The following is a 110430-nucleotide window of genomic DNA, read 5'->3' as shown; positions in this document are numbered from 1 at the left end:
GCGGCGTGATCCTGTCACGTGCCGCCGATCGCGATGTCGACCTGATCGTGATGGGGATCTACGGCCACTCGCGCGTGCGCGAGATGGTGCTGGGCGGTGCCAGCCGCACCCTGCTTGCGACCATGACGGTGCCGCTGCTCGTCGCGCACTGAGCCCACGCCACGCCTAGTTCGTCGGCCGCTTGCCGGCTTTGAAGTCGGCTATTGCGGCCTTGAGCATGCGATACTCGGTACAGCCGAAAGTGCAGAGCGAATCGAGGCGCGCCAGCTGCTGCTCGGCCTCGGGCAGCCGGCCCATCATCAGATAGGCTTCGCCAAGATATTCGTAGGCGCCGATGTGGCGGGGGTCGATGGCGAGCGCCTGCTGATAGTATTGCAGCGAACCCGCCGCATCGCCCGACTTGCGCGTGGCGAAGCCCATGAGGTTGTAGGCGTCGGCATTCCTGGGATCCTTGGCCACGACCTGCTGCAGCAGGGGAACCGCGTTCTTGTAGTCCTTGGCCTCGATCATCGCCTTGGCGCGCGTGTAGTTGGCGTCGACGGGCTTGGTCTGCTGTTGCTCCATGCTGCCGCCGCCACCTGCACCAAAGGCAGGCATCGACACAGCAATCGCTACCGACGTCATGGCCGCAACGAAAATGGGGCGCATCATTTCCTCCTGGAGACAGTCGCGATTCTTGCCGGCGGCGTCCGCCGGGCAACGAAAATCTTATGACATTGGCGTGAGATCGCTTGCCCGTTCGACGGCGCGCACCGCCAAGCGTCCCTGGCGGCCGCGAATCTCGACATTGTGAAGTGCGGCTCCCTCGAGGCTGATGCCGGCGCGGTCCAGCAGTTCCTGCGAGACGACCAGCTCTACGCCGAATTCCTTGGTGAGTGTTTCCAGCCGGCTCGCCGTGTTGACCGTGTCGCCGATAGCGGTGATCTGGGCGGCGCGTTCGTAACCCATCTCGCCGACGATGGCGGGGCCGGCATGCAGGCCGATGCCGATGCGCAAGGGTTGGTCGAGATCGCCCGACAGAGCTTCGTTGAGATCGGTCAGCGCCTCCGACATGCGTCGGGCGGCATCGAGCGCCTGGCGGCAGGCGACTTCCGGCGTGCGATTCAATCCGAAGAGCGCCATCACGCCGTCGCCGATGAACTTGTCGAGCCGTCCGCCGGCGGACTCGATGGCCTGGCCGGTGGCACGGAAATAGCGATTGAGCAGGAAGACGACGTCGTACGGCAGCTTGCCCTCTGAGATCGAGGTGAAGCCTCTGATATCGGCAAAGAGGATGGCGATGTACTGCTCGCCGCCATGGGCTTGCGGCTGGCGGCGGTAGGCTTCGACCGGCCCTGCGGAGGCCGGCAGGAGCGGGGTGACACTGTAGTGGCCCGGCGGCGGCCTGACCTGGCAGGCGAGGCGCACGTTGGGCGGCGCGCCGACGCGTGCCAGAACCTTCGCTTCCTCGGGCTCGGCGGGTGGAAGCTTGTCCCGATCGACGCCGCCGATTCGGACCCGGCAAGTCGAGCACCGTCCGCGACCGCCACATACCGAAGCGTGCGGAATGCCGGCAATGCGACTCATCTCCAGGATCGTGAAGCCGGTCGGCTGCGTCACGCTCTTGCGTTCGCCGTAGTCGAGGCGGACCACGCCGGCGCGCCGTTCCCAGAGGTCGCGCAACGGTCGTGCGGCGAACATCGCCACCAACAGCGCCAGCGCCACGCTCTGCAGGGTGTAGGAGATCATGTACAGGTTCGCGACCTGCGCGGCGGTTGGCGCGCGAACGCGGTCGAACAGGTTTTCGAGGAAGCCCGGTCGTTGGGCGAGATCGGCGACATCACGCAGGGCGATGGCGGCGCCGGCGATACCTGCCACCGGCACAAGCAGGGCGCCGGCATAGAGATAGGGCAGTGCGTCGCGATACCAGGGCTTCAGGCGCCAGGCGAAGTGCATCCCAATGCAGGCATGCACCCAGACCACCATCGGCAGCGAGAACTGGCGGGCGATGCTTTCCCATCCGCCGACCAACAGAGACCCCAGCACCCAGGGATAGCCAGGTTCGACGCCGTAGAATTCGTGGGCCAGCCGCGTGCCGACGACATGGATCATGCCCAGCGGCACGACCAGGATGCCGAGGCTCCATTGCAGCCACTCCCAGTGCGACAGTTTCAGCGCGCGGCGGTGGTAGAGCGACCACAGGGCGAGAGAGAAGTGGATCAACAGGGCGCCGTAGAGAACGGTCTGGCCGGCGGGATTGTGCCAGATGAAGACGAACCAGCGGCGGCCCGCTTCGAGGACGCGCAGCGAGATCAGGCCAAGGGCGTGATTAAGGAGATGCGTAACGACATAGAAGAAGAGGACGTAGCCCGACCAGAGGCGTAGCCGTCCGATCATGGCGTCATTTCAGGAGTGAAAGAACGGCCTCCGGCGGCCGGCCGATCGCCGCACGCGACCCGGACACCACGATGGGACGTTGCAGCAGAATCGGATGGGCCGCGACCGCCTTGGCGATCTCGGCCTTGCCGAGTTTGGTCTTGTCGAGTTTCAGCGACTTGAACTCGGCCTCGCCGTCGCGGATCAGCTCGGCCGGATCGCCGCCGACGAGGCCGATCAGCTTTTCGACCTCGGCTTTGCTCGGCGGCTCCTTGAGATACTCGCGTATCTTGGGCTCGACGCCTTTGCTGCGGAGAAGGTCGAGCGTCTGCCGGGACTTGCTGCAGCGCGGGTTGTGCCAGATCGTGACGGTCATAGGAGCCTCTTCCTTTGAAACCATGGCGAGCCGGTCAGGCTTCGTCCAGCGTGCCGGCGAGAGTGTCGGGATCGGCGGCATCGATCACCTTGCGGGCGAGGTCGTAGGCGAAACCTGCCCGCGCCAGCGCCGCCAGATCGCGCAGGCGATTGGGCTCACGATCCGTTGTCCGGTAAGGCCCGAGCCGCCGCCGTCGTGCGAACGCCGCTGCCGCCTTCAGCTCCCGGCTCGCAGGATCGGCCCCCAGCTCGTCGTCGAGCGAAGCCATGGCATGGTTGACCGTATCCTGGTCGACGCCGGCGGCCTGCAGGCGCTGTCGGGTCAGACGGTTCGACGCGCCGCGACGATGGAGAGAGCGCGCCTTCGTCTGGGCGAAGGCCTTGTCATCGAGCAGGCCCGCTCTGACGAACTTTTGGACAACGACTTCGATCGCCTGTTCGACATTCTCCATCACGGGTGCATCGAGCATCTCGGCCTTGCGCACGCGCCGCCGCAGCACGCGCCGCAATCCCTCTGCCGAACTCGCGTATCGTTCGAGATAGAACGCTGCCGCATTCTGCAGATAGGTCGCCGTGATCGGGCGCGCGACTCGCTTCACCAGGGTCAGCCTCGCAGGGGAATTCCCACCATCGCCTGCAGCTCGTCGATCGCGACGTCGGGATCCACCACCTTGATGGTACGCATGCCCATCTCCCGCGCCGGCTTCAGGTTGATGCCGAGGTCGTCGAGGTAGATGCATCGCTCCGGCGGCACACCGAGCAGATCGCAGGCATGCCGATAGATCTTGGGATCCGGCTTGCGCAGGCCGAGTTTGCTCGATTCAACGACATGCTCGAAAAGGGTCATGATCTCGGCGACGGCCCTGGCTTTCTCCGGACCGCGCGCCATGCCCGGGCCTTCCCCCGACTTCATGTTGTTGGTGATGCAGGCAATGCGAAAGGCAGCCTTGCAGCGGCGCAGCGCCTCGACCATCTGCGGCCGAATGTCGCCGCTCAGTGCCTGCAATATTTTCCAACCTTCTACTGCGTGACCCTGCTGACGCGCTTCCTCCTCGAAGAGCGCGACAAAACCGTCGAGGGAAACCTCGCTTCGTTCCATCTTTGCCCATGCGTTCGTATTCGGATTGCGCGCATTCAGGCCGCGAATGAAATCTTTGGGAAGACCAGTCTCCAATTCGTAACGATTAAACGCTTCGAACGGACTCGAGAGAATCACGCCGCCGAAATCCCAGAGGACGGCGAGCGGGGTTTTTGCATGGCTCGTATTCATGGTGGTGCGACGGAGTTTACCTTGTTCCTGCCTTACTCGGCCCTTATCTCACGCCCTCCAGGCGACGGACAGGTCGTTGACCATCGTTGGCCTCCAACTTCGGATAGGAATGAGTACATGAGCGAAGCAGCGGTGATGCCGCGCGGCAACGCAGTGGCAGCGACAGCAGCGGATGTGAGCGGGACGGCTGGCCGTACCGATGGGCGCAATCGGCGTGCGGCCGAGACCCGTCGCAAGGTCATCGAAGCGGCGAAGGCAATGATTGCCGAAACCAGCACCGCCCCTACCGTGGTTGCGGTTGCCAAGCGCGCGGACGTCTCGGTGCGTTCGGTATTCCAGCATTTCGGCGACGTCGAGTCACTTTTCGTTACTGTAATGGATGCCATCCGTAAGGATGTGGCGGCTCCGGCGCCCACGGCTGCCAACGAGCCGCAGGTCATCCGCATCGCCTCGCTGGTGCAGAACTTCGCTGAGTTGTTTGACAAGACTGTCCCTCTGCGCGTTGCGGCCGGCCAGTTCGTCGGCCATCCGGCCCTGATCGAGCGTGGTCTGGCGTCCAAGCGCGAGCTTCGGGCGGCCACTTTCGAGACGTTTGCGCCGGAATTCGCGGCTCTGGACGAACAGGCCCGCGAGGAACTGGCCGATGCGATCGGCGCGGCCCTGTCGCTCGACGCCTGGATCGTGCTCCGCCGCCGGGACGGGCTCAGCTTCGAGCGCGCCACGGCCGTGTGGCGCCGAACCCTGTCGGCACTGCTGGGCTACAATCAGGCCACGGCGGCCGCGGCGGAATAACCGCTCACGAGGTCGCCAATTGACTTGGCGTTTGGGATCAGGGAGTTAAGGGCCCCCAAAAGGAATCGCGAACGTTAAGAAAATGGCGACCAGCCAGCTTCATGAAGACTTTTCGCGAGAGGAGCACGTCCAGGCGGGCTCCGATCGCGGCTTCGGTCTCGTATTTGCCGGATTTTTCGGCATCCTTACGGCCTTCTCGCTGTGGCACCACAGCTGGGCGTGGCACTGGACGCTACCCGTTGCGGTAGCGTTTCTTGTCGTCGCGCTCACCGTCCCCAAGATCCTCGCTCCGTTGAACCGGCTTTGGCTGAAGTTCGGGCTTCTCCTTTACAAGGTGATGAACCCGCTCATCCTCGGTCTGCTGTTCTTCGTGACGATCATGCCGATCGGGCTCGTGATGCGGGCCTTCGGCAAGGATTTCCTGCGGCTCAAGCTCGACCGGAACGCCAAGACGTACTGGATCGACCGCGACCCGCCGGGGCCGCCGCCGCAATCGATGCGTAACCAGTTCTGATCGCGAAAGGACCGAGCCATGGGCTCCATTGTTGCCGAACTCTGGCAGTTTATGCGAGAGCGCAAGAAATTCTGGCTGCTGCCGATTCTCATCATGATGGTGATCTTCGGTGGCCTGATCGTGCTGACCAAGGGGTCGGCGATCGCGCCCTTCATCTACACGCTCTTCTAATCGGGTAGGACCAGTCCCATGCGGGTGCTCGGCATCTCGGCCTTCTATCACGACAGCGCCGCGGCGCTCATTGAAGACGGCCGCCTTGTGAGTGCTGCGCAAGAGGAGCGCTTCACCCGCAAGAAACACGATGCGGGTTTCCCGCAGAATGCGGTCCAGTTCTGTCTGGACCGCGCCGGCATCAAGCTGCCGGACGTCGACTATGTCGCCTTCTACGACAAGCCGTTCCTGAAGTTCGAGCGGCTGCTCGAGACCTACCTCGCCTACGCGCCGCGTGGCTTCACGTCCTTCCGCATGGCCATGCCGCTGTGGCTGAAGGAGAAGCTCTTCCAGAAGACGCTGCTGCGCGATGAGATGAAGCACTGGGAGCCGGACTTCGACTGGCAGAAGCGTCTGCTGTTCGGCGAGCACCACCAGAGCCATGCCGCGTCGGCCTTCTTCCCGTCGCCCTACGAAGAAGCCGCCGTGCTGTGCATGGACGGCGTCGGCGAATGGGCCACGACGTCGCTGGCCTGGGGCCAGGGCAACAAGCTCGAGATGCTGCGCGAGATCCACTTCCCGCACTCGCTCGGCCTGCTCTACTCGGCCTTCACCTATTATACGGGCTTCAAGGTCAACTCGGGCGAGTACAAGGTCATGGGCCTCGCGCCCTATGGCGAACCCAAGTTCAAGAACCTGATCCTCGACAAGATCGTCGACCTCAAGGAAGACGGCTCGTTCCGCCTGGATCAGCAGTATTTCGACTATTGCACCGGCCTGCGCATGACGAACGACAAGTTCGGCGCGCTGTTCGGCGGCAAGGCGCGTACGCCCGAGCAGCAGCTCACGCAGCATCACATGGACCTCGCGGCGTCGGTGCAGGCCGTGACCGAGGAGATCGTGATCCGGCTCGGCAAGTCGGTGAAGAAGGAAACCGGCGCCAAGAATATCTGCCTTGCCGGCGGCGTGGCGCTGAACTGCGTCGCCAACGGCAAGCTGCTGCGCGAGAACATATTCGACGGCATCTGGGTGCAGCCCGCAGCCGGCGATGCTGGCGGCGCGGTCGGTGCGGCCTACGCCGCCTATCACGGGTTCCTCGGCCAGGCGCGCAAGCTCAATGGCCACATGGACAGCATGGCGGGCTCCTATCTCGGCCCCGAGTTCAAGGACGACGAGATCGCCGAGCGCCTCACGGCGGCGGGCGCCAAGTTCACCCGTCTCACGCACGCCGAGATGATCGATCAGACCGCGCAGGCGCTGGCCGACTCCAAGGCGGTGGGCTGGATGCAGGGTCGCATGGAATTCGGTCCGCGCTCGCTTGGCGCCCGGTCGATCCTGGGCGATGCGCGCTCGCCCTCGATGCAGAAGACGCTCAATCTCAAGGTCAAGTATCGTGAATCGTTCCGTCCCTTCGCCCCCGCGGTGCTGAGCGAGGACGTGTCGAAGTACTTCGACATCAAGACCGAGAGCCCCTACATGCTGATGGTCGCGCCGGTGAACGAAGACCGCCGCCGCGCCATGACCGAAGCGGAGCAGGCGCTGTTCGGCATCGACAAGCTGAACGTGCCGCGGTCCGACATTCCGGCGGTCACCCATGTCGATTACTCTGCGCGCATCCAGACGGTGCACGCGGAAACCAACCCGGACTTCCACAAGCTCCTCGAGGCCTTCAGGGCCAAGACCGGCAGCTCGGTCCTGGTGAACACTTCGTTCAACGTCCGCGGTGAGCCGATCGTCTGCACGCCCGAGGACGCGTTCCGTTGCTTCATGGGCAGCGAGATCGAAGTGCTGGTGGTCGGCAACTGCTTCCTCAAGAAGGAAGATCAGGATCCGGCGCTGAAACTCGACTACAAGAACGCCTTCGAGCTCGACTAGCCCGATGCGGGCGGTCGTCTGCGATCGCCTCGGCGATCCCTCGGTCCTTCGTATCGAACAACGCCCGATCCCCGAAGCGGGGCCGGGCGACATCGTGGTCCGGGTTGGCGCGGCCTCGGTCAATTTCCCCGATGTCCTGATGGTGGCGGGTGGCTACCAGCACAAGCCGGAGCTGCCTTTCGTGCCGGGCATGGAAGGCGCGGGCGTCGTCCATGCCGTCGGTTCGGACGTAACCACCTGGAAGCCGGACGACCGGGTGATCTTCGGCGTCCGCCCGGGTGCCTTTGCCGAATATGTCCGCGTGCCGGCCAAGGGCCAGCTCCTGCGGCTGCCGGCCGACTGGTCGTATGCCGAGGGTGCGGGCTTCAGGGTCGCCGCCCAGACCGCCTTCCATTCGCTGGTTCATCGCGCCCAACTCAAGAAGGGCGAGATGCTGCTGGTTCACGGCGCCTCGGGCGGCGTCGGCCTGGCGGCGGTTCAGCTCGGCAAGCATCTCGGCGCCACGGTGATCGCCACCGGCAGCGACGATGCCCGGCTGGCGATCGTGCGCCAGAACGGCGCCGACCATGTCGTGAATTATCGCACCGACGATTTCGTCGCGGCGGCCAAGCGCCTGACCGACGGGCGTGGCGTCGACGTCGTCTACGATCCGGTCGGCGGCGAGGTGCTGGAGAAATCCGTGCGGGCCGCCGCCTATGGCGCGCGGCTACTGGTCGTGGGCTTCACCTCGGGCGGGCCGAGCAAGCTCATGTCCAACCACATCCTGATCAAGGGGCTGACGGTACTGGGCGTGCGGGCCGGCGAGACGATCCTGCGCCACTCGCCGGAGCTCGGCCGCGACTATGTCGAGGAACTGCCGCGGCTCGCGGGCCTCGGCGTCATGCGGCCGCACATCTCGCATCGGTTCCCGATGGAGCGCGCGGCCGATGCCTTCCGTGCCCTGATCGACCGCAAGGTGGTCGGCAAGGTCGCAATCGAGATGAACGCCGCCGACTGACGTCTAGCGCGCGTAAAAGATCGTCACCTTGCGATCGATTTCCGAGGCGTTCTCCTTGCCCAGGCTCATGTTCCCGAAGGCTTCCGCGTCGGCGACGATCGTGATGTTCTTGCCCGGATAACCGGCATGCACCATCGCGGCGGCGACGGCCTGCGCCCGCGCCCGCGCGAGCTTTTCGTTGTAGGCCTTGTCGCCCAGCTTGTCGGTATGGCCGATCAGGCAGATGGCCGAAACCTGCCGGTCCTTGGCAGTTTTGACGGCCTGCGCGATGACGGGCTTCTCGGCCGGCCGGACCTGCGAACTGCCGAGATCGAACAGGATACGCACGGGCTGCGGTTGGGTGCTGCCACCGCCGCGCGGGCAGGTGCCGACGGTCTGTGCGAACGAGGGCAGGGCGGCGAGGAGGGTACCGGCCGCGACGAGCGCCCCAAGTCTTTTCATTTAAGCTCTCCGTTGAGGGCCATTTCCACGAATGGCAGGCGATCGTTGCCGAAGAACATCGTGCTGTCCACGAAGCAGGTCGGTGCGCCGAACACGCCGCGCGCCACGGCCTCGTCGGTCGTGGCCTTGAGGCGATCCTTGACGTCCTGATCCTGGATCCGCTGGCCGAAGGCTGCGGCGTCGAGGCCGGCGGCGGTGAGCACGGCGGCAACTTCTTTCATGTCGTTGAGGTTGCGCCCGTCGACCCACATCGCCTTGTAGATCGCCGGATGGTAGCGCTCGAACAGGCCGTCGATTTCGGCTGCAGCGGCACCGCGCATCAGGGCGAGCGTATTCACCGGGAAATGCGGATTGGGCTGGAACGGCACGCCATAGTGCTTCGCCCACATCGGCATGTCGGCCGAGGCCCATTTCGACTTCGCCGGCACCGTCATCGGCGAGGCATTGCCCGTGGCCTTGAACACGCCGCCCAGCAGCATCGGCTTCCTGACCAGGGTGGCGCCGGTGCGCGCGGCGATGGCGGCGACCTGCGTGTCGGCCAGGTAGCTGTAGGGGCTGCCATAGTCGAAGTAGAATTCCAGCGTGCGAGCCATCGTTTTCTCCCCTGCTTGTCGCCAACCTGCGCTGCTTCTAGCGTCGCGACAAGGAAATCGAGGGAAGGAAGAACATGAGCCGCGTTGCAGACAAGGTCGTGCTCGTCACGGGCGCAGGATCGGGCATTGGCCGCGCCACCGCAAAGCTCCTGGCGGCCGAAGGTGCCACCGTGATCGTCACCGACGTCAACCGGCCGGGTGGCCTCGAGACGGTGCAGCAGATCGGCGGCAGGGCGCGCTTCGAGGAACAGGACACGTCGAAAGAAGCGGATTGGAAACGCATCATCGACGACATCCTGGCGCGCGAGGGCCGGCTGAATGGGCTGGTCAACAATGCGGGCATCGCCGGTCCGTTTCCCTCGACTTTCGAAAGCGAGAGCCTGGAGCAGTGGCGCCGCATTCTGTCGATCAATGTCGAGGGTGTTTTCCTCGGCTGTAAATATGGCGTGCCTGCGCTGCGTTCGTCCGGTGGCGGGTCGATCGTCAACTTGTCGTCGCTCGCGGCCTTCCTAGGCACACCCGACCTTTCGGCCTACGGCGCGAGCAAGGGCGCGGTGCGCCAGTTCACCAAGACAGTTGCAATCGATTGCGCGCGCAAGGGCTACAAGGTGCGCTGCAATTCCGTGCATCCCGGCATCATCATCACGCCGATGGGGGAGAGCATCCTGCCGAACGAGAAGGCACGCGAGCGCACGCGTCAGCGCGTGCCGGTCGGCGAATTCGGCACGCCGGAGGACATTGCCTACGGCGTGCTCTACCTGATTTCAGACGAGTCCCGCTTCATGACCGGCGCCGAGCTGGTGATCGACGGCGGCATGAACGCGATATAAGACGGCTTACTTGATGCTGACCTGATGGGTGACCTTGTCGCCGTCGGTGATGGTGATCTGCTGGAAGCCGAGCAGCTTCAGCAGGTCGAAGAAGTTGGCGTCCTCCGCCACCGTGCGCTCCTGGAAGAACGGCGAGAGGCGCGACATGGTCGTCATGTTCGCGAGGATCGCGCGCATGCGGTAGACCGTGCCCAGTTCGCCGGGCTGCAGCCCGACGATGATCATCTTGTCGGCCTTCTCGCCCTTCACGAAGACCGCGTAGGGAACCCGGTAGGCGGACTGGATCGTGCCCTGGGAAACGACCGTGGCGAACTGCACGCGCTGGGCGCGGTCGGTGCCGGCAATCGTCTGCATCGGCGAGGTGTAGTGCTCCGTCGAGCTGGGCTTCGGATAGTAGTAGCCGATGTAGCGATCTTCCCCGGCCGGTGCCGCTGCCGCGGGCTTACCCGGCGCCGCGACGGGCTTGGGTTGCGGCTGGGCGACAGCCGGCAGGGCGCCAAGCGCGACGACGACGGCGAGGCAAGCGGCAAACCGATTCATCATTTTTGATCCCCCGAGGGTGCGGATTTTGATGCAGACGTGAACGTAGCTAGGGCTAGAACAACGTATAACCGCCATCAATAACGAAGTCGCGTCCCGTCGTGTAGTTGGAGGCACTGCTCGCCAGATAGACGGCGATGGGGCCGAAATCGGCGCCCGTACCCCAGCGACGGCTCGGAATGCGCGGCAGCACGTTGCCGGCGAACTTCGGATTGGCCACGGCATTTGCCGTCATCTCGGTCTCGATCCAGCCCGGCAGGATCGAATTCACGGTGATCTTGTAGCGCGCCAGTTCGACAGCCAACGCTCGTACCATGGCGGTGACGCCGCCCTTGCTGGCACCGTAGTGGCTCGAACGCGCTGCGCCTTCGATGGCGGCCGTGCTGGCCATGGCGACCAGCGAGCCGCCCTGCCCACGCTCGACCATGTGCTTGGCAGCCGCCCGGAAGGTGAAGAACACGCCGTCGAGGTTGACGCGCAGCACGCGCCGCCATTCCTCGTAGTCCATCTCGAGGAGCGAGCCCTTGCCGCGGCCCGAGACGCCGGCGTTGGCGACGCAATTGTCGACATGGCCCATCACCTTGATCGTTTCGGCGAAGGCATCCTGGACCTGCTTCTCGTCCCCGACATCGACGGTCAGGGCATGGACCTTGCGGCCATGCTTCTTGAGCTGAGCGACGGCCGCGTCGTTCTTTTCCTTGCGGGTGCCCCAGATGCAGATGTCGGCGCCGGCTTCTGCCATTGCGTCGGCCATGCCGAGGCCGATGCCACCATTGCCGCCGGTCACCAGCGCCACCTTGCCCGTCAGATCGAAGCCCTTGTAGGCCATGCGTCTCTCCCAAACGAAAACCGGGCGGATCAAAGCCCGCCCGGTCTCTAGCGTCAATTGTACCGACGCTCAGTTCAACCTGTCGGTTTCGACCAGCACAATCTCGGCATCCTCGAGCGCCGTGAGCTCGATTTCGTCCTGGTCGACGACAGCGACGCCATCGCGTGCATTGGCCGTCACGGGCTTTCCGTCGCTGCCCCGTACCTCGATCTTGCCCTTGGCCGGTACGAGGTAGGCGGGCTTGCCGCCGAGCTTCTGACGGATCGACTGGCCTGCCTTCAGGGTGCCTGCGAGCAACGAGCCATCGGCATAGAGCGGGATCGCTCCATCGTCGCCGCGCCCCGATGCCAGAGGCACCAGCCTGCCGTCGCGCCCGTCGGCCGGGAACTGTACGGTCTCCCAGCGTGCCGGTACGCCCTGCTTGTTAGGCAGGATCCAGATCTGGAACAGCTCGGTTTCGGCCTGCTCCATGTTGTACTCGGCGTGCTGAATGCCGTTGCCCGCGCTCATCACCTGGATCTGACCGGCTTCGGTCCGGCCCTCGTTGCCGAGGTGATCCTTGTGCGTGATCGCGCCTTTGATGACGTAGGTCACGATCTCCATGTCGCGATGCGGGTGCGGCGGAAAACCGGACTGCGGGGCAATGCGATCGTTGTTCCACACGCGCAGGGCGCCCCAATGGATACGCTCCGGGTTGCGGTATTCGGCAAAGCTGAAATGGAAGTTGGCGTTGAGCCAGCCGTGGTTCGACTTGCCGAGCTTCTCGAAAGGTCTGAGTTCGATCATGGTATTTACCTCTTGGGCCCAAAATGGCGCCACGAGGCAGGCGATCAAGTTTCGGGTTGGTAACGGCAGCTTCCGCCGTTCTCAGCGGCCTTCGCGCCACCAGGCGCTGCCGATGGCCAACAGGAAGGCCAGCGCCACGAGGATGCCGGGCAGCAGCGGCAGCTGGTTGATGCCGGCGACCGTGTAGCCTTCGTTGCGGCGCACGCCGATCCAGTCGGAACCGCCGGCGGCACGGCCGGGACGGACGGCGCGGATGTCGGGTTCGTTCTGGTCGCTGAGCCACATCAGGCCGCCATTGGTCGCCTCGACCAGCGGCTTGAGCTTGGCGTCGGTCGCCCGCACGTCGGAGAATTCCAGCGGGTCGGGGCTGCCCACGGCCGCGACGGTGCGCAACGTGCCGTCGTCGAAGCGATAGAGGCCAGGCTTGTCGACATCGACGACGGCAACGCCCAGACCCGGTGCGGCCTGGCGCAGATCCAGGGTCCGCGTCTCGCCGCCGTTCGGCGGCGTGCCGGGCATCGTCATCGCGACCTGCGGGAAGCTGTTGGCGAGCGTGCGGCGCGTCACTTCGATGCGACCGCCGACGGCCGTGGCGCGCAGGGCTTCTTCTTCGAGGTCGGGCTCCTTCATCAGCCAGTGGGCGACGCGGCGCACCAGCTCGGGCTGCGGCCCGCCGCCGTCGATGCCGCGATTCCACAGCCACAGGTGATCGGACATGAGCTGAGCCACGCGGCCTTCGCCGACGCGGTCTAGGATGACCAGCGGCCGGTCTTCGGCGCCTGCCAGTACGGCATTGCCGCGTTCGGTGCGGGACGTCACGAGACGGAACCAGCGGCCCCACTCGGGTTCCTTGTCGGGGGCGCCGGCCTGCGGCAGGTTCGCCGTTACCGGATGGCGCTGGCCGATATCGGTGACCTTCGGCTTGAACGGCGTTTCCAGCACGTCGCCCAACGGCGCCGCAGGCAGCACGGCGCCGAGCGGCGTGCGATAGAGCGAGCGCTGGGTGGCGAAGACCGGGCCGACCGACACCAGCAGCGCGCCGCCGCCCTTCACGTATTCGGCGATGTTGCGGAAGTAGTCGCGCGTGATCAGGTTCCCCGACTCGTAGCGGTCGAAGATGATCAGGTCGAATTCCTTCAGCTTCTGCTCGAACAGCTCGCGCATCGGGAAGACGATCAGCGAGAGTTCGCGCACCGGCGTGAAGTCATCCTTCTGCGGCGTGCGCAGAATGGTGAAATGCACGAGGTCGACGGCCGGATCGCTCTTCAGCAGGTTCCGCCATGCCCGCTCGCCCTGATAGGGCTCGCCCGACACTAGCAGCACGCGCAGGCGGTCGCGCACGCCGCTGATGGTGAAGAGGGCGCGGTTGTTGTCGAGCGTGAGCTCGTTCTGGCCTGCGCCGACTTCCAGCTCGACGACATTGGCGCCGGGATTGCCGACGGTGATCGGCAGCTCGACCGAGCGGCCGACCGGCACGTCGATGCGACGGACGACATCGCCGCCGACGGACAGCGTGACCGGCGCGGTGCCGCCGGCAGGATCCTCGATTCGGAACTTTGCGGTCACCTGGCGACCGACGACACCGAACCGCGGCGACTGTTCGAGCACGATCAACCGGTCGCGCTCGTTCTTCTTGCCGGCGATCAGCGCGTGCAGGGGCGCGCCGCCCAGCTCCGGCGGCACGCCGACCGGGACGTCGTGGACCTGGCCATCGCTCAACAGCACGACCGCCGCCAGCCGCTCCGGCGGAACCTCGACCAGCGCCGAGCGCATCGCCTCGATCAGGCGCGTACCGCCCGGCCGTTCGCTGCCGAGCTGGATGTGCGACGGCTGCAGCACCGTCTCGCGAATCTCGAGACCGTCCTGCTCGCCGAGTTTGCGCTTCAGGCTCTCGCGCGCCGCCTGGACCTGCTGGCGGCGTTCGCCAATGGTCATGGAGTCGCTGTCGTCGACCACGATCAGCGCCACGTCGGCGATCGGCTTGCGCTTTTCTTCGATCAACGACGGGTTTGCGAGCGCGGCCAGCACGACGACGAGCGAACCCAGCCGCCACAGGGTGCCACGCGCACCGGCCCGCAGGCCGAGCAGCAGCAGGACAAGGCCGATGCCGCCCAGAACGGCAAGCACCGTCCACGGCAGCAACGGATCGAAAGCGACGGAAACGGCCGAGGTCATGTTCATCGCCTTAACCTCTGCATGATGTCGGGCAGATGGACCTGATCGTCTTTGTAGTTGCCGGTGAGGGCGTGCATTACGAGGTTCACGCCGAAGCGGAAGGCCATCTCGCGCTGAGTCTCACCGCCCGGCGAGACAGGCATGACGCCGCGGCCACGCTGGTCGACCGCCCAGGCACCGGCATAGTCGTTGGAGCCGATCACGATCGTCGTGACGCCGTCGTTGACGCGACCGCTGCCGGCTTCGATCCAGAGCTTTCCGCCCTGCCAGCGGCCGGGCATGTCGGACAGAAGGTAGAAGGCCTTGGTCAGCACATGGTCCGGCGGCATTGCTTGCAATGGTGGCGTCTCGATGCCGGCCAGCAGGCGCTTGAGGTCGGGGTTGCCACCGGCGGGACGATCGAAGCTCAGGTGCTGGTCGCGCGTGTCGATGAAGATGATGCCGCCGGTCCGCAGGTAGCGGTCGAGGGCAGCCTGGGCGCGCGGCGACAGAGCGGGCTGCGTCGACGTCACGGGCCAGTAGATCAGCGGATAGAGTCGCGGCTCGTCGCGCTCCAGGTCGAGGCCGACCGGATCGGCCGGCTCGACGGACGTGCGGTTGCGCAGGATCTCGCTCAGACCTTCGAGCCCCGCCTTGCTGATGTCGTCGACTTCCTTGTCGCCCGTAACGATGTAGGCGAGCCGCATGTCGAGCGAGCCCTTGAGCGCCTGCTCCTCTGTGAGCGGCGGCGGGCCGGGCTTGTCCTGAGGCGTGGCCTGTGTCGCAGCCGGCCGCGGCGGTTGCGGCTGCTGCGCCTGGACGTCCGGCGCGCCGGCGAGCGTGGCCGCCAGCAACAGCGCTGCCGGAGCGGCACGGCCGATGCGGAGCGCGCGCGGCAGCAGGCCACGCAGCCACAATGAGATCAAAAGGTCGGCCAGCAGCAGAAGAAGCGCGCCCAGCAGGAACCAGCGCGACAGGTCCGTCTCTCCGCCTTCCGACAGCGTGTCGCTCGAGATGCCGCTCGGCAGCATGAGCGGCGTGGGTGCCGGGATGCGGCCGCCGATATTGAAGGCGACCTGTGCGTTCTCGTCGCCATACAGACCCGGCGGCGAGGTGGGCTTGGGCACGAACGTCTCGCCGGCGTCGGCGGGCAGCATCTGGATACCGGCCGGCGGCGCGCCGAGACGGCCGAAGCCATCGAGCGTACGCCACGGCTTCAGCGCCTTGTTCACGCCGTCGCCTGCAACGCCGCGCGACAAGGTCACCAGCCGCTGCAGCATGTTCACGAACAGGCCGGAGAGCGACATGTTGCTCCAGCCCGTATTCGCCGTGGTGTGGATCAGCACCAGATACCCCTGGCCACGCTTTTCGGCGGTGACCAGCGGCGTGCCGTCCGCCAGCCGCGCCCAGGTCTTGTCGGCGAGGTCGGGCGTCGGCTCGGCCAGCACCTGCTGGGAGATGCGCACGTCCTTCGGGATCGGGATGCCGAGGAAGGGGCTGTTGGCCGGGAATTCGGCGAGCGCACTCGGCTCGCCCCAGCTCATCACGCCGCCCAGCGCCCGATCGCCGAGGCGCAACGGCGTCGGCACGAGATTGTCGTTGCCCTGGGCGAGATTGGGGCCGGCGAAGCGTACGGCGACGCCGCCGCGTTCGATCCATTTGGCGATCTCTTCGCGGTCGTTGGCCGACGGCGCGGCACCATCGGGAATCAGCAGCACGGCCGTGTTGCGCGTCAGGACCGATTCGCGATCGCCGATGCTCAGGCTGACATAGGGATCGAGGGCGCGCTCGAGGAAGTAGATCTCCTGCAGGAGCGGCTGCCCGCCCGCTGTGGCCCGTTCGCCGAGAATGGCGACGGGTCGGCGGCGGTGACGTTCATCGAGCAGGATGGCACTGCCCGCGCCGCCCTGGGTCTCGATGTCGAGGCGCGCCATGCGGTTGCGCAACTCGGCCGGCGCGACCAGCACGCCTTCGCCTTCCGTCGCAGAGGCGGCGAAGTCGAGCTCGATGCGGGCGACGACGCGGCCATGCTCGTCCGAAGCCTGGATCGCCGTCTTGCGCGGCCCGTCGGCCACCGGGCGCAGTGCCTTCACCTTGAGGTCACGGCCTTCGGCAGCCGGCGGCAGGAGCAGCAGCGGCGTCGTGGCCTGATCGGGCAGCAACACCTGCAGGCCGTCGAAGCGGCGGAGCCGTTCGGTCAGGCGCGCCGTGCCTTTGTCTTCCAGCCCGTCGCTCAGCCAGACGACATAGGCGCCGGGATCGACCTGCTGCTGGTCGATGGCGGTGACGGCTGCCGCACGGTCGGTCGGCCAGGGCTTGGGGCGGAAGGCGCGCAGCAGGGTACGGGCCTCGTCCGGCCGCATCGCGCCGCGACGCAGCACCGGAGCATCGAGAGGGGCCGGCGCGGTTCCGATCAGCACGACGGGTCGGTTGGCGCGCTCGGCGCGCTGGATCAGGCGCTCGGCATGGGCGATGCGCGTCGCCCAACCCGGCGCCGATGACCAGCCGTCGTCGATCACCAGCATCAAGGGCCCACGGCCCGGCAACTCGGCCTGCGGGTTCAGAAGCGGCCGGGCGACCGCCAGGATCAGCGCGGCGGCGAGCAGAAGGCGCAGCAGCAGCAGCCACCATGGCATCTTCATCGGCGTCTGTTCGGCAGGCTCCAGACCGATCAGCAGGCGGATGGCCGGAAAGCGCACCAGCTTGGGCAGTGGCGGGATCAGCCGCAGCAGCCAGTAGATCACCGGCAGCGCCAGCAGCAGGGCCAGCATGCCGGGGGCGGCAAACGCGAAAGCGCCGAAGCTCAGCATGGTTCAGGTCGTCGTCAGCCGACGCAGGTCGGCCATGGCGAGGTAGAGGGAGAGCAGGACGGTCTGGGCCGGCCGGTCGGTGCGGTGCAGGTGCACCGTCCAGTTGGCGGGGCGGGCGAGGCGCTGCAGGCCCTCCCGTTGGGCGGCGAGGCGTGCACCGTAGGCCGTGCGCACCGTTTCGACGCGACGGATCGTGTGCTGGCCTTCGGCTTCCAGGCCCTCGAACTTCACGTGGCCATCGAAGGGCAGATCTTCCTCGGCGGGGTCGAGCACCTGCACGAGATGACCGCGCACGCCGGCGCTCGCATAGTAGCGAACGATGTCCTCGATCTTTTCCAGTGGGTCGAGCCAGTCGGAAACCAGCACGACAGTGCCATGCGCCGGAAGCGGCACCATCGGCGGCAGGCTGGGCGGCTGGCGATTGCCCTCGCGTGTCTCGTCGAACAGGGTTTCGGCGACGCGTCGGACGGCGATGCGGCCGGTGATCGGGCGCATACCAGTTCCCAGCACGGCGACCCGCTCGGCAGCGTCGGTCAGCAGGCTTGCGAGCGCGAGCGTGATCACCTCGGCGCGGACTGCCTTGGTGTCGAGGCCGCGCAGCGAGGCGTACTGCATGGACGGCGACCCATCGCGCCACAGCCACACGCTGGCGGCAGCCTCCCATTCGGTCTCGCGCACGAAGAGGTTGCGGCTGCGCGCGCTCTGGCGCCAGTCGATCTGGCTGGCGCTGTCGCCGTCGCGATACGGCCTGTACTGCCAGAAGGCATCGCCCTGGCCGACGCGACGCCGGCCGTGCACGCCCTGGATGACCGTCGCGGCGACGCGATCGGCCGCCACCATCAAGGCAGGCAGCGTTCCGGCGAGTTCCAGCGATCGGTTGAGGGTTGAAGGTGAGGCCATCGGCTCCCGCGGGGCAATGCTCAAGCCGGCATCAGGCCAGGCGGGCGCACATCTGGGCGATCACGGACTCCACGGTCACGCCTTCGGCGCGTGCGGAGAAATTCACGGCCATGCGATGACGCAGGATCGGGCCGGCCAGCGCCACCACGTCGTCGACCGACGGTGCGAGACGGCCCTGGATGATGGCGCGCGCGCGGCAGGCCAGCATGAAGGCCTGGCTGGCGCGGGGGCCGGGCCCCCAGGCAACGCGCTGGCGGACAATGTCGAGGTCGGTGTGCTCGGGCCGGCCGGCACGGACCAGCTTCAGGATGGCGTCGACGACGCTCTCGCCGATCGGCAGGCGGCGGACCAGCGATTGCGCGGCCATCAGGTCGGCCGGCGTCAATGCCTGCACCGGCGTCGCTTGGACCGCGCCGGTCGTGCCGATCATGATCTGGCGTTCCGCCGCCTCGTCGGGGTAGCCGACGTCGATCTGCAGCAGGAAGCGGTCGAGCTGCGCTTCGGGCAGCGGATAGGTGCCTTCCTGTTCGAGCGGGTTCTGTGTCGCCAGCACATGGAACGGCGCCGGCAGGTCGTAGCGCTTGCCGGCCACGGTGACGTGCTTCTCCTGCATGCTCTGCAGCAGGGCCGACTGTGTGCGCGGGCTGGCGCGGTTGATCTCGTCCGCCATCAGGAGCTGGGCGAAGACCGGGCCTTGCACAAAGCGGAAGGAGCGGCGGCCGGCATCGGTCTCTTCGAGTACTTCCGAGCCCAGAATGTCGGCCGGCATCAGGTCGGGCGTGAACTGGATGCGTTTGGCATCCATGCCGAGCACGACGCCCAGCGTGTCGACCAGCTTCGTCTTGGCGAGGCCCGGGACACCGATCAGCAACAGGTGGCCGCCCGAGAGCAGCGCAACCAGCGTTTGATCGATGACGTCCTGCTGGCCATATATGACCTGACCGATGGCGGCGCGGGCGGCACGGAGTTGTCCGCCCAACCGCTCGATATCGGCGAGGGCGGCCTGGGCGTCAGCGTCGGTAGCAGTGGATGTGTCGGGGGCCACCAGGGCGCTCCTGTCGTCGAAGGAATATAGTTGAGGGAAGCCCAGAATTGAGGCCGGAACAAGGGCATGACAGTTGACGAAATTGTGCGGCGGGTCGGTGAGCGCAGCCGACGCTTGGCATCTGGATTGCCCGTCCTCCAACCACCGCTCGGCAGCGACTTCTCCCTAAGTGGCGTAGTGCCATTGCCGGAGGTCTGGCGGCCGGCGGCCGTCCTGGTGCCGCTGGTGCGCCGCGATGCGGGACTGACGGTACTGCTGACCCAGCGCACCGAAGACATGCCGAGCCATGCCGGCCAAATCGCCTTTCCCGGCGGCCGCCGTCAGGCTGAAGATCCCGACGAGATTGCGACCGCCCTGCGGGAAACCGAGGAGGAAGTAGGACTCACCCGCGATTTCATCGAGGTGATCGGGTCCATGGACCACTATCGCACCGGGACGGGGTACGAGATCACGCCGATCGTCGGCATCGTCACGCCGGGATTCACGGCCCGTGCAGATCCGCGCGAGGTCGCCGACGTCTTCGAGGTGCCGCTCGACCATTTCCTCGACGAGCGCAATCACCGCATCGACAGCCGGGTCTGGCAGGGGCGAGAACGACGCTACTACGCCATGCCGTACGGCGAACGCTACATCTGGGGCGCGACGGCCGGTATGCTGAAGAACCTGCAATTCGTGCTGACTGCTGCGGATTGACGTAGGACTGGAGCCGTCATGCGCATCGTTCTCCTGGTCCTGGGCCTCGTGCTGGCGCCGACCATTGCCTTCTTTCTTTGGGCATGGGGCGTGAAGATCAAGCAGGAGCGGCGACTCGCCGGCACCCTGCCGTCCTGGCAGGACCTGCCGATGACCTGGCTCGGCATCGTGGGCTTCATCTGCGCGATCATCGGCTTCATCGTCATGTTCTTCACCCAGAACCAGGGTTACGGCGGGCTCTTCGCGCCATGAAGCCGTCCGGTCGTCTCGAGGCTGCGCCGTGGATGAACGACCCGGCTGTGCGGACCCTGTTTGCCGCGCTCGATCAGGCGAGCATCGTCGCCCGCTTCGTCGGGGGCTGCGTGCGCAACAGCGTGCTTGGCCGCGCCATCGACGACTACGATCTGGCGGTTTCGCACAAGCCGGACGTCGTGATGCGCGCCCTGGAAGCGGCGAAGGTCAAGGTCGTGCCGACCGGCATCAAGCACGGGACGGTGACGGCAGTGATCGATGGCCGGCCGTTCGAGCTCACGACCCTGCGGCGCGATGTCGAGACCGATGGTCGCCGCGCCGTCGTCGCCTTCACCGACGACTGGCTGGAAGATGCCGGCCGTCGCGACTTTACCTTCAATGCGCTTTACGCCGACCGCGACGGCACGCTCTACGATCCGTTCGACGGTCGTCGCGATCTCGCCCAAGCGCGCGTGCGTTTCATCGGTGATGCCGAAATCCGCATTGCCGAGGACCGGCTGCGCGTGCTGCGCTTCTTTCGTTTCCATGCCTGGTACGGCAAGCCGCCCTTCGACGCGGCGAGCTTCGATGCCTGCCGTCGCAATGCCGGTTCTCTGCGCGGCCTCTCGGCAGAGCGCGTGTCCAAGGAATTGCTGCGTCTCCTCAAGGCGCCGGATCCAGCAGATACGATTGCCGCGATGGTCGAAGCGGCCATCCTCGATCAATGGCTGCCGGAATGTGTGGGAGCCGCCCGCCTGCGCGTCTTGATCGCGCGCGAGGACAAGCCCGATCCGTTGCGCCGGCTGGCCGCGATCCTGCCTCCGGGCGCCGATGCGACAGCCATCGGCAAGCGACTGAAACTCTCGACACAGGAATCGTTACGGCTCGACGTGATGCTCGCTTCCGAACCCGCAATCGACATCACGGGCGGTCCCAAGGCCTGGCGCGCCGGGATCTACCGCCTGGGCGGCGGCCTCTACGCCGACCGCTTGCTCCTGGCGACAGAGGCGCCGGGCGACTGGCAAGCAGCACTTGCGATGGCGCGTACTTGGACGCCGCCGGAACTGCCGGTAAGCGGCGGCGATGCGCTGAAGCTCGGTCTGAAACCCGGCCCTCGTGTCGGTGCGCTGATCGAAGCGGTGGAGCAGTGGTGGATCGCAGGCGACTTCACCGCAGACCGCGCAGCCTGCCTCGCTGAACTTGAGCGCCTTGTCCGGGCATTGTCGTGATTCGTCCCGGCCTGACCTTCGTGCTGTGGCTCGCGATCGCGGCCGTCGTCGTGTTGAACGATCTGGTCGGCGACACCTGGATCGCGGCGGCGCTCTCGGTGCGTGCGGTCGAGTGGTACAAGGTGCTGATACCGGCGCCTTACGTTCTGATGATGGCCATCATCCACGCGCGGCGTACCGCGGGACCGAACTGGTTCGAGGCGGCATGCCTTGCGGCGCTGTTGTGGCCGACCTCGACGGTGCTGGTCGACTTTCTCTATGCACGCCTGACCTACGATGAAGAGCCTGCGGTCTTCCTCGATCGCTTCGCTTTCTGGTGGGGTGCGCCCTATCTTCTGCTGGTGCTCCTGCTGTGCGCCGCACCCTTGATCGCCGGCAAGGTCTTCGCGCGCCGTCGATGAACAGCATCGCGCGGCTCTGCATCTCGGGCTACCGCTCCCTGCGCGATGTGCGCCTGGAGCTGGGGCCGCTCACGGTCGTCAGTGGCGCGAACGGCAGCGGAAAATCCAGCCTCTATCGCGCGCTTCGGCTGCTGGCCGATGTTGCGCAGGGGCGGATCATCCAGTCGCTCGCCATCGAAGGCGGTCTGCCATCGGCGCTGTGGGCCGGACCCGAGGCTTTCTCCCGCGCCATGAAAGCGGGCAATCAGCCAGTCCAAGGTCTGGTGCGCAAAGCTCCGGTCAGCCTGAAGCTGGGTTTCGCTTCTGAAGAGTACGGCTATGCCATCGATCTCGGCGTTCCAATCCCGGTGCCGAGATCGCGCTTTGGCCGCGATCCCGAGATCAAGTCGGAGGCCCTGTGGACCGGACTTGTTCTCGGCCGCGCCAACGTCTTTGCGCAGCGCAAGGGTCCGTATGTGAGCCTGCGTGACCAGGAGGGAAGCTGGCGGGCGGCCTACGACAAGCTTGCGCCCTACGACAGCATGCTGACCCATTGCAGCAATCCCGACGATGGCGCGGAACTGCTGCTGTTGCGCGAGCATATGCGCGCCTGGCGGTTCTACGATCACTTCCGCACCGACAGCGAGGCACCGGCGCGGCGGCCTCAGATCGGCACGCGCACGCCGGTGCTGGCGGCCGACGGCGCCGACCTTGCGGCCGCCATCGCGACGATTCAGGAAGTTGGCGCGAACGACGAACTCGATGCAGCGATCGCGGACGCCTTTCCCGGCGGCTCGATCGACGTTCGCGATGCCGGCGGGCTCTTCGAGATCGAGATGAACCAGCACGGGCTGCTGCGCTCGCTCCGGACCTCCGAACTCTCGGATGGGACCTTGCGCTATCTTCTGCTGGTCGCGGCTCTACTGTCGCCGCGGCCGTCGCCGTTGATGATTCTCAACGAGCCGGAGACCAGCCTGCATCCCGATCTGCTGGCACCGCTCGCTCGCCTGATCGCCAAGGCGTCTAAGCATTCCCAGGTTATCGTCGTCTCGCACGCGGCCGCTCTGGTCACTGCCTTGCACAAGGCGGGCGCGCACCAGATCGTCCTTACGAAGAAACTGGGCGAGACGGTCGTTTCCGAGGATGAACGACCGGCCTGGAACTGGCCGGCGCGCTGACCGCTATTGGCGGACGGCCTCGCCATGGCGGCCGACGCCCTGCACGAAGCGTCCTGCACCGGCTTGGAAGCCCTGCGCGAAGGCGGCCTTGCTGCCTTCGATCTCGAGGCGAATGGCAGCGTCTTCTGGCAGGTCCCACTGTTTGATCAGCGACTCGCGGTCAGAAAGCATGGCGATCTGCGGCAGGCCGGCGAGCTCGTGCGCCAGTCGTTCGGCTTCCTGACGCGCTTCGCCTGCCTTCACGAGGCGATTCACCAAGCCGATAGCGTGCGCTTCCTTGGCGTCGACGGCGCGGCCCGTCAGCATCATGTCGAGCGCGCGGCTCTGGCCGATCAGGCGGGGCAGGCGCACCGTGCAGCCGTTGGGCATCGGCCCGCCATAGCGACGGCAGAACACGCCGAAGACTGCCGTCTCGTCGGCAACGCGCAGGTCGCACCAGACGGCCAATGCGAGGCCCGCGGCGACCGCGTGACCCGACACGCCGGCGATGACCGGCTTCTTCAGCATGCGTTGGGTGACGCCCTTGTCGTCGCCCGCCCAGCAGAAGCCGAGCGCCGCGCCGCTTGCCAGCTCCTTGAGATCGGCGCCGGCGCAGAAGTAGTCGCCCTGGCCGGTGAGAACGGCCACCTTGGCTTCGTTGTCCGCCTCGAAAGCCATGAAGGCGTCATGCAACGCCTTCACCGTCGCGACCGTGCAAGCATTTCGTGCCGCCGGCCGGTTGATGATCACCGTCGTCACCGGGCCGTTGCGCTCGACCAGAACGTCATTGCTTGTCATGTCGCGGTTCCTCGTAAGGGCTGTCAGTTCACGTCGAGCTTCAGCCCTTCCTTGTCGATCACGCCTTTCCACTGCGCGATCTGGGCGGTGACGAACTGGGCGAACTGCTCGGGTGTGCCGTAGGCCGGCGTGCTTGCCATCAACGCGATGCGCTCCTTGGTCTTCGGGCTGTCCAGCCAGACCTTCATCTGGGCATTGAGCGAATCGACGATCGGCTTCGGTGTGCCGGCCGGCAGAAAGACACCGAACCAGGTCGAGACGTCGAACGGCTTCAGCTCCGGCATGGTCTCGCAAATCGGCACCAGCTCAGGCGCCACAGGATTGCGCTGCGCCGAGGTCAGGCCCAACGCCCTGAGCTTGCCTGCGCGGATGAACTCGATGGATGTGGTGAGATTGTCGAAGAAGAACTGGGTGACGCCCGCCGTCAGATCGGCGAGCGCCGGCGCGGCGCCACGGTAGGGGATGTGTTCGGCCTTGGTGCCGGTGAGCTGGAGGAACCAGGCAGCGCTGAGATGCGGCGACTGGCCGGTGCCGGACGAGGCATAGGAGGCTTTGCCATTCTGCGCTTTGAGCCAGGCGACGAACTCGGGAATGGTCTTGGCCGGCACCGATGGGTGAAGGACCAGCACGTTTGGGGCGGTGATGGCGTTCGACACCGGGATCAGGCTCGCCGGCGTATAGGGCATGTTGCGGTAGAGCGAATAGGCGATCGCCTGCGGGCCGATATTGCCCATCAGGATCGTGGTGCCGTCGGGCTTCGACTTCACCACTTCGGTCGAGCCGATCACGCCACCGGCGCCCGACTTGTTGTCGACGACACAGGACTGGCCCCAGGCTTCCTGGAGATGGGCGGCCAGCAGGCGGCCCATGATGTCCGTGCCGCCGCCCGGCGCTGCAGGAACGACGACGCGCACACTTTGAGTCGGCGTCCAGGCAGCCTGCGCACGCGAACTGGTGGGCAACAACGCGGCAGCCGGCAAAGCGCTGGCTGCGACCAAGGCCGCACGACGTGTAAGGTGACGAGTCATTGATATCCTCCCTTTGTCATCTTTTCGTTTTCGTTGCTCTTCTCATGCGCCGGTCAAGGCGACATGGCACGTGCGAAGCGTAAAACGTTCCGCCTTGTGGCAGTTTCAGGTCGAGAGGTCGCGATTACGGCCAGCGCACTTCCGGCGGCAGCGACATCAGGATCGCCTCGACATTGCCGCCGGTCATCAGGCCGAACTTGGTGCCGCGATCGTGGAGCAGGTTGAATTCGACGTAGCGTCCGCGCCGCGCGAGCTGGTGGGCGCGCTCGGCCTCGGTCCAGGGCTCGTTCATGTGGCGACGCACCAGTTTGGGATAGATGTCGAGGAAGGCCGTGCCGACATCGCGCGTGAAGGCGAGGTCGCGCGCATGATCGCCGCTATCCAGGTAGTCGTAGAAGATGCCGCCGACGCCGCGCGGCTCGTTGCGATGCGGCAGGAAGAAGTACTCGTCGCACCATTCCTTGAAGCGCTGATAGTAGGTGGGATCATGCGCATCGCAGGCGGCGCGTAAGGTGGTGTGGAAGTCCCGCGTGTCGGGATCGTGCGGCGTCATCGGCGTCAGGTCGGCGCCGCCGCCGAACCAGCTTCGCGTCGTCACGATGAAGCGCGTGTTCATATGCACCGCCGGCACCTTGGGTGACTGCATGTGGGCGACCAGCGAGATGCCGGAGGCGAAGAAGCGCGGATCCTGGTTGGCGCCGGGGATCTGATTGCGGAACTCGGGGCTGAACTCGCCGAACACGGTCGAGACGTTGACGCCCACCTTCTCGAAGACCCGGCCGCGCATCAGCGCCATCGTGCCGCCGCCGCGATCCTCGCCGTTCGGCCCCTTGTCGCGCCGCCAGGGCTTGCGCTCGAACCGGCCGGCCGGCTTGTCGCGATGCGTGCCGTCGAGGTCGTCCTCGATCTTCTCGAAGGCGGCGCAGATCTTGTCGCGCAGCCCTTCGAACCAGGTGCGCGCCTCGGCCTTGCGCCGCGCAATGGTCGCGTCGTCGGGCAGCGGCGAAGGGCCTTGGGGGCCGGTGGCGTGGCGGGCGGGCTGGGTCATACGAGGTCCTGGAATCCCGAGGTCTGGCGAAGCGCCTCGCTCAATACCATCGCGCCTGCGAGCGCGACATTGAGCGAACGTGCGCCCTTTTTGAGCGGTACCCGTACCCGGAGCCCGGCCGCCTCGTGCACCTCGGCGGGGACCCCGGCGCTCTCGCGGCCGAGCAGCAGGATGTCGCTGGCCTCGAAGCGGGCCTGGGGCAGGGGAACGGCGCCCGCCGTGGTCAGGAGGACGAGCCGGCCCTCCGGCCGGTCTCGCCGGAAGGCCGCCCAGGAAGGGTGCCGGATCAGGGTCGCCAGGTCGTAGTAGTCCAGGGAGGCCCGCCGCATCCGCTTGTCGTCCACCGGGAAGCCGCAGGGCTCGATGATGTGCAGGGGGATGTCCAGGCAGGCCGCGAGGCGGATGAAGGCGCCGAGGTTTTGCGGGATGTCGGGCTCGAACAGGGCCAATTGCATGGGCCTTGTATCCTCGTCCGCGCCGCGGAAGCCCGATGCGGCACGCTGTCACAGAAAGCCGCGTTTTGGGACTGCGACCAACAGAGCCTTGAAACATAAGGGGCTTTCGCGGTTTAAAGGCCCATCTCCTCGGGGGGACGGAAGAGAGAAATCATGGCGTCTTCAAGCATTCCAGCTGGCGGGCACAGCGACCCGACCCGGCGCGACTTCCTCATGGTCGCAACGGGCGCCCTTGCCGGCGTCGGTGCGGCGGCCACCGCATGGCCCTTCATCAACAATCTCAATCCCGCCGCGGACACGCTCGCGCTGTCGACCATCGAGGTGAACGTCACCCCGATCCAGGTCGGCCAGGCCGTCACCGTGAAATGGCGCGGCAAGCCGGTGTTCATCCGGCATCGCACACCGGAAGAGATCAAGGAAGCCGAGGCGGTGCCGCTGTCGGCTCTGCCCGATCCGCAGACCGACAATGCGCGTGTCACCGACACGGCGAAGAAGGTTCGCCCGGAGTGGCTGATCATGATCGGTGTCTGCACCCATCTCGGCTGCGTGCCGCTCGGCAACAAGCCGGGTGACCCGAAGGGCGAGTACGGTGGCTGGTTCTGCCCCTGCCACGGCTCGAGCTACGACACCTCTGGACGTATCCGCAAAGGACCGGCACCGAAGAACCTCGTGGTTCCGGAGTACCTGTTCACGTCCGATAGCCTCGTTCGCATCGGCTGATCGACGTCGATCGCCCGCCACTGATCTCGCTGGAGTTCACAGCAATGGCTTCGTCACACGGCACGCCGCCGGTCTTCAATAACAAGGTGATCGCCTGGATCGATCACCGCCTGCCGATCTTCTCGTATATCGAGAAGGAGTATCACACCTTCCCGACGCCCCGGAATTTCAACTACTTCTGGAATTTCGGCGCGATCGCCACGGTGATGCTGGTCCTCATGATCGCGACGGGCGTGGTGCTGGCGACGAACTACACGCCGCATGTGCTGATGGCCTTCGACTCGGTGGAGCGTATCGACCGTGACGTGCCGCAGGGCTGGCTGATCCGCGACCTGCATATGAACGGCGCGTCGTTCTTCTTCATTGCCGTCTACATCCATATCTTCCGCGGCATGTACTACGGCTCCTACAAGGCGCCGCGCGAACTGCTGTGGATCCTGGGCGTCGTCATCTTCCTGCTGATGATGGCAACGGCATTCATGGGCTACGTGCTGCCGTGGGGCCAGATGAGCTTCTGGGGCGCCACCGTCATCACCAACCTGTTCTCGGCCATCCCGGTGGTCGGCGACGCGATCGTGACCTGGCTGTGGGGCGGCTTCGCCGTCGACAACCCGACGCTCAACCGCTTCTTCGCCCTGCACTACCTGCTGCCGTTCATCATCGTGGCCGTCGTGGCGCTGCACGTCGTGGCGCTGCACATCCACGGTTCGAACAACCCGACCGGCATCGACCCGAAGGGCCCGCAGGACACCGTGCCCTTCCATCCGTACTACACGATGAAGGACGGCTTCGGCGTCGTGGTCTTCCTGATCGTCTATGCCGGCTTCGTCTTCTTCGCGCCCGACTACATGGGCCATCCGGACAACTATATCGCGGCCGACCCGCTGGTGACGCCGGCGCACATCGTGCCCGAATGGTACTTCCTGCCGTTCTACGCGATCCTGCGCGCCATTCCGGACAAGCTCGGCGGCGTGCTGGCCATGTTCGGCGCCATCGCCGTGCTGTTCATCCTGCCCTGGCTCGATACCTCGCGCGTCCGGTCGGCCACGTTCCGGCCGATCTACAAGTGGTTCATGATGCTGCTGGTGGTCGACGTGATCGTGCTGGGCTTCTGTGGTGCCAATCCGCCGGAAGGCTTCTGGGTGCCGCTGTCGCAGCTCGCCACGCTCTACTACTTCTTCCACTTCCTCATCCTGCTGCCGGTCTTGGGCAAGATCGAACGGCCATTGCCATTGCCTCCCAGCATTGCCGACGCAGTGCTCAAGAAGAAGGCGGTGTAAGAGCCATGCGTAAGCTACTCGCCACGGGTGCCATCGCCCTCGCAGCCCTCGCCACCGGCGCGGTCGCCATCGCGGCCGGCACGACGGAGCCGCCACCGCAAAGGAAGTGGCACTTCCAGGGACCGTTCGGCACCTACGACCGTGCCGCCGCCCAGCGCGGATATCAGGTCTATCACGACGTCTGCGCGGCCTGTCATTCGTTGCAGCTCCTGGCCTATCGCAACCTGATGGAACTCGGCCTCACCGAGAATCAGGTGAAGGACCTGATCAAGGACATCACCGTCCCCGATCTCAACGACGACGGCCAGCCGATCGATCGGCCCGCGCGTCTGTCGGATCGCTTCAAGAAGCCGTTCCCGAACCAGGCTGCTGCCGCCGCCGCCAACAACGGCAAGGCGCCGCCCGACCTCAGCGTCATCGTCAAGGCGCGCGCGGATGGTCCGAACTACCTCCACGGCCTGCTCACCGGCTATGTCCCCTACGACAAGCTGACGCCTGAGCAGATCAAGGAGTTCGCGGTCACCAAGGACGACAACTTCAACAAGTACTTCCCGGGCCACAAGATCGCCATGGCGCCGCCGCTGGCGGACGACAAGGTGGCCTATACCGACGGCACCAAGTCGACGCTCGACCAGCAATCGTCCGACGTCGTCGAGTTCCTGGCCTGGGCGTCCGAGCCGCATATGGAGGATCGCAAGCGCACCGGCGTGCGGGTCGTCCTGTTCCTGCTGGCGCTGGCGGGCTTCATGTACGCCGTGAAGCGCATGGTGTGGTCGGACAAGCACTAGGCTCCACGCCCAAAAGACATCAAAGCCCCATACCTCAGGTATGGGGCTTTTTCTTTGGTGGGTCGGTCCTTATCGAAGGATGAGGAAACCGTACGAACCGATAGTTCCTCGATTGTACACGTGCGCTCTTGACCATGAGGGCGCCCGTCCTACGTCCAGAAGACGTCCACTACCCCAGGAGGGCGTCATGTGTGACTATTCACTGGAGCTTTATCGTTCACGTCCTGCGACTGAAGAAGAGCAATACACGCTTCGCCGCTTCCCCAGCGGCACCATGGGCTTCACGGCCGCCCGCGACTGCGAGACCGCAGTGTGCATCCCGGCCGATGCCCGGTTGAGGCTGACAGGCATCGGCGAGGCCGTGCAGCAAGCCTACTCTGTGAAGCCAATCGAAGAAGTGGTGATGACGCGCATCGAAGGCGGTGCCTACGCGCACAAGGATGCCGTGAGGTTCTCGAACGGCCGGGAAGTTCTGCTTCAGAGCTTCAACGCCGGCATGACTGCCGAGGTCGTCGCGTTCACGTCCGATCTCACGGGTATCGGTGAAATGCGTCGTTGGCGTTCGCCGGCCGAGCTGGTCGATGCCTGACCAAGCGCCGGCATGAGCTCAGGAGGGCTCAGGCCTTCCTGAGCCGGCGGTGTTCGATGGCTTCGTAGCGCTGGATCAGACGACGGGCCCGGTCGATCACCGGGATGTCGATCATTTTGCCATCGACCGAGAAGGAGCCACGGCCTGCGGCTGCGGCTTTCTCGTCCGCGGCGATCAGTTTCCGCGCATAGGCCACGTCTTCATCGGGTGGCGTGAACGCCTCGTTGAGGGCCTGGACCAGGCCCGGGTGAATGCAGGTGCCACCGGAGAAGCCGAAGCGGCGCGCCCGGATGGCGCTCTTCCGGTAGGCTTCGGGATCGGAATAGTCGGCGACCGTACCCAGGATGCCGATCATGGCAACGCCATGGGCCTGTGCGGCGAAAGCCACCATGCGCTTGGGCAGTTCCAGCGTCTCGTCGCCCGGCACCGAGCCGGTTTCCAGCGCGAAGTCCTCGCCGCCCAGCATCATGGCAATGACGCGCGGCCCCCGTTCGGCGATATCGTTCAACTCGGTGAGGGCGCGCGGATGTTCGATCATGGCGCCGAAACCCACGCTGCCGACGGGCATGCCGCGCTCGCGCTCCAGCTCCGTCACCAGCTCGTCGAGCAGCCGGAGATGCTGTACGCCCTCGGTCTTGGTGATGAACAGCGCCGACAGGCCCGGTCGCACCGCCGCCTCGATGTCGGGAATGGCAAGGCGCAGCGGCCGGTTGATGCGTACCGCGACGTCGGCGCCGCGGCGCGCCACCTTCGTCATCGTCTCGGCCAGCATGGCGCGGGCTTCGGGTTTCTGCGCCGCCTGCACGCTATCTTCGAGATCGACCAGCACACAGTCCGCACCGCGCTCGTGGGCCTTGTCGATGAACTTCGGCACGTTGCCCGGCACGTAGAGGATCGACCGCCAGACGGGCGGAGCAGGGCGGTGGACGGTCACTTGTTCTTTCCTTTGGAGATGGCACCGGACGCACAAAGCCGATCGTATTCGGCTGCCCCCAGCAGCGGCTTCAGCAGCTCTTCGTTGTGTTGACCGACCTTGGGCGCCGCGCTCTTCAGGGCGCCGGGCGTGCCCGACAGCCGCGGCACGACGGGATGGGTCGGCAGCTCGCCCATGTCCTCGTCGGGTATCTCGATCAACGCCTCGCGTTCCAGCACATAGGGATCCTGAACAATCTGCGAGATGTCGTTGACCGGGCCGATCGTGACGCCCGCCTCGTCGAAGTACTTCAGGTTCTCCTCGAGATCGCGGGCAGCGATGAAGCCGCCGATGATATCGTCGAGCTCGAGGCCGTTTTTCACGCGCTCGATGTTGGTGGCGAAGCGCGGATCCTTCACCAGCTCGGGCCGTCCGATCTTCACCAGCACGCGCTCGGCCATGCCCTGCGTCGAGGCCGAGAGGCAAACCCAGTGGCCGTCCTTGGTCTGATAGACATTGCGCGGCGCCGCATTGGTCGAGCGGCTGCCGGTCCTCACCTTCACTTCGCCGGTGAGCTTGTGGTTGGCGGCCTGCGGGCCGAGCATCGAAAACAACGGGTCGAACAGCGGCAGGTCGAGTGTCTGGCCCTTGCCGCCATTCATCTCGACTTCGCGCAACGCCACCATCACCGCGCCATAGCCGTTGAGGGCGGCCATGCAGTCCGCAAGGTACATCGGTGGCAGCACGGGCTCGCGATCGGCGAAACCGTTCATCGACGCAAAACCGCTATAGCCTTCGATCAGGGTGCCGAAACCCGGCTTGTGGCGATAGCGACCGTCTTGGCCCCAGCCGGAAATGCGCACGATCACCAGCTTGGGATTGATCGCATGCAGCTCGGCGGGCGAGAGGCCCATATCCTCCATGACGCCCGGTCGGAAGCTTTCGACGAGGATAGCTGCCGATTTCGCTAGCTCGCGCACGATGATACGGCCGGCATCGGAACGCAGGTCCAAGGCAACACTCTTCTTGTTGCGGCTATAGACCTTCCAGGCCGTTTCGACGTCCTTGACCCGCCAGGAGCGCAGGGTGTCGCCTTCCGGCGGCTCGATCTTGACGACCTCGGCGCCGAAGTCGGCGAGCTGCAAGGTCAGCACATTGCCCGCGACCAGCCGAGACAGGTCGACGACGCGGACCCCGTTCAGGGGGCCGCGCGCGCCGGGCTCGAAGGTCTTTTGGGAAGGTTTCCTAGCCAACGTGCTTGGCCATGAACGCGAGCGTGCGCTCATAGGCTTGCTTGGAAGCCGCGGCATCGTAGCTGCCGCGTTCGTCGCAATGGAAACCGTGGTCGGCGGGGTAGTCGAAGATCTGCACGCCGGGATGGAGCTTACGCAGCTCGTTCACATGCTCCATCGGGATGTGCATGTCCTTGTCGCCGAAATGCATCATCGTCGGCACGGTGGGCTTCTCGTTCCGCGTGCCATAGATGCCGCCGCCATAATAGGCGATTGCCGCGTCGGGCTTGAGCCGCGTCGCCGACAGCCAGGTGATGGTGCCGCCCCAGCAGAAGCCGGTGACGCCGACTTTCTTGGCGCCGCGCTTCTTCAGTTCGGCAATGGCGGCATCGACATCCTGCACGGGCTTGTCGAGGCCGAGCTCGGTCACGTACTTGCGGCCTTCGGCGATGGTGTCGGGCGTGTAGCCCAGTTCGACGCCGGTCTTGATATGGTCGAAGAAACGCGGCGCCAACGCGATATAGCCGTCGGCCGCGAACTTGTCGGTCACAGCGCGGATGTGATGGTTGACCCCGAAAATTTCCTGGATGACGACGATGCCGCCTTTGACGGTGCCGGTCGGAGTCGCGAGATAGGCGCCGATTTCGCCGGCGGCTGACTTAAGTCGAATATCCTCGCCCATGAAAATTCCTCCTCGTTGCGGGCGGCATTGGACATGGTAATGCGACCGGGTTCAACCATTCAGCCGAGCCCGTCGGAGAGGCGCGCCATGTACATTCCGAAGCACTTCGAAGGTGACGAAGCCATCGGCCGTGAGATCATGCTGGCCCATAGCTGGGCGCTGCTGATGACCGCTGGCGAAGACGGTGCGCCGGTCGCCACGCATTTGTCGTTGCTCTGGCAGGACGATGGCACGCCGCATGGATCGCTGGTCGGACATATGGCGCGCGCCAACACTCACTGGAAGCTGTTCGAGCGCAACGTCGATTCGCTGGCATTGTTCTGGGGGCCGCACGCCTATGTTTCGCCCACCTGGTACGCGCCGGGCGCCAAGGTGCCGACCTGGAACTACGTTACGGTCCACGCTTATGGCCGGCCGCAGGTGATCGAGGATACGCAGGGCGCCATCGGCGTGCTGACCAGGCTCGCCTCTGCCTACGAAGGGACGAGCGATGATTCTTGGAGCCTGCGCCAGTTGCCGCCGGGCAATGCCGAGGCACAGACCAAAGGCATCGTCGCGTTTCGCATGGCGCTGTCACGCATCGAGACCAAGATCAAGCTCAGCCAGAATCGCGACCTCGAAGATCGTCGACGCGTCATCGACAAACTCGAAGCGAGCGAAAACCAGGATGCGCAGGCGACCGCGGCCTGGATGAAGCGCGTCTTACCGTAGCAGCGGAACTGCAACGCCTTTACTTAGGCCGAACCATCGTACAGGTTGCCGAAAGATTTCAGTCGGAGGGAAACTAAAATGGCTATGCGTCGTCGTGGTATTGTCAAAGGTGGCTTGGGCACGGTGATCGCTGCCGGTGTCGGAATGCCGCTTTACCTGCCGGCGGCGCGTGCGCAGACCTATCCCAGCAAGCCCATCACCTTCATCGTGCCGTGGCCGGCCGGTGGTTCGAGCGACATTACCCTGCGTGCCATGTGCGAATCGGCAAGCAAGGTGCTGGGCCAGCCCTTCCAGGTCGACAACAAGAGCGGCGCAGCGGGCACGCTCGGCCCGGCAACGATGGCGGCTACCGCCAAGCCCGACGGCTACACGATTGCCCAGCTTCCGATCTCGGTGTTCCGCCTGCCGGTAATGCAGAAGACCGCCTTCGATCCGATGAAGGACTTCACCTACATCTCACATCTCAGCGGCTACACTTTCGGCGTCACCACGGCAGCCGACCAGCCGTTCAAGACCTTCAAGGACGTCATCGAGTTCGCCAAGGCCAACCCGGGCAAGGTGACCTACGGCACGCCGGGTGCTGGCAGCTCGCTGCACATCGGCATGGAGCGGATCGCAGCCCAGGCCGGTATCAAGTGGACGCAGGTGCCCTTCAAGGGCGGCGCGGAAACCAATGCCGCCGTGCTGGGCAAGCACACGACCCTGCAGGCCGACTCGACGGGCTGGAAGCCGCTGGTCGATGGCGGCCAGCTCCGCCTGCTCTGCGTCTGGACGGAGAAGCGCACCAAGAACTGGCCGGATGCCCCGACCTTGAAGGAACTCGGCTTCGACATGGTGTTCGACTCGCCGTTCGGTGTCGGCGGCCCGAAGAACATGGACCCGGCGGTGGTCAAGAAGATCGACGATGCCTTCAAGATCGCGCTCGAGGACAAGGCCGTGATCGCCACCCTCGAGAAGTACGATATGACGCCGCGTTACATGACGACGGCGGCCTACGACAAGTTCGCGCGCCAGCTCTATCTCGAGGAGAAGGCGGTCATCGAGAAGCTCGGCCTCGCAGCCAAAGGCTGATCCTCGAGGGCGAACAACGACAACGAACAACGATAAAAATCGTCTGAATCACGAAAAGGCCCAGGGAGGAGCCACTCATCATGCGTCGTCGTTCACTTATGGTCTCATCGGGCGCAGCCGCCGTCGGCGTCTTTGCCCCGTCCATCCTTCGCGCTCAGGGCGCGAAGGATTTCCCCAGCAAGCCGATCACCTTGATCATGCCGTGGCCGGCCGGCAGCGGCGTCGATCTCTGGCATCGCGCCATGGCGGATGCGGCCGCCAAGATCCTTGGGCAGCCGGTGATCGTCGACAACCGCACCGGCGGTTCCGGCACGAGCGGCCCTGCCAGCATGGCGGCCGGCGCCAAGCCCGACGGCTACACGATTTCGCAGATGCCGGTGACGATCTTCCGCCTGCCGCACATGCAGAAGACGCCGTACGATCCGATGAAGGATTTCACTTGGATCCTTCATACCTCGGCCTACACGTTCGGCGTCGTGGTACGGGCGGATTCGCCGATGAAGACCTTCGCCGACGTGATCGAGTTCGCGAAGGCCAATCCCGGCAAGTTCACCTACGCCACGCCGGGCGCGGGCAGCTCGCTGCACATCGGCATGGAGCAGATCGCGCAGAAGGCCGGCGTGAAGTTCACGCATGTGCCGTTCAAGGGTGGTCCCGAGGGCTGGGCCGCCCTCGAAGGCGGGCATGTCATGGCCGATGCCGATGCCACCGGCTGGGCGCCGATGGTCGATTCGGGCAAGTTCCGCCTGCTTTGCATCTGGACCCAGGAGCGCAACGCGCGCTGGCCCAATGTACCGACGCTGAAGGAAGTCGGGTTCGACCTCACGCTCGATTCGCCGTTCGGCATTGCAGGTCCCAAGGGCATGGATCCGGCCGTGGTGCAGAAGCTGCACGACGCGTTCAAGGCGGCGCTCGACGATCCCAAGGTGGCCGAGCTGCGCGCTAAATACGACTATCCCAAGCGCTACATGAACACGGCCGACTATGCCAAGTTCGCCAAGCAGCAGTATGACGAGCAGCGCGTCGTGGTCGACCAGCTCGGGCTCGCCAAGAAGAACTAGATCGAGACGAGAGAGGAAGACGTCCTGACGATGGTGCGGCGTGCTGAGTTCTGGGGGGGCCTGTTCTGGCTGGCCTTCGGCGTCTTCATCACCTGGCAAGGCTGGCTGCTCGATCTCGGCAGCCTGCGCGAGCCGGGATCGGGCTTCGTCTTCTTCTGGCTCGGCCTGCTGATTTCGGTCTTCGCGATCTCGGTTGCGTTCAACGGCGTGCGCGGCCGCGGGCCCCTGCTGGGCGAGCTGTGGCAGGGCGCACGCTGGCGCAACGTGCTCCTCGTGATCCTGGCGCTCATCGCCTTTGGCTTCCTGTTCGAGCGGCTGGGCTTCGTCTTGTGCAGCTTGGCCCTGCTGCTCTTCCTGATGACATTCGTCGACCCCGTGAAGCCTACGCTTTCCATCCCGATCTCGATCGTGGCTGCGGTCGGCGTCTGGTACATCCTCGAAAAGGTCCTGCTGGTCCAGCTTCCCAAGGGAAGCTGGCTCGAAGGCCTGCCGCTGGTGGGCTGATCGCATGGACGTTCTTGCCGGTCTGGGTCAGGGCTTCGCCGTCGCCTTCGACCCCATAAACCTTCTCTACTGCTTCATCGGCGTCTTTATCGGCACGCTGGTCGGCGTGCTGCCCGGGATCGGGCCGATTTCGGCCATGTCGCTGCTGCTGCCGGTGACGCTCTCCGGCACGCCCGAGTCCGGCATCATCATGATGGCCGGCATCTACTACGGCTCCATGTATGGCGGCTCGACCACGGCGGTGCTGGTCAATATCCCGGGCGAGGCGGCCTCGGTCGTCACCTGTATCGACGGCCACGAAATGGCCAAGCGCGGTCGTGCCGGTCCGGCGCTGGGCATCGCTGCTCTGGGCTCGTTCGTTGCCGGCACCTTCGCCATCGTCGCCCTGATGCTGGTGGCGCCGCTGCTGGCCAAGGTCGCGGTGGCCTTCGGGCCGCCGGAATATTTCAGCCTGATGGTGCTCGGCCTCACAATCCTGTCGTTCCTGACGCAGGGGTCGATGGCCAAGGCGCTGCTGATGGCGGCGGTCGGCGTGGTGGTGGGCCTGGTCGGGCTGGACCAGATCAACGCCATGCCGCGATTGACTTTCGACCGCCTGGAGCTGGTCGATGGCATCGGCCTCGTGCCGGTGGTGATGGGCCTGTTCGGCGTCGCCGAGATTCTGACCAACATCGAGCAGAAAATCCGTCGCGACATCGTACAGTCGCGCATCGGCAGCCTCTGGCCCTCGCCGCAGGATCTGAAGGCGAGCGCCGGTCCCATCGGGCGCGGCACGATCCTCGGCTTCCTGCTGGGCGTGTTGCCGGGCGGTGGCGCGGTGATCTCCTCCTTCGCCTCCTACGCCATCGAGAAGAAGCTTTCGCGCACGCCCGAACGGTTCGGCAAGGGCGCCATCGAAGGCGTGGCGGGACCGGAGGCAGCCAACAATGCTGCAGCTGGCGGTGCCTTCATTCCGCTGATGACGCTCGGCATCCCGCCCAACGTCATCATGGCGCTGTTGCTCGGTGCTTTCATCATCCACGGCCTGCAGCCGGGGCCGCTGATGATGAGCCAGAACCCGGGTATCTTCTGGGGCATCATCGCGAGCATGTATGTCGGCAACATCATGTTGCTGGTGCTGAACATGCCGTTGATCGGCATGTGGGTGCAGGTGCTGAAGGCGCCCTACAAGATCCTGTTCCCGCTGATCCTGATGTTCTGCATCGTCGGCGTCTTCGCCTCAGGCAACGCGGTGTTCGACGTGTTCGTGATGATCGCCACCGGCGTGCTGGGCTATCTGATGCGGAAGTTCGGCTACGAGGCGGCGCCGCTGGTGCTGGCTTTCGTGTTGGGCCCGATGCTGGAGAACAACCTGCGCAAGGGGTTGATCCTGAGCGAGGGCAACTTCGACATCTTCGTCACCCGGCCGATCTCGCTGGCCTGTCTGGTCGTGGCGGCCCTGCTGCTCGTGGCGCCGCTCCTTCCCGCGCTTCGCAAGAAGCGCGAGAAGGTGGCACTCGACGTGACCGAGTAGTTACTTCGCCTTCAGGAGGTCGGTGACCTTCAGGAGGATCAGCTCGTTGTCGTCGGACTTGCCGAGCGCGCGGCCCGACGAGAAGGGCAGGTTGTTGTCGTTGCCGACGATGATGTGGTCGGCGTCGACCAGATCCACGTTCTCGATGGTGAAGAACGGAAAGGTGAGCTTGCCGTCCTTGCCGCCCTGGCGAGCGAGCTTCTTCGGGTCCTGGATGTCCATCAGGTCGATGTAGCCCACCTTCTTCACGAAGCCGTCGGCATCGGCCTGGCCGAGATCGACCTTGTAGATGCGCTTGAACCTGGCCGGCACGTTGAAGCAATCGGCCTTCGGAGCGCCGGCTGCGCAGGCCTGCGCGGCATCGCCTTCGGTGTCGTCGCGCTCGATGATCAGACCACTAGTGGCGTCGATCATGTTGAAGTCGCCAATCGAATTGGTCGGCGCGTCGAGGGCGTACTTGTAGCTCTTGCCGGTGTATTCGCCCTTCGCGGTGTCGAACTCGAGAATGCGCAGGAAGCGCTTGCCGTCCTTCGCTTCGAGTTCGCCGGACTCGGTCACCAGCGGACCTTCGAGGAGGGGGTAGAGGAACTTGCCGTCGGGGGAGGCGGCCATGCCCTCGAATCCCTTGCTGCGCCGGACCTCGAACTTCACCGGGCCGGGTGCGCCCGGCATGACGAGCGCAGGATGGTCAGGCGAGCGGACGACCTTGCCGTCGACCTTGGTCTCCACGACCTGCAGGACCTTGCCGTTGCGATCCGTCTTGATCAGGAACGGGCCGAACTCCTCACCGAACCACAGCGCATCGCCGATCGGCTGGATCGACTCGAGGTCGAAGTCCGAGCCGGTCAAGTATCGCTTGGGCGTGTTCTCGTTGACGATGCGGAACGGCACCTTGCGGTCGGGATCGTGTAGGAAGGTCGTCGACACGCGCTCGACGGCGCCGCTCTTCCAGTCCGGCTTCAGCACATGGAACGTCAGCATCGCGTCGGGCGAGTTGGCCTTGGAGCCGAAGCCGTTGTCGGTCACCGTGAGAAAGCTGCCATCCTTCAGGTTCTTGATACCGGACAGGCCCTGCACCGGCTGGCCCTTGAGCGGCAGCTTGAGGCCGGTGGGCCGGGGCGCAGCCTTGTCCGACAGGGCGGAGAAGGCCTGGACACTCTCGGGCGTGTCCACACGCTGGCCCGGCGGCCCGGCATAGCGGCCGGAAATCTGCAGCTCCTGTGGCGCATCGGCCGGCGCCGGCACCAAAGTCATGGCCGGCAGCACGGCGTGGCCTTCCAGCGTCGCCGGGAACTTGGTCTGGGCCGATGCGGGAAAAGCAGCCAGCAGGAGAGCGGCGAAGGAGGCGCCAAGAAGCAGATGTGTTCGCATGTTTTTCTCTTCAGAGGATGTGACGTCTGCCTGCTACAGACTTCGCGCTACAGTTTGCTGACGGTCCTTGTGGATCGTGCCGGGGCGCGGCAAAGATCGTAATGGAAACGCCATCTTTGGCCGTTAGCCAGATGGGCTGCTTTCCAGGAGACTTCATGGCTGCTCGCAACGACGACTTCATCGACCCCGACGATATTGGTGTGAATGTCAGCAGCGAGCCTTCGATCGGGGAGTTGATCGAACGACGCCTCAACCGGCGCGAAGCATTGCGCGGGCTGGCTGGCCTCGGTGCTGTTGCGGCGTTCAGCAATCCGTTCAGCGCGTCGACCGCGAAGGCACAGCCGGCCGGCCCTTCCTCGCTTGGCTTCAAGGAGCTGGCCCATACGCTCGATGCGACGCATCACGTGTCCGAAGGCTACGACATGCAGGTGCTGATCCGCTGGGGCGATCCGGTCCTCGCCGGTGCGCCAGCCTTCGATCCTGCCGCGCTCACGGCGGCGGCTCAGGAAAAGCAGTTCGGCTACAACAACGACTATCTCGGTCTCTATCCGTTGCCGGCCGGCAGTGGCAGCGGCGACCGCTTCCTGATGGTCGCCAATCACGAATACACTAATGCCAACCTGATGTTCGCAGGCCTTGGCAGTGGCAGGGATGCTGCCCTGAAAGCCTCGACGGAACAGGTCGCCGTCGAGATGGCATCCGTTGGCGGCGCGATCATCGAGATCGTGCGCGAGGATGGCCGCTGGAAGGTCGTGCCGGAGAGCAAGTTCGCGCGCCGCATCACCGCCACGACGGCGATGGTATTTTCCGGTCCGGCCGCCGGCCACGCCAAACTCAAGACCTCGGCCGACCCGGCCGGCACCAAGGTTTTCGGCACGTTCGGCAACTGTGCCGGCGGCAGCACGCCGTGGGGGACGTGGCTGACTTGCGAGGAAAACTTCAATTTCTACTTCGGTGGCGACCCGGCGAAGCTGGCGGACGCCGAACTCGCCAAGCGCTACGGCATTGGTCGGGCGGCCAATGCCTGGAGCAAGCATGTCGATCGCTTCGACTTCGACAAGGAGCCGAACGAGCCCAACCGCTTTGGCTGGGTGGTCGAAATCGATCCTTACGATCCGGCCTCGACGCCGGTCAAACGCACCGCGCTCGGCCGCTTCAAGCACGAAGGCTGTACCTATACCCTCGCCAAGGACGGTCGGGTGGTCTTTTACAGCGGCGACGACGAGCGCTTCGAGTATGTCTACCGATTCGTCACTTCAAGGCCGTGGACTCCCAACGACCGTGCTGCGAACAAGAACCTGCTGGACGAGGGCACGCTCTCGGTCGCGCGCTTCAATGCCGACGGGAAGATCGAATGGCTTCCGCTGGTCCAGGGGCAGGGGCCGCTGACGGCGGAGAATGGCTTTGCCAACCAGGGCGACGTGTTGGTGAAGACGCGGCTCGCCGCCGATCTCCTGAAGCCCACCCCCATGGACCGGCCGGAAGACATCGAAACCAATCCCGTGAATGGCCGGGTCTACGTCGCGCTGTCCAACAACAGTCGGCGCAAAGCCGAGCAGGTCGACAAGGCCAATCCGCGGGCGGCCAACGACCACGGCCATATCCTGGAAATCGCCCCCAAGGACGGTGACCACGCGTCTGCCGAAGGGACATGGTCGATCTTCCTGTTGGCCGGCAAGCCCGGCCAGGATGCCGGCGCCCGCTATCATCGTGCGACGTCTGAAAACGGCTGGTTGAGCTGTCCCGACAACATCGCCTTCGACAGCAAGGGACATATCTGGATCGTGACCGACGGTGCTCCGAGCGCCGCCGGCGTGGCCGACGGGGTCTATGGCGCCGATACGACTGGCTTCGGCCGTGCCCTCACACGTTGCTTCTATCAGGCTCCGACGGGCGCCGAGGTGTGCGGGCCGATCTTCACGCCGGACGACAGCACGCTCTTCCTCGCCATCCAGCATCCCGGCGAGGACAGGGGATCGACATTTGAAAAGCCTTCGACGCGTTGGCCCGACTTCAAGGGCAACACGCCGCCTCGCCCTTCGGTGATCGCCATCACAAGGAAGGGCGGCGGGCCGATCGGCACCTAGTGCTTCCTCCCTGAACAAAGGGGGCAGCGCGTCAGCCGTCGATCACCGCCGTCGCGTCGATCTCGAACAACCAGCCCGGCCGGACCAGGCGGCTGACATAGATGAACGTGCTGGTCGGCGGGTGCGCGAGATCGACGTAGCGATCGCGCACATCGCGGAAGGCTGAGATCTCCTCGGGCGGGACGCTCGCCACGCAGTAGTTGTTGATCTTCACGATGTCTTTGAAGGTGCCGCCGGCGGCGCGGACGGCGGCGTCGAGATTCTTGAAGATCTGCTCGACCTGGGCACGGAAGTCGCCCTCGCCGACGAGTTTGCCGTCGACATCGTGCGCGACCTGGCCTGCGATCAGGACGATCTTGCCTTTGGTCACCTCGGCGATCTGAGAGTAGCCGGTGGGCGGCGGCAGGGTCTTGGGACTGGAAAGAACGACGGTCATGACACGCCTCCCGGCGCAGGTTGCAGGGGAAACTGGATCTCGGTGAGGTCGAAGCGGTTATTGCCCACGCTCGAGAAGTAACGTTCGCGCATCGGGCCGCCAATCTCGAAGCGCTGGCGCGACGAGGCCATGCGCGCGGCGTTGCAGGCCGGCGCGAAGGCATCTTCGTCGCTGGGGTGCACCACGCAGGCCGCCCGACAGGCCGGCAGCTGATAGACCTTGATGCTGCGCGGTGCCCGCGTCGGCCGTTCCAGCATGACGACGGCTTCGCAGTCGATCTCCCGGCGCTCGGGCGCGCAGTGGTGCCAGACGGCGCCATGGCCCGCGATTCGCGCCGTTCCCGGCAAGGCGCCGGCGATCTCGGCGAACAGATGGTCGATGGCGGCGTAGTCCGGCACGACGCGACGCAGGCTCGCCACGATTGCCGCCGGCACGTCGCGCACGACGACGTCGTATTCGGGGCCGTGCGCGTCTTCCAGATGGCGGATGCGTGCCTCGACGGCCGCGAGCTGGGCGCGCTCGGCATCGATCCGGCGGGCGAGGACCGCCTTGCGTTCGTCGAGCAGGGCACGCATGACCGCCGGCGACGGGGCCTCCTCCAGGAAGGTGCGAATTTGCTCCAGCGGCAGGCCGAGCGCGCGCAGCACCATCAGCCGGTGAAGCACGCCAAGCTGGGAGGGTTCGTAGAAGCGGTAGCCGGTGACGGGATCGACCCGAGCCGGCTTGAGGAGGCCCATTGCCTCGTAGTGGTGCAGCGCTTTGACCGACACGCGGCCACGGCGCGCGAAATCGCCGATCCGAAGCATCATGTCCGCGACGGTAGCGTCTCCCCTTAGGGGAGAGTCAAGGCGAGCCCGGCGCCTGACTACACGTTAAAGCGGAAGTGGAAGACGTCGCCGTCCTTGACCGCGTAGTCCTTGCCTTCGAGGCGGAGCTTGCCGGCGTCGCGTGCGCCCGCTTCGCCGTTCAGGGTCACGTAGTCGTCGTAGGCGATGGTCTCGGCGCGGATGAAGCCCTTCTCGAAGTCGGTGTGGATGACGCCGGCCGCCTCAGGCGCCTTGGCGTCGCGGTGGACGGTCCAGGCGCGGGCTTCCTTGGGGCCGACGGTGAAGAAAGTTACCAGGTCGAGCAGCCCATAGCCCGCGCGCACCACGCGGGCGAGACCTGTCTCCTCAAGGCCGAGCGAGGCCAGATAGTCGCTCTGGTCCTCGGCTGGCAGCTGTGCCACTTCGGCTTCGATGGCCGCCGAGATCACGACCGACGGCATGCCGCGCGACTTGGCGAAGGCCTCGGCCTTGGCGCTGTGGGCGTTGCCGGTGGCGGCCGAAGCTTCCTCGACGTTCAGCACGTACATCATCGGCTTGGCGGTAATGAGCTGCAGCCGCGCGAAAGCCGGCCGCTCGTCGTCGCTGATCTCGGTCTCGCGGGCGGCCTTGCCGTCGCGCAGGGAGACCAGGACCTTCTTCACCACCGGCGCTTCGGCGGCGGCCTCCTTGTCGCCGCCCTTGGCGCGCTTCTCGAGGGCGGGCAGGCGCTTTTCGAGGCTGTCGAGGTCGGCCAGCATCAACTCGGTCTCGACAATCTCGGCGTCGCGCACCGGATCGACGGTGCCCGAGACGTGCGTCACGTCACCATCTTCGAAGCAGCGTAGCACATGCGCGATGGCGTCGACCTCGCGGATGTTGCCGAGGAACTGGTTGCCCAGCCCTTCGCCGCGCGAGGCGCCCTTCACCAGGCCGGCAATGTCCACGAATTCGAGCTGCGTGTTGATGATCTTGGCCGAGCCCGCGATGCCGGCGAGCTTGTCCAGCCGCGGATCGGGCACGGCGACGCGGCCGACGTTCGGCTCGATGGTGCAGAACGGATAGTTGGCTGCCTGCGCCGCCTGCGTGGCGGTAAGCGCATTGAACAGAGTCGATTTGCCGACATTGGGCAGTCCGACGATTCCGCAGTTGAAACCCATGATCTACTCTTTGATGTTCAGCCGGGCCGGAAGATCCGGCGGCGGCGCCAGGCTGGCGACCCGGCTCATATACTTCTCGTCGGCCTTGGCGCCACCTTCGACCAGCAGCACCGATTCCTCGGCCAGCGCGTTCAGCACCTTCGGCAGCCATCCGGTCTTGGCATCGCGCTCGTCCGGCTCGAAATCGCGCAGCACCCAGTGCAGCACGAGATCCTTGTGGCCGGGGTGGCCGATGCCGATGCGCACGCGGCGATAGTCCTTGCCGACATGGGCGTCGATGTCGCGCAGGCCGTTATGGCCTCCGGCGCCGCCGCCCTTCTTCATACGCACCCGGCCGGGCGCAATATCGAGTTCGTCGTGGAACACCACGACGCGGTCGAGCGGGACCTTGAGGAAGCGCACGGCTTCGCCCACCGCCTTGCTCGATTCGTTCATGAAGGTCATCGGTTTCAGCGCGATGACGCGCTCGCCGCCGAGATGTCCCTCGGCGACCTCGCCGTGAAAACGTGTGCGCCAGGGCGAGAAGACACGGCGGCGGACGATTTCGTCCACCGCCATGAATCCAACATTGTGCCGGTGCCCGGCATAGCGTGGCCCGGGATTGCCGAGCCCGACCAGCAGGAGCATCGACCGAGCGGTACCTTCGCCCGCTGCTTACTTCTTGGCCGGAGCCGGTGCCTTGGCACCCGCCGCCGGAGCCGCTGCTGCACCCGCCGCCGGAGCCGCTGCGGCACCTTCGGCCGGCGCTGCCGCGCCTGCATCCACCGTCGTTTCGCGCACCACGGTCGGTGCGGCAATCGACGCCACGGTGGCATTGTTGTCGCGGGTCACCACGCGCACGTCCTCGGGAATGTTGAGGGTCGACATGTGGATCGAGTGGCCGATTTCGAGGCCGGTCAGATCGACTTCGAAGAATTCCGGAATCTTGTCGGCCTTGGTGCGCACGGTGATTTCGTGCAACACGACGTTCAGCACGCCGCCGCGCTTGATGCCGGGAGATGCCGTTTCATTGCGGAAGTGAACGGGCACCTGCACGGTGATGATCGAGTCGGGCCCGATCCGCAGGAAGTCGAGATGGAGGGGTCTGTCCGTCACCGGATCGACCTGAACGTCGCGCGGCAGGACGTCGAAGTCCTTACCGTCGACGGCGATCTTGAGCCGATGGTTGAAGTAGCCTTCCTTGTGCAGCTCGCGTTCGATCGTCTTCGGCTCGACCGCAATCATGACGGGGGGCTGCTTGTCGCCGTAGATCACGGCCGGAATCAGTCCTTCGCGACGGCTGGAGCGGGCGCCCCCTTTACCGGCCCGATCTCGCATCTTCGCGACGACCTTTGTCGTCTCTGCCATCTCACTTCTCCTTGGGTTGCTCTCTTATCGCGGCGTAGCCTCCAGGGGTGCCCATCGCCGGATCTCTCGAAACTCCTGAAATTCCTAGTCGAACAGGCTCGAAACCGACGCCTCGTCGGCAATGCGCTTCATCGCCTCGGCCATCAGCGTGGCGATGCTGAGCGGCCGGATGTTGGGCGACACGCGCACCGCCTCGGTCGGCATGATCGAGTCGGTAATGACCATCTTCTCCATCGGCGAGGCGGCGACACGGGCGACCGCGCCGCCCGACAGCACACCATGCGTGACATAGGCCGAGACCGATTTGGCGCCCTGATCCATCAGCGCCACCGCGGCGTTGCACAGCGTACCGGCCGAATCGACGATGTCGTCGATCAGGATGCAGTCGCGGCTCTTCACATCGCCGATCACGTTCATGACCTCGCTGACGCCCGCGGCTTCGCGGCGCTTGTCGATGATGGCGAGGTCGGCGTCGATCCGCTTGGCGATGGCGCGGGCGCGCACCACGCCGCCGGTGTCGGGCGACACGACCGTGAGCTTGCGATTGCTCAGCGTGTCCTTGATGTCCTTTGAGAAGACCGGCCCGGCATAGAGATTGTCGAGCGGAATGTCGAAGAAGCCCTGGATCTGGCCGGCATGCAGGTCGAGCGTGAGCACGCGATGGGCGCCGGCGTTGGTGATCAGGTTGGCGACCAGCTTGGCCGAGATCGGCGTGCGCGACCCGGTCTTGCGGTCCTGCCGGGCGTAGCCGTAGTAGGGCATCACCGCGGTGATGCGGCGGGCCGAGCTGCGACGCAGGGCGTCGATGATGATCAGCAGCTCCATGAGATGGTCGTTGGCCGGAAAGCTCGTGGACTGGATGACGAAGACGTCCTCGCCACGCACGTTTTCCAGGATTTCGACGAAGATCTCGTTGTCCGAGAACCGTCGGATGTTGGCCTTGACCAATGGCAAAGCGAGCTTCGCGGAAATGGCCTCCGCCAGCGGTTTATTGCTGTTGCCGGTGAGAATCTTCATATCGCGCCCCTTGCGCCGGGACGGGATCTCGTTAAGTCGTTGATATAAAACGACAAAACGGCCATCCCCGGCCGCGACGGGGCGGAACATACCAATGAGTCCCGCCGCTGTAAACGCCCTGAAATACGGGCCTTTTAGCGCGCCCGATTCACTTTGTTCTGCGGGGCGTAGAAGACGCTGTCGATCTCGATCAGGTCGTCGTCGAACAATCGGCGGACCTCGACCATGGTCCGCGGCGGATAGGGTGGCTTGCCCCAGAGTTCGGCCTGCACCTTGTCGACCAAGGGGGCCACCTGCTTGAGATCGCTGACATAGACCGTAAGCCTCACGCAGTCCTGCAGGCTGGCACCTTCCGACTGGGCGATCGTCCTGATGTTGAGGAACGCCTGCCGGACCCGTGCCTCGGGATCCGCTACCTGTTTATTGGTCGCTGGATCGACGCCCTGCATGCCGGCGACGAAGACGAAATCGCCTGCCCTCGCGCCCACGCTCCAGGTGCCTTCCGCCTTGATGGCGCCGGGCGGGGCGAGCGTCCCGACCCCGTTCGGCGATTGCGCCGCGGCGATGCCCGTGGACATCGCCGCTATCGTTGCGACCAGGCCGTAGCAGGCGAGACGGCTCATGCCGTATGCGGCTGGGCGACGAACGGCCACTGCGCCTTGTCGGCCTTCTTGTAGGGCAGCAGCGACCAGTCCGGCACCAGCGCGCCGGGGGCGGCGACATAGACCACTTCGCTGGCGATCGGCGCATAGGCGGCGTGGAAGTGCTGCATCGACTTCACCACGACCACCTTCTTGGCCGAAGGATCGACGCCGAGCTTGGTGAAGCAGTCACGGCTGAGGCACTGCGTGCGCCGCGAATTGACGATCACCGTCACGCCCTCGATCTCGAATGCAGCGGCATCACCGATCGAGCCGACGCTCTTGCGCTCGCCGCCGAACTCGATGGTGACGTCCTTCGCGACCTTCAACACCCTGGCGCGCGCATCGACCGGCTGGCCAGATTGTGGCCCGAGCTTGCCGCCGAGGCGGATGTCGAGCTCGGCTCCTTCGCCGACCTCGAAGGCGAGTTTCACGGCGCCAGGATCCCAGATCATGGCCAGCGCGGCGTCCTTCACCTTGCGGTCGAGCAGCTCCTTCAGGATGAAGGTCGAATCCGAAGCCGCTCCGCCGCCGGCATTGTCGGATACGTCGGCCAGCACCATGGGCTTGGGCAGGTTGTGCGAACTGACGCGCGCCATGGCGGCATCGAGCGTCACATAGGGCGGCTGCGTCTGTTCGCGCATGGCGAAGAATTCCATACCGAGCTCGCGCGCGAGCTTCTCGGCCTTCGCCTTGTCGTTGTCGGTGATGGCGATCAGGCGCGTGCCCATCTCCTTCACGTCGGCCCAGGGAAAGCCGTGACCGATCGACAGCGAGAGCACGCCGTCCTTGCCTTCCATCGCCTGCAGCTTGTCGACGAAGCCGCGCATCGGCTCGCGCGTGGTGTGGAACACGCCGATCATACGGCAATCGAAGGCCGCCATGACGGGCTTGGTGCGGCCCTCGATGGCGCCCTCGATGACGGTGAAGAGATCGTCGGCACGCTCCGGCACGTCGACGTGCGGATACTCCTTGAACAGCACCAGCGCCGTCGCGTCGCGCAGCAGGCTCTCGCCGATGTTGCAGTGGAGGTCGAGCTCGGCGCCGACCGGCACATCCGGCCCGACGATCTTGCGCACATGGGCGACGAGGTCGCTCTCGCAGTCGTCGTAACCTTCGGCCACCATCGCCCCGTGCATGGAGAGCAGGACACCGTCGACCGGCAGGGCTGCCTTGAGATCCGTCAGGATCTCGTCGCGGAAGGCCTCGTAGACCTTCTTCACCGTCTTGCCGGCCGGCTGGGCGAAGGCGCAGAGGCTTTCCACCACCTCCCAGCCCTTGGCTTCGGCGCGGCCACGCCACACCGCCAACGGCGCGCCGAACATCGGCACGTTCTTGCCGTAGCTCGCCTTTCGGTAGAGGCAGGTTTCCTCGAAAAGCTGATGGCCGGTCGGGATGGCGGCGAAGGTATTGGTCTCGGTGCCGAGGCACGCCGTGAAGATCTTTTTCATCAGGAAAGTATACTCGCTGCGACTGCTCCGGAACGTCAGGCTCCGGCAATGAGGCGAAAGTCTAGTGGCGCGCCCGGCGGCCGCAAGCACCTTCCATCAATGTGGGCATCAAGCCGCCAGCGCGCGGTCCATCAATCGGGTCTCGGCATCGCCCAGGTCCGCCGCGCCGTACTGCGCGAAACGGGCGCTGCCCAGCCGCGAGTCGGCGTAGACGGCGGCGAAGGGCGAGCCTGCTTCGGCGAGCGCTGACACCGCGGCGATCTTGGCGAGGCCCTCGCAGAGGAAGCGGGCGCGGCGCTCGGCATCGCCTGACTTCAAGGTCCGCTCCAGCGATTGCGCCAGCGGGCCGATATTGAAGGTCTGTGAGGCGGAGCGGACGAGACGCGAGAGCGTGTCGGTCGCCGCGTCGGGGTGGCGGCTCGCAGCGCGCAGAACGTCGAGCGCCATGACATTGCCCGAGCCTTCCCAGATCGCGTTCAGCGGCGATTCGCGGAAGTAGCGCGCCATCGGCAGGTCCTCGGTGTAGCCGTTGCCGCCCAGGCATTCGAGCGCTTCGTAGACCAGCTGCGGCGTGCTCTTGCACACCAGGAACTTGATGGCCGGGGTCAGGAGGCGTGCATAGGCCGCCTCGCGCGGGTCGGACTCGGCATGTTCGACGGCGCGACAGAGGCGGAACACCAGAGCGACCTGTGCTTCGAGTTCCAGCGCCATGTCGGCCACGACCGCGCGCATCGAAGGCTGGTCGGCCAGGCGACGCTGGAAGACCGAACGGTTGCGGATGTGATGGATCGCCTGCGTCAGCGCGATGCGCGACTGGCCGGCCGAGGCGATGGCGCAGTCGAGCCGCGTCAGGTTCACCATCTCGATGATGGTGCGCACGCCCGCGCCTTCGGCGCCAACCCGCTCCGCATAGGCGCCGTGAAACTCGACTTCGGAAGAAGCGTTCGATTTGTTGCCGAGCTTGTCCTTCAGCCGCTGGAAGCGGATGGCGTTCTGCGAGCCATCGGGCCGATGACGCGGCATCAGATAGCAGGTGAGGCCGCCCTCGGCCTGTGCGAGCACCAGGAACGCATCGCACATCGGCGCGGACATGAACCACTTGTGACCGCTGATCTCGACATGGTCACCATGGGGCGCCGCGCGGGTGATGTTGGCGCGAACATCGGTGCCGCCCTGACGTTCGGTCATGCCCATGCCCAGGGTCACGCCCTTCTTTTCCCACCATGGCAGCGGGCGCGGATCGTAGGTCCGCGTCCGGATGTGAGACAGCCACTTTGCCAGCAGTGCAGGCTCCGAGCGCAACGCGCCGATGCAGGCGTGGGTCATCGTGATCGGGCACATGTGGCCGCTCTCGGCCTGCGTCGCGAGGTAGAGCCGTACTGCCCGGGCGGACACGGGCGACGTGCTGTCGCTGCCGTCATGTGTCGATGCGTGAATGCCGTGGCCGATGCTCTTTGCCATCAGTGCGTGATAGGCGGGATGAAACTCGACGAAATCGAGCCGATTGCCCTTGCCGTCCATGATCCGCAGCTTCGGCGGGTTTTCGTTGGCGACCCTGCCGAGATCGAGCGTCTCGGCGGCGCCATAGTCGCGGCCGCACACGGAGAGCGCGGCGAGATCGAGGCCTGCGCGCTGCGCGGCATCGGCCAGGGCGCGGTCGGCGCCGAAGAGATCGACGTCGCCGAAGGCCGGCGACTGGTTGAAGGAGGCATCTTCGAGAAAGGACGTCGTCATGATTTGCGAATCTACTCTTCTGCGGTGCGGAGGCAATTGACGGCTGCGATCTTCTTGCCTAAATGTTTAACTCTTCGGTTAACTAAACCGACAAGGCGAGGTTCGCATGCGGAAGGCCCTGGGAATCCTGGGTATTATTGTCGTGGTGGCAGTCGCGGCAATCCTGATCTACGCCTCGACCAAACCTGATTCCTTTCGCGTACAGCGAACGGCGAGCATGAATGCGCCGCCGGAAAAGATCTTTCCCTATCTCAACGAACTCGAGCGCTGGCGCGAATGGTCGCCCTACGAGACCCGCGATCCCGATATGAAACGTGCCTATGCAGGGCCGAAGGGCGGCAAGGGCGCCGCCTATGAATGGGACGGCAACAGCAATGTCGGCAAGGGCCGCATGGAGATCACCGATGTGGCCACGCCCAACAAGATTGTGATCAAGCTCGATTTCATCAAGCCGTTTGAAGGCCATAACACAGCCGAGCTTACCCTGCAGCCAAAGGACGGTCAGACGATTGTCACATGGGCGATGTATGGGCCCAGCCCGTTCATGTCTAAACTGATCGGTACATTCATAGACATGGACGACATGATCGGCCGCGACTTCGCCGCCGGCCTCGCGAAGCTTAAGACGATCGTCGAGAAATAATCGTTAGCGCAACGAGGAGAAGAACCATGAAGAATGGAATGCGGCTGCTCGCCGTCGCATTGGCGATGTCTTCGCCGGCTGCCTTTGCCCAGACGCCTCCCGCGGCCCCGATGGCACTGCCTCCCGGCGTCTTTGCGGCAGAACGCGACATCGCCCTGGCGACGGCTGGCATTTATTCGCTCGACGAATCACACACGGCGGTCATCGCGCGTGTTTCCCATCTCGGCTACTCGCACAGCATCTTCCGCTTCGATCGCGCGAAGGGAACGCTCACCTGGGATCCGTCTGCGATCGAGAAGTCCAAAATCGAGGCTTCGGTCGAGACCGCCTCCATCACCACCAATGTGAAGGGCTTTGCCGAGGAGCTGGTCGGCGACAAATTCCTCAAGTCCAAGGAGTTTCCGCAGGCAACTTTCGTTTCGACGGCTTTCAAGCCGACGGACAAGATGCGCGGCAAGGTCGAAGGCCAGTTCACATTGATGGGCAAGACCAAGCCCGTGACGTTTGATGTCTCGCTGGTCGGCGCCGGCAAGGGGTTCGGCGGCAAGCCGCGGATCGGCGTGACCGCCGTCGCCACCATCAATCCGCAGGACTACGGCCTGCCGCCGTTCTTCACCGATCCCATTCAGGTCGTGATCGATACCGAATTCGAGAAGGCTGAATGAAGAGCGGTCTTTCCAAGCCGCGGCTCGGGCATCTGCGCGATCTGCTGGACGCAAGCGTCGAACACGGCGACCTGCCGGGCTATGTCGCCATCGTCCATCGGCGCGGCGAGACGTACGTTGCGGTCGGTGGCGCTTTGGCGGCGGGCGGCAGGGAGAAGATGCGGCGGGACACGATCTTCCGTATCTCCTCGCTCACCAAGCCGGTGCTTGCGGCGGCGGCGATGTCGATGGTCGAAGAGGGAAGCCTCCGCCTCGACGATCCGGTGGAAGAGCTGTTGCCCGAACTTGCCGATCGCCGGGTGCTGAAATGTGTATCGAGCCCGCTCGATGACACCGTGCCGGCGGCGCGGTCGATCACCTTGCGCGATCTGCTGACGTTCCGTCTCGGCATCGGTGCGGTGATGGACGTGTCGTCGAGACATCCGATCCAGGAAGCGATGGAGCAGGCGGGTGTCGCGCCAAGCCCTTTCATGCCGACCGTCACGCCCGATCGATATATGGCGCGTCTGGGCGAGCTGCCGCTGATCCATCAGCCCGGCGAGCGCTGGCTGTACCACACCGGCTCGGATGTGCTGGGCATCCTGCTGGCGCGGGCCGCGGATCGGTCGCTGGCCGAGGTGCTGCAGGAGCGTCTCTTCGAGCCGCTCGGCATGAAGGATACGGGTTTCCATGTGCCTGCCGACAAGCTGAAGCGATTGGCCGGCGCTTACGGCTACGATCCGGCGGCGGGCAAACTCGTCTGCGTCGACGAAGGCAAGGACGGGCGCTGGAGCCAGCCGCCGATCTTCGAGGCTGGCAGCAGCGGGCTCGTCTCGACGGCCGACGACTATCTTTCCTTCTGCTGCATGATGCTCGCGAAAGGGCGGCACGGCCGCAAGTCCCTGCTGTCGCGGCCGACCGTGGAACTGATGACGACAGACCAGCTCCTGCCTTCGCAGAAGGAAGGTGCCGAGCTATTCCTCGGCGACGCCAAGAGCTGGGGGCTCGGGCTTGCCGTCACGGTGCGCCGTACCGATCTCTGGGAAACGCCCGGCCGTTTCGGCTGGGATGGCGGCCTCGGGACATCGGCCTACACCGACCCGCAGGAAGGGCTGATCGGCATCCTATTGACGCAGCGCATGATGGATTCGCCTCAGCCGCCGCGTGCCTACACGGATTTCTGGAGTGGTGCGTACCAGGCAATCGACGATTGACCGAAGGAGGAAGCGATGACGATCCAGCCGTATCTGTTCTTCAATGGCCGTTGCGAGGAAGCTCTCGATTTCTACAAGAAGACGCTTGGCGCCAACATCGACATGGTGATGCGTTTCAGCGAGAACCCCGACGCCTGTGCCGCGGGGATGATGCCGAAGGACACCAGCAAGATCATGCACGCCTCCTTCAGGATCGGCGATGCCATGGTGATGTGTTCCGACGGCTTGCAGGACGACAAGCCCAATTTCCTGGGTTTCTCGCTCTCGCTTACCGTCGCCAACGAGGCCGAAGCGGACAAGGCCTTCAACGCCCTGGCCAAGGAAGGCCAGATCCAGATGCCGATCGGCAAGACGTTCTTCTCGCCGCGCTTCGGCTGCGTCGCCGACAAGTTCGGCGTCTCCTGGATGGTGATCGTCCCCGGCGAGGCCTGAGGCTGTTCGACCGAGAAGGGCGGCTAGGCGCCCTTCTCCACATTGGCGCTGCGCAGCGGCACGCCGAACTCGCGGCGGCAGACCTCGGCTAGCACCTCGACCCCCTTCTTGATGCTCTCGGGCTCGGGGTTGGCGAAGCACAGGCGCAGCCGCGAACGGGCATAGTCCTTGTTGGTCGACCATTCCTGGCCAGGATTCAACGATACTCCAGCCGCCAGCGCTGCCTGCGCGAGCTTGGTCGTGTCGACCTGGTCGGGCAACTTGATCCAGAGATAGATGCCGCCTTCGGGGTCGCCGAACTCGGCCGCCGTGCCGAACTGCTCGGCCAGCGCTTCGCGCAGCGTCTGCAGCTTGGCGGCCAGCGCCTTGTTGAGCTTGGGCACATGGTCGGCAAAGTGCTGCTTGCAGAACTCGGCCAGCACCATCTGCTCCAGTGCGCCCGACCCGGCATCCTGCTTGAGCCCGAGGATGCGCGCGAGGACCTCCCACTTGGCGACGATGTAGCCGACGCGAAGCGCCGGTGCGATCGACTTGGAGAAGGAGCCGATATGGATCACGCCCTCGCCATTCGCCATGGCAAAGAGCGACTTCGGTCGCTTGCCGCTCCAGATCAGGTCGGAATAGCACTCGTCCTCGAAGATCATGACGCCGTAGCGGGCGGCGAGAGCGATCAGATCGGCGCGACGCTTCTCGCCCATGATGGCGCCGGTCGGATTCTGCACCGTCGGGATGGTATAGATGTACTTGGGCGTCACGCCCTTCTTCTTCAGCTCCGCCAGCTTCTCTTCCAGCACATCGAGCCGCAGTCCCTCGTCGTCGAGCGGGATGCCGATCACGTTGGCGCCGAGCTTGTTCAGCTTGGTCAGCGCACCACCATAGGTCTCCTGCTCGATCAGCACCGTATCGCCCTTGGCGACCAGCAGGCTGTTGATCAGGTCGAGGCCCTGCATGGACCCGGAGGTGATCAGGATTTCGTCCGGCGAGCACTCGATGCCGGCATGCCCCTTGAGCTTGCCGGCCAGGAACTCGCGCAGCGGCCGGTAGCCCAGCGGGCCGCTGTTCAGGCCGTAGGTGGCGAGCGTGGCGCCTTCGCGCTTGAGCACGGCCGTCGCCGCGTCGATCAGCGCGTCGACCGGAACGTTCTTGGCGTCGTTGTGGCCGCCGATGAAATTGTACTTCGGGAATCCGTTCCACTTGGCGGCGGGCGCCGGGGTGCCGGGCGCCAGCAGGGGCACAAAATCGAACGGAGCAGTCATGGCGTTTCCTTTCGTGGTCGGCCCATTGCTGGGCCAACCGGCGTGTTGCTGCAACAGATTTGGTTGAATCAGGCCGTCGCGCGGAACGAATGCGGGTTGGCCATGTCCCAGGGCCGGCGCCAGCGCGGGTTGCCGGAGCCTGCGATCAGCTCGCCCTCGGACAGGGAGGGGTAGACGTCGGCGTAGGTCAGGACTTCGCTGGAAGAGACCCGCCGCGAGATGTGGATGGGCTTGAATTCCTGCGGATGGTCGAGGCCGGCCGCCGCCGTCAGCTCGGCCAGCTCACGCAGGGTGGCGCGATGAAAATTGACCACGCGCTCGATCTTGTCGGGCACGACCAGGGCCTTCTGGCGGCTGGGGTTCTGCGTCGCCACGCCGACCGGGCAGCGGTCGGTATGGCAGGACTGCGACTGGATGCAGCCGACGGCGAACATGAAACCGCGCGCCGAGTTGCACCAGTCGGCGCCCAGCGCCATGGCGCGCACGATATCGAAGGCGGTGATGATCTTGCCGGCGACTCCGATCTTGATGCGGTGGCGCGCGCCGATGCCGATCAGGGCGTTGTTCACGAAGTAGAGGCCCTGGCGCATCGGCTTGCCGATATGGTCGATGAATTCCATGGGCGCGGCGCCGGTGCCGCCTTCCTTGCCGTCGACGACGATGAAGTCGGGATAGATGCCTGTTTCGAGCATCGCCTTGCAGATGGCCAGGAACTCCCATTCATGGCCGATGCAGAGCTTGAAGCCGGCAGGCTTGCCGCCGGACAGGCGGCGCATCTCGGCGATGAAATGCATCATCTCGATCGGCGTCGAAAAGGCCGAGTGCTGCGAGGGTGAGACGCAATCCTCGCCCACCGGCACGCCACGGGTTAGGGCGATCTCCTGGCTTACCTTGGGAGCCGGCAGAACGCCGCCATGGCCGGGCTTGGCGCCCTGGCTGAGCTTCAATTCAACCATCTTGACCTGGTCGGAGGCGGCGACCTCGGCGAACTTCTCGGGGCTGAAGGTGCCGTCGGGGTTACGGGCGCCGAAATAGCCGGACCCGATTTCCCAGATGATGTCGCCGCCATTTTCGCGATGGTAGGGGCTGAAGCCGCCTTCCCCGGTATCGTGGGCGAAGCCGCCGCGCTTGGCGCCGCCGTTCAGGGCGCGGATGGCGTTGGCACTGAGGGCGCCGAAGCTCATGGCCGAGATGTTGAACACCGATGCCGAGTAGGGCTTCGTGCATTCGGTGTCGCCGACCATGATCCGGAAGGGATCCTTGGTGAGAGGCCTCGGTGCAATCGAGTGGGCCATCCACTCGTAGCCGACGCTGTAGACGTCGAATGTCGTGCCGAAGGGCCGGACGTCGAGCACCTTCTTGGCGCGCTGATAGACCACGGCGCGCCGGTCGCGGCTGAACGGCATGCCGTCCTTGTCGCCCTCGAAGAAATACTGCCGCATCTCCGGGCGGATCTCCTCGAAGATGAAGCGGATATGGGCGGCAACCGGGTAGTTGCGCAGGATCGAGTGGTTCGTCTGGTTGAGGTCGTGGATGCCGACCGCCGTCAGGAAGGCCGCGACGATGAAACAGATCGCCAGGACCGGATGCGGATCGGCGATCCAGGCGATCCCGAAGACAGGGACCGCGATAATGCACAGCGTAAAAGTGATGAAACGGGGCGTAAAAGGCATCAGCAGGCGTGACATCGCGTTCTCCTCGCGACGCCACCATAGCGCACTCAGGTGCGCTCGAACGATACACTCTTGATGACGGCGTAAACCGGCCGGCCCGGTGCGAGTGCAAGCCGCTCGACGGACTTCAGCGTAAGCCGGGCCATCAACAGTGCGCCGCTGCAGTCGAGCCGCACGTCGGCTTGCGCGCAGGAAATGGGCGTCACGGCAGCGACACGACCCGCCAGTACGTTGAGGGCGCTGATCTCTTCGGGCGGCCGCAGGCTCAGCATCACGTCGCGTGAGCGGATATAGGCGCGAACGTGGGCGCCGACAGGCGCATCGAGTCGCGGCACCTGCAACTCGCCCGCCGCTGTCGTCAGCACGGAAAGCTCGAAAGCTTCGTCGTGGCGGCTGACCGTAGCATCCAGGACCGAGCCGCCGTCGTTGGCGTCGGCCAGCGGTAGGGTGTCGAGCACGGGTCCGACGGCGGTCACCTTGCCCTCGGCCATGATCACGACCGTCGTCGCAAGCCGCGCGACCTCGGCCACGGAATGGCTGACATAGAGGATTGGCACGCCGGCCTCGTCGCGCAGCCGTTCGATGTAGGGGAGGATTTCCAACCGACGCGCTTCGTCGAGCGAGGCCAGCGGTTCGTCCATCAGCACCAGCAGCGGCTTGGCGAGCAGAGCGCGGCCGATGGCGACACGCTGCTTCTCGCCCCCCGAGAGTGAATCCGGCTGGCGGTTGAGCAGATGGCCGATGCCCAGGAGATCGACCACGGCACCGAGATCGGCCGCGGCACCTCCGTTGCCGCGTGCGAACCACCGTCCGTAGAGCAGGTTGTGGCGAACGCTGAGATGCGGAAAGAGCCGGCTGTCCTGGAAGACATAGCCGATACGCCGGCGATGGGCGGGGACGAACACCCGGCGCTCGGTGTCGACCAGCACCTGGCCATCGACGATGACCTTGCCGCGGGCCGGCCGGATGAGGCCGCCCACGATATCGACGACGCTGGTCTTGCCCGAGCCCGACCGGCCGAACAGCGCCGTCAGGCCGGGTGCTGCGGTAAAGCGCGCCCGGAGCTGGAAACTGCCGCGGGTGTGCTCGACGTCGATCTCCAGGCTCATGCGGTTTGCCGCCGCGAGCCGATGCGGCGCGCCAGCAACTCCGAGCCGAGCAGCGCCACCATGGAAATCGCGATCGACACGAGGGTGAGTCGCATGGCCGCCGCATCGCCGCCCGGGACCTGGGTCAAGGTGTAGATCAGCGAGGGCAGGGTCTGCGTCTCGCCGGGAATGTTCGAGACGAAGGTGATGGTCGCACCGAACTCGCCCATCGACTTGGCAAAGCCCAGGATCGCGCCGGCGATGATGCCCGGCAGGCAAAGCGGCAGGGTCACGGTGGCGAACACCCAGAGCGGATTGGCCCCCAGCGTGCCAGCGGCGGCCTCGAGCCGGCGATCGACCGCCTCGATGGAGAGCCGGATCGCGCGCACCATCAGCGGAAAACCCATGATCGCGCAGGCCAGCGCCGCGCCGGTCCAGCGGAAGGAGAAGACGATGCCGAATTCGTCGGCGAGGAAAGAGCCGATGGGGCCGCGGCGCCCGAAAGAAAGCAGCAGCAGGTAGCCGGTCACGACCGGCGGCAGGATCAGCGGCAGGTGCACCACCGTGTCGAGTAGGCTCTTGCCCCAGAACTTGCCACGCGCCAGCAGCCAGGCGATGGCGATGCCGAAGGGCAGGCTGGCCAGCGTCGCCGTCGTGGCGACCAACAGGCTGAGCCGCACCGCCGTCCATTCTTCCGCTGTCATATCCTCTTCCGGTCAGGAAGTCGGTATAGTCCGTCGGATATAGCGCTCCGTCCAGAGCCTGTTCGCCGCGGCAATGCCGCGGCGCAGTGCCACCAGCACGATGACCAGCAACGAAACGGCCAGAACCTTGTGGGCCGGACGCGGCAGCAGATCGAGATCGATGTTGGCCGTCAGCACGCGCATGGGGTCGATCTTGTTCACGAGCCCGTACCAGGTGGCCTCGATCGCGACGGTGCCGAGTGTAGCGGCGATAGCGAGCAGGAGCAGGCCCGCGAAACTCGTACGCAGCTTCGCCGGCAAGACACGCCACAGCATCAGCCAGAGGAACAGGCCCGCCGCGAAAGCCGCCTCGCCGATCTTGACCTTGGACTGGATAAAGAAATGGACCAGCGCCACCGCGACGGCCGGATAGACCAGCCAGTGCAGGCGTTTCCAGTTGCGCTTCAGCCGCCGCTGCCAGCCGTTGGTCGAGGTCACGGCGAGCGCGACCAGGGCCAGCAAGGCCACGAAACCGATCGTGAGATAGAAGCGCTTGGCGATCTCGGTGGCGACGACGATCAGGTTCCATTTCTGGTCGAGCACGTAGATCAATAGGTGCGCCAGCGCATAGAGCGCGGCAGCGACGCCGATTCGCCGACGGATGTGAATCAATGGCGACCAGTCGAAGAGAGTGCGGGCTGGCGTAAGCGCCAGTGACACCAGCAGGAGAACGACGGCCCAGTCGCCCGTTGCATGCGTGGCAAGCGTGACGGGGCGTGGATCGAGATCGCCGGCATACCAGCGCCAGGCGAGGTTCGCCGCCGGCACGCAGAGTGCGAACAACGTCGCGAGCCTGAGCCAGAAGATGGTTTGCTGAGTGGACAGTGCCTTGGACACGGGCCGGACCCTAGGCGATCTCGCGATCAACAGGCGGTCAAAGAAACGTCATCGCTGGTTGCCGAACAGCAGCCGGTAGGTGCCGACGGTGGGTGCGGTTTCAACACCGAATGGCCGCAGTTTGGTCGTCGTGAACATCAGGCGCGCGGCCGCGCTGACCGCCGGGACATCGGCCCCTTCCAGCAGCACCGCCCACTCGGCTTCCTCGGCCCGGGGATGGTCCATGCTCTTGTCGTGCAGCGGTGCGTGCGCGACTTCGAGATCGTTCTCGCCGGCGCTGGCGCCCAGCATGCCTGGCCGCTGTATCACTTTGGGAAAGGCGGTGGTGATCAGCCACTCGACCAGCGCCTTGCGCCGCCGCGGATCCGGCACGAAGCGCACGCAGGCCAAGGCACCGCCGACGCCATGCGTCTGGTCGACGAGCATGCGCAAGGTCAGGCGCTGGAAGTGGGTGAAGCGGGCCATGACGGCCTGGCTCCATGGCGTCTGATTGGCCAGCAGCTTCAGATAGTCCGGCGTGGCGAGATCGGCGACGCTGTCGCATTCATAGGTCGCGAGATACTTGGGTGTTGCACGGACGGCGACATAACGGCGGGCGCGATGGAAGCCCGGCAGGTTCACGCGCTCGTCGATGTGCTCACGATTGTACCACTCGTTGAAGTCCCGCTCGTCGCGCGCTGACACCTGCGTCAGCGTAATCAGCATTCCCTTGCCGTAGAGGGGCATTGTTTCGTCCCGCGCTGGTCAGCCTCTAGTCTATGCTGCCGGGCTCGCGGGAGGAAACAGCATGAAAATCGCCAAGATCGAGGATTTGCACTGCGACGCCGGATGGCGCGACTTCTCCTTTCTCAAGATCACCACGGACGACGGGCTGGTTGGCTGGTCCGAGTACAACGAAGGCTATGGCAGTGCAGGCCTGACGGCGGTGATCCGCCGCATGGCCCAGGGCCTGATCGGTCAGGACCCACGCCCCATCGAACGCATCATGACGACGATCTATGCCATCACGCGCCAGGCGCCGGGCGGCGTGAACCAGCAGGCGATGGCTGCCATCGAGAACGCCCTGCTCGACGTCAAGGCCAAGGCGCTTGGCATTCCGGTCTATGCGTTGTTCGGCGGGCCGGTGCGCGACCGCCTGCCGCTCTACTGGTCGCATTGCGGCAGCTACCGGTTCCGCAACGCCGAGGTGATGGGCGTCGAGCCCGTGCGCTCGCTCGACGATCTGGTGAAGCTCGGCAAGCATGTGAAGGAACGCGGCTTCAAGGCGCTCAAGACCAATATTTTTCGCTTCGATCTCAGCCCGGCGAACATGTACCAGCCCGGTTTTGGCCGGAGTCCGGGAGGGCCGGAGCTGAATGCCGATGACGCCGTTATTGCCGCCATCTGCGACGGGCTCGCGGCCTTCCGCCAGGGCGCGGGCCACGACATGGGTATCCTTCTCGACACCAACTTCAACTTCAAGACCGAGGGCTATATCAAGGTCGCGCGCGCCTGCGAGCCCTTCAATCTCTTCTGGCTGGAAATCGATTCCTACGATCCCGAAGGGCTGCGTCTGATCCGCGACCGTGCGTCGATGCCGATCGCTTCCTGCGAATCCCTGTTCGGCCGCCGCCAGTTCCGCCCTTATTTCGAGAATCGCTCGATCGACGTTTCCATCATCGACGTGCCGTGGAACGGTCTTGCGGAGTCGCTGAAGATCGCCGCCATGGCCGAGGCTTACGAGATCAACTGCGCGCCGCACAATTTCTACGGCCATATGTCGACCCTGATGAGCGCGCATCTCTGCGCCGCGATGCCGAATTTCCGTATCATGGAAATCGATATCGACGACGTGCCCTGGAAGGACGATCTGGTCACTCATCCGCCGGTCATCCAGAATGGCGAACTGATCGTACCGACCCGGCCCGGCTGGGGCGCCGACATCAACGAGGAGGCGGTGAAGGCTCACCCGCCCAAGAATCCGCATCCCTGAGAGGAACGAAATGGTCTACGAATTTCGCTGCTACACGCTGAAGCCCGGCAAGATGCCGGAATATCTCAAGGCCGCCGAGACGATCGGCCGGCCCGCCCGCGGTCAGAACTTCGGCGAAAACCACGGCTACTGGACGGCCGAATTCGGCGCCTTGAACCAGATTTGGCACCTCTGGAAGTACGAGAGCCTCGACGAGCGCACGCGCCTGCGCGGTGAGCTGGCCAAGCACAAGCCGTGGACCGAAGGCTATGTGCCGGTGATCCGGCCGCTGATCGAGCGTCAGGACCTGCGCATCATGAATGCCGTCGTCGACATCAAGCCCAGCGACGGCACAACCGGCAATGTCTACGAGCTGCGCATCTACCGCACGCAGATGGGCGGCGCGCAGGCCTACGCCAAGGACTTCAAGGAGGTTCAGGAGGCGCGGGAGAAGTATTCGCCGATCTGGGGGGCCTGGACTGGCGAGGTTCCGGAGCCCAACGAGTGGATCCATCTCTGGCGCTACAAGAACCTGCAGGAGCGCTTCGAGGCCCGGGCGGCAGCGATGAAGGATCCGGCGTGGCAGGCCTATCTCGCCAAGGGGCCGGCGAAACTCGCGGCGATGCATTCGACCCTGCTGCTGCCGACGAACTATTCGCCGCTGAAGTAGGCGTCCAAGTACAGGCGTTGAGGACAGGTTGATGGATTCTTTCGACGATACCGGCCTTGCGTTCGTGAAGTTCGGGGTTGGCCAGTCGGTGGCGCGCACCGAAGACCCAACCTTGCTGCGGGGCGAGGGACGCTACACCGACGACATCAACCTGGCCGGCCAGGCCTATGCGGTCATGGTGCGCAGCCGCATCGCGCACGGTCGTCTGAAAGGGATCGACACGGCGGCGGCGTTCGCCATGCCGGGCGTGCTGGCGATCCTGACCAGCGACGATCTCGATGCGGCAGGCTTCAACCCGCTGAAGTGCCCGATGAACATCCCGCAGCGCGACGGCTCGCCGATGAAGACGCCGGTCCGGCCGTCGCTCGCCAAGGGCAAGGTGCGCTTCGTCGGCGAGGCCGTGGCCTGTGTCGTGGCCGAGACGGCGCTGCAGGCCAAGGACGCTGCCGAAGCGGTCGAACTCGACATAGACGAATTGCCGGCGGTCACCACGCCGGCTGCGGCCCTGGCCGAAGGCGCGCCGCAGATCCACGACGATGCGCCGGGCAACCTGGTGCTCGACTTCCACTACGGCAATGCCGAGGCGGTGGCGAAAGCCTTCGCTGAAGCAGCCCATGTGACCCGGCTGGAGATCGAATCCAATCGCGTCGTGGTCAATGCGATGGAGCCGCGCTCGGCGATCGGGTCCTGGGATGCGGTCAACGAGCGCTGGGTGCTGAATGTCGGCTGTCAGGGCGTGTTTGGCTTGCGTGGCGGCCTGGCCGGGGTGCTGAACGTGAAGCCCGACCGGCTTCATGTGCTGACAGGCAATGTCGGCGGCTCGTTCGGCATGAAGGCGCCGCCTTACCCAGAATACGCGCCGTTGCTGCTGGCGGCAAAGAAGCTCGGTCGGCCGGTGAAGTGGACCGACGAGCGGTCGGAAAGTTTCCTCTCCGACCATCATGGCCGCGATCACCAGCGCATCGCCGAGCTGGCGCTGGACAAGGAGGGCCATTTTCTCGCCGTCCGGCTCTCCGGTACCGGCAATGCCGGCGCCTACATCTATCCGCCTATGCCGGTCACGACCAACGCGGTGAAGAATGTCATCGACGTCTACAAGACGCCGGCGATGGAAGTGAATTCCAAGGTCGCCTTCACCAACACGACGCCGATCGCAGCCTATCGCGGCGCCGGTCGTCCCGAGGGCAACTATTACATGGAGCGGCTGATTGATACGGCCGCCCGTGAGATGGGGATCGATCGGGTCGAATTGCGCCGCCGCAACCACATTTCGCCCGAAGCGATGCCTTACAAGGCGCCGTCCGGCATGGCCTACGATTCGGGCGAGTTCACCGCCGTTCTCGACAAGGCGCTGCAGGCTTCCGACTGGGACGGCTTCGAGGCGCGCAAGGCCGAGAGCAGGGCGCGCGGCAAGTTGCGTGGCCGCGGCATCGGCAGTTATCTGGAAGTGACGGCTCCCGCCGGTAAGGAATATGGCGGCATCCGTTTCGAGGACGACGGCACCGTCACCATGCTGAGCGGCACGCTCGACTATGGTCAGGGCCATGCCTCGCCCTTCGCCCAGGTGCTGACCGAAAAGCTCGGCATCCCCTTCGACCGCTTCCGCCTGCTGCAGGGCGATAGCGACCAGCTCCTGGCCGGCGGCGGCACAGGCGGATCGCGCTCGGCCATCGTCGGCAGCGAAGCCTTCCTCGAAGCCGGCGCGAAGGTGATCGAACAGGGCAGGGCGATCGCCGCCCATGTGCTGGAGGCCGCGACCGTCGATATCGAGTTCGACCGCGGGCGTTTCCGGATTGCCGGCACCGACCGCAGTATCGGCCTGCTCGATCTTGCGTCGAAGCTGCGCGACGGCATGACCTTGCCCGAGGATGTGCCGCAGACCCTCGATGTCCGTCACATCTCCGATACGCCGCCGTCCGCCTTCCCGAACGGCTGCCATGTCGCCGAGGTCGAGATCGATCCCGATACCGGCCAGATCGAGGTCGTGCGTTATTTCATGGTCAACGACTTCGGCACGCTCATCAATCCGATGCTGGTCGAGGGCCAGGCGCATGGCGGCGTGGTGCAGGGCATCGGACAGGCGATTTTCGAGCGCACGGTCTACGACGAGCTGGGCCAGCCCGTCGCCGGCACCTATATGGATTACGCCCTGCCGCGCGCCTCGGACGCGCCGTTATTCTCCATCATCAGCCACCCCGTGCCCTGCAAGACCAACTCGCTGGGCGTGAAAGGCTGTGGCGAGGCCGGCTGTGCCGGCGCGCTGCCCTCGGTGATGAACGCCGTTGTCGATGCGCTCTCGGAGGCAGGCATCACCCACATAGACATGCCAGTGACGCCGGAAAAGGTCTGGCGCGCGCTGAACCGCGGATGATCAGGCCGCCGGCAGGCTGTGCCCGGCGACCTTGCTCTCGATCTCGATGGTCTTGATTACCGCCGGCCGCGCCATCATGCGGGCATAGTGGGCTTCGACCGCCGGCAAGGTACCGGCCGGCAGGTCGAGAAAGCTGCGGACCCGCCAGTAGAGCCGGAACAGGTGGATGTCGGCGATGGAATAGCGGTCGCCCACCACCCAGTCGCGGCCGCCCAGGCGCTTCTCGACGGTCGTCCAGGCTGCGCGACAAGGGTCGAGCCCCTGTCCTCGCGACGGATGGACGGCCGACGCGAGATGGGACATCCAGGAGACAACCTGCGCCTCGGCCTCGATGTCGCCCGTGGGCAACAGCCCGGCCTCGGGATGACGGCGTGCCAGGTAGAAGAGGATGCCCGCAACTTCGGTCAGAACCCGACCGTCGATGAGCAGCACCGGCACCTTGCCGACGGGATTGATCGCCAGGAACTCGGGGGTGCGCGTGTCCTTGGTGGCAAGCGACAGCGACCGTGTGTCGAAGGCCGCGCCGATTTCGTGCAACGCGATATGCGGCGCCATCGAGCTGGAACCGGGGGCGAAGTAGAGGGTCAGCATTGGGGGCTCCTGTTTGTCTATGTCTTACGAAGCGCGTTGGTGATTGCGTTGCGGTCGAGGTGGCCGCGCAATCCGATCACAACCAGTTTCGTCGGCGCCGCACCGGACGGCGCCGGATCGACGGCGAAGCGCCTTCCGACGACGTGCAGCGCGGCGATCCTGCCGCCTGCATCGCGTGCCATGCCCTTCGCCCGCAGAACTCCGGTGCCGGGGGTGGCGAGCAGGGCGCCTAACTGCTGTAGGCCGATGTTCGGCGGCATGTCGAGTTCCAGCGCGTCATAGAGTGAAGCCGCGTCGGGGGCTCCCGGTGCCTGCAGTGGCGCGTGACGGCGCGGCGTCGAGCCGTCGCGCAGGCCGATCAGCAGTTCCGGAGCGATCCTTGCGTGCGTCGCCGGAAGGACGCGTGCGTCGGGCGCCTGATGCCCAAGCCAGTCGATCGTCCGTTCGCGTGCGGCATCGTCCACCAGGTCGCAGCGATTGAGGATGATCAGATCGGCTGCCGTGAGCTGGCGCAGGATCGTGTCGCCGAGATAGGCGTCATCTGCTTGTGCCTGCACCGTCTCGGCGTCGGCCATCACCACGACCGCATCTATGCGATAGGGTTCAAGCAGGGTCACGGCATTCGCCACCATGCCAGGCAGGGCGACGCCGCTCGCTTCCAGCACGACGCGCTCCACGTCCGGTCGCTGCTCCGGCAGCGTCATCAACCGTTCCATCAGGTCGGAGCCGTAGCTGCAGCACACGCAGCCGCCGGAAATCTCCAGCGTATCGCCGTCGGTCGCCACGATCAGGTCGCGGTCGATGGGCGTGGTACCGAAGTCGTTGACCAGGACGGCGATCCGCCGGCCGGCGGCGGCCCGCAGGAGATTGTTCACCAACGTGGTCTTGCCGGTGCCGAGATAACCGCCGACCACCGTCACCGGCAGGATGCTGTTTTTCATGCTCCAGCGGCAGGGAACAGGCGGCCGGCCTGGACCGTGCCCCAGATGCGGACGTCCTTCAGCTTCTCGGGCGCGATCTCCAGCGGGTCGTCCTCCAGAACCGCAAAGTCGGCGCGCTTGCCGACCTCGATCGAGCCCAGCTCGCCGTCGAGCTTCAGGGTCCAGGCGGCGCCGAGGGTGATGGTGCGCAGCGCGTCGGCCACGGAGATCCGTTCGCTGGTGCCGAGAACGCGACCGCTGGCGGTGAGCCGGTTGACGGCGCACCAGGCGGTGAACAGGGGGCCGAGCGGCGTCACCGGCGCGTCGGAATGAATGGCGAGCGGCACGCCGCTGGCGAGTGCCGTGGCGCAGGCATTCATGCGCGTGGCCCGCTCCGGGCCCACGGTGGTCTCGTAGTGCTGATCGCCCCAATAGAAGTGATGGTTGGGAAAGAGGTTGGCGCACATGCCGAGGCGGCTCATCCGCCGGAACTGCGCTGCATCGGCGAGCTGGCAATGTTGAAGGGTGAATCTGTGGTCGGGTGCCGGCTGGTCACGCAGCGCGCCGTCCAGGCAATCCAGCGCCATCTCGGTCGCCTGATCGCCGTTGGTATGGCTGTGCACCAGCACGTCCTTCTGCAACGCGAGCCTATAGAGCTGGGCGATTGCCTCCGGCGGCGTATACCAGAGGCCGTTCGGCGCGCCGTTGTAGTAGCCCGGCCAGCGCAGCCGTGCCGAGAAGCCCTGGATCGAACCGTCGACGAACAGCTTGATGGCGCCGAGCCGCAGCCGGTCGGTCGCCTGCTTCTTGAGCCCCACGGCGATCTCGACGGCCTGTTCGGGTGTCAGGGCCTGGAAACGCCGAAACGACACGATGCGAACGGGGAACTGCGCCTCGCCGGTCACGCGCTGCATCATCGAGACCGCATCGTCGGGCAGGAGATTGGCGAGGTCGGTGGCGGTGGTCACGCCCTGGCGGACGCAGAGCCTGGCGAAGCGGCGCAGACCGGCTTCGTCGTTGGCCAGCACCTCGCGGTCGAAGCCGACATGCTTGCCGACCAGGGTCATCGCTTCCGGGCCCTTGAGTTCGCCGGTCGGCAGGCCGTCGCTGCCGAGAGTCACACCGGGATGGTTGAGGCCGGTGCGCAGCAGGCCCGCCAGCTCGAGGGCGCGGCTGTTCACGTTGAGGATATGGCCGCTCGCATGCATTACGCCGATGGTGCGCTGGGTCGAAATGCGGTCGAAATCCGCGCGAACGACGCGACGGTCGCCGTAGTAGATCGGATCCAGTCCCCAGCCGGACAGGGGCTCGTCGGCCGAGGCGAGCTTGCGTTCCTTTTCCTGCAGTCGCGCCACCACTTCGTCGATCGACTTCACACCCGGCCAGACCTTGCCGTCGGGATCCATGCGGTCGAACCGGCCGAGATAGGTGTAGCGCCAGAACGTGCCTTCGGAGGTGTGACTATGGCCTTCGACGAAGCCAGGCATCAGCACTTTGTCGGCAAAGCGATCGTCGAGGTCGTGGGCGCCCCAGCCCTGGAGTTCCTCCAGAGATCCTGCTCCCAGGATGCGGCCGTCGCGCACCGCAACGTGCGTTGCTTCAGGCCGGGCAGGATTCATGGTGAGAATGCGACGGGCGCGGAAGATCGTGATCTTGCTGGTGCTCATGTGCCTAGAAATACCTGCTGATGCCGACGATAAGGCGGCCCTGGCAGTTTGTTGCAGCCGCAGCCCGCATAGTCGATGGTTGTGTCGGCATAGGCAATCGTGACGACAAAGCCCCAGGTCGAGTTCACGAGTCCCGTCTACGAGTACCAGTGGTCATTGCTGGGAAGGCGGTGGCGGCGCGTGCGGCCTGGCCCTGGCACATCATCCATGTCGACATGCAGGACGAAAGGCCGGCGGAGGAGCTGGACGCCGGTCTGCATCCTCGGCGCTCAACGCCCGAACAGCATTTTTCTGGCCCGGCGCAACCCGCCGCGTCCGACGATAGCTGTCCGGTGCAGCGCTTTCTGTGTCCTGGTTCGGGGTGTAGTGCGCTTCACAAAGCAGAATTTGCCGGTATCGGTCTTCAGATCGAGATTCTTCTCCGCACAGAATCTGTCGACGGCGCGGATGACGCCCGGCCAGCCCTCGCTGTAGTCGTCGCCGAAGACCGCGCCGCCTTCGGCGACCGAGTCGTAGAACAGAGCCAGGTCGAAATAGACCTCTTCCTCCTCGTGTCCGGCATCGATGTAGAGAGCGTCGATCTCAATCCCGAGCTTGCGAAAGACTCGTGCGGCGGCCGTCGAGGTGATCGGAAACGGCGAGATATGGTCCTGGGCGCCTGCAGCCCGGACATTGTGAACAAACTGTCGGAACATGTTCGGGTAGCCTCGGTCGAGGCGCAGGTGCTGACGCAGATCGTCGATGAGCCACAGCGTATCGTTCGAGCCCAGCCAGGTGTCGATGCAGATGAAATGCGTGTCGAGATTGAGCGACCGGGCGATCCGATGCATGTGCAGCACCGAAGCGCCCTTCCAGGTGCCGATTTCGGTGACCAGTTTGGGACGGTGCCGCTTGAAGACTTCCTCGAAGACCGGATGATCCGAATGCCAGCCCTGCAGGTCTACCGAGAGATCGGGATCGCTATGCGTGTAGCAACTTCCGTCAATGCCAATGCGGGCGAGCGGCCAATTGGTTGCTTGCGAGACGGCAGTCTGAGCGTCGGCCATTGAACGATCTCTGGTGAATGCAGCGGGGCGAGCCTAGAAGAGGGTCGCCCTGCCGGTCCGGTGGCCGCCTGGCCTTGTTTGCCTTCCGCTGCCGTCAGCCGACGGTATTGCGCGGCACGTCGCGGAACGGCTTGGTCGTGTCGATGCTCGGCTCCTTGGGCATCTTGAGCACGCGCTCGGAGATGATGTTGCGCTGGATCTCGTCGGTGCCGCCGGCGATCGAAGTCGCCGGCACGGAGACGAGAATTTCCGCAATGACGCCGCCCATCGGGCTGTCGGCGCCGCTGAGGAGCGCGTCGGCGCCGGAGAGCTGTGTGTGGACGCGGGCGGCGGCGCGGGCGACATGGCTCGACACCAGCTTGCCCAGCGATCCTTCCGGACCCTGAGGCCGGCCGAGCGCCTGGGCGGCTCGGGCACGACGGGCCGTCCATTCCGCCGCCTTGGACATGGTCAGGAGCTTGGCGATCTCCTGGCGCACCACGGGATCGCCAAGGTGCCCGGTTTCCTTGGCGCGCTGCAGGATCAGGTCGACGCGGCCGGCGCGCTGCGGATACCACTTGTAGGGCTCCATCGTCGTCGCGACTTCCGCCCGCTCTTCCTCGTAGATGCGCCCCTTGCGATCGGAGCCCATCGCCCAGGTGCGCAGGCCGTCGGCGCCGCGGCGTTCGTGCATCAGGGTCGTGGTGGTCACAGCCCAGCCGTCGCCGACATTGGCGACCAGGAACTCCGGCTGCACCTCGGCGTCGGTCATGAACACCTGGTTGAACGAGGCATGGCCGTTCATCTGCTTCAGCGGCTGTACCTTCACGCCGGGCTGGTGCATGTCGAGGATGAAGTAGGAGAGGCCTTTGTGCTTGGTCTGGTCCCAGTCGGTGCGGGCCAGCAGCAGGCCCCAATGGGCGTGATGCGCACTGGTGGTCCAGACCTTCTGGCCGTTCACCACCCACTTGTTGCCGCGCATCTCCGCGCGCGTCACCGCACCGGCCACGTCCGATCCCGAGCCCGGCTCGCTGAAGAGCTGGCACCAGGTGTCTTCGCCCGTGAGGATGCGGCGCAGGAATTTCTCCTTATGGAGATCCGTGCCGTGCGCCAGGATCGTTGCGGCAGCGAGCGTGCGGATGCCGGCCTTGGCGACGCCGACGGCACCGATGCGGGCAAATTCCTCGTCGACTACGGGCTGCAGAGCCTGCGGCAGGTCGCGGCCGTACCATTGCTTGGGCCAGGTCGGCACGCCCCAGCCGGAATCGGCCAACTTGTTGCGCCATTCGACGAGGCCGAGTTCGGGATTCCAGTTCGCTTCGAGCCAGGCGCGGACTTCGGCGCGGACGTTCTCTTCGTTCAGTTCGCTCATGTCCCGTCCTCCCTCAGGCCGCCCAGCGCTGCATCATCAGCTCGCGATGATGATGGGCATCGCCCAGCAGCACCTCCGAACTCTTGGCGCGCTTGAACCAGAGATGGGTGTCGTTGTCCCAAGTGAAGCCGATGCCGCCATGGATCTGGATGGCATGGATCGCCGTTTGCAGGCAGGCCTCGCTGGCCGCGGCCTTGGCGAGGGAGGCGACCGCGGGAACATCGTCGTCGCCGTCGTCGAGAGCGGCTGCAGCGTAATAGGCGGCCGACTTGGCGAGCTCGACGTCGATCAGCATGTCGGCCTGCTTGTGCTTCATCGACTGGAAGGAGGCGATGGGGCGGCCGAACTGCATGCGCATCTTGGCATAGTCCAGCGCATCCTCGCGCAACCGCTCGGCGACACCTGCCATTTCGTTGGCCAGGCAGATCGCGGCTTCGATCATGGTGCGGGCAAAAGGTGCCGCGGCCGTACCGGCGTCTCCGAGCAAGGTCGCTTTGACGCTCTTGAATTCGAGGCGCGCCAGCTTGCGTGTCGTGTCCATGGTCTTGAGCGCGTGACGCGAGAGGCCCTCGGCATTCCCGGCGACGGTGAATAGCGACAGGCCATTCTCGCCCTTGCTGCCAGGCTTGCGCGCCAGCACGACGATGAGGTCGGCGGTGTGGCCGTCGATCACATAGCTCTTGAAGCCGTCGAGTTTGTAGCTCTTGCCTGACCGTCTCGCCGTCGTGGTCGTGGCGGCGGCGTCCCAGTGTGCGGGATCCTCGACCCAGGCCAGCGTCGCATTCGTATCGCCGGCGGCGATACCCGGCAGCAGCGCCTGCTTCTCGGCTTCCGTGCCGACATTCAGGATGGCGCCCGTGGCCAGCACGGCGGTCGAGAAGAGCGGCGCGCAGAGCAGGGCGCGGCCCGCTTCTTCCAGCACGATGCCCAGTTCTCCAAAGCCGAAGCCTTGGCCACCATAGGCCTCGGGAATCCGCACGGCGGTAAGACCCAGTTCCGCATTGAGCTTGCGCCAGGCATCGCGCTCCCAACCGGCGTCGGTCTCCATCAATCGCCGCACCTCCTTGGTCGGCGACCGCTCCGCGAGGAAACGGCGGAGATTGGACCTGAACTCTTCCTGCTCGCTGGAGAAGCTGAACTTCATCGACCTTCCTTTCGGCGCCGATTTTAGGCGCAAGAAGGAAGGGCTGGAAGCTCAGGGGATTGCAGGGCGAGACATGCTCAGGCGTAGAGATCGACGTGCACGGCGAGAGGATTCATCGAGCCTGCGGTGACGAAGCCGAAGTTCGCCTCGCCGTCGTGAGCAATCGTGCCGTTCCACGCGGCATTCTTGACCACGTAGCCGTTGGCGTCGTGCAACACGATCTCGGCATTCCAGATGTCCGTGATCTGGTTCGTCATGTCGATCCTGACCTGCCAGCCGGACGTTGCGCTGGCGCCGTCATTGTCGAGCGTGACACCGCCCTGGAAGCCGCCGCTCCACGAATTGACGACGGCGAACAGCGCTTCGAGGTCGCCGTCCCCAGACGCAGGAGGCGGCGGGGGTGGGGGCGTTGCCGCCGCGTCGTCGTCGACGATGGTGGCGGTCGCGGTGGCCCGCGCGATCGTGGCGCCCTGCGCGTTGGTCAGCACGAGGCTGAACTGCTCGTTGGCTTCGTCGAGCGTGTCGGGCGTGATCGGGATCGAGATCGTCTTGCTCTGTTCGCCGATGGCGAAGGTGACGGAGCCGCTCGATCCGGTGAAATCCGCTGCGCCCGCGTCGCCGATCTCGGTGTGATAGTCGACCGTCACGGCATGTGTCGCGGGCTCCGACAGGCTCACCAGGAAGGACGCCTGATTGGTCGTTGCCGGTCCACCATCGCCGCCTGCCTCGCCATCGTGGAATTCGAACTGGATCGGCGTCAGATAGGCGAGCTTCGCCTGGTTCGGTGTCGTCCAATCGTTGTTCAGGATGCCGCCGGTGTCGCCGGAGTTGGGATTCCACGACCAGAAGGTCCAGCTCGCCCCTTTTTGTCCGGGGGCGAGGTCGGATGTCCCGTTATTGTCAAGGTCGCCACTGAGATAGGAGGTGATCGCCTCGAACCAGGGAGCGTCCTTGGGATCGGTGAGGCCGGTGCCGAACTCGCCGATGTAGATGGGGGCGATGCCTTCCTTGAAGATGTAGCCCCACATCTGGTCGAACTTGGCCGGCAGGTTGGCCGGGAAGTCCGGTCCCTGGAACCAGGGCTGCGCATAGACCGAGTTGGGATAATCGTGCGGCGAGTAGACCAGCTTGTTGGCGACGTCGAGTTCGACCGGCCGGTCGCGGACGCCCATCAGGTTGCCGCCCCACCAGTAGGGCTGGCCCTGGTAGCTGCCGACACCCTCGACGAAGATCAGCCAGTTAGGATTGACGTCGCCGATGGCATTGCCGGCGCGCTCGGCGGCCGCGGCCCAGTCGTTGGCGCCGCCGCCGCCCCAGACACCGTTATAGGGCTCGTTGTGCAGGTCGGCGCCGATCACGGTCGGATCGTCGCCGTAGCGGGCTGCCAGCATCTGCCAGTCGGCGATCCAGTTCGCCTCGCTGTGCTGCGCGTCGTACCAGAGGCCGTTGGACGAAGGGCCGTCGCCCGGCGTGCTGCGGTGATGGTCGAGGATGATCTTGAGGCCGATCTGGCCGGCGTAGTCGACGATCTTGTCCATGATCTGCAGCGCGGTGAGGTCCTGCAGGTCCGGGCTCTTGCTGTAGTTGATGTTGTAGGACGTTGCCGTCGAATGCAGCATGTCGCTGGAATAGGGCAGGCGGATGGTGTTGAAGCCGAGGTCCGCCATCTGGTTCATCATGTCCTGATAGCCGCGCGTATAGAGACCGTGCGGCACGCCCAGGGCGGTCTCGAAGCCGAACCAGTTGACGCCCGCGATCTGTACCGAGTGACCGGCCGAATCGATGATCTGGTTGCCTGACGTGCTGAGCCAGCCGGCCCCACCGGCACTGTGGCCCGGATCGCCTTCGATCACCGAGGTGTCCGCGACGCTGAGCGTCGGCAGCGTCGGGCTGACGACATCGTCGTTGACGATGGTGCCGATGGCCGAACCGTCGGCGATGGTGGCGCCTGTCGGCGAAGACAGGGTGAGCGTCAGCGTTTCGTTGGCTTCGACGGCGGTGTCGCCTGTGACCTGCACATGGACCACCTTCGAGGTCTCGCCGACGGCAAAGGTGAGCGTGCCGGTAAGAGCGGCATAGTCGCTCCCGCCTGTCGCCGTGCCGTTGCCCGTCGCGTAGGCAACGGTGACAGCGCCCGTTGCCGGTGCCGACAGGGTTACGGTGAACGCGAGATCCTGCAGGCCATTATTGCCTTCGGCGACACTGGCGTCGCCCACGGAGAGCGTCGGGAGAACCGGCGCGACGTCGTCGTTGGTGACGGTGCCGACGGCCGAGCCATCGGCAATGGTGGCGCCGTTGGGCGACGAAAGAGCGAGCGTAAACTGCTCGTTGGCCTCGATGGTATTGTCACCGGAGACCTGCACATGGATGATCTTCGAGGTCTCACCGGCGGCAAACGTGAGCGTGCCGGAGACGGCGGCGTAGTCGCTGCCCGCCGTGGCCGTACCGTTGGCCGTCGCATAGGCCACCGTGACCGGCCCGGTCGCTGCCGCCGAGAGAGAGACGATGAAGGCGAGGTCGCGAACCCCGCTGTTGCCTTCGATCACCGTTGCGTCGCTCACTGAAAGCGTCGGGAGCACCGGCGTCGGTTCACCCGTTGCGACGCCGTTGATCGCGAAGCCGGTGGCCGTGGTGCCGGCGCTGCCGGGTGCCGCCTGGAAGCCGAACGACACGTCGTCCCCGGCGCCGACCTTCCCGTTCCAACCGGCGTTGCGGATCACATAGTGATCGCCGACATGGCTCACGATCTCGGCGTTCCAGATATTGGTGATGGTGAAGGAAGCGTTGAATTCGGCGGTCCAACCATTGAGCGCAGTCGAGCCGGCCTCGATAGTCATGGTGCCGGTGAAGCCCGAGCCCCAGTTGCTGGTGACATCGTAGTCGAGCGACACGCTGCCCGGCGTCGGCGTCGTGATATCATCATTGACGATCGTGCCGATGGCCGAGCCGTCGGCGATGGTCGCGCCCGTTGCACCCGAAAGCGTGAGCGTCAGGGTTTCGTTGGCCTCGACGGCCATGTCGCCGCTAATCGCAACTTGGATCGTCTTGGTCGTCTCGCCGGCAGCGAAGGTGATCGTTCCGGTATTCGCGGTGTAGTCCTGGCCCGCCGTCGCGGTGCCGTTGGCGGTGGCGTAGTTGACCGTCACCGGGCCGGTGGTCGCCTGCGAGAGGCTCACCGTGAAGGAGAGTTGTGCCGTGCCCGCTTGACCCTCGGTAACCGTGGCGTCCCCGACCGACAGGGTGGGAACGATCGGTCCGGTGCCACCGCCGTACAGGCTGAGGCCGGTCGCTGTCGTCCCGCCGCTGCTGCCCGGCGTGGCCTGGAAGCCGAATGCGACGGTCCCACCGGCCGGCACATCGGCGTTCCAGGCAGCATTGCGCACCACATAGTGGTTTCCGACGCGACTCACGATCTCCGCACCCCACAGATTGGAGATATCGAAAGCCGCGTCGAACTCGACGGTCCAGCCGCTCAGGCCGGTCGCGCCAGCCGCAACGGTCATGTTGCCGACGAAACCCGAGCCCCAATCGTCCTTCACGTCGTAGTCAACGGCGGCCATGGCGCTCTCCCACTCGGTTTGCGTCTTGCGTGCGCCAAGAATTGCCATCGGCATCGCCACGGCGCATCGAGGGGGCCCTGGTTAGTCGGTGAGCATGGCCGGAAAGTCGACGAATGCGGTATCTACACGTGGGTCAGACCTTCTGCCCGGTGCTTGCAAATTTCTCCGCTTCTGCGAAAGAGTGAGCCGCCCAACCCGACGAAGTCCCCGGAATCAGCCCTTTGTCCGCTCTGTTGTTCGATCGGTTGAATGGCCTGCCTGTCTTCTGGAGGATCCAGCTGGCCGGCTGGGGCCTTTTTGCCATTGCCGACGTGATCGGCCAGCGTCTGCTCTACCAGAGCCTCCAGATCGCCTGCGCGCGCACGGCCCTAGTCACGGTCTGCCTGCTGATGATGTCGACGGCGATGCGCTCCTTTTACGATGCGCATCTGCCGACCAACCGTGTGACGGCAAAGGCGGTGGTGCTGATCTTTCTGCTGTCGCTGGTCGGCTCTACGGTCATCGCAACGGCCATCGTTCTCGTCCATCAGCTCGTGCCGTGGATGGTGCCGGCCGATCATCGCGGTCTCGAAGAGTTCCTGCTTCCGCAGGTTCACTATTTCTTCGCACTGGCGGGCTGGAGCCTGGCCTATTTCTGGATTCAGGCCGCGGTCGCGGAGCAGAGCGAACATCGGCGCGCCGTCGTTGCGGAGGCGGAAGCCTTGCGCGCCGAACTGGAGGAACTGCGCCTCCAGCTCGATCCACACTTCCTCTTCAATGCCCTGAACGGCGTGGCCGAGGAAATTCCCGAGCATCCCAAGGCAGCACTCGCGATGCTCCGCGATCTCACGGCCTATCTGCGGCATTCGCTCGACGGCATCGACCACACGGTGGTGACGGTCGAAGCGGAGGTCGGTGGACTTACTTCCTACCTCGGCGTTCAGAAGGCGCGCTTCGGCGATCGCCTGCGCACGCAGATTGCGCTGGAGCCCGCGGCGGCCCCGCGTCGTATCGCGAGCTTCCTGTTGCAGCCGCTGGTCGAGAATGCCGTCAAGCACGGCCGGCGGGAGCATGGGCTCGATCTCTTCGTCCGCATTCGCGTTGCGGGCGATGCGCTCTATGTGACTGTCGAGAACAATGGCACGCTGGTGTCGACCGGCAAGGGCGCGCACCGGCGCCGGCCCGGTATTGGACTACAGAACGTGCGGCGACGGCTGGCTCTCCACTATCCCGACCGTCACAGCTTCGATTTGCGCGAAGTGAGCGAGACGCCGGATCGGAAGAAGGTCGTTGCCACTCTGATTCTGGAAGGCGAGCCGTGCGGGTCCTGATCGTCGACGATGAGCCGCTGGCGCGCAGTGCGCTGCGCCGCCTGCTTGCCGGACATCCCGAAGTCGAAATCGCGGGCGAGGCGGATGGCCTTGCGGATGCGCGGCGGGCCGTGGAGACGCTGCGGCCGGATCTGATCTTTCTCGACATCGAGCTGGATGGCAGTGCCGGCGACGGCTTCGACCTGCTCGAAGGGTTGCCGAGGCCGCCGGTCGTGATCTTCGTCACCGCCTTCGCGCAGTATGCCGTGGATGCCTTTGCCGTCGATGCAGCCGACTATCTCCTGAAGCCGGTCGATCCGACGCGGCTGGCCGAGGCGCTGGCCCGCGCCGGGCGGCAACTGGCGCTGGCGGCCCTGCCGCCGGGGCCGGAGGTGGTGGAGCTGCGGACGCCCAAGCGCACCGTCCTCACAGCGTCTACAGACATCGTGGCGCTCCGAGCGGAAGGCGATTTCACGCGCGTCTTCGTGGCGGGCCAGCCGGCGTTGATGATCCTGCGGTCGCTCGGCCAGTTCGAGACGTCGTTGCCGGCGCCGCCTTTCGTGCGACTCGGCCGGTCGGTGATGATCAATCGCGACCGGCTGCGTGGGATCGAAGCGCCGTCACGTGCGGCCGGCCGCCTCACCTTGGAGGGGCTGGCCGAACCGCTGTCCATCAGCCGCGCGGCAGCCACCCGTCTGCGCGAGGTGCTGGCGGGGAGGTGATCGCCTACTTGTCCAGCCACGCATCCTCGAAGCGCCAGCCGTTGTAGATGCTGTTGCTGTGGAAGGTCACGCCCTTGACGTAGGGCTGCCAGCATCCGGCGGCGCGTCCGTGGCTGATGATCGGCCGCGCGATGTCTTCCTGCAAACGACGGTCGATTTCCCACACCAGCTCGTGGCGCTTCTTGCGGTCGGTCTCGCGCGACTGCTCCTCGAAAAGCTTGGTCATCTCGGCGTCGCAGTAGTTGTTGTAGTTGCGCAGCGACCCGCAGGCGTAGCCCTCGAACAGGGTAACGTCCGGGTCGTCGACGGCCGACCCCGTAAGGTTCAGCGCCACGACATAATCCTTCTTGAAGACGCGATTGTAATACACTGCCGTGTCGATGACCTCGAGCTCGGCGTCGATCCAGATGTGTTTGAGCTGGTCGATCAGGATAACCGCGGGGTCCTTGAAGGTCGCGATGTTGCGTGTGCTGACTTTGAGTTGCAGCCGGTTATCGGGCCCGTAGCCCGCTTCCTTCATCAGCTTGCGCGCCTCGGCACGGCTCTTCTCGACGTCACCGTAGCCGATGATGGTCTTGAGCTTGTCCGGCGGCAGGCCCCACACGCCGTCGGGCGGCGGCAGCAGGGCGCCGCCCATCTTGCCTTCGCCTTCGCTCAGGATGGTGATGAACGACTGCCGATCGAGGGTTAGCGCCATCGCGCGGCGGATCTTGGGGTTGTCGAACGGCGTCACTTCGCGATTGACGATAAGGTTGGTGCTGACGCCGGTCTCGCGCATGGTGCATTGCGCCTGAGGGGCATCGTTCTTGACGTTCTTGAGCAGAGGCACCGAGACATCGGTGGGAAAGGTCATGTCGAACTTCCCGGCGACAAAGGAGAGCATGCGCGTCGAGCGATCGGGAATGATCGTGTACTCGATGCCGTCGAGATAGGGCCGGCCCTTCTTCCAGTAGGCCGGATTCTTCACGAGCTTGATGCTTTCGTTCATCTTGAACTCGGCCAGCTTGAAGGGGCCGGTGCCGATCGGCTTGCGGCGCATGTCGGCGGCCGGCACGTGACAGGGATAGATCGGCGAGTATCCCGAGGCGAGCAGCGCCAGCAGCGAAGGTTGCGGGTGCTTGAGATGGAAGGTCGCCTCGAACGGCGCATCCGCCGTCACCTTCTCGACATTGCTGTACCAGGCCGAGCGCGGATTGCGCCTGAGCTTGTCGGGGCTCAGCAGCAGGTCGAAGGTGCAGGCGACGTCCTTGGCCGTGAACGGCTTGCCGTCGTGCCATTTCACGCCTTCTCGCAGCTCGAAGACCAGCTTGCGTCCACCCTCCTTCGTCGACCAGCTCGTCGCGAGGTCGGGAACGATCGAATCGAGGCTGTTCTTCGGCACATGCTGATCGAAGATCACCAGATTGTTGTAGAGAGCCATGAACGGGACGGCGACGGAGACCGTCGCTTCTTCATGGATCGAGGCACTGGGTGGGGTATCCATGTGCTGGATCTTCAGCACACCGCCGGATTTCTGGGCCCACGCGGCACTTGTTGTCGTAACGCTCGCCGCCGTCACGCAAATCAACGCCAGACACATGTTGCGAACCATGTCGTCCTCCCAGTGATGCCTATGTATTTTGTTGTTCGTCTTCTTTCGTTCTTCCCTCGTAGATGCAGTCGGTGCGAAGCCTAGCGCCGATTCACTCGATGTGTCGACTGCGATAGGCGATCTGCTATCGTCGCGACCGAAAGATTCATTCGGAGGAGATTCCCGTGACCACTGCCCCGCAACGCTTGCGCGCCCTGTTGGCCGATCCGGCTTTTGTCGTCATGCCGGCGGTCTGGGACGGGCTCAGCGCCAAGCTGACCTATGGGGCTGGCTTCAAGACGGCATTCCTGTCCGGTTCCTGCGTCGCGGCCAGCCGGCTGGGTGGCCCCGATCTCGATCTGGTCTCGTTCGGCGAGATGTTCGACTCCTTCAACATGGTCCATGCTGCGGCGCCCGAACTGCTGGTGCTGGCCGATGGCGACCATGGCTACGGCAATGCCATGAACGTGCAGCGCACCGTGCGGGCCTATGGCCGTGCCGGCGCGGCTGCCGTGCTGATCGAGGACAAGATCACCCCGCGGGCACTGACATCGGCCGGCAAGCCCTGCCTGCCGCGCGAGGAGGCGCGCATGAAGGTCCGCGCTGCCGTCACTGCCGCGAAGGACTCCGGCATCCTCGTGCTGGCGCGCACCGATTGCCGCCCGACTCAAGGCATCGACGAAGCGGTGGCGCGCATCGAGATGTATGTCGAGGAAGGGGCCGACATTCTCTTTCTCGATTCGCCGGCCGATGACGGGGAGATCAAGCGTGCCGTTGCCGCCGCCAAGGGTCGGCCGAGCTTTGCCGTGCTTTCGCCCGGAGCGCCGCGCGCAACGCCGTCGCAGACCGAAGCCGCCAAGCTCGGCTTCAAGATCGGCACCTATCCCACGGGGCTGCTCTCGCCCGTCGCTGCCGGCATGAAGGCGGGTCTCGCAGCGCTCAAGGCCGGCGAGGCGGAAAGCAAGATGGCGCTGTCCCCGGCCGACCTGCGCGCCGCGCTGGGCTATGCAGACTACGATACAGAAGCGAAGCCTTATCTGCTGAAGGCGTGATCTCTTCGTTGCCTCTCCACAGCGCGACACGTTAAGCCAACAGCGGTGCGTGCATTTCCGCGAGTATGAAGCTTTCATGAAGCGCAAGGTCAGTAAGGCGTTCGTCTATCTCGGCCCTTCCGACATCGAAGGCATCGGCTGTTTTGCCGATCGCGCCATCCGGAAGGGAGAAACCGTTCGCGTGTGGGACGGCAAAGATAGCCGCTGGGTTACGACCCAGCAGGCGCATGCCTCGCCGCAGCGCCATCTCTTCAAGCGTTTCGGCATCCGCACGACCGGCGGCTACCACGCGCCGATCGATTTCCTGCGCATCTCGACCGGCTGGTACATGAACCATGACGCCGATCCGAACATCTCATCCGACGACGAGGATGTGACCTATTACGCGGTGCGCGACATTCCCGCCGGCGAAGAACTTACCATGGACTATCGTCGCATGGACGAGCGACACGACAATCTCGCGCGTGACGTCCAGGTGCCCGCGACCTCCAAGAGGAAAAAGCGCCCGACCCCACGGCGCTGACGGCCGGCCAGGCTACTTTTCGCCCAGCCAGACCGGCCACAGGCCGCGCTTGGCCTTGCGCGCATCTGCCTCCGCGCCGGCGTAGCGCTGGCTGGCGCGCGGTTCCCAGGGTAGGGCTTCGTCGAGATTGAACCCATAGGCCATGCCGCTTGCCAGCATGTAGCCACCGAGGTCGATCGGCGCCGGTGCGGTCTCGACCATGCATTGTGCGACGAGGCGGCACTCGCGGTCCCATCGGGCCGGCCGGCACTTCACTTTGTGCTCGCTCTTTTCCAGCATGTCTTCCAGCGCCGCCCGCGCTTGCATGCCGCTCACCGTCTCGAGGCCGGTGTGCCTGTCGCGGAGTTCGCCGGCCTGCAGACCCCAGAGCCTGATCTGCGGCTTCAGGCCGACGCCGCCCAGGGTTATCCCGTCCCGCGCATAGGCTTCACCGTTCCATTCCTTTGGCAACGCACCGCATTCGCCCGGCTTTTCAGCCTTGTCCGCTTTCTCGGGCTCAGGCGGTGACGGTGGCCGGCGCTGCTGCGCGGAGGCCGTGCCTGCGGCGGCGAGCAGAAGGAGCGTCAGGAGAAGAGCGTGTTTCATGCGCAACGAAACCGGGTCATGAAGTTAACATTGTCTATCAGGTTGTGCTCTAGCACCTGAGGGCGACCACCCTTGCAGACTACCTGAATAGCTTTCCACGCGATGGCTGAGTCCCGCTCGCGCTCGCGTTCCGGATCGGGATTGATCACCAGCGTGGCCCGGACCACCAGCAAGCGGTATTCGTTCGGCGTTCCCGTCGGGGCGACGCGCACCTCGAACTTGCGCCCTTCGTAGGTGACGTAATGCACCCGCGAATTGTCAAGTGTGGCCTTGTCGTTGCATGCGGCAAGGCCGAGTATGGCCAGCAGGATTGGAAGAACTCTCTTCATGGCAGCACGAAGCCCAGGCGGATGATCCTGTGGCGGCCATCGCGTCTGGTGCCGGCCGTCGAGTGCAGATCGGATCGCAAGGCAAATTCAATCCAATCCGGCGTCGATTTGTGTCCCCCACGAAGGTCCTGAAGTCGCGTCATAGCGGGTGATCCCGTAGAAAGGGCGAGACGATGAGCGAGCCCCAATCCCAGGAACAATCTATCACAGACGATCGGTCGAAAGGCCGCCGTTTCGACGGCCGTCATCTGCGCAGCGAGCGCACCCGTCAACTCATGATCGAGGCCTACCTTCAACTCGTGAGGGAGCATGGCCGCTTGCCGACCGCAAACGAGATTGCCCATGCCGCCGGCTATTCGGTGCGGTCGATCTTCGAACGCTTCCCCGACCTCGATGCGCTGAGCCTCGCGACGGCGGATTACGCCATCGCGGCCGGCCAGGCCCAGGCACCGGCGCAGAATGTCGATGGCGACCGGCCGACGCGCATCGCGTCCCATGTTCGTATCCGGGCTCAGTCCTGCGAGAGATGGTCGCCGCTATGGCGCATCCTGACTTCGCCGGCGACCCAGGGGCAGCTCGCGGCGCTGGCAATGCGCGCCAAAGCGGTGCGCCGCGCCAATGTCGAACGGCTGGAGCTGATGTACCGGCCGGAGCTTGCGGCCTTGGGCGCCCTGCAGCGCGAGCAGCTCCTGATCACACTGGCGACGCTCACCAGCTTCGAAAGCTGGGACCAAATGCGGGGCGGCTTCGGCTTGTCGCCTGAAGCCGCCGAAAGTGTCTGGCGCTCGGCCATCGACCGGCTGCTGCCAAGCGAGTAAAGAACGCTGATGTTCTCCTTGCTGCGCCGCCCCAAGAAGGCGGAAACGGCCGCGAGCGTCGGCCAGATCGAAATCCAGGAACCCTGGGCACGCACGCTGCCGGACAAGCCCCAGACCGCCGGTGCCTTCATGACCGTCGTGAATGGCGGTTCGGCGCCGGACCGTCTGCTGGGCGCGACGGGCCCTGAGGGAAGCACCTGCGAACTCCAGGGCATCCGGGTTACCGGACCCGGCATCTCGATGGTCCGGCTCGAGGGCGGCCTTTATCTGCACCACGGAACTGCCATCGTGTTCAAGCCGCGCGGTTATCATTTGATACTGCAGCTCCCGGCGCCGCTGATGGTCGGCGAGCGGCTGCCGATCACGCTTGCCTTCGAACGGGCGGGTCGCGTCGAGGTCTCATTCGAAGTGAGGCCGCCAGGTACGATTGGCGAACAGGTCTTGCACGCCCCCTGATCGTTCTCTCGCCCCATCGCGGGTGATAGCCTTCGGACAGACCCCGCAGGTTGGTTCGCCAACCCGGGCAACAACCGGAGGAAACGATGATCATCAGCCGCCGCCATCTGGCCGCCGTCGCGCTTCTGGCTACGGGCATGCCGGCATTCGTTCTTTCTTCTGCGCAGGCCAACGAGGCGGACGTTGCCGCCGTCACGCAGGCCGTGGCCGCTCTGACCAAGGCCATGCTGACGGCCGACAAGGCGCAACTCGAAGCGCTTACGGCCGACCAGCTCAGCTATGGGCATTCCAGCGGCGCGATCCAGGACAAGGCCGACTTCGTCAACGTCATCACCGCGAAGAAGACCGTCTATAAATCGATCGAACTGTCGAAGCAGACCGTCGCCATTGCCGGCAACGATGCAATCGTCCGCCACGCCTGGGAGAGCGAGAGCGGCGCGGGTGACGGCAAGTGGAACGTGTCGAAGATCGGCGTATTGCAGGTCTGGCAGAAGCAGGGCGCAAGCTGGCGGCTGCTCGCGCGTCAGGCCTTCAAGGTCTAGACTCGCGGCTGGCGCTGGAGCCACTCCTGCGCCGGCTGGAGCGTACTGAAGACTCGCATCGGCCGCTTGGCCGCGGCCAGCATGCCCAATACGCGGCTGACCAGCTCGACTTTGTCGTCGGGTACGACCGCGGCCAGCGCCCCGAGCGTTCTGTCCTGGGTATGGGCGGCGCGCATGCGAACGCCGAGTGCCAGTATCTCGTCCGGCGACATCTTGGTATCGGCGGTCGTGCCGTCGAATAGCTTGCGGTAGCTGAAGCCTTCGATCCCTTCCAACACGTCGAGGAAGGCGTCGACCTCGGCACGCGTCACGTCACCCTCAGCTACGACAGTGATGAGCTTTTCCTGCGAATCGATTTTCCAGTGGAATGCCATTGTGGGGCGCACACTGCCAGCGCGCCCTGCAAAGGACCAGTGCGACCATCGTATAAGGCCGGGATTTTGCGCATTCAGGCGGAGATTCCGGCCAGATAGGACTCGGCGTGTTCCTGATCCGCACCAGACCCCACGAAGCCGACATAGCCGTCGGGCCGGATTAGGCGCAGCGCGCCGGCATGCGCAGGATCGTCTGCCGACACGGGCATCACCAGTTTGGGGAACTTCTCGGCCAGTGCTGTCACGACGTCTTTCGGTCCCAGCGCCGTGAAGGTCCGGCCGGCGGCATCGCCAGGAAGCCGGTCGGGCCAGCGCATGCCGGGCTTCGGCCCATGGCCGGCATGGCTTGCATGGTCGTTCTTGGCCGTAAGCGGGCTCATGGGATAGGCGAGCTTGAGTTCGGAGAGCTGGTCGGCAACGGCGTGTTGCAGGATGGGAAAGCCTGCCGCGAACTTGACGACGGCGTTGCGCAATCCTTGGGCGATCGGGTTGCGCAGGATCGCCGCGTCGGTCATGCGTCCGGCGTTGCGCAGTACGATCTCGCCGATGGCGCTGCGTTCGACCGAGTAGCTGTCGAGCAACGACGACTTGGCGGTGCCCGCGATGACCATCTTGAGTTTCCAGGCAAGATTGAAGGCATCTTGCATGCCGGTGTTCATGCCCTGTCCGCCGGCGGGACTGTGGATGTGCGCGGCATCGCCGGCCAGGAAGACGCGGCCCCGGCGATAGTCCTTCACCTTGCGTTCGTTGATGCGGAAGGCGGCGAGCCAGACCGGATCTGACATCGTGATTCCCGGCGAGCCGCGCTGCGTCAACAGAGCCTGGACTTCTGCCAGGGTCTGGTCTGTATGCCGGGCTTCGCTGGTCACCGGGCCAAGATCGGCGACCACGCGCCAACGCTCGCTGCCGATCGGAAAGAAGGCCAGGATCCCGTCGCGGTGCCAGAAGATGTGTATCCGGTCCTTGGGTTCCAGCCCGGAGAGATAGCCGTCGGCCAGGACCCAGTCGCTTTGCTGGGTCGAGCCCTCGAAAGCAAAGCCAAGCCCGTGGCGCACCGTCGAATGCGCGCCATCGCAGCCGATCAGCCAGTCGGCGCTCACCGTTTCGGTTTCGCCGTTCGCCTTCTTGATCGCGGCGTCGACCTTGTCGCCTTCTTCGTCGAAGCCCGACAGTTCGACCAGTCGCTCGACCGTCACGCCGCGGGCCGCAAGCTGTTCTTCGAGAACCCGTTCGGTCTCGCTTTGTGGGATCATCAAGGCGTAGGGATAGCGGCTGTCGAGCGAATCGAACGAAATGCGGGCTACAACTTCCTTGCCCGTCGAAATCTGGGCTCCATGCGCGACCATGCCCGCGGGGAGGAATTTGTCGACGTATCCGGCATCGTCGAACAGTTCGAGCGTACGGCTCCACATGACCAGTGCCTTCGACTTGTCTGTGCGCTCTCCCGCCTTGTCGACGATGCGCACCGACACGCCGTGCCGTGCAAGTTCGTTGGCGAGCGTGAGGCCGACCGGGCCGGCGCCCGCAATCAGGACTTTCGGACTGGTAGTCACCTGTCTGCATTCTCCCCGTCTGTTCCGGGGCAAACCCTACTTGTCGGGCTGCCTGTGTCCATACGGGAGGGTCGAATTTTGCCGTTATCTAAGGAACATAATCAGGTCGTGTTGCTTAGTTCACGGGCGGGAGGGCATGGCCTCGCGCATTTCAGGGAGCCACGATGTTTTTGCGTTCGATGCTCGTTCATGCAGCGCTCTTTGCCGGGACCAGCACCTTGCTGATTGCGGTCGCCCAGGCAGACGACCTGAAAACGCGCTGCGATCAGCTCATTGCCTACTTCGACCGCTACGGCTCCGGCCGCGGCGAGCATTCCGACGGCGCCCGAAACATGACCCGCCTATCGGCAAGGATCGATTGCGACCGCGGTCAGTATGAGGAGGGTATCAAAGCGATGGAGGACCTCCTGCGGCGCAAGAAGCTCGCCGTGCCGTCAGCCCAGACCTAGGTCGGCGGCTTGCCCGACGGTTGCTTCAGAAGCCACACCATCGCGGCCGTAAGCGCCAGGCCAATCACGGCCATCACGATCACCGCGCTGCGCGGGCCGATCTGATCGGAGATCGCGCCGGCGGCGAGCTGGCCGAGCGGGCCAGTGCCGATGCAGACCGTGACGACTCCCATCAGGCGCGAGCGCACCTCGGGCGGTGCTTCGGTCAGCATCAGCGTCGATTGCATGTTGCCGAAGCCCGCCGTGCCGAAGCCGCCCAGGACGAGAATCGCGAAGGCGAACCAGAAGGAGGGGCTGAGCGCCATCAGGATCAGCGCCACCATGAAGAGCGCCGCGCCGCCGGCGAAGGCCAGGCGCCGGTCCATGCGCACGACACCCATCGCAATCAGGGCGCCGCCGATCAAGGCACCCAGCGGCTCACCAGCGGCCAGCAGGCCGACCAGCGCGGGTGAGACGTTGAACGCCGCGAGGCCCAGGGGGGCCACCAGGCCGGAATAGGCGAAGGCGAAGGCGTTGGTGACGATGGTGACGCCGAACACCAGCAGGATGGTGGGCTTGGTCCAGGCAAAGCGCAGGCCTTCCACGATCTCGTGCGGAATCCGCATCAGGTTGAGCCGGCGCGTGACCTGCGCGTAGACGAGGCCCGACATGGCAAAGGCGCCGAGAAACTGCACCAGGGCCGTCAGCGTATAGGCGCCCCTCATGTGCAGCCATTCGAAGGCCATGCCGCCCAGCAGCGGACCTACCATGCGGGTGGCGGCCGAGGTCGCGCTGTCGAGTGCGATGGCGTTGACGATACGATGCGGTCCGGCAGCTTCGCCGACCATGCGGCGGCGTGTCGACATCTCGGAGGCCCACATCGTGCCGCTGAGGAGATTGCCGATGGCGACATGCCAGAGCTGGAGCTCTCCCATGGTGGCAAGCGTCGCCAGGGCGGCCGATACGATGGCAGGACCGAGGAGCGAGGCCATCACGATCAGCTTGCGGTTCAGCGCCTCGGAAATCGCTCCGGCGAAAGCGCCGAACAGGAGCTGCGGGATCTGGCGCAACGCCACCACGACGGTGACGGCGAGGGCCGAGTGCGTCATCTCCCAAGCGAACAGGCCAGAGACGAGCAGCTCCAGCCAGCGCATCGCGTTGGCAAAAGCGCCGACCAACCACAGCCGCAGGAAATCGGGCGAACGCAGCAGCTCCCGAATAGGCGAGTCCATTGCGGCGACCATACATCAGCCAAAGGCATATCCCATCCCGTTGATCTCGGTTGGGCGGGATATGCCGGGAGAGCGAGGCAGCTAAGGCGACACGCTTCCGATCAGTGGAACCGTATGTGGTTCCACTGATCGTAAGCACGCTAGCGCCCGATCTCTTCGAGGTTCACGCCTCTTGTCTCAATGCGAAACCGCCAAGTCACGAACGCCCCGAGCAGCGACGTGAAGATCAATCCGGTAAGCAAGAAATTCGTCCCGGCTGCGTCGAGCACCAGGGGAAACACGAATGCCGTCAGCACGGCGCCGATCTTGGCGAAGGCCGCGGCGAAGCCTGCGCCCTTGCCGCGGATGTTGGTGGGGAAGACTTCGCCAGCCAGCAGGTAGGTCTGGGCGTTCGGGCCGAGGTTGGTCATGAAGTTGAAGATCATGAATCCGCCGAACAGCAGCAACGTTCGCAATGGTTCCTCGGCGTGGGTCTGCAGGAGGGCGAGCGCCAGACCGACGGCGCAGCCGACGAACCCCAAGATCTGCAGCTTGATGCGCCCCGCCCTGTCGGCCAGCAGGACGGCTGCGAGGATACCCGCGATCAACAGCGTATCGACCAGCGCTGCTCCTTTCGCGCCTGCGATGTCGCGGGCGATGACGCCCGCCACGTTCTGCGCATTCGTGATTTCGTGCCCGATCGTGTGCGAGAGGATCGTCGGCGTGAAGATGCCGATGCCGTAGGTGCCGAGGTCCTGCAGAAACCACGGTACCGAGGCCAGGATCGTGGCGCGCCGGTTCTTCTTGTTGAAGAGATCGCGCCACCGGCCCCGCCGTGCTTCCTGGCTATACAATGCCGACTCCGGATCGATCTCGGCGAGACGGACTTTCTTGGGGTAGGGCGGTTCGCGCGCCAGCAGGCGCTGCAACTCGTGCTCGGCCTCGGCGCGGCGGCCGCGGGACATCAGCCATTGGCCGCTGTCGGTGACGAAGAGGCGCGCGACCACGATGAAGACCGCCGGCGCAATCGCCACGGCGTACATCAGGCGCCAGGCGCCGAGTTCGGGGATACTGGCCAGGATCATGTAGCCGATCACCGTGCCGACCAGGGCGCCCACCGCCTGGAAGGCGAAGGCACCCAGCACCAGCTTGCCGCGGTCGCGGCTCGGGATGCTCTCGGAGATCACGAGATGCGCGGTGGGGTAGTCACAACCCAGTGCGACGCCCATGCCGAACAGGAAGAGAACCAGCCAACCGAAGCCCGGTGCGACGGCGAGCCCCACCAAGAAGATGGCGAAGACCAGCATCTCGACCACGAACATGCGGCGGCGGCCATAGATGTCGGCAAGCCCGCCGAGGGCGATGGCGCCCACCATGATGCCGGCCAGCGGCGCCGCGGTCACAATGCCCTTCTCGACCGGGGACAGGCCGAACTCCTTGACGATCAGTGGCAGGGCGACGCCGGTCATGAATACGACCAGGCCTTCGAAGAACTTGCCGGCGGTAGCCAGGAGCCAGATGCGCCATTGCATGCGCGTCATGGGAACCGTGGGCGTCGGCGTTCCATCCGGCCATGACGGCGTCTGGTCGATATAGCTCTGGACGCTCGACGGTTCGTTCATCTGGACAGATTAGCGGACGCCGCTACGCTCGGGTGTCCACAATACGAAGAAACATCGAGGAAACGCCCTTCAGGAGGCATTTATGCAAAGACGTATGCTGCTCGCCGCAGCCTTGGCCGCTCCAGCCGTTGCCGCGCCGGCCCTCCTGCGGGCGCAGACGGCGGGTTGGCCCAACAAGACCGTGCGCTTCATCTGCCCCTTCGCACCGGGCGGCGGCACGGACACGGTGAGCCGGCTGATCTGCGACCAGCTCACCAAGCTGCTCGGTCAGCAGTTCATCGTCGAGAACAGGGGCGGGGCCGGCGGCAATATCGGCACCACGGAACTCGCCCGCGCTGCACCCGATGGCTACACGCTGGGGCTGATCTCGGTGGCCAGCCACACGCTCAATCCCATGCTCTACAGCAAGCTGCCTTACAACCCGGACAAGGACATCGTCGGCGTCTCGCGGGTCGCCACACTCGCCAACCTGCTGGGCGTAACGCCGTCGTTGCCGGCCAATTCCGTCGCAGAGCTGATCGCGCTCTGCAAGGCATCGCCGGGCAAGTATTCCTTCGCCTCGTCCGGCCCCGGCACGTCGCTGCACCTGAGCGGCGAGCTCTTCAAGAAGATGGCCGATGTCGACATCATCCATGTGCCTTACAAGGGCGCAGGCCCGGTCTATACCGACCTGATGGCCGGCATCGTGAACATGATGTTCGCCAACATGCCTTCGATGCTGCCTCAGGTCCGCGGCAGCAAGTTGAAGGGGCTGGGCGTCACCTCGGCCGTACGCTCCAAGGCGGCGCCCGATATTCCAGCCATCGCCGAAACGGTGCCGGGCTATGTTGCGACCTCGTGGTATGGCGTCGGCGCCCCGGCCGGCACACCGGAACCTATTCTGGCCCGACTGGAGACCGCGCTGGCGGATGCGTTGAAGAGTCCGGACATCCAGAAGCGGTGGAACGACGATCTCGGCCTCGACATGCCGCCCACCGGCCGCAAGGGATTCGGCGAATTCCTGGCTCAGGACCGCAAGCTCTGGGAGCCCGCGGTCAAGGCGTCCGGCGTGAAGCTCGATTGATCAGACGAACTGCCGGATCGCGGCGATCACGATCAGGGCGCCGATCGCCATGACGGCGCTGCCGAGCGAGATCACATAGAGCGCTCGGCCCGGCGAGAGGCGGCCCATGTGAGCGGCGATCCAGAAGAGCGGATCGTTGACATGACAGACCGCCATCGAGCCGGCGCCGACTGCCGCCGTGGCGATGGCGCGGCCGGAGGCGCTGTCGAGCCCGAGCGCGGGCAGCAACGGCTCGACCATGCCCGAGGCGGTCAGCACGGCCGTCAGGGAATTGCCCTGCATGGTCTTCACGATGGCGGCAGCCAGGAACGGCGTCAGCACGCCGTAGCGCGGGTGAAGGACGTATTCGGCCAGAAGCTCGGCCATGCCGGTCTCGTCGAACACGCGCGCCAAGCCGCCGGACGCGCCGACCGCGAGCAGCAGCGGCGCCCAGGAACGGCCAGCGAGCGCCGACGGCTCCCAGCGCCGCGCCAGCACGATCGCCAGGGTAATGGCGATCGCCGCCAGCATCAGCGGCCTGGAGATGCCGATGTAGAATTCGCGCGAGCCGCCCTTGCCCAAGGGCTCGCTGGGCATCTGTGCAATCGATTGCACGACCAACAGCACCAGCGGGATCGCAACGCAGAGCCATGCCCAACTGAGCTGGCCCGGCTCGTCGGTCGAAGGGATCTGCCGTGCGACGTGCCACCATCCCAGCATGATCGCTACGGCGGCGACCGGCACGGCAATCAACAGCGCGGTGCTGAGGTCGGCCTTCATCACCGAGCCCGCCGCGACGGCGAGCGGCGAGGGTGCCAGCAGGGCGGAGACGACGAGGAGGGTGAGGGCCAGGCCCAGCGCCCGCCGCGGCGCGTCCTGGCCGGCCGGTTGCAGCAGTGCGAGGCCGCCGGAAGCCGAAGCGCCCAATCCGGCCAGCACGCCTGCGGCTGCCGAGGTGCCGGTGCCCAGCGGCGCGCGCAGTACGACCGCGCCTGCGAGGGCGCCCGCAACCACCAGCAGGCCCGCTTGTTCCATCGCCGTCGCGAAACCCAGCCCGAACGCCTTGCCGACCGACTGGAAGGTCATGTCGGCCGCGATGCCGTAGACCACGACCGTCGCCATCACGGCGAGAAAGACGGGCAGACGAACCTTCTGGACCAGGAACACGATCGCTGCGACCGCGATCGGCAAGAGGAGCGAAGCGAGAATCATGGCGGCGAGACATTAGACCGCCAGGGGTGCGCGACTCCAGTGCTGCGGCTCCGGCTTGTGATACGCTGGGCCGATGCGCTTCCTCGTCGCTTTACTCGTGCTGCTCGGTCTTGCCGTTCCCGCCACCGCCGATCCCTTGGTGCGTATCCAAGGCAAGAACTTCATCGCCCCCGACGGCAGCGTGTTGCGGCTGAAGGGGATCAGCCTCGGCAACTGGCTGATGCCCGAGGGCTACATGTTCAAGTTCGAGGTCGCCAAGGCGCCGCGCCAGATCTATGGCGCCTTCGAGCGGTTACTGGGCAAGGACGGCGCCGAGACCTTCTGGCGTCGGTACCGCGACACCTATGTGACCGAAGCCGATATCCGGTTCATCAAGTCGGTCGGCTTCAACATGGTGCGCGTGCCGCTGCACTGGCGGCTGTTCATGGGCGCCAATGGCGAGATTGATGGCGAAGGCTGGGCGCTGCTCGACCGTGTGGTGGGGTGGGCTCAGGCATCGGGCCTCTATGTCATTCCCGACCTTCATGCCGCGCCCGGTGGCCAGACAGGCATCAACCACGATGACGGGCCGGGCTATCCGCTGATGTTCTACGTGCCGCGCGACCGCGATCTCACGATCAAGCTGTGGCGCGCCATCGCCCAGCGTTATCGCGGCAACCCGACGATGCTGGGCTACGACATCCTGAACGAGCCCGCCGCCCCGTATCACGACGTGGCGACGCTCAATGCGCGCCTCGAACCCTTCTACAAGCGCGCGACGGCGGCGATCCGCGAAGTCGATCCCGAGCGCATCGTGATCCTGGCCGGCGGGCAGTGGAGTTCGAGCTTCGCCATGCTCGGTCCGCCCTTTGCCGCGAACCTGGCCTACACCTATCACTCGTTCTGGGCCTCGACGAACCGCGATTCGATCCAGCGGCATCTCAACTTCGCCAACCTCTACAATGTGCCGCTGTTTCTCGGCGAGACCGGCGAACTCACCGACGAATGGAACGAAGAGTTCCGTCGCCTGCATGAGTTCCACGATATCGGCTGGTCGTTCTGGACCTACAAGAATCTCGACACGCCTTCGACGATCGTCTCGATCCCGCGGCCGGAGGGCTGGGCCCAGATTGTGGCGTTCGCGGACGGCAAGCAGAAAGAGAAGCCGCCGCAGGAGCTGATCGACCGTGCGATGGCGCAGTACCTCGACGGAATCCAGCTCAGGAACGGCACGGTTCGCTGGAGCTATCTCGCCTCGCTGGGCCTGAAGAGTGCGCCTTGAGCTTCAGGCGAACGATTTGGCGTAGTGATCCGCAAGCCCGTTCAATGCCGCAGCCCCATCGCCTTTGAACGTCGGGCCGTGCATCAGGGCGATCGTCGTCGGCTTGAGGGCGGCCAGCCGGCGCATGGTCGCTTCGGTCATGGGTGTCGGCGGCATGAAGGGCAGCCGGTCGCTGACGGCGATGGCCGGCGCCACGATGTCGCTCTCCGTCGTCGGCTCGGCCGGACCGACCTGGGTGAAGAGGTCGCTCGAGAACAGCGTACCCGTCGTCTCCTCGTAGATCAGGCCGGCATCCCAGTTGTGCGGGACGTGCGGCGTGTCGAGCCAGCGCACTTTTTTGCCGCCGAGGTCCAGCACCTCGTCGTCCTTCAACGCCCGGGGCGGACGGTTGGCCATGTCGGTCAGCCAGATGTTGCAGCCGAGCTGGCCGTGCGCCGGCGTGGCGTTGGGGGCGGCGGCAAGCCATTCGTTCAGCGCGCCCGATTCATCGCCCTCGACGTGGCTGCACGTCGTCCAGCGCAGCTTCTCCAGCGGGATGACGCGCTTCACCGCCTCGGAAATCAACGGAAACAGCGAGCGCTGCCCGTAATGGAAGAGCAGCGGTTCGTCGGCGTCGATCAGGAACTGGTTGAACGTGAAGCCGGTCGGCCCGACTGCGGGTACGAACGTGGAGAGGCGATAGATCTTGTCCGCGATCTCGGAGACTTCGGTTTTCATGATTGATTCTGCCCGGTGAAGCGTTGCTGGTGGCGATTGCGCACCCTGTCGACATTCCTTGTCAACCGGGCAAAGGCCCGACTGGCTATCGCAGAAACTGCCTGAACCGACGCAGTGACAGATAGAACAGTGCCGATCCGATCGCCAGCAGGGTGAGGAGCTGCGGCCACACGATATCGAGACCGGCCCCGCGAAACAGGACCGACTGGGCAAGGATAACGAAATGGGTGTTGGGCGCGGCGAGCATGATGGTCTGGATGATTTCCGGCATGCTTTCGCGCGGCGTGATCGCGCCGGACAGCATCTGCAGCGGCAGCAGGACCAGCATCAGCAAGAGACCGAACTGCGGCATCGATCCGGCGACCGTCGCCAGGAAAATGCCCATGCAAGTTGTCGCGAAGATCTGCAGGACGGCGCCCAGCACGAACAGGGTGATCGACCCCTGGATCGGAACCCCCAGCAACGCCTGTACGACGCAGACCAGAGAGAAGGTCGAAGCCAGGAGAACGACGACGCCCATCGACCAGACCTTGCTGAGCATGATCTCGAACGGCGTGACGGGCATGACAAGCAAATGTTCGATGGTGCCATGCTCCCGCTCGCGGATGAGGGCAGCGCCGGTCAGGATGATCGACAGCATGGTGATGGCAGAAATGACGTTGTTGATGGAGCCGAACCACTCCTTGTTGAGCTCCTGGTTGAAGCGGGCGCGCAGCACGAGATCGACCGGCGGCGCGGAAACGCCGCGGTAGCGATCCAGGAACTTCGCGACCTCGCCGGAGACGATGGACTGGATGTAGCCGGCGCCATTGAATGCCTGCGTCATCCGGGTGGCGTCGACATTCAACTGGATCGTCGGGGTCCGGCCGGCCAGAAGGTCGCGCTGGAAGTTCGGCGGGATGTCGAGGGCGAACGTGTCGAGCCCGGCATCCATCCGGTCGTCCATCTCTTGGAGAGAGATAAGGCGGGGTACCACGAAGTAAGGCGGGTAGAATGCGGTGATGATGCGTGACGATATCGGCGATTGATCCTCGTCGACCACGGAGATCACCGCCTTGTTCAGCGTCTCCGGCATCGCCTTCGATGCCGTATAGATCGAGAGCGTGAAAGAATAGACGATAAGCACCAGCATCAGCGGGTCTCGAGCAAGGCCCCACAGTTCCTTGATGCCCAGTCGCAGGATGTTGGCGGCGTGCATGCTTACGTCGCCTGCTTGCGCAACAGGACGATTCCCAAACCAAGCAGAATGGGAATGGTAATCAGCAGAGGCAGGAAGGCACCCGTCAGGTCGGCGAAGTCGAGCGCTTTGGAGAAGGTGCCCCGCGAGATCGTCACGAAATAAGTCGTGGGGTAGATCCGGCCGATGAAGGCGCCGAAGCCCTGCAACGAGGAGACCGGATCGGTTATCCCGGAATACTGGCTGGCCGGCAGAAGCGTGATGAGCGCCGTCCCGAAAATGGCGGCGATCTGGCTCTTCATGAAGGAGGAGATGACGAGGCCCAGAGCCGTCGCGATGACGACATAGAGGAACGCCGCACAGAAGAAGGCCAGGAAGCTGCCGGTGAAGGGCACGCGGAAGATGAAGACCGCGAACGCCGCCAGTATCAGAAAGTTCAGCACACCCAGGATGACGTAAGGCAGTTGCTTGCCGACCAGGAATTCGAGCTGCGTGACCGGCGTCACGTAGAAATTGATGATCGAGCCCAGCTCTTTCTCGCGCACGACGCTGAGCGCTGCGAGCATTGCCGGTATCATCATCAGAAGGAGCGGTATGACGGCCGGAACCATCGCCACCAGACTCTCGATACCGGGGTTGTAGCGAAAGCGGACGGCGAGATCGAAGCTCCCGGAGAGTGTCGTTCCGCCATAGAGTTGGCGGGCCTTCTGGGTCAGCCAGTTGAGGTGCATGCCCTGTACGTAACTGCGCACGGTCTCGGCGCGGGCCGGCTGGGCACCGTCGATCCAGGCACCGATCTCGACATTGCGGCCGCGCGCGACGTCGCGTGCGAAGCCGGGCGGAATCTCGATCGCGAGGCTGAGCTCGCCGTTGCGCATGCGCCGGTCGAGATCGGCATAGTTGGTGATCGGCGCCTTTTCCGTGAAGTAACGCGATCCCGCGAGCTGCAAGGCATAGTCCCGGCTGACGGTCGTATCGTCGCGGTCGAGAACGGCGAAAGTCAGGTTCTCGATGTCCATGTTCATGCCGTAGCCGATGACGAACATTAGGATGACGCTGCCGATCAGCGCGAGGGTGGCCCGGATCGGATCGCGCCGCAGTTCCAGGGCCTCCCGGTGCGAGTAGGCGAACATGCGCCGGAAATCGAAGAACTGCCGCCCGCTGCCGTGAGGTTCGCCGGTCTTCTCGATGGCGGCGACCGCTGCCGGTAGTTGCGCCGCGGGCGTCTTGTCGCTGCCCTGTCTGATCGCATCCTCCAGGTAGGCGACGAACGCCTCCTCGAGGGTAGTGGCCGAACGCCTTTCGACGATGGCCGCCGGCGTGTCGCTGACCAGAACCTTGCCGGCATGCATCAACGAGATGCGGTCGCAGAGCCCGGCTTCGTTCATGAAGTGCGTGGAAACGAAGATCGTTACCTTCTCCTGGCGGGAGAGATCCGACAGGATCTGCCAGAAGGCATCGCGAGCGATGGGGTCCACGCCCGATGTCGGCTCGTCGAGAATCAGGATGTCGGGAGAGTGGATCAACGCCACCGCCAGGGACAGGCGCTGGCGAATGCCGAGGGGAAGCGCCTCGGGCAGCATGTCCATCACCTCGACGAGGCCGAAACGGTCGGCCAGACCGTCGATGCGGACTGGAATTGTCGCCGGCGGCATGGCGAAGAGGCGGGCGTGCAGGTCAAGATTCTGCCGGACCGTCAGCTCGGAATAGAGCGAGAAGGCTTGGGACATGTAGCCCACCCGGCGTCGCACCTCGATGTCGTTGGGGTCGACTTCCCGGCCGAACAGGCGAGCCGATCCCTCGCTGGCAGCCAGCAGGCCGGTCAGCATCTTCATGGTCGTCGTCTTGCCGCAGCCGTTGGAGCCGAGAAATCCGAAGATCTCGCCTCGTTCGATGCGGAAGCTCACATCGTCGACGGCCGTGAAGTCGCCGAAGCGCATGGTGAGGTGCTGGGCTTCGATGGCGAACGTGTCCCCGGCGTCGGTCGACTGTCGAGGCGGGATGACGACGGCCCGGTGGTCGCGACGGCGCTCCTCCGGCAGCAAGGCGATGAAAGCGGCGTCGAGCGTCGAGGTGCCTGTTCGCTGCAGCAGTTCATCGGGGGTACCCGTGTCGAGCAAGCGGCCGGCATCCATTGCAACCAGCCAGTCGAAGCGGGCAGCTTCTTCCATATAGGCCGTTGCCACGATGACGCTCATGCCGGCGCGGCTGGAGCGGATTCCTTCGACCAGCTCCCAGAATTGGCGGCGCGAGAGCGGATCGACGCCGGTCGTCGGCTCGTCCAGGATCAGGAGTTCCGGATCATGGATGAGCGCGCAGCACAGCCCGAGTTTCTGCTTCATGCCGCCGGAGAGTTTGCCGGCCGGCCGGTCGGCAAACGGCCCCAGGCCCGTGCCTTCCAGAAGCTCTGCGATGCGGCGGCGCCGATCATGTGGCGCCAGGCCGAACAGGCGGCCGAAGAAATCGACATTCTCGGCGACGGAAAGCGTCGGATAGAGGTTCTTGCCGAGCCCCTGGGGCATGTAGGCGATCCGCGAACATGTCGCCCGACGGTGAGCGGCATCGGCAATATCGCCGCCGAGCACGTCGACGCTGCCGGTCTGGACCCGGCGTGCACCTGCAATCAGCGAGAGAAGGCTGGACTTGCCGACGCCATCCGGTCCGATGAGGCCGACCATGCGGCCCGATGGTACGTCGAGCGTGATGCGATCGAGCGCCCGGGTCTTGCCGTAGGCCAGTCCCACCAACTCGAGCCGCGCGACGGGCGCGCTCATTCGAGCAGCGTGCCTGTCAGGCTCGGCGGCCACTCGACTTTCGGATCGAGGCGGACATAGGCCATGCCCGGCAAGCCTGTCTTGACGTGCTGGATGTATTTCTTGAGCAGCTCCGGCGATATCCGCGCTTTGACCCGGAACATGAGCTTCTGGCGCTCCTTCTCGGTCTCGACGGACTTCGGCGTGAACTGCGCCACGTCGGAGACGAACGTGACCTTGGCGGGGATCGGGTATTGGGGCACCGCGTCGAGGACAAGGCGCACGTCGCTGCCGATCGGGACAAGCCCGACGTCTGCAGTGGGCAGGAAGAAGGTCATGTAGACGTCGCCCAGGTCGACGAGATTGAGCACCCGTCCTCCCGCTGCCAGTACCTCTCCCGGCTGGGCGACGCGATACTGTACGCGTCCGTCTCGCGGCGACCGGAGCGTGCTGTCGTCGATGTCCGCCGTAATGCTGTCGACGGCTGCCCGGGCGACGTCGACGGCGGCGTCGGCGTCGATCAGCTGTGCCTTGGCGGCATTGATCGCCGCTTCCGTAGCGGCGAGCTGTGCCTTGGCTGCGCCTACCGCGGCCTTTGCCCCCTGTTCGACCGCCCGATCGTCGTCGAGAACCTGCTGCGATGCCGTGTTGGTCTTGGCCAGTTGCTCCGTCCGAATCAGCCTTCTTTCCGCGGCGTTGAACTGGGCCTCGCGTTGGGCGACGACGGCTATGGCGGCGGTTCTTTCAGCCTCTCGTTGCGTGACGAAGCTCTTGGCCGTGTCGACATTGATGATTGCGCGCTTCAACTGGGCCTCGGCCTGGCGGCGCTGCGCTTGCAACTGCTCGGTATCCATGCGGGCGAGCACTTGCCCTGCCGTGACGAAGTCTCCTTCGTTGACGAGGATTTCCTTGATGCGCCCCGGGATCTTGGTCGAGATGTCGATCTCGACCGCCTCGATGCGGCCGTTTCCGCCGGCGATCCCGGGGGGCAAGCCATGGTCTCCGAATTTGTCCCAGACGTAGTAGGTGGCGGCGAGGGCTGCGATGAGGATGATGAGAAGCCAACGTTTCCAGGTCGGAGTCATCGCTGTGCCGCCTCTTCGGTTGGGCCGAGCGCGCGGCAGCGAGGCCTGCGCTAAACGACCGTGAAGCCGTCGCCATTTGCGCGCGTGCGACGGGGTGCTGTCAACGGCGCAGGATGTCCATCAGCTTGGCGTTGAAAACATCGGCGGCTTCATAGGCCACCCAGTGGCCGGCCTCCGGAATGACGTTCATCTCGAAGTCGGGCTGCAGGGAGCGAAAGAGATCGATTCGCTCCTGGATGTGCGGATAGGTCGTCGAATCGTACTCGCCCCAGATGCCGGTGAGCGGCGTCTTCACGCGCGGCAGCACTTCGCTCAGCCGGAAGGCCTGGCCCATCTCGCGGCTGCGCGTCTTGGCGCGCGTGGTGTTCAGGATCTGCATGTGAACGGCCACGCCGTCGACGTTGGCGGGATCGTGGATCATCAGGATTTCGAGATTGCGCCGTGCTTCCGTAGCCAGCACCTCCGGCGTCATTTCGGGAAGCAGCTTGCGCAGTTTGGGGCCCGCTTTGCGTGTCGCCTTCAAGCCGCCGGCGCCGACCAGAACAATGCGGCGCAGCCGGTCGCCGACCAGAGTGGCGACGTGGCCTGATACCATGCCGCCGAAGGAGAAGCCGGTGATGGCGAAGTCGCGGTCCCCGGGGATCAGCGCGTCCATCGCCGTCTTCACGCAATGAGTGACCGACCAGATGTCGCGCACGTCGTCGGGCGGGTCGCTGTCGCCGAGGCCGGGCAGGTCGGCGGCGTAGACAGCGAAGTGCTGCGACAAGGGCACGACATTGCGAATCCAGTGGATCCACGAGCCCGAGCCGCCATGGAACAGCAGCAGGATCGGCTTGTTGCCCTGGTCGGCGCCGAACACGTGCCACATCATCGTGCCGCCATTGCCCATCGGCACGCGGACGGCTTGGGAGAGAGCGGCGACGGAGTCGATGTGTTCGGCGGCGGTGCGGCCGTCCGGCATACGCGGGACGGCGGAGAAGTCGAGACTCATTTCTTGATTGCACCCAACAGCCGTTCGACGAAGCCTGGCGCCTGCTTGCGATCGATCCAGCGCAGCACCGTCACGAGATCGTGCTCGGGGTCGATCCAGACGATATGGCTGCCCCAGCCCAGCGCGAAGTAGCTCTTCTCCGAGGCCGCCGCGAACTGCCGCCGGTCGGTGTTGAGCCACCACATCAATCCGTAGAACGGCGCGACGGGGCAGGGCTTCACCAGCTCCTCGGTCCAGCCCTTGGGCAGGATCTGCTTGCCTTCCCAAGTGCCGCCTTGGGCCACCAGCAGGCCCATCAAGGCGAGATCGCGCGCGGAAATCACGATGCCGCCACCCCAGTGGCCGCCGCCTGGCACGGAGATCATCTCCTTACCGTCGATGGTCACGGTCGAGGTCCTGTAGCCGTCCCACTTCCAGCCCTGCGAGCCGCCGATCGGGTCCATGATGCGCCGCTTCAGGACCGACGGCAGCGGCTCCTTGAAGACCTGCAGCAGCGAGTAGCCGAGGCGGTTCACGCGCACGTCGTTGTATTCGTAGAAGGTGCCGGGCTTTTTCATCGCCCGGCGCGTGCCCTTGGGCGCATCGGCGACGGCGAGGCCGACCACGCGATTATGGTCGATGCGGTCTTCCTTGCCGAACACGCTGCCCGACCATTCGCTGGTCTGGGTCAGCAGATGACGCCAGGTGATGTCGCGGTTCTGCTCGCTTTGGAAGCCGTCATCCAGGGCATAGTCGCCGGCCCTGTCGTCGAGGCTCTTGATGAGCCCGTCGCCCAGCGCTAGGCCGGCGAGCAGGGCGAGATAGCTCTTGGCGACGCTGAAGGTCATGTCGGGACGGTCGACCTCGCCCCATTCCGCGAGCTTGTGGCCGCCGCGATAGACGATGCCCGAATGTCCGCCGCGCGGCGTGACCGGCCCCAGCACCTCGTTGTCCGGGGCCTTCTCGCCGGAATCGTAGGTCATGACGAACTGCCCGTCCGGCATGTGCATGCTGGCGGGCCATTTGGATTCGGCGGCCTGGGCGAAGGCGATGGCGTCTTTCAGATCGGTCATGCACGCAATCAACATTGGAGCCTGCCCGGGAGCAAGCGTAGAAAGCGCAATGCCTTTGCCCGCTACGATCACGATCCGCCGCCCCGACGACTGGCACGTTCATCTGCGTGACGGGCCGCTGCTCGCTGCCTGCGCCGTGCACACGGCCCGCCAGTTCGGCCGCGCCATCATCATGCCGAACCTGGTGCCGCCGGTGACGAAGGTGGCGGAGGCCAGCGCCTATCGCGAGCGCATCCGCGCCGCCGTGCCGAAGGATCTGCGGTTCGAGCCGCTGATGACCTGCTACCTGACCGACGGCGCCGATCCAGCCGAACTGACGCGCGGCAAGACTGAAGGCGTGTGGGTCGCGGCCAAACTCTATCCCGCGCATGCCACGACCAACTCCGCCCACGGCGTCACCTCGATGGATCGCGTTGCGAAAGGGCTGGAGGCCATGGAGAAGGCCGGCATGCCGCTTCTCGTTCATGGCGAGGTGACCGATCCCGACGTCGACATCTTCGACCGCGAGGCGGTGTTCCTCGAGAAGGTCCTGGCGCCGCTCTTGAAGCGCCATCAGGGCCTCAAGATCGTGCTGGAGCACATCACGACGCGCGAAGGCGTGGCTTTCGTCGAGGCGCATCCCGGCCGGCTGGGCGGGACGATCACGCCGCATCATCTCAGCTACAACCGCAATGCGATCTTCAAGGGTGGCATTCGTCCGCACTTCTATTGCCTGCCGATCGCCAAGCGCGAGGAGCATCGTCTCGCTCTGCGAAGGGCGGCAACGTCGGACAGCGCGCAGTTCTTTCTGGGCACCGATACGGCACCACACACCACGGATACGAAGGAATGTGCCTGCGGCTGCGCCGGCGTGTTCAATGCGCCGGTGGCGATGCAGGTCTATGCGCAGGTCTTCGCCGAAGAGGGCAAGCTCGACCGGCTCGAAGCCTTTGCTTCGCTGAACGGCCCAGCCTTCTATGGCCTGCCGCCCAACGAGGAACGTGTGACGTTGCGCGCTGCGGCCCTCGACGCGCCCGATCACATCGAGGTGCCGGCGCTCGCCAAGACCATCACCGTCTTTCGTCCGGACACGCCGGTGGACTGGTCTTTCTGAGCTGAATTTTGTGCTGCCCTTCGCGAATTGCTCTATCCTAGGTGTATGAGCAAAAGAGGCATTCCCGCCGGTGCCGTCGTGCGCGGCACCGACAAAGGTTACGACGATCCGGTCAAAACTACTTTGAAGCCCGGCAGTGAACGGCCGGTCGAAAAGGTCGACCAGAAGTACCCCTACATGCGGCCACGCGATGCCGCGACGCTGATCCTCGTGCGCCAGAAGGGCAAGGTGCCTGAGGTGTTGCTGGGCTGCCGCGACGCCAAGCACGCGTTCATGCCCAATCGCTATGTGTTTCCCGGTGGACGGGTCGATCTTGCCGATGCGCGCGTGCCGGTGGCGACGCCGCTCGATCGCTTCGTCGACGAACGCCTGCAGCGTGCCGCGTCACCCCAGCGCGCACGGGCGCTTGCCGTCGCGGCGGTACGCGAGACCTTCGAGGAGACGGGCCTGATGCTGGCCAAGCCGTTGAAGGGCGGTGCGCCGCGGCAGGACTACGGCGAGCACTGGCACGGCTTTCTCGATCAGGGCTTTGCGCCGGCACTGGATTGCCTCGACCTGATCGCCCGAGCGGTGACGCCGCCCGGTCGGCCGCGCCGCTTCAATGCACGCTTCTTCATGGCGCGCGCCGAAGATGCGACCGGCGAGATCCGTCATTCGAGCGAGCTGGGCGATGTCCGGTGGGTGCGTCTCGACGAGGCACGCGAACTGCCGCTGCCTACCATCACAGGACTGATCCTGGGCGAGATCGGCCGGCTGGTGAAGGAACCGCCGAACCGCAAGAAGCAGCGCAAGATCCCGCTTTTCACGACGGTGCATCGCAAGCACCTGATGATCGAGGAGTAGCGACGTGGCGGCGCGCGCCGAGAACGCTTCGCCGCCTGCTGCCCCTCCGGCTGTCACCCGGCTGTCCACCGGGCCGTCGAGCGACGTGAGTGGATTGCCTCGCGGCGGCGTCCGTCTGCGGGCGCTGGTGCTGATTCGCTGGGCGGCGGTCGCCGGCCAAGCTTTCACCGCCGCGGTGGTCCATTGGGGGTTGGGCTTCGGCATGCCGGTGCTGGCCGTCGGTGGCGCGATTGCGCTGTCCGCACTTCTCAACCTCACCGTCAGCATCGGCCGTCCGGCATCGGCGCGCATCGACGACCGCGAAGCCGCGATCTTCCTCGCCTTCGACATCCTGCAGCTTGCGGTGCTGCTCTATCTCACCGGCGGCCTGATCAATCCTTTTTCGCTGCTGCTCCTGGCGCCCGTCGCGATCGGCGCCACGATCCTGTCGCTCGCGAGCAACATCGCACTCACCCTGCTGACCATCGTGAGCATTGCCGTGGTCGCGCTGTTCAATCAGCCGCTGCCCTGGAGTGGGCCGCCGCCAAATCTGCCGGAGATCTATCAGGTCGGTGTCTGGGTCGGCCTTTCGCTCACCACCCTGCTGATCACCCTTTACGGTTGGCGGCTTGCCGAGGAAGCGCGCCAGATGGCCGATGCGCTGGCCGCGGCCCAGGCCGCACTCGCGCGCGAACAGCGGCTCTCGGCGCTGGGTGCATTGGCTGCAGCGGCCGCGCACGAGCTTGGCTCGCCGCTCTCGACCATTGCCGTCGTAGCCAAGGAGATGCAGCGCGAAATCGACAGCGACGATCCATTGCGCGAAGACATCGAGCTTCTCGCTGCCGAGTCCGATCGCTGCCGGTCGATCCTGGCCCGTCTCTCGGTCGATCCGGCCGGCGACGTCTCCGATGCCTATACGCTGGTGCCGCTCCCGGCACTGATCGAGGCGGCAGCTCAGAATTATCAGCGCGAGGGGATAAAGATCACCTTCGAATCGGGGCCATCCGGTGAAGGATTGCCCACTACGGCACCAATTCAGGTGCGCAGCCCGGAAATTATGCAGGGAATTGGAAACATCGTGCAGAACGCCGTGTCGTTCGCCCGGCACGAGGTGCTAATTTCCACGCGCTGGACGACCGAATGGGCCGAAGTCGAGGTCAGCGACGACGGGCCGGGCTTCTCCGAGGCGCTGCTGGACGAGCTCGGCACTCCTTTCATTTCGACCCGTCAGGGTGAGGAAGGCCACATGGGATTGGGCGTTTTCATTGCCAAAACGCTGCTGGAGCGCACCGGCGCCAGCGTCGCCTTCGGAAATCGCAGGGCTGGTGCGGTTGGCGCCGCAGTCTCCGTGCGCTGGTCAAACCCCGTCTTCAAGGCTACATAGCGGCCGATGTCGAAGGAGTCCCCATGACCCAGGACACCGGTGGCAACCGCCCCGTGTCGCCCGTCATCGCCGGCGCGACGAGCAACAAGGACCGTACCTTGCTGATCGCGGACGACGATGCGGCGTTCCGCAACCGCATTGCCCGGGCCCTCGAGCAGCGCGGTTTTATCGTGACTGCCGTCGGCTCGGTTGCCGAGGCGCTGGCACAGACGGCCCGCCCGCCTGCTTTCGCCGTGCTCGATCTGCGTCTCGGCGACGGCAACGGGCTCGAGCTGGTCGGCCCGTTGCGTCAGGCACGGCCCGATATCCGCATCGTCGTGCTGACAGGTTACGGCAACATTGCCACCGCCGTCGCCGCCGTGAAGGAAGGCGCGGTCGACTATCTCGCCAAGCCCGCCGATGCCGATGCGATCGAGCAGGCGTTGACGGCGCATGGCCGCAAGCTGCCGCCGCCACCCAGCAATCCCATGTCGGCCGACCGCGTTCGCTGGGAGCATATCCAGCGCGTGTTCGAGCAGTGCGATCGCAACGTCTCGGAGACGGCGCGCCGTCTCAACATGCATCGGCGTACGCTGCAGCGGATCCTGGGCAAGCACGCCCCCCGCGAACACTGATCACCGCCCAGCTTCTGCTCAACGCCCTGGCGTTGGGCATGGCCTACGCTCTGATTGCGCTGGGCTTCGTCCTTGCTCTCAACGCCGTCGGCGCCGTCAACTTCGCTCATGGCGATCTGGTTGTGCTGGGCGGCGCGGCGGCCGTCGTCGCGGGCTTGTGGACCGGGCTGCCTGGGGTGTTGCTGCTGCCGCTCGTGGCGCTGGCGCTCGGTGTCGCCGGCATTGCTGCGGCACGGATCGCGATCCTGCCGCTGGCCGCTCGCCCACCTGAAGCGACGTTCGTCGCCACCATCGCGCTTGCCGCGATGATCGAACAGGGTCTCACCGTCACCATGGGGGCTGCGCCGCGCACCGCGCCGCCATTGCTCGGCGCCGGTGCTGTCGAGATCGGCGGTGTCGTCCTCGGCCGGCAACCGCTCGCCATCGTCGTTGTCGGCATGATTCTGGTCGCCGCGGTGTGGTTCCTGCTGGAGCGTACGCAGACCGGGCGGCGCATGCGTGCCGTGTCCGCCGATCGACACATGGCGCGGGCCGTGGGCATTCCCGTCGCGCGCTATGTCGTCCTGTCGTTGGCGCTGGCCGGCGCCTTGGCCGGCATCGCGGGTTTTCTGCTCGGCCACCAGTTCCTCGTGGCGCCGACCCAGGGTGCCGGCCACATGCTCAAGGCCTATATCGCCGTCGCAATCGGTGGCTGGGGCAGTGTGCCGGGAGCGCTGCTCGGCGCGCTGGGCATCGGCCTGTTCGAGACTTTCGTATCCGCGGCCGTGGGCGATGCCTGGGCGTCAGCGGCGCTCTATCTTGCCGTGCTCGCGGTGCTGGTCCTGCGTCCGCAGGGCTTGTTCGGCGAGCCGGTTGGCCGACGTGCCTGAGGCAGGTCTCTGAGATGCGACCGCTGGGCAGGTTCTGGCTCGCCATCCTTGTCCTGGTGCCGACAATGGCGCTGCTCCTGTTGCCGCCGTTCGGCCAGCGCATGGCGATCCTGGTTGGTATCTACGGCTTGATGGGCGTCGGCTATCAGCTCGTCTTTGGACAGCTCGGTGCGCTCAATCTGGCGCAGGGCGCGCTGTTCGGCGTTGGTGCCTACGCTGTTGCCTTGACCGCGCCGGCTCTGGGGCTCCTGTCGTTGCCTCTGGCGATGCTGGCGGCCGCGCTGCCGGCAGCGATCGTCGCGGGGCCGATGTTGCGCCTGCAGTCGCACTACTTCGCGCTGGCGACGCTTGCGCTTGCGTCGTTGATCCATCTGGCGGCGGTTCATGCCGAGAGCCTGACCGGCGGCGCCAACGGGCTGGTTGGGTTCACGGCGTCGCTGCCGCGCGGGCCGGTCCTCCTCGTTGCCGTTTGGCTTTGCCTGATCGCCGTCATCCTCGTGCAGGCCCGCCTTTTCTCCGGGCCGATCGGCGAACAGGCCCGGCTGTTGCGTGAAGCACCGATGGTGGCTGCCACCAGTGGCATCGACGGTGGCCGCTGGCGTCTCAAGGCGTTTGTGGCGGGTAGTGCCCTGGCAGGACTGGCTGGCGCCTTCTCGGCAACCCTGAGCGGCGTCGTGTCGCCGGATGTAACCGGCTTCTCCGTCATGGTCCTCTGTCTTACCTCCGTGGTTCTAGGCGGGGCGCGTCATGCGATGGGCGCCGTCCTGGGGGCCGCGATCGCCGTTTGCCTGCCCGAACTTCTGCGCGACCTGCAGGGGGCGTGGCTGCTTGCCTACGCTGCGGCGACGCTGCTGGTCGTGTTGTGGGCGCCCGAAGGGTTGGCGGCTCTGATCGATCGCTGGCGTGGCGTCCGGGCCCTGCTGCCGGCGTCGGCAGTCCTTCCCGTGGCTCTGGAGGCTGTCGACGGACCGCGGCGGCTCGTCCTCGACGGCGTTTCCAAGCACTTCGGCGGTGTTGCCGCCTTGCAAGGTGTTTCCTTCGCGCTGGAGCGCGGCGAGGTCGTCGGCCTGATCGGCGCCAACGGATCGGGCAAGACGACGCTCCTGAACGTGATCGGAGGGCTCGAACGTGCCGACGGCGGCACGATCACGCTCGACGCGCGCCGCATCGACCATCTGCCGCCGCACGCCATCGCGCGTTCAGGCGTCGGTCGCAGCTTCCAGAGCCTCGCATTGGCCGACGATACGCGTACCACCGATATCGCGCGTGCCATCGCCACCGGCGCATCGTTTCTGTTGTTCGACGAGCCGGCCGCAGGCGCTACGGACCGTGACCGGGCCGAGCTTGCGAGCTTGATCGCGCGGCTGCGCGCGGCGGATCGCGGCGTGCTGATCGTCGATCACGACATCGAGCTGTTGTCGCGGACTTGCGATCGCTTGATCTGCCTCGACCGGGGAGCCGTGATTGCAATCGGCCGTCCGGCCGAGGTCCGCGCCGATCCCACGGTACGCGCCAGCTTCCTCGGTGTCGAAGAGGCCGCGGCATGAGCAGGCCGGTCCTGCAGGTCGGCGGCCTTGCGCTTGCCGCCGGCGATATCGTGGCGCTGCTGGGCGGCAACGGCGCCGGCAAGACCAGCCTGTTCGAATCGATCCTGGGCTTCCGCCCGTCGACGAGGCCCGTTCATTTGTTCGGACGAGACGTGACGCGCTGGCCGGTCGAGCGGCGCGTGCTGGCAGGCGTTGGCTATGTGCCCGAGGGGCGCCGCGTCTTTGCGGGCCTCACGGTGCGCGAGAACCTCGAAGCCTCTTCGTCGCTGGTGCCCGCCGAGCGACGGCGTCGCGTCGAGGAAATGCTGGCAATGTTTCCCATGCTCGGCGAGCGGCCAGAGGCGCGGGCCTGGCTGCTGTCGGGTGGCCAGCAACAGATGCTGGCCTTGGCGCGGGCGCTGATGCACCGGCCGCGGCTTCTCTTGCTGGACGAGCCTACTCTCGGTCTCGCGCCGATGGTGGTCGGCGATCTGCTCGGCCGGCTTGGTCCCATGGCCGCGGAGGGCATGGCGATCCTGGTGGCGGAGCAGCGGGCGGGGCTCGTGCTTCGTGTCGCCCAGCGCGGACTCGTCTTGAGCCGCGGTCGCATCGTGCGCTCCGGAACGGCGTCCGAACTCGCCGCCGATCCAACTCTTGCCGACCTGATGGCCGGAGGTTGATCGGCTCCGGAGTCAGGCCCGTCTGCTCTGGGCGTTCCAGTACTGTTCGAGGTTCGAGATCAGCGCCGGGCTGAAATGGCAGTAGGCCTGCTCGCGGGCATAGAGCGCGGCGTAGCGGCGGAAGAGATCGAGCGGTTCCGCCGAGAGACGCAGGGCGCGGCGGTTGCCGATGGCGCCGACGGCACCCGATCCGGTCAGCCGATCGATGACTTTGATGATCGTGGCATCGATATCGGCCGGGGCCACGACCTCGTCGCAGATCATTCGGCCGACATCGGAATCGCAGTCGATGCGACGCTCGTACATGATCGCCTGGCGGGTGAGGCGATCGCCGACGAAACGCGCCATCCGTAGGTTTGCCATTGCCGGGATGATGCCTTCCTTGCGCGCGGGCAGGGTCATGTAGGCATCGCGGCCGGCGATGTTGAAATCGGTCGCCAGCAGAATCTGGCAGCCGCCGCCGATGGCGAAGGTCTCGACCGCCGATATCCATAGCTTCTCGATCGAATCGCCGGCGACTTCGTCGGGCGAGACGTCGGGCCGGGCGAGGCCGCGGAACATCTTGTTCACGAAGCCCAGATCGCGGACCAGGAACCAGAGGAACGGAATCTTGCCGTAGTAGAGGTGCGTGAGGTTGATGCCGGCATTGTAGACCCGGCGGCCGGCGTACTTGCCTTCCGGTACGACGTCGCCGCGCAGGACCGCGACCTCGCTCTGCCGGTCGAGAATGCAGACATCGGCGCCGATCTCGGTCGCAGTCTGGGTCGAATTGTCCTCGGAATTGAGGAAGCGGCGGTTGGCCAGCAGCAGCACGGCCGCCTTGCCCTGGCGTTCGACCTTCGCAAAGCCGAGGTCGAGCCGGCCGTCGCGCTGGAACTTGGCGAGGGCGTCCGCCGATTCCTCGCGTGGCAGCAGCATGGCGTGGCAGAGGTGCATGCCGCAGCCGGGATCCGCCAGGAACTGATTGCAGAGGATGCCCTGGTCGATCTCGACGCCTTCCTTTTCGGACTGGCGCAGCTCGGCTTCGGCGGCGACCTCGGTGCGGGTCGGGGCGAGGCCCGGCACCAGATCGGCCGCGTCGTAGACCAGCCGCTCGATGCGCACGAACTTGGTCCGGTTGGCGGTCAGTCTGTCGTAGATCGAAACGGCATAGCGGCGCAGGAAGGCGAACCGGGCGTCGCGCGCCGCCTGCTTTAGCGCCTCCGCCTCGGCATAGGCCTTGTCGTCGCGTTGCGGCTTGGGCGGGAGCTGGGCGAGTTTGCCGGCGAGCTGCCGCCAGTAGGCGGTAAAGCGCGGGCCGTCGAATTCGACGTCACCGCCGTCGGGAACTGGAATCGACTCGTCTGGTGGCGAAATTACCGACCCCATGATGCCGACGCTTCCTGCCTTGAGAATCTTTGGCGAAGTTTTTTTGGAGCGGGCGACGGGATTTGAACCCGCGACCTACGGCTTGGGAAGCCGACGCTCTACCCCTGAGCTACACCCGCGCTGACGGCATTCTAGCCTGCGGTTGCGCTCAAGGTCCAATCGTGTATCTCAAGCCGATGCTGGACGAGATCCTGACTGTCGAAGAGCGCGCCGTCGTGGCGCGCGCCCGGGCCTTTGCCGAAGAGCAGGTCGCCCCGAACGCCGCCCGCTGGGAGTGGGACCGGCACTATCCGCTGGAGACGATCAAGGCGGGCTGTGCGCAGGGCTTCAACACCATCGAGCTGGCCAAGAAGCATGGCGGGCAGGGACTGTCCTTCTCCTGCAAGCTGCGGGCCTTCGAGGAGATCGCCAAGGCCGACTTCGCCTTCGCCTTCGCGATGATCAATCATCACAATGCCTGCGCGCGTTTCGCGCGCGATGGCCAGCCGGCGCATGTCGCGCGCCTGCTGCCGAGCATGCTGACCGGCGACCTGATTGGTTGCGCCGGCCTCAGCGAACCCGGCGTCGGCAGCGATTTCGGCGGGCTGGAAATGGAAGCCGTCCGCGTGGACGGCGGCTGGAAGCTGAACGGCGCCAAGGCCTGGATCACCAACGCGGCGGTCGCGGGCCTCTCGGTCGCCTACGCGCAGACAGACAAGGCGAAGGGCTATCGCGGCATCGCCTGCTTCGCCATCGAAGCGGAACGGCCGGGCTTCCATCGCGAAAAGCCGTTCGAGCTGCACGGCGGCCACGCCATCGGCGTCGGCGGTTTCCGGCTGGTCGATTACATCGCACCGGACGAGGCGGTGCTGCATCCGCCGGGTCAGGCCTTCAAGGCCGCCCTTGCCGGCATCAACGGTGCGCGCGCCTACGTCGCCGCCATGTGCTGCGGCATGCTGCAGGCCTCGCTCGAAACGGCGGTGCGCTACACGCAGCAGCGCAAGACCTTTGGCCAGCCGGTGCTGGAGCATCAGGGCGTGCGCTGGAAGCTCGTGGATGCGGCGACCGATCTCGAAGCCGCCCGGCTTCTCACCTATCGCGCTGCCCGCCTGATCGACGAGGGCGCCGATGCCGTTCTGCCGGCGGCCTATGCCAAGAAGTTCGCCACCGACATGGCGGTCCAGCGTATTGCCGATTGTATCCAGGCGATGGGTGCCAATGGCCTGCGTGCCGACTATCCGCTGGCGCGCCATCTCGCGGGCGCCAAGATCGCGGCCTACACCGACGGCTCGATCGAGATGATGAACGAGCGCATCGGCGCTGGCCTCGGCCCGGTGTTCGGAGCCGCCAAAGAGGCGGGCGCTTGATCCTCTCGACCGTCGAGATGCACACGGGTGGCGAGCCCACGCGCATCATCGTCGGCGGTTGGCCGGTCTTTTCCGGCAAGACATTGCTCGACAAGCGGCGCGAGGCGAAGGAGTGCTTCGATCATCTGCGGCGCGGCCTGATGCTGGAGCCGCGTGGTCACGACGGCATGTACGGCGCCCTGCTCGTCGAGCCCGATCATCCGGAGGCCGATCTCGCCGTGCTGTTCATGCACAACGAGGGCTACAGCACCATGTGCGGGCACGCGACGATCGCTTTGGCGCGTTGGTCGGTCGAAAGCGGCCGCGTGGCGCGCACCGAGCCCGAGACCATCGTGCGCCTGCAATGTCCCTGTGGCCTGGTTACGGCGCGCGTCGCGGCCGACGGCACGGTTCGCTTCGAGAGCGTGCCGGCCTTCGCCTATGCGCTGGACCGCATCGCGCCCACCGCGACCTGGGGACCGGTGACGGTCGATATCGCCTATGGCGGCGCTTTCTACGCGATCTTGGCCGCGGACTCGATCGGGCTCAATCTCAAGACGTCGCCGATGCGGGCCATCGTCGATGCTGGCGAGGAGATAGCTTTGGCGGCGGCCAAGGCCATTCCGATCGAGCATCCGTCGGAGCCCGACCTCGCTTTTCTCTACGGCACGATCCTGACCGATGGCGGCGATGGCGCGAGCGGACAGGCGAGCCGCAACGTCTGCATCTTCGCCGGCCGCCAGATCGACCGCAGCCCGACCGGCAGTGGTGTCACCGCGCGCATGGCGTTGATGGCGGCGCGGCGGCAGGTTCGTGCCGGCGAGGAACGGCTGTTCGAGAGCTGCACCGGCGCCCATTTCAGCGGCCGCATCGTGCGCGACGCGCCAGCCGTTGGCCCGCGCAAGGCCGTGATCGTCGAGGTCGGTGGCCAGGCTCACATCACCGGCGAGAGCCGGTTTCGCTTCGACGCCAACGATCCATTGCGCGAGGGATTCTCTCTCGGCGCCTAGGCGTTGTGCGCGCGCTTCAATGCCTGGTCGAGATCGTCGAACAGGTCGCTCGCCTCCTCGACGCCGACGGAAAGGCGCAGCAGGTCGGGCGGGCAAGGGGTGCCGGGGCCTTCGATGCTGGCACGGTGTTCGATCAGGCTTTCGACACCGCCCAGCGATGTCGCCCGCTTCCACAATTCGACCCGTGCCGCCGTCGCGATGGCCGCGCGCTCACCACCCTTCACGCGCACCGACAGCATGCCGCCGAAGCCACCGGTCATTTGACGAGCGGCAGCCTGGTGGCCAGCAAAGGAGGGCAGGCCGGGATAGAGCACCTCGGCCACCATCGGATGGGCGGCAAACTTTTCGGCGAGCGTCTGGGCCGAGCGACAGGCCCAGGCGACACGCGGAAACAGAGTCCGCATGCCGCGCATCAGCAGCCACGCCTCGGTTTGGCCGAGGATCGTACCGAGCTGCGCGCGGATGGTGCGGAGCTTCGCCCAATAGGCGTCGTCGCGCGCGCCGACCAGCGCACCGGCGATGATGTCGGAATGTCCGTTCAGGTACTTCGTTGCCGAGTGCATGACGATGTCGGCGCCATGCTCGATCGGCCGTGTCAGCACCGGCGTTGCCACGGTCGAGTCGACACCCAGCAGTGCGCCGGCCTTGTGCGCGATGTCGGCTATTGCCGCGATGTCGGCCACGCACCAGGTCGGGTTGGCCGGCGTCTCGATCCAGACCAGTTTGGTGACGCCGGGCTTCACAGCGGCGGCCACGTCATCGGTGCGGTCGGCGTCGACGAAGTCGATTTTCAGGCCCCAATGGGTGGCAAAGGTCATCAGCCAGTTGCGCAACGCCCAGTACATGACCTTCGAGGCCACGACATGGTCACCCGGCGCGAGCGCGAGGAAGCAGGCCGTGGCGGCGCTCATGCCCGAGGAGAAGATCAGGGCCTTGGCCCCGCCTTCGAGAGCCGCCAGGGTTGTCTCGGCCTGATCGAACGTGGGATTGTCGGCGCGGGCGTAGATGCGGCCGGAGCGATAGCCGTTGTCCTCGTCCCGTAAGTACGTGCTCGCCATGTGAATGGGGGGTACGATGGCTTTGGTAACCGGATCGATCCAGCCCATGGCTTGCGCTGCGAGCGATGCGGGAGCAAAGGTCTTTTTAGACATCCGGACACCATGTTTGACGAGCCTGGCTCGATGGCCAGCTTACAAGTTGCTTACGGCAATCGCGCCGTTATGGCGCATCGTCGCATCGGCAACGGAGATGCACTAGTATCTTCATTCGTGCTGCGTTGCGTACACGCTAAAGATGTATCGACGGAAGGTTGTCGGAGAGGCCGCAACCCACTTGCCTTGGGGGACAGTGCATGGAAGTTCAAGCCCTGACTCAATCGAAGCCGCTACAGACTGTCGGCCGTGGCGATCGCGTGGCACGTACGCGCGAAGCCATCGTCGCCTCCGCTCTTGCCCTCGCCGCTGCGGGGCAAGTCGCACCGATCGTACGTGACATCGCGCAGATGGCCGGTGTGTCGGCACGCACGGTGTTCCAGCATTTCGCGGACACCGCGGAACTCTATGTTGCCGTTCTCGGTCGTGTGCTCGCCGCCCTTGTCGGCGAGGCGCCCGAGCTGGCCGGCGGCTTCGCCTTCGAGGAGCGCATCAACTATCTGGTCAGCCAGTGCGCCGATCGCTACGAGCAGCTCCGTCCGATGTGGACTTTCGTGGAGACCTTGCAGCGCCGCTCGACCGAGGCGGCGGACATGATCTCCCAGATCTACAGTGCGAACACCGCACTCCTGTCGCAGGCCTTCGCCACCGAATTGGCGGAGATGCCGGCCGAATCGCGCGAGCGGACGTTGACGGCGCTGGCTCTGGCCGTCGCGCCGGAGAGCTGGGTCGTGCTGCGCCAGCGGCTCGGCCTGTCGGTCGAGCAGTCGCGCGAAGAACTCAAGTTCGTCGTGAAGTCCGTGTTCGCGAACGAGACGGCGCGCCGCTAACTGCGGCCCGCTTCGCCAGCGCTTCGAGCGCTGGATCGTGCAAGCCGAGGTCGCCCATATGGGCGACCGTATTCAGCACATAGTCGAGGTTGGTCCCGGTGGCACCGCGTCCGCGGCGTACCAGGGCCGCAGCCGTAGCAAGCGGCAGCCTGCCGGCAAACTGCCGGTGCTTGCGATCGGCGAGATAGACCAGCGCCGGTACCGTCC

General features: G+C 65.3%; 110 protein-coding genes and 1 tRNA gene (2 of these 111 running past the window's edge). 49 read left to right on the top strand and 62 right to left on the bottom strand.

What is annotated here, in order from left to right; genetic code table 11:
- A protein-coding gene (locus BN60_RS22515) for a universal stress protein (protein ID WP_020698420.1) crosses the window boundary here: on the top strand, window positions 1-152 show its end. The gene continues 679 nt to the left of window position 1, outside the view; the window shows 152 of its 831 coding nt (coding positions 680-831); its start codon lies off the left edge, out of view; the stop codon is at window positions 150-152.
- A gap of 13 nt (window positions 153-165) precedes the next feature.
- Here BN60_RS22515 and BN60_RS22510 read toward each other — a convergent pair whose 3' ends face one another.
- From BN60_RS22510 to BN60_RS22490, 5 genes are read right to left on the bottom strand one after another with little or no spacing between them, the layout of a single operon-like run.
- The gene (locus BN60_RS22510; RefSeq protein WP_020698419.1) at window positions 166-651 is read right to left on the bottom strand and encodes a tetratricopeptide repeat protein; all 486 of its coding nucleotides are present in this window, start codon (window positions 649-651) and stop codon (window positions 166-168) included.
- A gap of 57 nt (window positions 652-708) precedes the next feature.
- Window positions 709-2376 (bottom strand): adenylate/guanylate cyclase domain-containing protein, encoded by a 1668-nt coding sequence (locus tag BN60_RS22505; RefSeq protein WP_020698418.1) that lies wholly within the window; start codon window positions 2374-2376, stop codon window positions 709-711.
- A 4-nt stretch (window positions 2377-2380) separates the two neighbouring features.
- The gene (arsC, locus tag BN60_RS22500) at window positions 2381-2731 is read right to left on the bottom strand and encodes an arsenate reductase (glutaredoxin) (protein ID WP_020698417.1); all 351 of its coding nucleotides are present in this window, start codon (window positions 2729-2731) and stop codon (window positions 2381-2383) included.
- 34 nt (window positions 2732-2765) lie between these two features.
- Window positions 2766-3329, bottom strand: a complete 564-nt coding sequence (locus BN60_RS22495) for a regulatory protein RecX (protein ID WP_020698416.1) — start codon at window positions 3327-3329, stop codon at window positions 2766-2768.
- Between the two features lie 5 nt (window positions 3330-3334).
- Window positions 3335-4000: an HAD-IA family hydrolase gene (locus tag BN60_RS22490; RefSeq protein ID WP_020698415.1), complete on the bottom strand. Its 666-nt coding sequence runs from the start codon at window positions 3998-4000 to the stop codon at window positions 3335-3337.
- A 117-nt stretch (window positions 4001-4117) separates the two neighbouring features.
- On the opposite strand from BN60_RS22490, the gene BN60_RS22485 reads away from it, so the two are divergent.
- From BN60_RS22485 to BN60_RS22470, 5 genes are all read left to right on the top strand, one after another.
- Window positions 4118-4792, top strand: a complete 675-nt coding sequence (locus BN60_RS22485) for a TetR/AcrR family transcriptional regulator (protein WP_020698414.1) — start codon at window positions 4118-4120, stop codon at window positions 4790-4792.
- Window positions 4793-4874: 82 nt separating this feature from the next.
- Window positions 4875-5306, top strand: coding sequence for an SxtJ family membrane protein (locus BN60_RS22480; RefSeq protein ID WP_020698413.1), 432 nt, complete (start codon window positions 4875-4877; stop codon window positions 5304-5306).
- An 18-nt stretch (window positions 5307-5324) separates the two neighbouring features.
- The gene (locus BN60_RS31050) at window positions 5325-5477 is read left to right on the top strand and encodes a DUF5989 family protein (protein ID WP_020698412.1); all 153 of its coding nucleotides are present in this window, start codon (window positions 5325-5327) and stop codon (window positions 5475-5477) included.
- An 18-nt stretch (window positions 5478-5495) separates the two neighbouring features.
- The gene (locus BN60_RS22475) at window positions 5496-7331 is read left to right on the top strand and encodes a carbamoyltransferase family protein (RefSeq protein ID WP_020698411.1); all 1836 of its coding nucleotides are present in this window, start codon (window positions 5496-5498) and stop codon (window positions 7329-7331) included.
- 4 nt (window positions 7332-7335) lie between these two features.
- Window positions 7336-8328, top strand: a complete 993-nt coding sequence (locus BN60_RS22470) for an NADPH:quinone oxidoreductase family protein (RefSeq protein WP_020698410.1) — start codon at window positions 7336-7338, stop codon at window positions 8326-8328.
- A gap of 3 nt (window positions 8329-8331) precedes the next feature.
- On the opposite strand, the gene BN60_RS29205 is transcribed toward BN60_RS22470, so the two are convergent.
- Complete coding sequence (locus BN60_RS29205; RefSeq protein WP_020698409.1) at window positions 8332-8769, bottom strand: OmpA family protein; 438 nt, start codon at window positions 8767-8769, stop codon at window positions 8332-8334.
- Window positions 8766-9362, bottom strand: a complete 597-nt coding sequence (locus tag BN60_RS22460; protein WP_020698408.1) for a 2-hydroxychromene-2-carboxylate isomerase — start codon at window positions 9360-9362, stop codon at window positions 8766-8768. The genes BN60_RS29205 and BN60_RS22460 overlap by 4 nt, the downstream gene beginning before the upstream one ends.
- Before the next feature lie 74 nt (window positions 9363-9436).
- Here BN60_RS22460 and BN60_RS22455 point away from each other — a divergent pair, with 74 nt between their 5' ends.
- On the top strand, window positions 9437-10192 hold the full coding sequence (locus BN60_RS22455; protein ID WP_020698407.1) for a glucose 1-dehydrogenase: 756 nt from the start codon (window positions 9437-9439) through the stop codon (window positions 10190-10192).
- 6 nt (window positions 10193-10198) lie between these two features.
- On the opposite strand, the gene BN60_RS22450 is transcribed toward BN60_RS22455, so the two are convergent.
- The 7 genes from BN60_RS22450 to BN60_RS22420 all read right to left on the bottom strand — a co-directional run bounded on the left by BN60_RS22450 (window position 10199) and on the right by BN60_RS22420 (window position 19256).
- Entirely contained in the window at window positions 10199-10735 is a 537-nt protein-coding gene (locus tag BN60_RS22450; RefSeq protein WP_020698406.1) for a hypothetical protein, read from the bottom strand.
- 52 nt (window positions 10736-10787) lie between these two features.
- On the bottom strand, window positions 10788-11561 hold the full coding sequence (locus tag BN60_RS22445) for an SDR family NAD(P)-dependent oxidoreductase (RefSeq protein WP_020698405.1): 774 nt from the start codon (window positions 11559-11561) through the stop codon (window positions 10788-10790).
- 69 nt (window positions 11562-11630) lie between these two features.
- A complete protein-coding gene (locus BN60_RS22440) occupies window positions 11631-12347 on the bottom strand; it encodes a pirin family protein (protein WP_020698404.1) in 717 nt (238 codons plus the stop codon).
- Between the two features lie 81 nt (window positions 12348-12428).
- Window positions 12429-14522 carry a hypothetical protein gene (locus BN60_RS22435; protein ID WP_020698403.1) on the bottom strand — a complete coding sequence of 698 codons (2094 nt, stop codon included), beginning with the start codon at window positions 14520-14522 and terminating at the stop codon, window positions 12429-12431.
- 2 nt (window positions 14523-14524) lie between these two features.
- A complete protein-coding gene (locus BN60_RS22430) occupies window positions 14525-17311 on the bottom strand; it encodes a DUF4159 domain-containing protein (protein ID WP_020698402.1) in 2787 nt (928 codons plus the stop codon).
- Window positions 17312-17314: 3 nt separating this feature from the next.
- Complete coding sequence (locus BN60_RS22425; protein WP_020698401.1) at window positions 17315-18211, bottom strand: DUF58 domain-containing protein; 897 nt, start codon at window positions 18209-18211, stop codon at window positions 17315-17317.
- A 31-nt stretch (window positions 18212-18242) separates the two neighbouring features.
- The gene (locus BN60_RS22420; protein ID WP_020698400.1) at window positions 18243-19256 is read right to left on the bottom strand and encodes an AAA family ATPase; all 1014 of its coding nucleotides are present in this window, start codon (window positions 19254-19256) and stop codon (window positions 18243-18245) included.
- 177 nt (window positions 19257-19433) lie between these two features.
- Here BN60_RS22420 and BN60_RS22415 point away from each other — a divergent pair, with 177 nt between their 5' ends.
- Genes BN60_RS22415 through BN60_RS22395 form a run of 5 tightly spaced genes read left to right on the top strand, consistent with a single transcriptional unit; the run spans window position 19434 to window position 22967 of the window.
- On the top strand, window positions 19434-19949 hold the full coding sequence (locus BN60_RS22415) for a CoA pyrophosphatase (protein ID WP_245539837.1): 516 nt from the start codon (window positions 19434-19436) through the stop codon (window positions 19947-19949).
- 18 nt (window positions 19950-19967) lie between these two features.
- Window positions 19968-20201 carry a hypothetical protein gene (locus BN60_RS22410; protein ID WP_020698398.1) on the top strand — a complete coding sequence of 78 codons (234 nt, stop codon included), beginning with the start codon at window positions 19968-19970 and terminating at the stop codon, window positions 20199-20201.
- Window positions 20202-20233: 32 nt separating this feature from the next.
- Window positions 20234-21409, top strand: a complete 1176-nt coding sequence (locus tag BN60_RS22405; RefSeq protein ID WP_215905932.1) for a CCA tRNA nucleotidyltransferase — start codon at window positions 20234-20236, stop codon at window positions 21407-21409.
- Window positions 21406-21810, top strand: a complete 405-nt coding sequence (locus tag BN60_RS22400) for a hypothetical protein (RefSeq protein ID WP_020698396.1) — start codon at window positions 21406-21408, stop codon at window positions 21808-21810. Before BN60_RS22405 ends, BN60_RS22400 begins: the two co-directional genes overlap by 4 nt.
- Window positions 21807-22967: an AAA family ATPase gene (locus BN60_RS22395; protein ID WP_020698395.1), complete on the top strand. Its 1161-nt coding sequence runs from the start codon at window positions 21807-21809 to the stop codon at window positions 22965-22967. Before BN60_RS22400 ends, BN60_RS22395 begins: the two co-directional genes overlap by 4 nt.
- A gap of 3 nt (window positions 22968-22970) precedes the next feature.
- On the opposite strand, the gene BN60_RS22390 is transcribed toward BN60_RS22395, so the two are convergent.
- From BN60_RS22390 to BN60_RS22375, 4 genes are all read right to left on the bottom strand, one after another.
- Window positions 22971-23744 (bottom strand): crotonase/enoyl-CoA hydratase family protein, encoded by a 774-nt coding sequence (locus BN60_RS22390; protein ID WP_020698394.1) that lies wholly within the window; start codon window positions 23742-23744, stop codon window positions 22971-22973.
- A 23-nt stretch (window positions 23745-23767) separates the two neighbouring features.
- Window positions 23768-24772, bottom strand: coding sequence for a Bug family tripartite tricarboxylate transporter substrate binding protein (locus tag BN60_RS22385; protein ID WP_043284239.1), 1005 nt, complete (start codon window positions 24770-24772; stop codon window positions 23768-23770).
- Between the two features lie 124 nt (window positions 24773-24896).
- The gene (hemF, locus tag BN60_RS22380) at window positions 24897-25820 is read right to left on the bottom strand and encodes an oxygen-dependent coproporphyrinogen oxidase (protein ID WP_020698392.1); all 924 of its coding nucleotides are present in this window, start codon (window positions 25818-25820) and stop codon (window positions 24897-24899) included.
- Window positions 25817-26275 (bottom strand): tRNA (cytidine(34)-2'-O)-methyltransferase, encoded by a 459-nt coding sequence (locus tag BN60_RS22375; RefSeq protein ID WP_020698391.1) that lies wholly within the window; start codon window positions 26273-26275, stop codon window positions 25817-25819. Before BN60_RS22375 ends, hemF begins: the two co-directional genes overlap by 4 nt.
- A 153-nt stretch (window positions 26276-26428) precedes the next feature.
- Between BN60_RS22375 and petA the strand changes: the two genes are divergently transcribed.
- The 4 genes from petA (at window position 26429) to BN60_RS22355 (ending at window position 29652) form a co-directional block, all read left to right on the top strand.
- Window positions 26429-26995, top strand: coding sequence for a ubiquinol-cytochrome c reductase iron-sulfur subunit (petA, locus tag BN60_RS22370; protein ID WP_051150172.1), 567 nt, complete (start codon window positions 26429-26431; stop codon window positions 26993-26995).
- A gap of 44 nt (window positions 26996-27039) precedes the next feature.
- Window positions 27040-28275 (top strand): cytochrome b, encoded by a 1236-nt coding sequence (locus BN60_RS22365; RefSeq protein ID WP_020698389.1) that lies wholly within the window; start codon window positions 27040-27042, stop codon window positions 28273-28275.
- A 5-nt stretch (window positions 28276-28280) separates the two neighbouring features.
- Window positions 28281-29063 (top strand): cytochrome c1, encoded by a 783-nt coding sequence (locus tag BN60_RS22360; RefSeq protein WP_020698388.1) that lies wholly within the window; start codon window positions 28281-28283, stop codon window positions 29061-29063.
- Between the two features lie 187 nt (window positions 29064-29250).
- The gene (locus BN60_RS22355; protein WP_043284236.1) at window positions 29251-29652 is read left to right on the top strand and encodes a hypothetical protein; all 402 of its coding nucleotides are present in this window, start codon (window positions 29251-29253) and stop codon (window positions 29650-29652) included.
- Between the two features lie 28 nt (window positions 29653-29680).
- On the opposite strand, the gene BN60_RS22350 is transcribed toward BN60_RS22355, so the two are convergent.
- From BN60_RS22350 to BN60_RS22340, 3 genes are read right to left on the bottom strand one after another with little or no spacing between them, the layout of a single operon-like run.
- Window positions 29681-30586: an HpcH/HpaI aldolase/citrate lyase family protein gene (locus BN60_RS22350; protein WP_020698386.1), complete on the bottom strand. Its 906-nt coding sequence runs from the start codon at window positions 30584-30586 to the stop codon at window positions 29681-29683.
- Window positions 30583-31818, bottom strand: a complete 1236-nt coding sequence (locus BN60_RS22345) for a CaiB/BaiF CoA transferase family protein (protein WP_020698385.1) — start codon at window positions 31816-31818, stop codon at window positions 30583-30585. Before BN60_RS22345 ends, BN60_RS22350 begins: the two co-directional genes overlap by 4 nt.
- Window positions 31811-32479, bottom strand: coding sequence for a dienelactone hydrolase family protein (locus BN60_RS22340; RefSeq protein ID WP_020698384.1), 669 nt, complete (start codon window positions 32477-32479; stop codon window positions 31811-31813). The genes BN60_RS22345 and BN60_RS22340 overlap by 8 nt, the downstream gene beginning before the upstream one ends.
- An 87-nt stretch (window positions 32480-32566) precedes the next feature.
- Between BN60_RS22340 and BN60_RS22335 the strand changes: the two genes are divergently transcribed.
- The 5 genes from BN60_RS22335 (at window position 32567) to BN60_RS22315 (ending at window position 37339) form a co-directional block, all read left to right on the top strand.
- Window positions 32567-33190, top strand: a complete 624-nt coding sequence (locus BN60_RS22335; RefSeq protein ID WP_020698383.1) for an FMN-binding negative transcriptional regulator — start codon at window positions 32567-32569, stop codon at window positions 33188-33190.
- A gap of 144 nt (window positions 33191-33334) precedes the next feature.
- Window positions 33335-34261: a tripartite tricarboxylate transporter substrate binding protein gene (locus BN60_RS22330; protein WP_086002740.1), complete on the top strand. Its 927-nt coding sequence runs from the start codon at window positions 33335-33337 to the stop codon at window positions 34259-34261.
- An 80-nt stretch (window positions 34262-34341) separates the two neighbouring features.
- Window positions 34342-35322: a tripartite tricarboxylate transporter substrate binding protein gene (locus BN60_RS22325; RefSeq protein WP_043284232.1), complete on the top strand. Its 981-nt coding sequence runs from the start codon at window positions 34342-34344 to the stop codon at window positions 35320-35322.
- A 30-nt stretch (window positions 35323-35352) separates the two neighbouring features.
- On the top strand, window positions 35353-35826 hold the full coding sequence (locus BN60_RS22320; RefSeq protein ID WP_020698380.1) for a tripartite tricarboxylate transporter TctB family protein: 474 nt from the start codon (window positions 35353-35355) through the stop codon (window positions 35824-35826).
- A 4-nt stretch (window positions 35827-35830) separates the two neighbouring features.
- Window positions 35831-37339: a tripartite tricarboxylate transporter permease gene (locus BN60_RS22315; RefSeq protein ID WP_020698379.1), complete on the top strand. Its 1509-nt coding sequence runs from the start codon at window positions 35831-35833 to the stop codon at window positions 37337-37339.
- Here the strand turns inward: BN60_RS22315 and BN60_RS22310 are convergent, their stop codons facing one another.
- Window positions 37340-38710, bottom strand: a complete 1371-nt coding sequence (locus BN60_RS22310) for an esterase-like activity of phytase family protein (RefSeq protein ID WP_020698378.1) — start codon at window positions 38708-38710, stop codon at window positions 37340-37342. It abuts the gene before it with no gap.
- 155 nt (window positions 38711-38865) lie between these two features.
- On the opposite strand from BN60_RS22310, the gene BN60_RS22305 reads away from it, so the two are divergent.
- Window positions 38866-40797, top strand: a complete 1932-nt coding sequence (locus BN60_RS22305; RefSeq protein ID WP_020698377.1) for a PhoX family protein — start codon at window positions 38866-38868, stop codon at window positions 40795-40797.
- A gap of 31 nt (window positions 40798-40828) precedes the next feature.
- On the opposite strand, the gene BN60_RS22300 is transcribed toward BN60_RS22305, so the two are convergent.
- The 9 genes from BN60_RS22300 to BN60_RS22260 form a co-directional block, all read right to left on the bottom strand.
- Window positions 40829-41233, bottom strand: coding sequence for a RidA family protein (locus BN60_RS22300; RefSeq protein WP_020698376.1), 405 nt, complete (start codon window positions 41231-41233; stop codon window positions 40829-40831).
- A complete protein-coding gene (locus BN60_RS29200) occupies window positions 41230-42042 on the bottom strand; it encodes a MerR family transcriptional regulator (protein ID WP_020698375.1) in 813 nt (270 codons plus the stop codon). Before BN60_RS29200 ends, BN60_RS22300 begins: the two co-directional genes overlap by 4 nt.
- Before the next feature lie 56 nt (window positions 42043-42098).
- Entirely contained in the window at window positions 42099-43196 is a 1098-nt protein-coding gene (ychF, locus tag BN60_RS22290) for a redox-regulated ATPase YchF (RefSeq protein ID WP_020698374.1), read from the bottom strand.
- 3 nt (window positions 43197-43199) lie between these two features.
- Window positions 43200-43823, bottom strand: coding sequence for an aminoacyl-tRNA hydrolase (pth, locus tag BN60_RS22285; RefSeq protein WP_020698373.1), 624 nt, complete (start codon window positions 43821-43823; stop codon window positions 43200-43202).
- 27 nt (window positions 43824-43850) lie between these two features.
- Window positions 43851-44543 (bottom strand): 50S ribosomal protein L25/general stress protein Ctc, encoded by a 693-nt coding sequence (locus tag BN60_RS22280; RefSeq protein WP_020698372.1) that lies wholly within the window; start codon window positions 44541-44543, stop codon window positions 43851-43853.
- 84 nt (window positions 44544-44627) lie between these two features.
- Window positions 44628-45560, bottom strand: a complete 933-nt coding sequence (locus BN60_RS22275; protein WP_020698371.1) for a ribose-phosphate pyrophosphokinase — start codon at window positions 45558-45560, stop codon at window positions 44628-44630.
- A 134-nt stretch (window positions 45561-45694) separates the two neighbouring features.
- A complete protein-coding gene (locus BN60_RS22270; protein WP_020698370.1) occupies window positions 45695-46183 on the bottom strand; it encodes a RidA family protein in 489 nt (162 codons plus the stop codon).
- Window positions 46180-47652, bottom strand: coding sequence for a M81 family metallopeptidase (locus BN60_RS22265; RefSeq protein ID WP_020698369.1), 1473 nt, complete (start codon window positions 47650-47652; stop codon window positions 46180-46182). Before BN60_RS22265 ends, BN60_RS22270 begins: the two co-directional genes overlap by 4 nt.
- 108 nt (window positions 47653-47760) lie before the next feature.
- Window positions 47761-49389, bottom strand: a complete 1629-nt coding sequence (locus BN60_RS22260) for an acyl-CoA dehydrogenase family protein (RefSeq protein WP_425357828.1) — start codon at window positions 49387-49389, stop codon at window positions 47761-47763.
- A 103-nt stretch (window positions 49390-49492) separates the two neighbouring features.
- On the opposite strand from BN60_RS22260, the gene BN60_RS22255 reads away from it, so the two are divergent.
- From BN60_RS22255 to BN60_RS22240, 4 genes are read left to right on the top strand one after another with little or no spacing between them, the layout of a single operon-like run.
- Entirely contained in the window at window positions 49493-50029 is a 537-nt protein-coding gene (locus tag BN60_RS22255) for an SRPBCC family protein (protein WP_020698367.1), read from the top strand.
- A 26-nt stretch (window positions 50030-50055) separates the two neighbouring features.
- On the top strand, window positions 50056-50694 hold the full coding sequence (locus tag BN60_RS22250) for a YceI family protein (protein WP_020698366.1): 639 nt from the start codon (window positions 50056-50058) through the stop codon (window positions 50692-50694).
- Window positions 50691-51887: a serine hydrolase domain-containing protein gene (locus BN60_RS22245; RefSeq protein ID WP_020698365.1), complete on the top strand. Its 1197-nt coding sequence runs from the start codon at window positions 50691-50693 to the stop codon at window positions 51885-51887. The genes BN60_RS22250 and BN60_RS22245 overlap by 4 nt, the downstream gene beginning before the upstream one ends.
- 15 nt (window positions 51888-51902) lie before the next feature.
- Window positions 51903-52319, top strand: coding sequence for a VOC family protein (locus BN60_RS22240; protein WP_020698364.1), 417 nt, complete (start codon window positions 51903-51905; stop codon window positions 52317-52319).
- A gap of 23 nt (window positions 52320-52342) precedes the next feature.
- Here the strand turns inward: BN60_RS22240 and BN60_RS22235 are convergent, their stop codons facing one another.
- The 6 genes from BN60_RS22235 to BN60_RS22210 form a co-directional block, all read right to left on the bottom strand.
- Window positions 52343-53575 carry an aminotransferase-like domain-containing protein gene (locus BN60_RS22235; protein WP_020698363.1) on the bottom strand — a complete coding sequence of 411 codons (1233 nt, stop codon included), beginning with the start codon at window positions 53573-53575 and terminating at the stop codon, window positions 52343-52345.
- Between the two features lie 68 nt (window positions 53576-53643).
- On the bottom strand, window positions 53644-55263 hold the full coding sequence (locus BN60_RS22230) for an FMN-binding glutamate synthase family protein (protein WP_020698362.1): 1620 nt from the start codon (window positions 55261-55263) through the stop codon (window positions 53644-53646).
- Between the two features lie 32 nt (window positions 55264-55295).
- Complete coding sequence (gene modC, locus BN60_RS22225) at window positions 55296-56357, bottom strand: molybdenum ABC transporter ATP-binding protein (RefSeq protein ID WP_020698361.1); 1062 nt, start codon at window positions 56355-56357, stop codon at window positions 55296-55298.
- Window positions 56354-57040: a molybdate ABC transporter permease subunit gene (modB, locus tag BN60_RS22220; RefSeq protein ID WP_020698360.1), complete on the bottom strand. Its 687-nt coding sequence runs from the start codon at window positions 57038-57040 to the stop codon at window positions 56354-56356. The genes modC and modB overlap by 4 nt, the downstream gene beginning before the upstream one ends.
- Window positions 57041-57052: 12 nt before the next feature.
- Window positions 57053-57916, bottom strand: coding sequence for a protein-methionine-sulfoxide reductase heme-binding subunit MsrQ (locus BN60_RS22215; protein ID WP_020698359.1), 864 nt, complete (start codon window positions 57914-57916; stop codon window positions 57053-57055).
- Window positions 57917-57964: 48 nt separating this feature from the next.
- Window positions 57965-58642: a DUF4286 family protein gene (locus tag BN60_RS22210; RefSeq protein ID WP_020698358.1), complete on the bottom strand. Its 678-nt coding sequence runs from the start codon at window positions 58640-58642 to the stop codon at window positions 57965-57967.
- Window positions 58643-58703: 61 nt separating this feature from the next.
- Here BN60_RS22210 and BN60_RS22205 point away from each other — a divergent pair, with 61 nt between their 5' ends.
- The 3 genes from BN60_RS22205 to BN60_RS22195 are packed head-to-tail and all read left to right on the top strand — an operon-like array spanning window position 58704 to window position 62908.
- On the top strand, window positions 58704-59888 hold the full coding sequence (locus tag BN60_RS22205) for a mandelate racemase/muconate lactonizing enzyme family protein (protein ID WP_020698357.1): 1185 nt from the start codon (window positions 58704-58706) through the stop codon (window positions 59886-59888).
- 10 nt (window positions 59889-59898) lie between these two features.
- Window positions 59899-60537: an NIPSNAP family protein gene (locus BN60_RS22200; protein ID WP_020698356.1), complete on the top strand. Its 639-nt coding sequence runs from the start codon at window positions 59899-59901 to the stop codon at window positions 60535-60537.
- A 31-nt stretch (window positions 60538-60568) separates the two neighbouring features.
- On the top strand, window positions 60569-62908 hold the full coding sequence (locus BN60_RS22195) for a xanthine dehydrogenase family protein molybdopterin-binding subunit (protein ID WP_020698355.1): 2340 nt from the start codon (window positions 60569-60571) through the stop codon (window positions 62906-62908).
- On the opposite strand, the gene BN60_RS22190 is transcribed toward BN60_RS22195, so the two are convergent.
- From BN60_RS22190 to BN60_RS22160, 7 genes are all read right to left on the bottom strand, one after another.
- The gene (locus BN60_RS22190) at window positions 62909-63499 is read right to left on the bottom strand and encodes a glutathione S-transferase family protein (protein ID WP_020698354.1); all 591 of its coding nucleotides are present in this window, start codon (window positions 63497-63499) and stop codon (window positions 62909-62911) included.
- Window positions 63500-63516: 17 nt separating this feature from the next.
- Complete coding sequence (locus BN60_RS22185; protein ID WP_020698353.1) at window positions 63517-64440, bottom strand: CobW family GTP-binding protein; 924 nt, start codon at window positions 64438-64440, stop codon at window positions 63517-63519.
- Window positions 64437-66086: an amidohydrolase gene (locus BN60_RS22180; protein ID WP_020698352.1), complete on the bottom strand. Its 1650-nt coding sequence runs from the start codon at window positions 66084-66086 to the stop codon at window positions 64437-64439. Before BN60_RS22180 ends, BN60_RS22185 begins: the two co-directional genes overlap by 4 nt.
- Before the next feature lie 269 nt (window positions 66087-66355).
- A complete protein-coding gene (locus tag BN60_RS22175; RefSeq protein ID WP_020698351.1) occupies window positions 66356-67132 on the bottom strand; it encodes a class I SAM-dependent methyltransferase in 777 nt (258 codons plus the stop codon).
- A gap of 94 nt (window positions 67133-67226) precedes the next feature.
- Entirely contained in the window at window positions 67227-68483 is a 1257-nt protein-coding gene (locus tag BN60_RS22170; RefSeq protein ID WP_020698350.1) for an acyl-CoA dehydrogenase family protein, read from the bottom strand.
- Window positions 68484-68496: 13 nt separating this feature from the next.
- Window positions 68497-69627 (bottom strand): acyl-CoA dehydrogenase family protein, encoded by a 1131-nt coding sequence (locus tag BN60_RS22165; RefSeq protein ID WP_020698349.1) that lies wholly within the window; start codon window positions 69625-69627, stop codon window positions 68497-68499.
- A gap of 77 nt (window positions 69628-69704) precedes the next feature.
- Window positions 69705-73187, bottom strand: a complete 3483-nt coding sequence (locus BN60_RS22160) for a Calx-beta domain-containing protein (RefSeq protein ID WP_202949832.1) — start codon at window positions 73185-73187, stop codon at window positions 69705-69707.
- A 221-nt stretch (window positions 73188-73408) separates the two neighbouring features.
- On the opposite strand from BN60_RS22160, the gene BN60_RS22155 reads away from it, so the two are divergent.
- Window positions 73409-74497 carry a sensor histidine kinase gene (locus BN60_RS22155; RefSeq protein WP_020698347.1) on the top strand — a complete coding sequence of 363 codons (1089 nt, stop codon included), beginning with the start codon at window positions 73409-73411 and terminating at the stop codon, window positions 74495-74497.
- Window positions 74485-75198, top strand: a complete 714-nt coding sequence (locus BN60_RS22150; RefSeq protein ID WP_020698346.1) for a LytR/AlgR family response regulator transcription factor — start codon at window positions 74485-74487, stop codon at window positions 75196-75198. The genes BN60_RS22155 and BN60_RS22150 overlap by 13 nt, the downstream gene beginning before the upstream one ends.
- Window positions 75199-75202: 4 nt before the next feature.
- Here BN60_RS22150 and BN60_RS22145 read toward each other — a convergent pair whose 3' ends face one another.
- Window positions 75203-76789 (bottom strand): ABC transporter substrate-binding protein, encoded by a 1587-nt coding sequence (locus BN60_RS22145; RefSeq protein WP_020698345.1) that lies wholly within the window; start codon window positions 76787-76789, stop codon window positions 75203-75205.
- 164 nt (window positions 76790-76953) lie between these two features.
- On the opposite strand from BN60_RS22145, the gene BN60_RS22140 reads away from it, so the two are divergent.
- Both BN60_RS22140 and BN60_RS22135 read left to right on the top strand, forming a co-directional pair.
- Window positions 76954-77820 (top strand): isocitrate lyase/PEP mutase family protein, encoded by an 867-nt coding sequence (locus tag BN60_RS22140; RefSeq protein WP_020698344.1) that lies wholly within the window; start codon window positions 76954-76956, stop codon window positions 77818-77820.
- Between the two features lie 76 nt (window positions 77821-77896).
- The gene (locus BN60_RS22135; RefSeq protein ID WP_020698343.1) at window positions 77897-78343 is read left to right on the top strand and encodes an SET domain-containing protein; all 447 of its coding nucleotides are present in this window, start codon (window positions 77897-77899) and stop codon (window positions 78341-78343) included.
- Between the two features lie 12 nt (window positions 78344-78355).
- On the opposite strand, the gene BN60_RS22130 is transcribed toward BN60_RS22135, so the two are convergent.
- Together BN60_RS22130 and BN60_RS22125 are read right to left on the bottom strand one after the other, a co-directional pair.
- Entirely contained in the window at window positions 78356-78928 is a 573-nt protein-coding gene (locus BN60_RS22130) for a thermonuclease family protein (protein ID WP_020698342.1), read from the bottom strand.
- Window positions 78925-79257, bottom strand: coding sequence for a hypothetical protein (locus BN60_RS22125; protein WP_020698341.1), 333 nt, complete (start codon window positions 79255-79257; stop codon window positions 78925-78927). The genes BN60_RS22130 and BN60_RS22125 overlap by 4 nt, the downstream gene beginning before the upstream one ends.
- 317 nt (window positions 79258-79574) lie before the next feature.
- Between BN60_RS22125 and BN60_RS29195 the strand changes: the two genes are divergently transcribed.
- The 3 genes from BN60_RS29195 (at window position 79575) to BN60_RS22110 (ending at window position 81073) form a co-directional block, all read left to right on the top strand.
- Window positions 79575-80075 (top strand): hypothetical protein, encoded by a 501-nt coding sequence (locus BN60_RS29195; protein ID WP_148283504.1) that lies wholly within the window; start codon window positions 79575-79577, stop codon window positions 80073-80075.
- Window positions 80076-80084: 9 nt separating this feature from the next.
- Complete coding sequence (locus tag BN60_RS22115) at window positions 80085-80531, top strand: copper chaperone PCu(A)C (protein ID WP_020698339.1); 447 nt, start codon at window positions 80085-80087, stop codon at window positions 80529-80531.
- A gap of 86 nt (window positions 80532-80617) precedes the next feature.
- Window positions 80618-81073: a nuclear transport factor 2 family protein gene (locus BN60_RS22110; RefSeq protein WP_020698338.1), complete on the top strand. Its 456-nt coding sequence runs from the start codon at window positions 80618-80620 to the stop codon at window positions 81071-81073.
- Here the strand turns inward: BN60_RS22110 and BN60_RS22105 are convergent.
- Window positions 81070-81384 (bottom strand): hypothetical protein, encoded by a 315-nt coding sequence (locus tag BN60_RS22105; protein WP_148283503.1) that lies wholly within the window; start codon window positions 81382-81384, stop codon window positions 81070-81072. The two genes, BN60_RS22110 and BN60_RS22105, sit on opposite strands and share 4 nt — an antisense overlap.
- A 137-nt stretch (window positions 81385-81521) precedes the next feature.
- On the bottom strand, window positions 81522-83000 hold the full coding sequence (locus BN60_RS22100; protein WP_020698336.1) for an FAD-dependent monooxygenase: 1479 nt from the start codon (window positions 82998-83000) through the stop codon (window positions 81522-81524).
- A 164-nt stretch (window positions 83001-83164) separates the two neighbouring features.
- Here BN60_RS22100 and BN60_RS22095 point away from each other — a divergent pair, with 164 nt between their 5' ends.
- Window positions 83165-83449: a hypothetical protein gene (locus BN60_RS22095; RefSeq protein ID WP_020698335.1), complete on the top strand. Its 285-nt coding sequence runs from the start codon at window positions 83165-83167 to the stop codon at window positions 83447-83449.
- On the opposite strand, the gene BN60_RS22090 is transcribed toward BN60_RS22095, so the two are convergent.
- Both BN60_RS22090 and BN60_RS22085 read right to left on the bottom strand, forming a co-directional pair.
- Window positions 83446-84660: an MFS transporter gene (locus BN60_RS22090; RefSeq protein WP_020698334.1), complete on the bottom strand. Its 1215-nt coding sequence runs from the start codon at window positions 84658-84660 to the stop codon at window positions 83446-83448. The two genes, BN60_RS22095 and BN60_RS22090, sit on opposite strands and share 4 nt — an antisense overlap.
- A 140-nt stretch (window positions 84661-84800) precedes the next feature.
- Window positions 84801-86261, bottom strand: a complete 1461-nt coding sequence (locus tag BN60_RS22085; protein ID WP_020698333.1) for an MFS transporter — start codon at window positions 86259-86261, stop codon at window positions 84801-84803.
- 82 nt (window positions 86262-86343) lie between these two features.
- Here BN60_RS22085 and BN60_RS22080 point away from each other — a divergent pair, with 82 nt between their 5' ends.
- Window positions 86344-87324, top strand: coding sequence for a Bug family tripartite tricarboxylate transporter substrate binding protein (locus BN60_RS22080; RefSeq protein ID WP_043284228.1), 981 nt, complete (start codon window positions 86344-86346; stop codon window positions 87322-87324).
- Here BN60_RS22080 and BN60_RS22075 read toward each other — a convergent pair whose 3' ends face one another.
- Entirely contained in the window at window positions 87325-88515 is a 1191-nt protein-coding gene (locus tag BN60_RS22075) for a GntT/GntP/DsdX family permease (protein ID WP_020698331.1), read from the bottom strand.
- Between the two features lie 73 nt (window positions 88516-88588).
- Between BN60_RS22075 and BN60_RS22070 the strand changes: the two genes are divergently transcribed.
- Window positions 88589-89776, top strand: coding sequence for a glycoside hydrolase family 5 protein (locus BN60_RS22070; RefSeq protein WP_020698330.1), 1188 nt, complete (start codon window positions 88589-88591; stop codon window positions 89774-89776).
- 3 nt (window positions 89777-89779) lie between these two features.
- Here BN60_RS22070 and BN60_RS22065 read toward each other — a convergent pair whose 3' ends face one another.
- The 6 genes from BN60_RS22065 to BN60_RS22040 form a co-directional block, all read right to left on the bottom strand.
- The gene (locus BN60_RS22065) at window positions 89780-90493 is read right to left on the bottom strand and encodes an oxygen-binding di-iron domain-containing protein (RefSeq protein WP_020698329.1); all 714 of its coding nucleotides are present in this window, start codon (window positions 90491-90493) and stop codon (window positions 89780-89782) included.
- A gap of 85 nt (window positions 90494-90578) precedes the next feature.
- Window positions 90579-91691 carry an ABC transporter permease gene (locus tag BN60_RS22060; protein WP_020698328.1) on the bottom strand — a complete coding sequence of 371 codons (1113 nt, stop codon included), beginning with the start codon at window positions 91689-91691 and terminating at the stop codon, window positions 90579-90581.
- A 2-nt stretch (window positions 91692-91693) separates the two neighbouring features.
- Complete coding sequence (gene rbbA / locus BN60_RS22055) at window positions 91694-94444, bottom strand: ribosome-associated ATPase/putative transporter RbbA (protein WP_020698327.1); 2751 nt, start codon at window positions 94442-94444, stop codon at window positions 91694-91696.
- On the bottom strand, window positions 94441-95508 hold the full coding sequence (locus BN60_RS22050; protein WP_020698326.1) for an HlyD family secretion protein: 1068 nt from the start codon (window positions 95506-95508) through the stop codon (window positions 94441-94443). The genes rbbA and BN60_RS22050 overlap by 4 nt, the downstream gene beginning before the upstream one ends.
- Window positions 95509-95608: 100 nt before the next feature.
- The gene (locus BN60_RS22045; protein ID WP_020698325.1) at window positions 95609-96499 is read right to left on the bottom strand and encodes an alpha/beta fold hydrolase; all 891 of its coding nucleotides are present in this window, start codon (window positions 96497-96499) and stop codon (window positions 95609-95611) included.
- The gene (locus BN60_RS22040) at window positions 96496-97551 is read right to left on the bottom strand and encodes a serine hydrolase domain-containing protein (protein ID WP_043286426.1); all 1056 of its coding nucleotides are present in this window, start codon (window positions 97549-97551) and stop codon (window positions 96496-96498) included. Before BN60_RS22040 ends, BN60_RS22045 begins: the two co-directional genes overlap by 4 nt.
- A 49-nt stretch (window positions 97552-97600) precedes the next feature.
- Here BN60_RS22040 and pyrC point away from each other — a divergent pair, with 49 nt between their 5' ends.
- Genes pyrC through BN60_RS22005 form a run of 7 tightly spaced genes read left to right on the top strand, consistent with a single transcriptional unit; the run spans window position 97601 to window position 104539 of the window.
- A complete protein-coding gene (gene pyrC / locus BN60_RS22035) occupies window positions 97601-98644 on the top strand; it encodes a dihydroorotase (protein ID WP_020698323.1) in 1044 nt (347 codons plus the stop codon).
- 45 nt (window positions 98645-98689) lie between these two features.
- On the top strand, window positions 98690-99487 hold the full coding sequence (locus tag BN60_RS22030; RefSeq protein ID WP_020698322.1) for an NUDIX hydrolase: 798 nt from the start codon (window positions 98690-98692) through the stop codon (window positions 99485-99487).
- Between the two features lie 4 nt (window positions 99488-99491).
- Window positions 99492-100850 (top strand): ActS/PrrB/RegB family redox-sensitive histidine kinase, encoded by a 1359-nt coding sequence (locus BN60_RS22025; RefSeq protein ID WP_020698321.1) that lies wholly within the window; start codon window positions 99492-99494, stop codon window positions 100848-100850.
- A 23-nt stretch (window positions 100851-100873) separates the two neighbouring features.
- Window positions 100874-101464 carry an ActR/PrrA/RegA family redox response regulator transcription factor gene (locus BN60_RS22020; protein ID WP_020698320.1) on the top strand — a complete coding sequence of 197 codons (591 nt, stop codon included), beginning with the start codon at window positions 100874-100876 and terminating at the stop codon, window positions 101462-101464.
- Entirely contained in the window at window positions 101368-102333 is a 966-nt protein-coding gene (locus tag BN60_RS22015; protein WP_281015334.1) for a branched-chain amino acid ABC transporter permease, read from the top strand. Before BN60_RS22020 ends, BN60_RS22015 begins: the two co-directional genes overlap by 97 nt.
- Window positions 102334-102347: 14 nt before the next feature.
- Window positions 102348-103880 (top strand): branched-chain amino acid ABC transporter ATP-binding protein/permease, encoded by a 1533-nt coding sequence (locus tag BN60_RS22010; RefSeq protein WP_020698318.1) that lies wholly within the window; start codon window positions 102348-102350, stop codon window positions 103878-103880.
- Window positions 103877-104539, top strand: coding sequence for an ABC transporter ATP-binding protein (locus tag BN60_RS22005; RefSeq protein ID WP_020698317.1), 663 nt, complete (start codon window positions 103877-103879; stop codon window positions 104537-104539). Before BN60_RS22010 ends, BN60_RS22005 begins: the two co-directional genes overlap by 4 nt.
- Before the next feature lie 12 nt (window positions 104540-104551).
- Here BN60_RS22005 and BN60_RS22000 read toward each other — a convergent pair whose 3' ends face one another.
- Together BN60_RS22000 and BN60_RS21995 are read right to left on the bottom strand one after the other, a co-directional pair.
- A complete protein-coding gene (locus BN60_RS22000; RefSeq protein WP_020698316.1) occupies window positions 104552-105907 on the bottom strand; it encodes an enoyl-CoA hydratase/isomerase family protein in 1356 nt (451 codons plus the stop codon).
- A gap of 44 nt (window positions 105908-105951) precedes the next feature.
- Window positions 105952-106026: transfer RNA gene (locus BN60_RS21995), tRNA-Gly, on the bottom strand.
- Between the two features lie 42 nt (window positions 106027-106068).
- On the opposite strand from BN60_RS21995, the gene BN60_RS21990 reads away from it, so the two are divergent.
- Window positions 106069-107253 carry an acyl-CoA dehydrogenase family protein gene (locus tag BN60_RS21990; protein WP_020698315.1) on the top strand — a complete coding sequence of 395 codons (1185 nt, stop codon included), beginning with the start codon at window positions 106069-106071 and terminating at the stop codon, window positions 107251-107253.
- Complete coding sequence (locus BN60_RS21985; RefSeq protein WP_020698314.1) at window positions 107250-108242, top strand: proline racemase family protein; 993 nt, start codon at window positions 107250-107252, stop codon at window positions 108240-108242. The genes BN60_RS21990 and BN60_RS21985 overlap by 4 nt, the downstream gene beginning before the upstream one ends.
- Here BN60_RS21985 and BN60_RS21980 read toward each other — a convergent pair.
- Window positions 108239-109393 (bottom strand): trans-sulfuration enzyme family protein, encoded by a 1155-nt coding sequence (locus tag BN60_RS21980; RefSeq protein WP_043284227.1) that lies wholly within the window; start codon window positions 109391-109393, stop codon window positions 108239-108241. The two genes, BN60_RS21985 and BN60_RS21980, sit on opposite strands and share 4 nt — an antisense overlap.
- A gap of 200 nt (window positions 109394-109593) precedes the next feature.
- On the opposite strand from BN60_RS21980, the gene BN60_RS21975 reads away from it, so the two are divergent.
- The gene (locus BN60_RS21975; RefSeq protein ID WP_020698312.1) at window positions 109594-110223 is read left to right on the top strand and encodes a TetR/AcrR family transcriptional regulator; all 630 of its coding nucleotides are present in this window, start codon (window positions 109594-109596) and stop codon (window positions 110221-110223) included.
- Here BN60_RS21975 and BN60_RS21970 read toward each other — a convergent pair.
- Window positions 110174-110430 carry the 3' portion of a gamma-glutamylcyclotransferase gene (locus BN60_RS21970; RefSeq protein WP_020698311.1) on the bottom strand. 319 nt of this gene lie beyond the right edge of the window, so only the last 257 of its 576 coding nucleotides appear in the window; its start codon lies off the right edge, out of view; its stop codon occupies window positions 110174-110176. The two genes, BN60_RS21975 and BN60_RS21970, sit on opposite strands and share 50 nt — an antisense overlap.

Origin of the sequence: Reyranella massiliensis 521 (genome assembly GCF_000312425.1) — a bacterium.
Taxonomy (GTDB): domain Bacteria; phylum Pseudomonadota; class Alphaproteobacteria; order Reyranellales; family Reyranellaceae; genus Reyranella; species Reyranella massiliensis.
The sequence above is the reverse complement of the archived record's forward strand: the minus strand, read 5'-3'. Positions and strand labels throughout refer to the sequence as shown.

What these genes read in the sequence shown, in the direction of transcription:
- BN60_RS22510 (WP_020698419.1), bottom strand. Translation starts at nt 651, where the DNA reads ATGATGCGCCCCATTTTCGTTGCGGCCATGACGTCGGTAGCGATTGCT.
- BN60_RS22505 (WP_020698418.1), bottom strand. Translation starts at nt 2,376, where the DNA reads ATGATCGGACGGCTACGCCTCTGGTCGGGCTACGTCCTCTTCTTCTAT.
- arsC (WP_020698417.1), bottom strand. Translation starts at nt 2,731, where the DNA reads ATGACCGTCACGATCTGGCACAACCCGCGCTGCAGCAAGTCCCGGCAG.
- BN60_RS22490 (WP_020698415.1), bottom strand. Translation starts at nt 4,000, where the DNA reads ATGAATACGAGCCATGCAAAAACCCCGCTCGCCGTCCTCTGGGATTTC.
- BN60_RS22485 (WP_020698414.1), top strand. Translation starts at nt 4,118, where the DNA reads ATGAGCGAAGCAGCGGTGATGCCGCGCGGCAACGCAGTGGCAGCGACA.
- BN60_RS22480 (WP_020698413.1), top strand. Translation starts at nt 4,875, where the DNA reads ATGGCGACCAGCCAGCTTCATGAAGACTTTTCGCGAGAGGAGCACGTC.
- BN60_RS31050 (WP_020698412.1), top strand. Translation starts at nt 5,325, where the DNA reads ATGGGCTCCATTGTTGCCGAACTCTGGCAGTTTATGCGAGAGCGCAAG.
- BN60_RS22475 (WP_020698411.1), top strand. Translation starts at nt 5,496, where the DNA reads ATGCGGGTGCTCGGCATCTCGGCCTTCTATCACGACAGCGCCGCGGCG.
- BN60_RS22470 (WP_020698410.1), top strand. Translation starts at nt 7,336, where the DNA reads ATGCGGGCGGTCGTCTGCGATCGCCTCGGCGATCCCTCGGTCCTTCGT.
- BN60_RS29205 (WP_020698409.1), bottom strand. Translation starts at nt 8,769, where the DNA reads ATGAAAAGACTTGGGGCGCTCGTCGCGGCCGGTACCCTCCTCGCCGCC.
- BN60_RS22460 (WP_020698408.1), bottom strand. Translation starts at nt 9,362, where the DNA reads ATGGCTCGCACGCTGGAATTCTACTTCGACTATGGCAGCCCCTACAGC.
- BN60_RS22455 (WP_020698407.1), top strand. Translation starts at nt 9,437, where the DNA reads ATGAGCCGCGTTGCAGACAAGGTCGTGCTCGTCACGGGCGCAGGATCG.
- BN60_RS22450 (WP_020698406.1), bottom strand. Translation starts at nt 10,735, where the DNA reads ATGATGAATCGGTTTGCCGCTTGCCTCGCCGTCGTCGTCGCGCTTGGC.
- BN60_RS22445 (WP_020698405.1), bottom strand. Translation starts at nt 11,561, where the DNA reads ATGGCCTACAAGGGCTTCGATCTGACGGGCAAGGTGGCGCTGGTGACC.
- BN60_RS22440 (WP_020698404.1), bottom strand. Translation starts at nt 12,347, where the DNA reads ATGATCGAACTCAGACCTTTCGAGAAGCTCGGCAAGTCGAACCACGGC.
- BN60_RS22435 (WP_020698403.1), bottom strand. Translation starts at nt 14,522, where the DNA reads ATGACCTCGGCCGTTTCCGTCGCTTTCGATCCGTTGCTGCCGTGGACG.
- BN60_RS22430 (WP_020698402.1), bottom strand. Translation starts at nt 17,311, where the DNA reads ATGCTGAGCTTCGGCGCTTTCGCGTTTGCCGCCCCCGGCATGCTGGCC.
- BN60_RS22425 (WP_020698401.1), bottom strand. Translation starts at nt 18,211, where the DNA reads ATGGCCTCACCTTCAACCCTCAACCGATCGCTGGAACTCGCCGGAACG.
- BN60_RS22410 (WP_020698398.1), top strand. Translation starts at nt 19,968, where the DNA reads ATGCGCATCGTTCTCCTGGTCCTGGGCCTCGTGCTGGCGCCGACCATT.
- BN60_RS22405 (WP_215905932.1), top strand. Translation starts at nt 20,234, where the DNA reads ATGAACGACCCGGCTGTGCGGACCCTGTTTGCCGCGCTCGATCAGGCG.
- BN60_RS22395 (WP_020698395.1), top strand. Translation starts at nt 21,807, where the DNA reads ATGAACAGCATCGCGCGGCTCTGCATCTCGGGCTACCGCTCCCTGCGC.
- BN60_RS22390 (WP_020698394.1), bottom strand. Translation starts at nt 23,744, where the DNA reads ATGACAAGCAATGACGTTCTGGTCGAGCGCAACGGCCCGGTGACGACG.
- BN60_RS22385 (WP_043284239.1), bottom strand. Translation starts at nt 24,772, where the DNA reads ATGACTCGTCACCTTACACGTCGTGCGGCCTTGGTCGCAGCCAGCGCT.
- hemF (WP_020698392.1), bottom strand. Translation starts at nt 25,820, where the DNA reads ATGACCCAGCCCGCCCGCCACGCCACCGGCCCCCAAGGCCCTTCGCCG.
- BN60_RS22375 (WP_020698391.1), bottom strand. Translation starts at nt 26,275, where the DNA reads ATGCAATTGGCCCTGTTCGAGCCCGACATCCCGCAAAACCTCGGCGCC.
- petA (WP_051150172.1), top strand. Translation starts at nt 26,429, where the DNA reads ATGGCGTCTTCAAGCATTCCAGCTGGCGGGCACAGCGACCCGACCCGG.
- BN60_RS22365 (WP_020698389.1), top strand. Translation starts at nt 27,040, where the DNA reads ATGGCTTCGTCACACGGCACGCCGCCGGTCTTCAATAACAAGGTGATC.
- BN60_RS22360 (WP_020698388.1), top strand. Translation starts at nt 28,281, where the DNA reads ATGCGTAAGCTACTCGCCACGGGTGCCATCGCCCTCGCAGCCCTCGCC.
- BN60_RS22355 (WP_043284236.1), top strand. Translation starts at nt 29,251, where the DNA reads ATGTGTGACTATTCACTGGAGCTTTATCGTTCACGTCCTGCGACTGAA.
- BN60_RS22340 (WP_020698384.1), bottom strand. Translation starts at nt 32,479, where the DNA reads ATGGGCGAGGATATTCGACTTAAGTCAGCCGCCGGCGAAATCGGCGCC.
- BN60_RS22335 (WP_020698383.1), top strand. Translation starts at nt 32,567, where the DNA reads ATGTACATTCCGAAGCACTTCGAAGGTGACGAAGCCATCGGCCGTGAG.
- BN60_RS22330 (WP_086002740.1), top strand. Translation starts at nt 33,335, where the DNA reads ATGCCGCTTTACCTGCCGGCGGCGCGTGCGCAGACCTATCCCAGCAAG.
- BN60_RS22325 (WP_043284232.1), top strand. Translation starts at nt 34,342, where the DNA reads ATGCGTCGTCGTTCACTTATGGTCTCATCGGGCGCAGCCGCCGTCGGC.
- BN60_RS22320 (WP_020698380.1), top strand. Translation starts at nt 35,353, where the DNA reads ATGGTGCGGCGTGCTGAGTTCTGGGGGGGCCTGTTCTGGCTGGCCTTC.
- BN60_RS22315 (WP_020698379.1), top strand. Translation starts at nt 35,831, where the DNA reads ATGGACGTTCTTGCCGGTCTGGGTCAGGGCTTCGCCGTCGCCTTCGAC.
- BN60_RS22310 (WP_020698378.1), bottom strand. Translation starts at nt 38,710, where the DNA reads ATGCGAACACATCTGCTTCTTGGCGCCTCCTTCGCCGCTCTCCTGCTG.
- BN60_RS22305 (WP_020698377.1), top strand. Translation starts at nt 38,866, where the DNA reads ATGGCTGCTCGCAACGACGACTTCATCGACCCCGACGATATTGGTGTG.
- BN60_RS22300 (WP_020698376.1), bottom strand. Translation starts at nt 41,233, where the DNA reads ATGACCGTCGTTCTTTCCAGTCCCAAGACCCTGCCGCCGCCCACCGGC.
- BN60_RS29200 (WP_020698375.1), bottom strand. Translation starts at nt 42,042, where the DNA reads ATGATGCTTCGGATCGGCGATTTCGCGCGCCGTGGCCGCGTGTCGGTC.
- ychF (WP_020698374.1), bottom strand. Translation starts at nt 43,196, where the DNA reads ATGGGTTTCAACTGCGGAATCGTCGGACTGCCCAATGTCGGCAAATCG.
- pth (WP_020698373.1), bottom strand. Translation starts at nt 43,823, where the DNA reads ATGCTCCTGCTGGTCGGGCTCGGCAATCCCGGGCCACGCTATGCCGGG.
- BN60_RS22280 (WP_020698372.1), bottom strand. Translation starts at nt 44,543, where the DNA reads ATGGCAGAGACGACAAAGGTCGTCGCGAAGATGCGAGATCGGGCCGGT.
- BN60_RS22275 (WP_020698371.1), bottom strand. Translation starts at nt 45,560, where the DNA reads ATGAAGATTCTCACCGGCAACAGCAATAAACCGCTGGCGGAGGCCATT.
- BN60_RS22270 (WP_020698370.1), bottom strand. Translation starts at nt 46,183, where the DNA reads ATGAGCCGTCTCGCCTGCTACGGCCTGGTCGCAACGATAGCGGCGATG.
- BN60_RS22265 (WP_020698369.1), bottom strand. Translation starts at nt 47,652, where the DNA reads ATGAAAAAGATCTTCACGGCGTGCCTCGGCACCGAGACCAATACCTTC.
- BN60_RS22255 (WP_020698367.1), top strand. Translation starts at nt 49,493, where the DNA reads ATGCGGAAGGCCCTGGGAATCCTGGGTATTATTGTCGTGGTGGCAGTC.
- BN60_RS22250 (WP_020698366.1), top strand. Translation starts at nt 50,056, where the DNA reads ATGAAGAATGGAATGCGGCTGCTCGCCGTCGCATTGGCGATGTCTTCG.
- BN60_RS22245 (WP_020698365.1), top strand. Translation starts at nt 50,691, where the DNA reads ATGAAGAGCGGTCTTTCCAAGCCGCGGCTCGGGCATCTGCGCGATCTG.
- BN60_RS22240 (WP_020698364.1), top strand. Translation starts at nt 51,903, where the DNA reads ATGACGATCCAGCCGTATCTGTTCTTCAATGGCCGTTGCGAGGAAGCT.
- BN60_RS22235 (WP_020698363.1), bottom strand. Translation starts at nt 53,575, where the DNA reads ATGACTGCTCCGTTCGATTTTGTGCCCCTGCTGGCGCCCGGCACCCCG.
- BN60_RS22230 (WP_020698362.1), bottom strand. Translation starts at nt 55,263, where the DNA reads ATGTCACGCCTGCTGATGCCTTTTACGCCCCGTTTCATCACTTTTACG.
- modC (WP_020698361.1), bottom strand. Translation starts at nt 56,357, where the DNA reads ATGAGCCTGGAGATCGACGTCGAGCACACCCGCGGCAGTTTCCAGCTC.
- modB (WP_020698360.1), bottom strand. Translation starts at nt 57,040, where the DNA reads ATGACAGCGGAAGAATGGACGGCGGTGCGGCTCAGCCTGTTGGTCGCC.
- BN60_RS22210 (WP_020698358.1), bottom strand. Translation starts at nt 58,642, where the DNA reads ATGCCCCTCTACGGCAAGGGAATGCTGATTACGCTGACGCAGGTGTCA.
- BN60_RS22205 (WP_020698357.1), top strand. Translation starts at nt 58,704, where the DNA reads ATGAAAATCGCCAAGATCGAGGATTTGCACTGCGACGCCGGATGGCGC.
- BN60_RS22200 (WP_020698356.1), top strand. Translation starts at nt 59,899, where the DNA reads ATGGTCTACGAATTTCGCTGCTACACGCTGAAGCCCGGCAAGATGCCG.
- BN60_RS22195 (WP_020698355.1), top strand. Translation starts at nt 60,569, where the DNA reads ATGGATTCTTTCGACGATACCGGCCTTGCGTTCGTGAAGTTCGGGGTT.
- BN60_RS22190 (WP_020698354.1), bottom strand. Translation starts at nt 63,499, where the DNA reads ATGCTGACCCTCTACTTCGCCCCCGGTTCCAGCTCGATGGCGCCGCAT.
- BN60_RS22185 (WP_020698353.1), bottom strand. Translation starts at nt 64,440, where the DNA reads ATGAAAAACAGCATCCTGCCGGTGACGGTGGTCGGCGGTTATCTCGGC.
- BN60_RS22180 (WP_020698352.1), bottom strand. Translation starts at nt 66,086, where the DNA reads ATGAGCACCAGCAAGATCACGATCTTCCGCGCCCGTCGCATTCTCACC.
- BN60_RS22175 (WP_020698351.1), bottom strand. Translation starts at nt 67,132, where the DNA reads ATGGCCGACGCTCAGACTGCCGTCTCGCAAGCAACCAATTGGCCGCTC.
- BN60_RS22170 (WP_020698350.1), bottom strand. Translation starts at nt 68,483, where the DNA reads ATGAGCGAACTGAACGAAGAGAACGTCCGCGCCGAAGTCCGCGCCTGG.
- BN60_RS22165 (WP_020698349.1), bottom strand. Translation starts at nt 69,627, where the DNA reads ATGAAGTTCAGCTTCTCCAGCGAGCAGGAAGAGTTCAGGTCCAATCTC.
- BN60_RS22160 (WP_202949832.1), bottom strand. Translation starts at nt 73,187, where the DNA reads ATGGCCGCCGTTGACTACGACGTGAAGGACGATTGGGGCTCGGGTTTC.
- BN60_RS22145 (WP_020698345.1), bottom strand. Translation starts at nt 76,789, where the DNA reads ATGGTTCGCAACATGTGTCTGGCGTTGATTTGCGTGACGGCGGCGAGC.
- BN60_RS22135 (WP_020698343.1), top strand. Translation starts at nt 77,897, where the DNA reads ATGAAGCGCAAGGTCAGTAAGGCGTTCGTCTATCTCGGCCCTTCCGAC.
- BN60_RS22130 (WP_020698342.1), bottom strand. Translation starts at nt 78,928, where the DNA reads ATGAAACACGCTCTTCTCCTGACGCTCCTTCTGCTCGCCGCCGCAGGC.
- BN60_RS22125 (WP_020698341.1), bottom strand. Translation starts at nt 79,257, where the DNA reads ATGAAGAGAGTTCTTCCAATCCTGCTGGCCATACTCGGCCTTGCCGCA.
- BN60_RS22115 (WP_020698339.1), top strand. Translation starts at nt 80,085, where the DNA reads ATGTTCTCCTTGCTGCGCCGCCCCAAGAAGGCGGAAACGGCCGCGAGC.
- BN60_RS22110 (WP_020698338.1), top strand. Translation starts at nt 80,618, where the DNA reads ATGATCATCAGCCGCCGCCATCTGGCCGCCGTCGCGCTTCTGGCTACG.
- BN60_RS22095 (WP_020698335.1), top strand. Translation starts at nt 83,165, where the DNA reads ATGTTTTTGCGTTCGATGCTCGTTCATGCAGCGCTCTTTGCCGGGACC.
- BN60_RS22090 (WP_020698334.1), bottom strand. Translation starts at nt 84,660, where the DNA reads ATGGACTCGCCTATTCGGGAGCTGCTGCGTTCGCCCGATTTCCTGCGG.
- BN60_RS22085 (WP_020698333.1), bottom strand. Translation starts at nt 86,261, where the DNA reads ATGAACGAACCGTCGAGCGTCCAGAGCTATATCGACCAGACGCCGTCA.
- BN60_RS22080 (WP_043284228.1), top strand. Translation starts at nt 86,344, where the DNA reads ATGCAAAGACGTATGCTGCTCGCCGCAGCCTTGGCCGCTCCAGCCGTT.
- BN60_RS22075 (WP_020698331.1), bottom strand. Translation starts at nt 88,515, where the DNA reads ATGATTCTCGCTTCGCTCCTCTTGCCGATCGCGGTCGCAGCGATCGTG.
- BN60_RS22070 (WP_020698330.1), top strand. Translation starts at nt 88,589, where the DNA reads ATGCGCTTCCTCGTCGCTTTACTCGTGCTGCTCGGTCTTGCCGTTCCC.
- BN60_RS22065 (WP_020698329.1), bottom strand. Translation starts at nt 90,493, where the DNA reads ATGAAAACCGAAGTCTCCGAGATCGCGGACAAGATCTATCGCCTCTCC.
- BN60_RS22060 (WP_020698328.1), bottom strand. Translation starts at nt 91,691, where the DNA reads ATGCACGCCGCCAACATCCTGCGACTGGGCATCAAGGAACTGTGGGGC.
- rbbA (WP_020698327.1), bottom strand. Translation starts at nt 94,444, where the DNA reads ATGAGCGCGCCCGTCGCGCGGCTCGAGTTGGTGGGACTGGCCTACGGC.
- BN60_RS22050 (WP_020698326.1), bottom strand. Translation starts at nt 95,508, where the DNA reads ATGACTCCGACCTGGAAACGTTGGCTTCTCATCATCCTCATCGCAGCC.
- BN60_RS22045 (WP_020698325.1), bottom strand. Translation starts at nt 96,499, where the DNA reads ATGAGTCTCGACTTCTCCGCCGTCCCGCGTATGCCGGACGGCCGCACC.
- BN60_RS22040 (WP_043286426.1), bottom strand. Translation starts at nt 97,551, where the DNA reads ATGACCGATCTGAAAGACGCCATCGCCTTCGCCCAGGCCGCCGAATCC.
- pyrC (WP_020698323.1), top strand. Translation starts at nt 97,601, where the DNA reads ATGCCTTTGCCCGCTACGATCACGATCCGCCGCCCCGACGACTGGCAC.
- BN60_RS22030 (WP_020698322.1), top strand. Translation starts at nt 98,690, where the DNA reads ATGAGCAAAAGAGGCATTCCCGCCGGTGCCGTCGTGCGCGGCACCGAC.
- BN60_RS22020 (WP_020698320.1), top strand. Translation starts at nt 100,874, where the DNA reads ATGACCCAGGACACCGGTGGCAACCGCCCCGTGTCGCCCGTCATCGCC.
- BN60_RS22010 (WP_020698318.1), top strand. Translation starts at nt 102,348, where the DNA reads ATGCGACCGCTGGGCAGGTTCTGGCTCGCCATCCTTGTCCTGGTGCCG.
- BN60_RS22005 (WP_020698317.1), top strand. Translation starts at nt 103,877, where the DNA reads ATGAGCAGGCCGGTCCTGCAGGTCGGCGGCCTTGCGCTTGCCGCCGGC.
- BN60_RS22000 (WP_020698316.1), bottom strand. Translation starts at nt 105,907, where the DNA reads ATGGGGTCGGTAATTTCGCCACCAGACGAGTCGATTCCAGTTCCCGAC.
- BN60_RS21980 (WP_043284227.1), bottom strand. Translation starts at nt 109,393, where the DNA reads ATGTCTAAAAAGACCTTTGCTCCCGCATCGCTCGCAGCGCAAGCCATG.
- BN60_RS21975 (WP_020698312.1), top strand. Translation starts at nt 109,594, where the DNA reads ATGGAAGTTCAAGCCCTGACTCAATCGAAGCCGCTACAGACTGTCGGC.